This window comes from uncultured Aquimarina sp. (assembly GCF_947492405.1).
GTDB lineage: Bacteria > Bacteroidota > Bacteroidia > Flavobacteriales > Flavobacteriaceae > Aquimarina.
Genome location: NZ_CANLMP010000001.1, coordinates 1,211,100 through 1,326,442, shown reverse-complemented (window position 1 = coordinate 1,326,442; position 115,343 = coordinate 1,211,100). Strand labels below are relative to the sequence as shown.

Here is a 115,343-nt window from a genome sequence, read left to right as displayed (position 1 = left end):
GAGCTTTTAGAGAAACTAGATGAATTCGCAACATATAATGATAGTCTAGAAGAAATCTTTGAAAACAAAGAACAAATCGAAGTTTCTAAGTTCTATGAAAGATTACCAAAACCTCATTCTCTAGCTGCACAAGAGTGGTTAGATGGTAAGATATACTATAGAAATACTAAGACAGATTCGGAATCTCTATAAGTATGTCATCGATATTAGGCGGTAAAAAGATTTTAATAGGTGTTACCGCTGGTATTGCTGCGTATAAAACAGCTGCCTTAGTACGTCTTTTTATTAAAACTGGCGCAGAAGTAAAGGTAGTAATGACTCCTGCAGCAAAAGATTTTGTAACGCCGCTTACACTTTCTACTTTATCTAAGAATCCTGTACATTCTTCATTTTATAATGAAGAAGATGAGAATGCAGAATGGAATAATCATGTAGAACTTGGTCTTTGGGCAGATTTGATGATAGTAGCTCCAGCTACAGCTAATACATTATCTAAAATGTCAACAGGAAATAGTGATAACTTGTTGTTGGCGACGTATTTATCTGCTAAATGCCCAGTTTATTTTGCTCCTGCAATGGATTTAGATATGTATAATCATCCATCTACTCATGAGACCTTTAGTAAACTTCAGGAGTTCGGAAATATAATGATCCCTGCAGAATCTGGTGAATTGGCAAGTGGGTTAGTGGGACAAGGAAGAATGGCTGAACCTTCTACGATTGTTAGTTTTATAGAAGATGATATTTTAGGAAAACTTCCGTTAAAAGGACAAAAGGTATTAATAACTGCAGGTCCGACTTATGAAGCGATTGATCCCGTAAGATTTATTGGAAATCACTCTAGCGGAAGAATGGGAATAGAGCTGGCTAAAGCTGCAGCTAATCTAGGAGCACAAGTAACATTGGTTTTAGGACCATCTTCATTAAAAGTAACGCATGATTTTATTACAGTTGTACCTGTCGTCAGTGCGGCATCTATGTATGAAGCTGTTACAAAAGAATTTGATAATTGCGATATTGCAATAGCGTCAGCTGCAGTTGCTGATTATAGACCTAAAGTTGTATCGAATCAGAAAATAAAAAAATCTGGCACTGATTTTTCTATAGAACTAGAGCGTACTACAGATATTCTTAAATGGATGGGGTCTGTGAAAAAAGATCAGTTTTTAGTTGGATTTGCTTTAGAAACGGAGAATGAAGAAGAAAACGCAAAAAATAAATTAAAAAAGAAGAATTTAGACCTCATTGTTCTTAATTCTCTTAATGATAAGGGAGCAGGTTTTAAAGGACAAACTAATAAAGTAACACTGATTAATCATAAATTAGAAATTAAAGCGTTTGAACTAAAAACCAAGACAGAGGTTGCGCTGGATATTTTTAATGAAATTAATGAACTACGTAATGCATAAACTTATTCTTTTTGTTACAATTTTATGTTGTATTGGACTGAGTGCCCAAGAATTTAATGCTACTGTAGTAGTAAATGCAGAGCAAACAGGAAATCCTAATCTTCAAGTTTTTAAAACTTTAGAAAGATCCGTAACAGAGTTTATTAATAATACTAAGTGGACTGAATTAGAGTACCGTACAGAAGAAAGAATAGACTGTAGTTTTTTTATTAATATTCTTGGTAATACGAATGATAGTTTCTCTGCTACGTTGCAGGTGCAAGCATCAAGACCTGTGTATGGTGCTGGTTATAAAACGACAATTTTAAATATTAACGATAAACAGTTTAATTTTAATTATCTGGAATTTCAACCTTTGAATTTTAATCCTAATAGTTATGAATCTAATCTTATTTCTGTAGTTGCTTTTTACCTGTATACTATTTTAGGAGTAGATGCAGATACTTTTGAATTGAATTCAGGAACTAATTATTATCAAGAAGCTAAAGGTATAGTAAATAATGCCCAAGGAAGTAATACATTAGGGTGGAACGGACAAGATGGAGCACAATCAAGATTCAGACTTAATGACGATTTATTATCAGGTACTTTTGATGGATATAGATCAGCATTGTATACGTATCATAGAGAAGGTCTTGATATTATGAATAACGATTTAAAGAAAGGAAAAGAAGTTATTCTAGAATCGATGAAAACATTAGAAAGTATGCATAGGACCAGACCTAATTCCTATATAATGAGAGTGTTTTTTGATGCTAAAGCAGATGAAGTATCTGGAATTCTTTCAGGAGGACCTTCGCTTAATATTGCCGAAACAATGGCAATACTCGGAAGGATAGCTCCAACTTATACAAGTAACTGGTCTGAGATAAAGTTTTAAGATTTTCTTTTTCGTAATCTTTTTAAAAACTATAGTATATTTACTTCCTTTAATAACAACAAAATATTAGTATCTTTTGCTTAGAAGTCTTTCGATAAAAAACTTCGCCTTAATTGAACAACTACAAGTTTCTTTTGATACTGGTTTGATCACAATTACTGGAGAAACAGGAGCAGGTAAGTCTCTGCTATTAGGTGCTTTGGGTCTTTTGCTAGGTAAAAGAGCCGACCTCAGTAGTGTAAAAGATAACTCCGTAAAATGTAGTATCGAGGGGGTTTTTGATATAGAAAAGTATGACCTGGAACCACTTTTCGAAGAAGAGGATTTAGATTATGAGATAGAAACGATCATTAGAAGAGAAATCTTACCTTCCGGAAAATCTAGAGCATTCATTAATGATACGCCTGTTACACTACATTCCCTTAATAAGTTAGGTCTTCGTTTAATTGATATTCATAGTCAGCATCAAACATTAGAAGTGACTACAAATGATTTTCAATTCGATGTATTAGATGCGTTATCAGAATCTAATAGAGAGCTACAATCTTATAAACGAGGATTGTCTTTGTTGAAGGAAAAGGAAAAAGAAGAAAAAGCCTTATTAGATAGTCAGCAAGAATTGACTAAAGAACATGATTATAATTCTTTTCTACTGAATGAACTGGAAGAAGCAAAGCTTAAACCAGGAGAATTATCTGAGCTAGAAGAACGTTACGAAACGCTTATTAATATTGAAGAAATACAGGAACGATTATCAGGTTCTGTTTCTTTAATTTCTTCTGAAGAAGTTGGAGTTTCTGATCTTTTGAATACCATAAAGACTAATATCTCTAAAGTAGCTCCATATTCCGGAACGTTAAAAGAACTGTCTGATAGAATCCAGAGTGTATACATCGAGTTAGAAGATGTAAATGATTCATTACAGAATGAGTTAGAACGATTAGAAGCAGATCCTGAGCAATTAGAAGAAGTTGGTCAAAGATTACAGATGATACATAATCTTCAGACTAAACATACTGTGTCGTCTGTAGAAGAGCTTATAAAAATTAAAGAAGGGCTTCAGGAAAAAGTTTCAAAAACAGAGTCCTTGAATGGAGATATTGAAAGTGTAAGAAAAGAGATAGAGACTACAAAAGTTCAATTAGATCAAGTTGCTATTAAAATTCATAAGAAAAGGACAAAAGCATTGCCTAAATTAGTGTCAGAATTAGAAAATATCCTAAAAGCATTGGGTATGGTTAATGCTAGTTTTAAAAGCTCATTAACCTTACAAGAAAAGTATTTTTCTAATGGAAAAGAGGTGTTAGAATTTTTGTTTTCAGCAAATAAAGGAGGGACTTTTGGAGAATTAAAGAAAGTTGCATCTGGTGGAGAGCTTTCTAGAATTATGATCGGTATAAAGACAATACTCTCCAGGTATACACAATTACCAACTATTATTTTTGACGAAATAGATACCGGAGTTTCTGGTGAGGTAGCACATAAGATGGCAGACTTGATGATGAATATGAGTAAAAACTTACAGGTTTTTAGTATCACTCATTTACCCCAAATTGCAGCTAATGGGCAGAGTCAGTACAAAGTTTTTAAAGAAGATGTAAACGACACTACAGTTACCAGATTGAAGTTGTTAGACGAGGAAGAAAGAATTAAAGAGATTGCAGAAATGATAGGAGGTAAGAATATTTCTGATTCTGCCTTAACTCATGCAAAATCACTATTGCATTATCAAAGCTAAAGTTCTTAGTGTGGATTTAGGTCGTTTTAGTATCTTTACCAATCATAAAATCATTTATAATTTACGATTAAATGTCATATAATTTATTAAAAGGTAAAAGAGGTATAATTTTCGGTGCATTGGATGAAAGTTCAATAGCCTGGAAAACGGCAGAGCGTGTTTTTGAGGAAGGCGGTACTTTTGTCCTTACGAATGCTCCTGTTGCAATGCGTATGGGAACTATTAAGGAACTGGCAGAAAAAACAAATTCTCAAATAATACCAGCAGATGCGACTTCTTTAGAAGATCTTGAAAATCTTGTTGAAAAATCAGTTGAGATATTGGGCGGAAAGCTTGATTTTGTTCTCCATTCTATTGGAATGTCTGTAAATGTAAGAAAAGGTCGTCATTACACGGACTTAAATTATGATTGGAGTGAAAAAGGATGGGATGTTTCTGCACTTTCTTTTCATAAAACAATGCAGACCTTGTTTAAAAAAGAAGCAATGAATGAGTGGGGGAGTATAGTTGCTCTTACCTATATGGCCGCTCAGCGAGTATTTCCTGATTATAATGATATGGCAGATAATAAAGCATATCTCGAATCTATAGCTCGTAGTTTTGGTTACTTCTTCGGTCGTGATAAAAAAGTAAGAGTTAATACCATTTCTCAATCTCCAACTGCCACAACAGCAGGAAAAGGAGTAAAAGGATTTGATGGATTTATCGAATATGCTGATAAAATGTCTCCATTAGGTAATGCTTCGGCGGATGATTGTGCGGATTATACAATCACATTGTTTTCGGATCTAACGAAAAAAGTAACACTACAAAATCTATATCATGACGGAGGATTCTCTAATATGGGAGTTAGTCAGATGGTTATGGAAAAGTTTGTAGACGAAGAATAATAGTGTACAGAAAATATATCTTATAAAAAGCTCAATTCGATCAGGGTTGAGCTTTTTAATTTTATAAACGATTCTTTATAACTTACTAAAACCATAGTATCATACTATGTTAAGATTCTTTCGATTATTTACCTTTGTCTTATGAATGTTTCTTTTTCTTTTGTCATTCCTGTGTTTAACAGACCTAACGAAATAGAGGAGCTGTTAAATAGCATGATCTTGCTGGATTATGAAAAATCATATGAGATAGTAATTATAGAGGATGGTTCATCCGAAACGGCAGAAGATGTTATTAAGAAATATGATGATAAGCTACATATCAGTTATTATAAAAAACCAAATACAGGTCCTGGAGATTCTCGTAATTATGGAATGGACAAGGCAAAAGGGAATTACTTTTTGATTCTGGATAGTGATGTGTTATTACCTTCTGATTATCTAAATAAAGTAGAAGATTTTTTGTCAATAAATTTTGTTCATTGTTTTGGAGGCCCAGATGATGCACACAAGGATTTTTCTGATTTGCAAAAGGCTATAAGTTTTAGTATGACCTCATATCTTACCACAGGAGGTATTAGAGGGAGAAAGAATACATTAGGTAAGTTTCAACCTCGAAGTTTTAATATGGGTATATCTAAAGAAGCTTTTGAAGCTTCTGAGGGTTTTGGGAATATTCATCCTGGAGAAGATCCCGATCTTACGATAAGACTTTGGAAACTTGGTTATAAAACCGCGTTGATACCAAATGCTAAAGTTTTTCATAAACGAAGAATTTCTTGGGATAAATTTTATATACAGGTTAATAAATTTGGATTGGTACGACCAATTCTTAATTTATGGCATCCAGAGACATCAAAAATTACATATTGGTTTCCAACGCTGTTTATAGTGTATACACTATTTTCTTTGATTACCTTTTTTATAGGTTATTGGTATTTTATAGCATTATGGATGTTGTATTTTATTGTTGTTTTCATAAGCGCATCAATAAACTATAATAGTTTTAGTATTGGTGTTCAATCTGTTATTGCAGTGTTTGTGCAATTTTATGGATACGGTAAAGGATTCCTAAAATCTTATTATTATATTCATCTATTGAAAAAAGTTCCTGAACAACAATTTAAGAAATTGTTTTTTTCAAAGTAATGCCTATGTCTAAAACTAAATTAAGTAGATTCTCTTTAAAAAGAAATAACGTCAAAACGTTTCTGTTTTTTTTGGCATTTACCTCTATTTTATGGCTTTTTATACAGTTTTCTAAAAATTATACGCAAGAAGTAGCGTTTGATGTTCAATATATCAATTTACCAGAAGATAGAATTTTAGACGAGAATAGTGATCAAGACCTAAAACTAACACTTAATGGTAATGGTTTTAGATTGATAAACTATACTTGGAGTAAACCTTTATTGAAATTTGATATTACAAATGCTATAGAGATTAAAGAAAATGATTATTATTTTTATTTAGGCGAAGCAAACCAATCTCTAAAAAATAAATTAAATTTTAATGGCAGAGTGCTTTCTGTCCAAAAAGATACTTTAAAAGTAATATTAGATATTAATTTAAAGAAGAAAATTCCGATACAATTAACAAAAGAAATTGAATATGCTCCCGGATATGGCAGTGATGAGGGAGTTGTTCTTTCTCCGGATTCAATTACAATTAGTGGTCCTAAGAGAATCATAGACACAATACATCAAGTAACGACCGAAAACCTTAAGCTTGATGCGGTAAATACAGATTATAACAAAATATTGTCAATTAAGATAGATAGTTTACCACCAAGAATTCAAGTAGTTCCAAAAGAAGTAGAAGCAAACATTGTAGTTAGTAAATTTACTGAAGGAAGTCAGGAAATCCCGATAACATTAATAAATGTTCCTGATACTAGGGAGATTAAGATTTTTCCTAAAGAAGTAAAAGTAGTCTATAGAGTAGGACTTGATAAGTATAATGAAATCAATCAAAGGGATTTTAAGGTGATAGCCGACTACAATAAGGTGGCAGAAGATAGTTCTTTCTTAATTTTGGAATTAATAGATATGCCTACGGCAATTCACGATGTGCGCTTACAAGATAAACAAGTACAATTTATAATTCTAAACTAAGCGTGAAGGTAATTGGACTGACAGGAGGAATAGGAAGCGGGAAATCAACTGTTGCAGAGATGTTTGCAAAACTTGGAGTACCTATTTATATCGCAGATGACGAAGCTAAAAAATTGATGAATGAAGATATTAGTGTAAAGAAGCAGATTGTAGCTCTGTTAGGTGTGAATTCGTATACGGAACAAGGATTAAATCGTTCCTTTATTGCAGACAAAGTTTTTAATAATAAAGAACTTCTAGAAAAACTTAATGCTATAGTACATCCAAAAGTGGCTACTCATTTTACTAAATGGAAGAATGAACAAAAGTTTGAGTATGTTATAAAAGAAGCAGCCATATTGTTCGAAAATGGTGGTTACAAAAGGTGTGACCATACAATTCTGGTAACTGCTCCAAAAGAAACCCGAATTAAAAGAGTTTTAAAAAGAGATAATACTACAAGATCGCAGGTTCTTGCTAGATTGAAGAATCAATGGGAAGACTCTGAGAAAATCCCATTAGCAGATTTTGTTATTATTAATACGAATTTAGAAGAAACTTGGCTTCAAATTAAAAAAATCCACAATAAACTCACCCTTTAATTGCGTTATTTTTTCAATCTTTCATTTTGTTAACATTTGGTTAAACCCTAAAGTAGCTAAATGTTAAAGTCTTACTTTTGACCTATGAATAAAAGGTTATTCGCATTGCTGATCCTTCTGATGAGTTTATCATTAATCGGTATTATTTTTGTTCAGGGATATTGGATTCAAAATACAGTAGAGAATAACAGGGAACAGTTTTCTTTTAATGCAAAGCAAATATTGATTTCTGTCTCTAATAAGATCGAGTACAGGGAATTTGAAGAAATGTATTATCCATTACAGGAGATATTAGATAGTATTAAGGAACCTGATAATAAAACAATACAACAGCTCTTAGACATAGGTTTTGATAAAGGATCATTTGCTTTTGGAGATGGCGTTCTAGAAGAAGATTCTAAATTATTTTCTTCTTTTATAGACTTTAATATCGATACTGTAAGATTAAAGGATATATTAAATAGAAATGCAGAATTAGTAGAAGATGAAGAGCAGAGTTATCAAACAAGACAAAGATCTAAATCAAAACTAGACAGATTGAGTGCTCTTACAGATTTGCATAGAAGAGATTATGAAATTGTTATTGATCAACTTGCAAATTTTATTCCTATTCATCGTAGGGTAAAAAAAGAAGAGGTTGAGAAATTATTAAAGAAAGAATTGGCTGAGCGAGATATGAAAGTTGATTTCGAGTATGCTATATACAGTAATGCTTTGGCAACTCGAGTACGTTCTGATGATTTTAGTGCAAATGAAAGTGATGGTAATACTTTTGCCGTACCTCTTTTTGTGAATAATGAAGATGGTTCGAGCATGTATCAGTTATATGTAAACTTTACAGGTAAGAATAGGTATATTTTATCGACTATAAAAGGAATGGCAATTTTGTCAATAATTTTTACGTTGGTTATAGTAGTAGCATATTCAAGTGCTTTATCTCAATTGTTACAGCAAAGACAGATATCGCAAATAAAGACGGATTTCATTAATAATATGACTCATGAGCTTAAGACGCCAATTGCGACAATTAACCTTGCATTAGATGCTGTTAAAAATCCTAAAATAGCTGATGATCAAGAAAAAGTGAATCGTTATATGACCATGATTCGTGAAGAGAATAAAAGAATGCTTACGCAGGTAGAAAATGTATTAAGGATATCTCAACTCGAAAAAAATGAGTTAAATATTAAAAAGGAACGTTTAGAATTGCATGACATAATAGAAGATGCAATGACGCATGTTTCTCTAATTGTAGAAGATAGAAAAGGCTATATAAAGACACATTTAGGAGCACTTAAATCTAGTATATTGGCTAATGATAGTCATATGACTAATGTAATAGTTAATGTATTAGACAATGCAATAAAATATTCGGAAGGTGCACCTAAGATTGATATATATACAGAAAATGTAAAAAATAGTATTGTCTTAAAAATACGTGATCAAGGAGTTGGAATGAGTAAAGTTGCTCAGAAAAAGATTTTCGAGAAGTTCTTTAGAGAACATACCGGAGATTTACATAATGTAAAAGGTCATGGATTAGGATTGACATATGTAAAAAGAATTATAGACGACCATCATGGTCAAATATGGGTGGAGAGTGAACGGGGAAAAGGCTCCACATTTATAACTAAATTACCGTTAATATCTTAAAATATGGAAACAGAGAACAAAAAGATTTTGCTTGTCGAAGATGATCCGAATTTTGGTACAGTACTAAAGGATTATCTTGTTATGAATGATTATGATGTTGTACATGCTAAAAATGGGATGGAAGGCTTCGAAAAATTCAAAAAGGATGATTATGATATGTGTATCTTAGATGTAATGATGCCTTATAAGGATGGATTTACATTAGCAAAAGAAATTAGGGATAAGAATGAAGAAGTTCCTATTATCTTCCTAACGGCAAAAGCTATGAAAGAAGATGTGCTAAAGGGATATAAAGTAGGAGCAGATGATTATCTAAATAAACCATTTGATAGCGAAGTCTTATTGATGAAAATACAAGCAATCATGCAGCGTAAGAGTACAGAGTCTGTTGCAGATAGCAAACAATTTGAATTCAAAATAGGAGGATTCCATCTTAATTCTAAGCTTAGATTTCTAACTTTTAGAGAAGAAGACCCTATTAAACTATCTCCTAAGGAGAATGAATTATTACGTCTATTAGCATTACATCTTAATGATTTGATGCCTAGAGAGCTAGCACTAACTAAAATATGGAGGGATGATAATTATTTTACTTCTCGAAGTATGGATGTTTATATTGCTAAGCTTAGAAAATATTTAAAGAAAGATGAAAATGTGGAAATTCTAAATATCCACGGTGAAGGGTTCAGACTTGTTGTACGTAGTGATGAATCATAGGTAACAAACGGTAACTAATTATATATAAAGTCGCTATAGGTTATTTCCTGTGGCGATTTTTTTGATATACGATAGTACGGATTCGAGATTGTATTGATAATCAAACCATTCTATTTCTAGATCTTTTCTAAACCAGGTAAGTTGTCTCTTGGCAAAACGTCTGGTGTTTTTTTTGATTTCAGAGATTGCAAAATTTAGATCCCAAGTTCCTTCAATAAAATTAAAGATTTCTTTATATCCAACAGTATTTAATGCGTTTAAGGATTTATAGGAGTATAACTCCTTTACTTCATCAAGTAATCCTTCCCTGACCATTATGTCGACCCTTTCATTTATTCTGTCATAAATAATCGATCTTTCTGCAGTAATACCTATTTTAACTACATTAAATGGACGCTTTTTTGGAGTTTTAGTAATAAATGAAGAATATGGCTTCCCACTGCTGATACAAACTTCTAAGGCTCTCATAACCCGATGTGTATTGTGGATGTCTACTTTTTCGAAATATAAAGGATCTAATGTTTTTAATTGTTGTTGTAAACTTTCTATACCTTCAGTGTCATACCGCTCCTTCAAAGCTTTTCTGACATCTTCGGATATTTCTGGAAAGCTATCCAAACCTTTAGTAACTGCATCCACATATAATCCGGAACCGCCTACTAAAATCGCATATTCATTTTTTTTGAAAAGCTTGTCCAGTGTGTCTAAAGCGTCTTTTTCAAAATCGCCTACAGAATAGAGCTCCGTTATACTCTTATGTTGAATAAAATGATGCTTGGCTTGTTGTAATTCATTATCGTCAGGAACCGCTGTACCAATACACATTTCTTTATAAAATTGTCTGCTATCTGCAGAAACAATTTCACATTTCAGATGCTTAGCAAGTTTGATACTTAAGCTTGTTTTTCCTATTGCTGTAGGGCCTACAACTACAATTAATGTATTAGTCATTAAATAAAGTATGTCCACAATTATGGCAGAATTTCGAATCATCTAAATGATTGTCTGCATTACAATTGGCACAATGTTGTGTGTTAAGATTTATCTTAGTTTCTTTAGCTTGTTGCGCATATTCTGCACTAACTATGCCAGTCGGTACAGCAATGATTCCATAACCTAATATCATTACCATTGAGGCAATTAATTGTCCCAAAGGCGTTTCAGGAGAAATATCTCCATATCCTACAGTAGTAAGTGTTACTATACACCAATATACACTTCTAGGAATACTATTAAAACCATGTTCAGGACCTTCAATTAAATACATAACAGTACCTAGTATAATAGCAACTATTAAAACCGCAAACAAAAAAACTGATATTTTAGCTCTACTAGCTTTTAATGCCTTTGCTAGACTATTAGATTCTCCAATAAAACGTGCCAATTTTAAAATTCTAAAAACCCTTAATAAACGTAGTGCCCTTAATGCTACAAGTGCATGAGTACCTACAAATAGAATTGATAAATATTTAGGAATTGTAGATAAGAAATCAATAATGCCATAAAAACTAAAAATATATGTCTTTGGTTTACTAATGGTAATAATTCTTAAAATATATTCAATAGTAAATACGATTGTGATAACCCACTCTAATATATTAAATAAAGAAGCATATTTTTCATTTATATAAGAAACGCTTTCTAACATTACCAGCACGATACTGGCTAGAATCATTGTAAGAATGATTAGGTCAAAAGATTTACCAGCTTTTGTATCAGCTTCATAAATTACTTCGTGTAATTTATGCTTCCAGTTTTTGTTTTTCGAATGAGTATTCAAAATTGATTATTTTAACGAAAATACTAAAAAATTAGCTAGTTTTTTTTATCGTGATTACGGTGTTATTTTCCATATCGACTATTAAATTGAAGAATTCTTTTAAAGAATCATAATATTCTACAGGATAATAAGACGATAAAAATTTAATATTATGATTAATCTGAAGTTTGTCACCTGCCAGTTGAAAGTTTAAACTTAATTTTCCGGTTTTTCCTGGAAGTACATAGTTTTTATTTTCAGGAATATCTAGAAATTGGCAGTTCTCAGGGATTTCAATTAAAACGATATAAGAATAAGAATCATTATATCCGAAGTCCACTGGATAAGTTCTTTCATTTAGTTTAAAAGGATTTTCTTTAAAGAATGATTTGGTAAATGGTTTTAGATAAATAATATCTTCAATCTGTTCTGTCGATTTGGTGAAATTAACTTCTTCTATGAACGGTTTTTCTAAATCATCTTCGTTTTGTAAAGAAGCTTCCGATACTGTAAGATTTTCATCATCGTTTAGAATCTTATTTAAATATTTTTCTTTAAGTACTTTATCAAATGCTTTTCTCCTAAAGTAAGCGTGATATCCATTATAGGTGTATTTTGCTTCTCCTTCGAGGGTTAATTTATTAGTTAGTTTTAACTTTTCTCGATAATAATGTGATGAACGATTTTTAGATGTAATATCTATCCAGGAACTTCCTTTTTTGAAATCTAAAAGTCTAGCATATTGATTTAAACATCTAAAAGGAATTTGACCAAACGCTAGGGTTTTTTCTGTTGCATCTAATAAATGAGTTTCCTGATCGATTGTCAATTGAATAATTAAGTAGTTAAAATCTGTAAGTACTGGATGAACTTTGGTAGCGTACCCATTACTTCTGGTTGATAATAAAACAGGTTTTACCGTAAACCCTTGTTCTTTATATATATTATGTAGCAGGATGTTCATTTCTGCTACATTTCCAACTTTAGATTTCAGTATTTCTTTTATATCTACATCTCTGAAAATACGATATTTTTTATTCCAGGTATAGTTATTAGTAACATGTTTATAAATAGCCTTCGCTTTTTCTAAGCTAATTGGCATCGTCTTTATAGCCTCAGGAAGTACATTTTTAGTGGCATTTGCTTTTTTAAGTTGTATTCCTATTGTTTTTTCGGTTCTAAGCTCTTTGTCTACGTTTTTCCATGTTTCGGTATATTTTTTATTAACCCCGTCAAAACCTTTATATTCTCTGAGTTCATATTCTACCCGAGAAAAATAATTCTTTTTGGCAGTCATATATTTCTCTTCTTTAAAGGCAGGTATATCTTTCATAATGTATTGATTATGTGAACAATCTGCTGTAGCACTATTGCTAAGTTCAATACATTCTCTTTTTATGGAACTTTCTTCTACATCGAGTTTTAGTGGCCCAACTAATCTAATATTATAAAGGTAATTTCCTGGAAGATCATTAATATATTCACTATACATTTTAGGAATATCATCCTGAAAATCCCATCCATTAAAATTGAAAATAAAAGGTGATTCTGTTTGATATGAATAGGTAATAACTGAGCCTGGTTTTACATTAGGGAAGGCGAATTTTACTAACGTATAATGATCGTTATATTTTTCTCTATATATTTTGTCTTCTTCTAGTTTGGTTTTTACGATTTTTCCATTTTCCAGATTATGAGTAAATGCTATAAGATTTCTCAGGATTTCCTTTCTGCTTTTATTTCTGTATAAAAGTACTTCAATTGTACTCTCATCAAATCCTTCTTTATTTAGGATTTTAATTTTTCCGCTATAATCCGTTAATAGATTGTAGTTTCCACCGTTCTCTATTCTACTAAAACCTTTTTCATATATAAAAAACGCATTAGCTGTAGTGTCTTTTTCATAGCGAGTTCCTTTTAGGTCGGCTTCGCTTACCACCAAACTTTTGTAGTTATAGTTTTCTTGAGAGATACTTAAAAATGAAAGAGAAAGAAATAAAACTGATAAAAAAGACTTATGCATTAAATGTATTTTTAGTATATAATATTTAGTAGCTTTTAAGATGGAAATGTTACTCCTTTGACTCTATTTTATTTTTATCCAATGCTACTACCTTTAGTTTTTTATGTTGTCGTACATAACTTTGAATAATGTGCTGAGCATTGGGATTATGTCCCATAGGAGTAATAATAGATCTTAAGATATTAATATTGTTAATCTGATGATTAAGGTTAAAAAATCCGATTCCTTTAAACTCACCATCTTCTATTAGGATTACGCTTTGTTCATCGATATCACGACCACGATCAATTACAATCATGTCTTTGTTCTTAAAAGAATGATCAGAAATAAACTCTTGCACACGTTTATTATAATCTTCAATAGGTTCGTTTTGAATACAAGCACCGCTACATTGTTTGATGGTATGATTGAAACAATTTTCTTTTCCTTTGTCTAATCCCATTAACTTTAAACATAGATTATATTCTTCTGTCCATCTATACATTAAAGATTTTGCCTGTTGTCTATTCGTAAATGTTGTAATGCTGGATTTGTTTCTATCGACTTTATTGACTTTTAGATTTATATAACCATTAGTATCAGTAAATTGATATAATGCCTGATCAAATTTAGTTCGCTTAAGTGATCGGTTATATTTAGGCCTGTTGAGTTTTATCTCTTCATTTTCTTTTAAAAGAGCTAATAATTCACTACCCGTAATCTCATAAGTTACACTTGCCACTTCTTCCTGAATGTTTTTAGACTTTCTGTTATCGTTAGTGAAATGTTGCGTAACTCTTTTTTTAATGTTTTTGCTTTTTCCAATATAAATTATAGTGCCATCTTCACGATGCATATAATAGACTCCCGTAGTCGATGGAACATTCTCGATAAGTTTAAGTAGTTTGTCATCTACTTTTTTCTTAGTATCTAAACGGACAGTTTCTTTAAGAATGTTTTTTTCTGCATCCTTTGATAAGAGTAATTTAAAAAGTTTGACAGTTGCTTGTGCGTCTCCAGTAGCTCTATGTCTATCAGAAATGGCAATTCCTAAACTACGAACTAATTTTCCGAGACTATATGATTTTTGATCAGGAATCAGTTTTTGAGAAAGTTCTACTGTACAGAGTGACTTACGTTCAAAATCAAAACCTAATCTATCAAACTCAGTTCTTAAAATTCTATAGTCAAAAGATGCATTATGTGCTACGATAATACAATCAGTAGTGATTTCGACAATTCTTTTAGCTACTTCGTAAAATTTAGGAGCGTTACGAAGCATTTTATTATTTATTCCTGTTAAGTTAACTACAAACGGTTGTATGGGTTTTTCTGGATTAATCAAACTAATAAATTGATCAACTACTTTATGACCGTCATATTTATAGATCGCTATTTCTGTAATTCCTTCTTCATTATATTTTCCTCCTGTAGTTTCTATATCTAAAATTGCGTACATCATTCTTTTCTGGTGGGGTAGTCTTTGTCTATTAATTTATTTCTCGACCTAAAGTAACATTTTTTAATGACTATAGTTTCTTGCACCAAAAATAGAACTTCCAATACGTACCATAGTGCTACCAGATTCTATAGCAAGTTGGTAGTCTCCACTCATGCCAATTGATAATGTTTTTAATGTAGGATGGTCTGTTTTAAGTGTTTCAAAAAGTAATTGGATGCTATTAAATTCATTTTTGATTTGCTCTATGTCCTCAGTAAAAGTTGCCATCCCCATGAATCCTGTAATTTTGATATTGGTAAATGATTTAACTTCTTGAGAGTTTAATAAACTTTTGGCTTCCGTTGTATCAAGTCCAAATTTACTTTCTTCCTGAGCTATTTTGATTTGTAATAGGCAATTGATGGTTCTATCATTTTTGATAGCTTGTTTATTGATTTCTTTCAAAAGCTTCAAACTATCAACAGCATGAATAGTATCTACATAAGGGGCCATATACTTTACTTTATTAGTCTGTACGTGACCTATCATATGCCAGGAAATATCTTTTGGCATTTTTTCCCATTTTTGGGTCATTTCCTGAATTTTATTTTCTCCAAAGACTCTTTGTCCAGCTTGATAAGCTTCTAGTAAATCCGAAACAGGCTTTGTTTTAGAGACAGCTACAAGAGTTACTTCTTCTGGGATTGTTTTACGTATTTGTTTTAGGTTTTCCTCAATAGAATTCATAAGGTGCAAAGATACCTAAATTTACAAAAACTAAGTTGTAATATTGGTTTAGTAGCAGGAATCAGATTTAAAAGACATCCATCCCCAGGCCTTCCTTCAAAGGAAGGTAGTTAAAAAAGTCTCCCTTTTGAAGGGAAGTTTAGAGGGATGTTATAAACAATAAGAATCAAAAGTTCGTTTTAATAAAATACCGTTTAATTATGCGAAAAATAGATTCCAGCCTGCGCTGGAATGACACGAACCAAATAACAAGAAAAGTTGTCATTCTGACGTAGACCAGAATCCAAAATAACAGCGAAAATTTTTAAAAAAAAGACAGTACTAGAAGATCTTAGCAATTGTTGCAAAGATTTTAATTTCAGAATTCATAAATCGTAATACCACTTCTTAGTTTTGGTTCTATATATGTACTTTTAGGAGGCATTTTTAGACCTTGATCTGCAATTTTTTTCATTTGATCAACAGAAGCAGGAAACAACCCAAAACCAACCTGAAACTCTCCTTGATCGACCTTACTTTTTACATAAACGATATCATTCTTTCCGTGAGAATACTCTATTCGATTGTCAGTTCTGAGATCTTTAATACTCAGAATAGGATCTAATATAGTTTTAAAAAGAATCTGTGCATCTAGTTCATCTAATGCATCTGTAAATTCATAAATTGTTTTCCTAAGGTATAAAGAGTAAAATTCTCCATCCAGATACATACTAAAATGATGCGGTTGAGACGGTTTGTACACTTCAATTCCTCTGTTTTCTATTCTGAACCATTCGTCTAGTCGGATTAAGAATTCTTCTTTTGACAAGCCATTAAGGTCTTTAATTAATCTATTGAACTCATATATTCTAAGATCTGATTCAGGGATAAGGTAACTCATAAAAAAATTGTAGGGTTCTGTTCCTTGATGTTCTAAGTTATTAGATGCAAGATCTTTTGCCAATAAATATGAAGAAGCGGATCTGTGATGTCCATCTGCAATATAGATAGTTTTCATTGCATCAAAAGCTGATTGAATTTTTTCAATACTTTTTTTATCATTCACTCTCCATAGATAGTGTGTGTCGCGATACGTAGTAGTAAATTCATATTCTGCTCTTTCCTGAACAACATTTTTGATTATTTGCGCGATTGTATCATCATCTGGATAGGTGAGAAGTACCGGTTCTGCATTGAATCCTACAGTTTTTAGATATTGTTTGAAAGTTGTTTCTCTATCTGCTAAAGTATCTTCGTGCTTTTTGATGATATCATTTTCATAATCTTCTGCACTTGCAGCAGCAATAATACCAGAGAAGGATTCTTTTTCTCGATTTACAATTTTATATATATAGAAACAAGGAGTTTGATCTTGCATAAAAATCTCATCTTCCTTGAACTCTAAATATCGGTTGCGAACCAGTTTATAACGCTCTTCACCAGAAATCTCTTTGTGATACTTATAACCGGGATTGACAATGTGCAAAAAAGAATAAGGATTATAATCCATTCTGGAATCTCTTTCTACCGGAGTATAACTTTGGTAAGATCGTGAAGCGATCAAACTCACTTTATCTCTTGTAGGACGAACTGCTCTGAATGGATTTATTTTTGCCATTACTGATATCTTTTTACATTTTCGGTTAGTATTTTGAAAAAATCATTTTTACTAACCATTGAATTAATTTCTGTATCTGGTTTTAGTTTTTTAAATTTTACTTTTTCACTGCTTAAGGTGTATATTGGCCCATTATATTCATAAGATTCTAAGAACATTGTTACCGCTTCTTTGAATTCCGGATATTTTTTTGAAGGGAATTGATCAATATAGTTCAGAATGCTATCATTTTCAATAATTAATTCACCATTACTTCCGTGTATAATTTGATAATAACCGTTACCACCTTCTTTTAAAAATAATAACAATTTTTGTCCTTCCGTGACTCTTTTTCTCCTTATGTCGCAAGTCCATTCTTCGAACATTTGAACAGTAATGTTTTTTCTTTGGGTATTGGACTTTAAATAGTCGGTTACAACTAACTGATATCGATTCTTGAGAATGCTTCCTTGCCCCGTTGTAATTCGTTCTATGTTACCTTCGACTATTAGATCAGCACCACCAATGATAAATTGATACGGACGATTTTTCTTTTTTGGATTAAAAGAAGCTAGCATAAAAATACTAATCGTGATTATAAACAATTTTTTCATTAATTCTCATTTATAAATTTAGTTGGATCTAAATATCCTTTTGTGTTTTCAGAATATCCACCTCCTATACCCATAAAGATATCATCTCTTATCTCCAGATGCAAATGCGCTAAATATAAACCATCAGCATTTCCTATGGTTCCGATCAAATCTCCTTTTTTAACAAAGTCTCCAGCTTTGATGGTTATAGTTTTACAATGCGCATACAGGGATTCATAGTACTTGTCTTTGTATTTATGAATGATACGTATTACATTACCCCAACCACCACCAATATCTTCTGCAAAAGACACATAACCATTAGCAATGGAATAGATGGAATCTCCAAGATCAGAATTACCACCACCCACACCATTCCAGTCATCGCCTAGATGATTATTCGATTTAAACTTTTGAGCATTATAATACCCTTTTCCATTAGGTTTGCCTACAGGAAAATCAAAATCTTTGGAGATAAACTCTGGATGTTTACTAAAAAGAGCATCGTATTTGGCATACGCATCCTGTATTCCTATTGATTCCTTCGCATAATTAATTACAAGTTGTTTTTTACTTGAAAAAGAAGTCAAAAGAATAATTATGATACACCAAAGTATTTTCATTTTTAAGAACTCTTGTTTTTATAAAATAGCGTTGATACTAAATATGTGTTAAACATCCCTCTAAATCTCCCTTCTAAAGGGAGACTTTCTAAACCCTTTCTTTAATTTTAAATAACATTGTTATTTAAAAACTAGTGTTTTTTTTACTATTTTTCTAACAACTAACAACTAACAACTAACAACTTTAAGAAAACTGCTTTGCTACTTTTTCAGCTTTTCTACTTTCAGCATAATCATAAAACCCTTCACCATTTTTTACTCCCAGCTTTCCAGCCATGACCATATTTACTAACAATGGGCAAGGTGCATACTTAGGATTTTTGAAACCATCATACATTACATTAAGTATAGAAAGACATACGTCTAATCCAATAAAATCAGCTAGTTGTAATGGTCCCATAGGATGTGCCATCCCTAATTTCATTACGGTATCGATTTCAGCAACTCCTGCAACACCGTTATACAAGGTTTCGATAGATTCATTGATCATTGGCATTAGGATTCTATTTGCTACAAATCCTGGATAATCATTTACTTCAACTGGAACTTTTCCTAAAGTTTTAGACATTTCCATGATCGTATTGGTAACTTCATCAGATGTGTTGTACCCTCTAATGATCTCTACCAATTTCATAATCGGTACAGGATTCATAAAATGCATACCAATCACCATATCTGGTCTTTTGGTAACCGCAGCAATCTGTGTAATAGAGATAGAAGAAGTGTTTGTAGCCAGAATTGTATCTTCTGGACAAGCTTCGCTTAAATCTTTAAATATTTTTAGCTTTAGATCAATATTTTCGGTAGCCGCTTCTACAATAAGTCCAGCATATTCTACGCCTTCTTTAATACTGGTATACGTAGAAATGTTTCCAAGAGTAGCTTCTTTATCAGCTTCAGAAATCTTCTCCTTGGAGATCATTCTATCAAGATTCTTAGTGATGGTTGCTAATCCTTTGTCCAGAGATTGCTGAGAAATATCTATTAATTGAACTTTAAAACCTTTTTGTGCAAAAGTATGAGCAATACCATTTCCCATGGTTCCAGCTCCAATTACTGCTATGTTTTTCATTAGTAAATTTATAATTTATGTCATTTCCGCGTAGGCGGAAATCTATTGTTTGTTTATTGTTTAAAAATAAATTCTCCTTCGTCATTTATTTTTGGAAATTCAAAATCCTTTTCTACGTCAAAAGCACTGTAAATTGCTCTACAAGATGTATAACAAACAGTCATCAAATTCGTATCTATATCCATCCATTTAAACTCTTTTACGGATATAGAGTAGTTAGAATATGTTTTTCCAGATATATGTTGTTCAAAAGCCAGTCGAACTCCTAACTCAATAGCAACATTCCAATAAGTTGCTTCATTTTTTTCATAAAAGAACTCTAATCCTTTATTTGAAGGAACGATTTCTAATGTAATCATACAAAAATGACCTCTTCCGTTAATTTGCTTTTTGATTGTATGACTTCCCTGCTTTCTAATATCTTTATTTTTGCCTAAAACATTCAATAATCTTTAACGCTACTTCTAATGCTTTTTTACCTTGAGTTAAGGATACGATTGGAGTAGTGTTATTATTAATAGCTTCGGCAAAGGTGTTTAATTCATCTAATATTGCGTTGTTAGATGGAACTTCAGGGTTATCAAAATAAATCTGTTTTTTTACACCTTCTGCATTTTGTAAAATCATATCAAAATCACCTGGCTGTTCTGGAGCGTCTTTCATTTTTACTACTTCACATTTCTTTTCGAAAAAATCTACAGAGATATAGGCGTCTTTTTGAAAAAATCTTGCTTTTCGCATATTTTTTAATGAAATACGACTAGCAGTAAGGTTTGCGACACATCCATTTTCGAATTCAATTCTAGCATTTGCAATATCAGGCGTTTCGCTAATTACCGAAACTCCACTAGCACTAATATGTTTTACATCAGAATGTACAACACTAAGAATCGCATCGATATCGTGAATCATTAGATCTAGCACTACAGGAACATCCGTTCCACGAGGATTAAATTCTGCCAGTCTATGCGCTTCAATAAACATTGGGTTGTCGATTTTATTAGCAACGGCTGTGTATGCAGGATTAAAACGTTCTACATGACCTACCTGACCTTTTACGTTGTTAGCATTAGCTAATTCTATAAGCTTTTCTGCTTCTTCAACGGTATTGGTAATTGGTTTTTCTATAAAAACGTGTTTTCCAGCTTGTATGGCTTGTTTTGCAACTTCAAAATGTGCAAAAGTTGGTGTTACAATATCCACAACATCTACCGCATTAATTAATTCTTCTATAGAATTAAATAATTGATAACCAAACTCTTCCGCAATGGCTTTTGCTTGTTTGTCACTGGCGTCATAGAAACCAACGAGTTTATATTTTTCGGATTGTTCCAGGAGACGTAGGTGAATTTTTCCAAGGTGTCCTGCGCCAAGTACTCCGGCTTTGAGCATAATTCAAGATTTTACACAAAAATAGTATTATTTATAAATTCTAAATCTTAATTCTATCTAAAATGTAAAATAATCAGTTTAATGCTAAAATTGTTCTTTATTCTTTAAAATCTTTATGTAATTTTAGCCTGTTAATCTACCCTAATGAAATCTAAAGATACACTAAAACACGCTGGTAAAAGAAAACAGCTGGTCGATGTATTGATCGACAAAGGAATAAAAGACCCATCGGTTCTTGCTGCTATTAGTAAGATTCCTAGACATTTATTTATGGATTCTGGTTTTGATGACCATGCATATCAGGATAAAGCATTTCCTATTGGGGCTGATCAAACCATTTCGCAACCTTATACTGTTGCTTTTCAGTCAGAATTATTAGAAGTAGAACGCGGTGATAAAGTCTTAGAAATAGGAACAGGTTCTGGGTATCAAACGGCTGTTTTATGTGAGTTAGGCTGTAAGGTATATAGTATAGAAAGACAGCAAGAACTTTTTAAAAAGACAAAGTTGTTTTTACCTAAATTAGGATATCGCCCTAAGCATTTGTCTTTTGGAGATGGCTATAAAGGTTTACCAGAGTATGCTCCTTATAAGGGTATTATTGTTACTGCAGGTGCACCATATGTTCCAAAGCCATTACTTGCTCAATTAGAATTAGGAGGTAGGTTGGTAATTCCGGTTGGTAATGACCCGCAAGTTATGACGTTATTTATTCGTAAAAGTGAAACTAAATTCGAGAAACATGAGTTTGGAGAGTTTCGTTTTGTGCCTTTATTAGAAGATAAGAACTAGATAAGGTTATGATGAAAAAATTAGAATTTTATGTCTTTCCTGTTACCTTTATTATTGGGTTTTTAATTTATTTATTAGAATATCCTTTTGGGGCTATAATTACGATATTTTCTTTATTAGGACTTTCCTGTTTATATTTTTACTTTGGTTTCGCGCTGTTCAATAAAATACCTTTCCGAAGAATTTTTAAAAAAGAATCCTATCAAAGTATTTCCATTTGGCGTATTATTGGTGCTATAGTTACAGGTTTTTCTATATCCATTGTTATAGTAGGAGTATTATTTAAGATATTCAGATGGCCATTTGCTAATCAGTTATTAATAATAGGTTCTTTTTTTCTGATTATCACTTTTATAGTTAGTCTCATTAAGCATATCAAACATAAAAATGCATCAGCTTTTTATAAAAGTGTGGTGTTAAGGGTTGTGTTTTTTGGTGTCGGTGGAATACTATTTTTATGTCTACCAGATTATACTTTTTTAGCATTGAAATATAAAAATCATCCAGATTATATTGAAGCAGTTAAACAACTAGATAAAGATCCGGAGAATATTGAATTGATTAAAGAAGAGCAGAGGGCGTATGAGAAAATGATAAGAGAATAATCTTTTTAAAATATTTTATTTATAATCCTTCTTAATTCGATCCAAAGCACGTTTATTATCTCGATCTTTAATAGTTTCACGTTTGTCGTACAATTTCTTTCCTCTAGCCAGCGCAATATCTAGTTTAGCTAAACCACGATCATTTACAAATAACCGAGTAGGTATAATTGTGAGTCCTGAATTTTTAACTTCTTTTTCGAGTTTCTTTAATTCTTGTCTATTCAGTAATAGTTTTCGCTCACTTTTAGGATTGTGATTAAAATAAGTAGCGTGAGAATATTCTTCAATATTCATGTTAATCACAAAAAGTTCCCCATTATTATGAAACTCACAGAAACTTTCTGCTATACCTGCCTTTCCTTCTCTAATTGCTTTGATTTCTGTACCTACAAGTTTAATACCGGCAGTATATTTATCCAAAAATTCGTATTCGAATTTGGCTTTTCTATTAAGTATGTTAATCCTATTCTGACTCATAATTTGTGTACGCAAAAGGTTCGCGAAGAATACAAAAATACAAAAAGCTTTCCCTAAAGAAAGCTTTGTTATTTATATTGTGATAAAAACTTCACTAAGGTTCCTGAAATTGTATGGTAGCGATTTTACCATCTGCATTTAGTTTTAGTTCCATTACCAAACTAATATTATCAAAAGCAGCAGTATAGCTATTAATTCCTTCTGCCGATTCTATAAAAGTTAATGTTTTTAAGTTTCCGAATTGTGAGTGGCATCCTTTGATAAAACGAGAAACTCCTTCTTTTGTCATTTCTTCCTGCATTTCAGTAGCATATAAATCAAAAACGGCATCAATGTTCTGAGCATTAAAATTTTCCTGAAAAGCTTTTGTAGTTTTTTCGTAAGCAGCAGCATCTTGCGCTAAGAATGGTTGCGTAGCCATGCAGATCAAAAGTAGTAATATGTTTTTCATAATATTCATAAGATTTAGGGCTTGCAAAATAATTATCTTTTTCAAATTTCAAAAAAAAATAAACTTAAAATTAATGAATCCGAAGAAAGTTTTTCCCTTAAGAACCGTCTGTAATATTTAGATAACCGCGAAAAAAAATATAGGATTGTGAGTATGATATTTTAGTTTAACAAAACTATTACAATTATTTATAGTGTAACAATTATTTTAGTTCCTGTGTTAACAAACAATTTATGAGGAAGTTTTCATTTTTAGTAGTAGTATTATTTTTAGCATCTTTTACAACAGTTACATTACAGTTTTCTGCGGAACAGATTATTAACAAGGCGATAGAAAATGCTGGAGGATCAAAATTTGATAAAGCGAATATTCGTTTTACTTTTAGAGGAAAAGAATATAGAAGCGTACGCAGTAATGGGAATTATCAATTAGAAAGGTTCATATCAGGTGCGGAAGGTATGGTCCATGATGTCTTAAATAATAATGGTTTATCTAGATCGATTGAAAGCTGTAATGAAAAAGTTGTAGATTCTATGGTAACCAAAATCAGTGATGGTGTAAATTCGGTCCATTATTTTGCAAACTTGCCTTATGGATTAAATGCTCCCGCTGTAAACAAAGAATTAGTGGGTGAATCGAAAATTAAAAATATATCGTATTATAAAATTAAAATAACGTTCGATCAAGAAGGAGGTGGAACTGATTTTGAAGATGAATTTATGTATTGGATTCATAAAGAGGAATTTACTATCGATTATCTAGCGTATAAATATGCTGTAGATGGAGGCGGTATTCGTTTTAGAGAAGCGTATAATCCAAGAGTAGTAAATGGGATTAGATTTGTAGACTATAAGAATTATAAAACGGATAATCTTTCAACATCATTATCTAAATTGGATATTATGTTTGAAAAAGAACAATTAAAACTACTATCCAAAATTGAACTAGAAGATATCTATGTATATCTTGAAAACGATTGTTGTTAATTAATATTAAGAACAGTATCTGTTATTGTATCTCCTGTAACTTTGACTATAAAAAGTTTAGTATAGTCTTTTTCATCAATATCATTATATTTTTTTTGACCGATTATTTTATTTACAAATGCAGGTGTGGTATTGCTATGTCCAACAATTATTGAAGTTTTTCCTTTTGTCTGAGCTTGAAATGCTGAATTATATAAATCTCTTGGATCATATAGTGTAATCTCAATATTTCTATTTTTAGAAATAGGTTCTCCCGTTTGAAGGGTTCTTGCATAATTCGTACTATACACTTTGTCTATTTTTATATCTGCCAGTATTTTTACTAAATTCTCAGAACGTTTTTTCCCTTCTTCAGTTAGATTAGGGTTTCTGTTAGTCGTATCGCTAAGATCTTTCTCTGCATGTCTAACTAAAATATAGGTAGTAGTTGTGTTTTTATTCTCTACAGCTTTCTGAGCGCAGCTTGAAAATGAAACTAGAAGTAACAGCAAAAAAGTAGTTAGAATATATTTAATTTTCATGACTATAGAGTTTTAATGAGTTCAAGTAATATCAATTGATTGATTTGTTCTGAAATAGGATTAAAATTGTTATCAGAAATCAAAAGTAATGATTGATTTCCATTAGCTAATATAGGACCAAAGGTGATTCCTTCTATATTATCAACAATTTGATCAGTCAGTTGATTTCTAATAGATTCAAAATCAAAAAGTAATTGCTTGGTAGCTGATTGATACTTTTTGTCTTTTAGAGATTCAAAATCTAATGTATTTGTTGCGTCTTGTATATTAGTTAAATAAATTCTTACAGTATTTCCTTGTGTTCCATAGCCGGCTGCATATCCGCGTTCTACAATTAAGAATTGATTTTTAGTAAGCTGCAGTAGTGCCGTTACTCCATTTACTCCAAATTTTTCATTCGGATCTTTAGCGAGCTTATCCAGAGGATATGTAAATTGAAAATCTGCTTGATTTGTATCTACATTAAAATGCGTAATTCTTATAGGAGCTCCTGAATTATCAAACGTTGGTTCTTCTCCATCTAGTTTTAAAGGAAGCTCCATAGCCGCCCAATACCCTTTGTTATTTATATCATTTACTAACCCTTCGAATACGCCATTATGCCTTGGTCTGTTCTTAGAAGTACTATCTGTTAAGAAATAGGGGGGAAGCCGAAATTTACTTTGATAATTTCCAGCACCATTTGTAATAAAAATAGCTGGATTGTAGTCGCGTTTTATAGCTCCTTCACTGGTAAATATAAATTTATCCTTCTCGAAAGTTCTTATAGCTTCCAGATCAGCTACATTTTTATGTAGAAATTGATTATTTGGATCCTTCAATTTTATAAGTCTATCCAGCGTTATCTTATTGAATTTATTCTTTTCCAAAGAAATCGAAGCTTTGTAAAATCTTGGATTTTTAGCATCATCACAGACAATATAATATGTATGCTGCTCTTTGTGGTACTCAATACCGGACAGACCTCCTATTTTTGAACCTGCAAAAATAGAATCATTATATATTACATATTCATCTAGGTATCTAATTTTAAAAGAATTTCCAGATTCACTATTAGGTATACTAGCGCATGAAACTAATCCATAGACTATAAATAGTGAGCTAACCCAATGAAAAATGATTTTTTTAATCATATAAAATTATAAAACCCCTAAGATAGTTCTTAGAGGCTTTATAAGTAGAAGTTTTATAAGATTTTTATGAATCTATAACTTTACAAATTTCGTAGTAGTTGATGTGTTATTAGAACTTACTTTTAAAATGTAACTACCTGTTTGTAAATTTCCAATGTTAACCTGTGGATTGTCTTTATTTATATTTTTATAAAAAACAGATCTTCCGTTCATATCAAAAATAGTAAGATCATCAATTACAATAGTAGAATTTACCGAAAGAATTTCTTTTACTGGATTTTGGTCTAATGAAAGTTTTACGTTATCAATAGTAAAATCATCTATACTCAATGTTGCTGCACGGGAAATTAAATGATTTCTAATAAAGATACCTGATGTTGTAAGATTTCCGTTTATAAGTCCCTGTATTCCAACGCCAGGACTCACCACACAAGAATCTTCATTTTTATGAGCTACCGTCCAATTTACATAGCTAATATGATTTTCAATCATAAAATTTAACCAGATTTCTGATTCTTGAGGATTATATCCTCCATTTCCACTGGCATCGGTTGTTCCCCATTCAGTAACAAATAACGCAATACCACTATTCATAGCAGCTAATGCTCGATCTCGTAAAAATTGTTTATGAGTATTAGCATAGAAGTGCAAGGTGTATGCCAGATTGGGGTCACCTATAATAGGATCTGCTGCTGCTTTGTCTACATCCTGTGACCAGGTTGGGCTTCCTACTATAATTAAATTATCTGGATCTTTAGAGCGTATACCAGCAATTACATCAGTAGCATAACTTTTAACATCACTCCAAGATTGGTTTATTGGTTCATTATATATTTCGTAGATAACGTGATCATTATTTCCATATAATTCTGCCATTTCAGTAAAGAATGCTACGGCTTCATCTTTATATACTTCTGCTGCGTGTGTATGCCAATCTATAATAACATAAACACCTTTGGCTATAGCTGCGTCGATAACAGTTCTGATCTTAGCTTTCTGAGCAGCTGTATTATCTATATAACCTGTTCCACCATCCCAGGTCTCTTTAACGCCGAGTGCTGCTCTGATAATAGGGTTTTTCCAATCATCTGCTAAGTGATTTACCGTTTGACTATTGTAAAAGTCACCACCATCACCCGCATTACTCCAGAATAAGCTCATTCCGGCGAGACTTATCTTATCGCCATTTTCTGCAGTTACGTAGCTGCCATTTACTTGTAACCTTCCATATTTTTCTACAACCGTTTGCGAGTGCATAGAAGAACTGAAAGTAAATATTCCGATAAGTAAAAAGGTTAATAATGAAAATTGATTTCTAAATGTAAAGTTGAGTTTCATAATGTGAATTTGAGGAATTTAACTAATTGGGATAACATTGGTTAACCAGATTTTAGGCTAACGAAGGAAATCATTATTTAGTATAGGATATACAAGCTTTTCGATGAAGTTATAATTAATATGGTTAAAAAATTAAAGTAAAGATACAAGAGGAGCGAATTTTCTGGTATTAGGTACTATAAAGTTGGAGTTAATGCATATAGATTAGCCCCAAGACGTAATTTATACGCATTGGGGTTATGTTATTTTATAGAGGTTTTATATCAGTTTAGAACAATGTTACCCTAGAATTCCTAATTGCCAAGCGACAATAGTCATAGAAAGGATAGCGATGATAAAAAATCCAATAAAAAAATATGAGCTTCTCTTCTTTTGAGAGGAGCCAAGGTCTCCAGAAGACTTCATACTGGTTAGGTTTTGTTGATTGATGTATTTATAAGACTCCGTCGAAAAGTAAATGTTACACCTTTTGCGGTTTTAATTGTGAAATTCTTTCATTAAACGTAGTTGCTTCTACAGGGTTTAATACAGAATTAAACAATTCCAGCAGTTCCGGAGTATGATTCCAACGTTTTTGTTTTAGCAAATTAAAATGTACAAAAGAGCTCCACATAACCGCTTTTAACTCTGTTTTATTATGATTCCACATACGTATTTCTACATGTAGTTCGTTCTCGGTGTATGAAAAAAGTTGAGAGTCAATAATAATATCTTCCATTAATAATGCTGGTCGTAAGTAAGCAATTTGATTAGTGCCAACAACCCAACTTATACCTTGGGTTTGTGCCATTTTAAAAAGATCTAGATTATAATGATCAATGATTTGATCTTCTCTAGCATTGATCATATAATTAATATATTCTGCATTATTGAGATGATTAAAAAGATCACAATGCTGGAATCTGATTTTAGTTTTGCTTTCTAGGATTTTTGGTAATGTTGTCATATGTAGTATGTTTTTATACCAATCGGTATATTTTGATTTAAAAAAAATGTTTTAAAGCTTCAATTCATTTATAATAATGGAGTCTATTTGATCCATTGTTTGTAGAAGGTAACTAGTATCTTCCATGGTATGCGTCATAAAAATTGCACCAACAATCATAGTATATAATCTTTTAGCATATAAAATAGAATCAATTTCATATTGTATTTCTCCTGCTTGTTTTCCGCTATCTAATAGTAGTGCCAGATTATTTTGTATTTTATCGATTGTATATTGTACATACTTAAAAAGAGCAGCATTTTGATGCTTAGCATCTACTCCCATATTTAATACAGGACAACCGCCTAGTTCTTGACTATAATCATAATAATTACGATAAAAGTCAGTAACTAGAAATAACTTTTCTATTGAAGAGTCACTAAGAGTTTGATGATCTGTAATACGTCTTAGCATGTTTTTTACAGTCATTGTAAAAGCCGCAATGGCTAATTCTTCTTTGTTTTTAAAATTTCCATAAATAGCACCCTTTGTCAATCCAGTAGCTTTGGTTATATCACTTAAACTAGTAGCAGCATACCCATTTTTATTGAAAATAGGAGCAACCGTAGTGATTATAAATTCTGCAGTTTGTTCGGCTTTGGTATACATTTATTTAAACTTAATGAATCAAATATAATTAAAATATACCGAATGGTATATTTTGTGAGTCAAACTTTAACACTATTGATTGACTATTTGTGATTTTTGCTAGTTTTAATTTTTAATAATAAGATAACTTCATAAACTACATATTATACCTATCTTGTAACGCTAATTTTATTGTTATGAAAAACATCTATCTCTTAGTTTTTACTATATTATTTTCTCAGGTTTCTCTCGGACAGGTTGTAATTAATGAATTAGATTCTGATACGCCAAGTACAGATACGCAGGAATTTATAGAATTAAAATCTGATACTCCTAATTTTTCTTTGGATGGATTGGTTTTAGTATTATTTAACGGCTCTACTAGTGGGGGTGATTCCAGTTACTTTATACTTGATCTTGATGGTTATACTACAGATATTAATGGTATTTTCTTAATTGGTGGTCCTGAAGTTTCGCCAGTACCAGATTTTTTATTGTTCGAAAATACTATACAGAATGGAGCTGATGCAGCGGCAATTTATTTAGGTAATGATGTTGATTTTCCTGAGGGGACAATAGCGACTACTACTAATTTATTAGATGCTTTAATACATGATACTGATGATGCGGATGATACAGGTCTTATGGCTTTGTTAGGATTAATGGAACAAATCAATGAAGATGAAAATAATAACAAAACTACAGAATCTATTCAACGAAAAGATGATGGCACTTATGAAGTAAAAACTCCAACTCCAGGAGCTCTTAATGATGGGAGTGGTGTTCAGTTTAATGGAATTTTGATTACTACGTCATTAGACCAGTTTGATGAAGGGGATAGTATTGATATTATTTTTACAACAGAGATGAACGTTACGAGCGACCTTATCTTTGATATTACGATTACTAATGAAAGTTTTACGACTTCAGATTATTCCGGTAGTACAACTGTAACTATTCCAGCAGGAATGAATACGGTTACTAATACGATTCAGATCATTGATGATTCAGATGATGAAGGAGATGAGGTGATGAAGATCACTTTTGGATCAATTCCTTCAGGATTCAAACGTCTTAATGATAACAAAGAGCTAAGAATTGTAGACAATGATTTTACTGTGGCTCCCTGGGGAACACCTTTAAACCCAACCTTTGGTAATGTTACTAGTACTGCGCCAGTAGATTATTATAGCTCTTTAGAAGGACTAGCTGATGCTGCTTTGGTACAAGCTATTCAGGATATTGTAGCCGATCCAACTACAGTAAGAACTCATTCTTATGCCGATATTGTTGAAATCTTAAGTAATGCCGATCAAAGTCCTGAAAATAGTAATCAGGTTTGGTTGTTGTATACAGAGCAGAATAGGGCTAAATTGGATTTTGCGGGATTTACGAATACAGGAGAAACTTGGAATAGAGAACATACCTATCCCAGGTCTCTAGGAGAATTTGGAGACTGGAGAGAATTTGATGATATCGCAGATGGTATGTCTGGATTTCTTACCACAAATGCAGATTCATTGCGTCATGCTAATTCAGATGCCCATGGATTGAGGGCGACAGATTCTAATGAGAATAGTTCTAGAGGAAATCAACATTATGGAGAGTATACTGGTCCTACAGGAAATCAAAGTAGTTGGAAAGGTGATGTAGCAAGGGGTATTTTTTTTCTTGTAACTAGGTATGAAGATTTACAAGTCGTTAATGGTTTCCCTGATGATACAGATAATACTATATCCGAACTTGGAGATTTGGCAACACTTTTAGATTGGCATAGAAATGATCCACCAGACGATTTTGAAATGAATCGTAATAATATTATTTATAATTGGCAATTTAATCGTAATCCGTTTATCGATCAACCTGATTTAGCTGAATATATTTGGGGTAATAATGTGGGGCAAACTTGGTCTAATACATTATCTATAAATGAGAATGAAAGACTTGATTTTTCTGTCTACCCAAACCCAGCAAGTGATTATATTACTTTATTAGCAAAAGGAAAACGTGGGGATGTAGAAATTTTTGATGCCTTAGGAAATAGGTTAATCAAGCAACCTTTTAATGATACAACGATAATAGATCTGAATCTATCTGCAGGCTTATATTTGATGCGAATATATCACGACGATATGTCAGTGATGAAAAGAATTATTATAAAGTAAAATACTATCTATTAGTTTCTACCAAGGTTACTATATATTACATCATCTGATACGATTTTTGCAATACTTCTGGGAAGTATACAGGAATCATCAATTATCATGTTTTGGTATTCTAAAAGGACATTATATTTTTCAATAATTCTATTGGCTTGATTACAATCCGTAATCTGGTTTCTTACATAATTGGTTTTTGGATTTTTAGCGCGGTTACTTCTAGTTTCAAAATCTTTAAACTGGCATTTTATAGGTTCGAAATCATGGAAATAGAATCGCTCTTCCAGAGTCAATGTTACATCTACTTTTTGAATTCTTTTTTTTCTGTTTTTTTCATAATCTTGGTATTTTACTTTGTGGGTAGAGAATTCAAAGAATAGCTGATCGTCCCAAATGTAATATTCATCTTTGTAAGACACATATCCTTGAGTATATCGATGGATGATGTGTTTTAGTTCACGACTATTATAATAAAATGTTAGAACACCTTTTTCAAGAGATTCTTCACAAGTATAATCCGAATAATGTTGTCGAAGAGTATTGTTATCTACAAGTTCCCTAATAAGTAAATATTTACTTTTAATATCAGCCAAAATTTCCCTCTTTTCCTGCGCAAGAGAAATCACCGAAGTAAGTATACAAAGAGATAATATTAAAGTTGGTTTCATTAAGCAGCAATTTACTTAAAACTTTATCTCTTGTAAGAATTACTTATCAACTATGTAAGAATAAAGCTGTTGATAACTACGGTAAAACCGTAAAAACGTGATTATTTGAAAGATTATTAAATGTTGATTTTTCCCGTATAACAATAAAAAAGGGTCAGTTTTTAACAAAAAACGACCCTTTTTATTTAAGATTTAATTAACATTTTCGTCGCCTAAAGTACTAGATCCGTCTGGTTTCTGAATACCAAAGTACTATCAAACTCATCCAGTAATATGATGCTCTCTGTTGATACTTTGCCTGCTAGAATTTCTTTAGATAAAGAATTTAACACTTCTTTCTGTATGGTACGCTTTACAGGTCTGGCACCAAATTCTGGTTGGAAACCTTTTTCAGCAAGAAAATTAACAGCTTCATCAGTAGCATCCAGTGTTATGTTTTGTTGTGCTAACATATGAGAAACATGCTTTAACTGAAGCTTTACAATTTCTTTAATATTTACTTTAGTGAGCGGAGTAAACATAATAATATCATCTATTCTGTTTAAAAATTCCGGACGAACTGATTGTTTAAGTAACCCAAGAACTTCAATTTTAGCACTTTCCATTGCTGTATCTACATCTTTTACTGCTTCAAATTTTTCCTGGATTATATGACCTCCCATATTGCTGGTCATAATAATAATGGTGTTTCTAAAATCAGCTGTTCTTCCTTTGTTATCCGTTAATCGACCTTCGTCTAACACCTGTAACAAAATATTAAAAGTATCTGGATGCGCTTTTTCGATTTCATCTAATAAGACAACAGAATATGGCTTTCTTCTTACAGCTTCTGTTAATTGACCTCCTTCTTCATATCCAACATATCCTGGAGGAGCACCTACCAATCTACTTACGGCATGTCGTTCCTGATATTCGCTCATATCTATTCTGGTCATTGCACTCTCATCATTAAAGAGATATTCTGCTAACGCTTTGGCCAGTTCTGTTTTACCAACTCCTGTGGTTCCTAGAAATAGAAAAGATCCAATCGGTTTTTTCTGATCTTGTAATCCTGCGCGACTTCTTCTTACAGCATCACTTACTGCTTGAATTGCCTCTGTCTGTCCTACAACTCTTTTTTGTAGTTCTTTTTCCAGAACCAGTAATTTTTCACGATCACTTTGTAGCATTTTGGTTACTGGAATTCCGGTCCACTTAGCAACAACTTCAGCAATATCATCATTGGTAACTTCTTCTTTAATCAATGAAGACTTACTTTGCTGTAGACTAAGTTGTTCTTGTAATACTTCTAGATTTTCCTGTGCATCTTTGATTTTTCCATATCGCAATTCTGCCACTTTTCCATAATCACCGTTACGTTCAGCACGTTCAGCTTCAAGTTTGTACTCTTCTATATTTGTTTTAGTGTTTTGAATAGCATCTACAACTTCTTTTTCGCTTTGCCATTTAGAGAAAATCTCATTTCGTTCTTCTTTAAAATTTGCAAGATCCGCATTCAGTGATTTCAGTTTAGATTCATCATTTTCACGTTTGATGGCTTCAATTTCGATTTCTAGCTGCATGATCTTACGATCTAAGACATCAAGCTCTTCTGGTTTTGAATTGATTTCCATTCTAAGTTTTGAGGCAGCTTCATCCATTAGATCAATAGCTTTATCTGGTAAGAACCTATTTGTGATATATCTTTGAGATAATTCTACAGCAGCAATAATTGCCTCATCTTTGATTCTAACTTTGTGATGTGTTTCGTACTTTTCTTTTATTCCGCGAAGAATTGAGATAGCACTTTCTGTATCTGGTTCATCTACAACTACCTTCTGGAAGCGTCTTTCTAATGCTTTATCTTTTTCAAAATATTTTTGATATTCATCAAGTGTTGTAGCTCCAATAGCACGTAATTCTCCTCTAGCTAATGCCGGTTTTAGAATATTTGCAGCATCCATAGCGCCTTGACCACCGCCAGCTCCAACTAGTGTATGAATTTCGTCTATAAATAAAACAATGTTTCCATCACTGGAGGTTACTTCTTTTACCACAGCTTTTAGACGTTCTTCAAACTCTCCTTTGAATTTTGCTCCTGCAATCAAAGCGCCCATATCCAAAGAGTAGATTTGTTTGTCTTGTAGGTTATCCGGAATATCTCCAGCAATAATTCGGTGTGCTAGCCCTTCGGCTATGGCTGTTTTCCCAGTTCCTGGTTCTCCAACTAGCATTGGATTATTTTTAGTACGACGCGATAGGATTTGTAAAATCCTACGAATTTCCTCATCACGACCAATAACAGGATCTAGTTTACCATTTTCTGCTAACTCATTAAGGTTCCTAGCATATTTACTTAGTGATTGATACGTTTCCTCTGCACTTTGCGATGTTACTCTTTCGCCTTGGCGTATTTCATTAATTACTTCTTTTAAATGCTTTTCTGTAACACCTTGATCTTTTAGTATCTGACCAATTTTACTTTTAGATTTAAAAATTGCAATGATCAAATGTTCAATAGATACATATTCATCCTCCATTTTTTTTGCAATAATACTGGCTTCATTTAATGATTTTCCAGCTTCACGGGATAATTGTATTTCTCCGCCACTCACTTTAGGAAAACTTTCTAATGTACTATCTAGAACCTGCTGTAATATCTTAATATTTACCGTAAGTTTTTTTAAAATAAAGGGAAGCACATTTTCATCGACATTAAAAATACCTTTGAAAATATGCTCGTTTTCTATTTGTTGATGACCAAAGCCTTGAGCCAGCTGTTGTGCTTGCTGGATGGCTTCTTGTGATTTTATAGTGAAATTATTAAAATTCATAATTCAATTCATTTTGTATTTGTACGTTATAGAACAAATAGTATTCCTATGCTAAGTTAGTGTCAAAATGTCTTTCGACGCCTTGTTTTTGCTGACTTTTTGTCTTTTGATCGAAAAACAGGTTGCTAGATAAGGTAGTGTACTATAAAGATATCCAATTTTGCAAAATTCACACCGGAATACGCTCGCATGTTTTTATAACGACTGATATTGGTTGCCCAAAAAATTACACGAATTGTTACTATTTGATTACAAATTCTTGTCCGTAGTTAACGAATTCTATTTTGTGTATAGGTAAAGATCTATATATGATACCTTCATACTCTTAACCAAACTCAAAGTCCTTTATAAATAGACTTAAATACTCAACTTTCACATTAAAGCCGCTTCACATGATTTTTTTTAAACAAGCTTCGAGATTATTGATAGTTATATCGTTTTGTTTAGGAGGAAATACCTTTGCAAAAGATATTTATGTTGCTAAGAATGGAAATGATAACAATTCGGGTACTATCGATCAACCATATTTAACAATAAATAAGGCTGCCTCTGTTGCTGTCGCTGGGGATGTTGTATACATTCGAGAAGGAACCTATGAAGAAACATTACGCCCTGCAAATTCTGGAACAGCAGGAAATCCTATTACCTTCCAGTCTTATATGGGAGAGAAAGTAATTATTACCGCAATGGAAGCTTTAAATGGGTTTACTTCAGATGGTAATGGAATCTACAAAACAACTACAGGATGGGATTTAGGACAGGACAATTTTGTGATGAACAAAACAACCGTACTGGATCTTGCCAGATGGCCAAATAATACTGATGGAGATCGCTTTACATTAAATTCATTAAGAAATGATGGTGGTAGCCAGGACAATGTACAAATGGATGCCTTCCTAACGGATTCTGATATTCCTAATTGGAATTGGTCAAACGGAGGTTCTATCATGTTTTATGGGGACAGACCAGGTTCAGGATGGACAACCTGGAGAGCTTGGATTAAAAGTCAATCTGCTGGAAGGGTTAATTTTGATGCTATAAAAAATCAAAATTGGATCATAAGTGCACATCCTCCTGGAGATCTTGGAGATTATTTTTTGGAAGGGATTAAAGAAGCCTTGGATTACCAAAACGAGTGGTATTTTGATAAAGATACCAAAACACTTTATGTGAAGTTGCCAAATAATGAAGCTCCAGTGGATGGTCAAATCCAAATGGCAAGAAGAACATTAACCGCAGATTTGTCAAATAGAAATCATATAACTCTAAAAAGAATGGCTCTTTTTGGTGGTTCTGTAGCAATTAAGGGCACGGGAAATACATTACATGAAGTATCGCTGTTTTATGGAAGTATGACTAGAGGTATTAATCCTAACTTTAATTCCGGAGCTAACGCAGTCGATATAGATTGGGGCTCAGTTGATACGGTTATTGAAAAATGTGAAATAGGTTATGGAGATGGAACCGGAGTTTGGGATGCAGGAAAAGGTTCTTTGATCAAGAATAATTATATACACAATTTTGATATTTTGGGTTCTTATGATGCTCCTATAATGGCGAGAGGAGGTCCTAATACAAGAATATTAAATAATAAGATAGAAAGAGGTGGAAGAGATGGTATCCAAATAGTAAGTAAAAACTCTGAAATTGCATGGAATGACGTATCCAGAAGTAATCTGATTGCTGATGATTGTGGATTAATTTATATCATTGGTTCAAATCTTAATATAGAAGTACATCATAACTGGTTCCATGATGCTTATGGACGGGGAAATTTAAAAAAAGCAGCGGGGATTTATTTAGATTCTAGTAGTGAAACAGATCCTAATCCAGAAAAAGTTCGTGTGTACAGAAATGTGGTGTGGAATGTGGAATGGACCAATATTCAAATCAATTGGAATGGAACTGATATTGATGTGTTCAATAATACTTTTGTCAAAAATGATGGAGGTACTATGGGAGCTTGGCACAAAGCAGGTACTTCTTTTACGAATGTGAATGTTTGGAACAATATTACAGATGAAGAAGCTACAGACCAACAAGGAAACCAGGAAAGTGAATCCACTTGGGAGCCGCAGTCTGATAAGCAAAATAATCTGGTGGATAAAACTTCTTTTGAAAACTACGCTACTAATAATTTCAGGTTAAAAGCAAATACTCCTGCCATTGACTTTGGTAGAGAGATTAATAAAGACGGTATAAATTATACTGCTGGTTTTGTAGGAGCAAACCCAGATGTTGGCGCTTATGAATTAGGGGATAATTGGGTTCCTGGAGTGGATTGGAATACCGATGAAGGACCTGCTGGAATATGCTATGAATTACCAGGAGAAACTTGCGAATCCTGTACTACTCCAGGCGTATGGTATGCAGATACTGATAACGATGGGTTAGGAGATCCGTCGAGTACTCAGTCTAGTTGTTCTCAACCTTCAGGATTTGTCGGTAATGCAGATGATTCTTGCCCTACAGACAACCTTAATACATGTACAATTGTACATACAATTCCTGGGATTATCCAAGCAGAAGAATATACAATTCAACAAGGAATTGAACGTGAAACTACAACAGATACAGGAGGTGGACTAAATATAGGATATATAGAATCTGGAGATTATACAGAATACCAAGCGGAGGTGAATACGGCAGGAACTTATGATGTGTCTTTTAGAGTTGCTTCTGGTACTCCTGGAGGTTCAATAACCGTTACTAGTAATGGTAGTACTTTGGGTTCTGCTACTATAGGCAATACAGGTGGTTGGCAAACTTGGGAAACGGTAGCGATAACTGTTGAACTTTTAGAAGGTGCACAGAACATAAGATTCACCTATAATGGAGGAACAGGCTTTTTATATAATATTAATAATTTTGAGTTTTCTAACTCAACTTTATCCATTGGCGATTTTGATATAAATACATTAAAAATACATCCTAATCCGGTAAAGAGTTCCTTTTTTATACAAGGGCTTAAAGAGAATCGTGAGTTTAGTATCATGGATATTACCGGAAGAGTCATAAAACGATTTAATACTTCTGGAAGTCAAAATGAAATACATATTTCTGAACTAACCAATGGACTATATGTATTGATGGATAAAACCACTAACTTTTCTTATAAGTTTGTGAAAAAACTATAATATTTAACGGGAGTTCAATGATAAGAAAGTGAGTAAAAAGTCGTTTTTGTATATTAATATCAAAAACTCGAATAGCTATCTTTGCTATGGTTTGTTAAAAATGAACTATATAAAAATGTAATTATTCTTGTTTTTATCCGACCTTTACGGTTAGAAAATAGATTTATGGGATTATTTGGAAAGATATTTGGATCAGAAAATAAAGAGCCAAAAGAAGAAAAACAAGCCTTGCCTTGGCAGGAACTAAAGTCTTTGGAACAATTAGATACTATTGCTAATGCTTCCAGTACGAAAACACAAGCAATTTTTAAGCATTCTACAAGATGTGGTATTAGTAGCATGGTGATCAGAAATTTTGAAAGCAGTTTTGACCTTTCTGAAGACCAGGTAGATTTATACTATTTAGATTTATTAAATCATCGAGATGTTTCTTCAGAAATATCTGCAAAGTTTCAGGTATATCATGAATCGCCACAATTTATTGTGATTCGCAATGGAGTGGCGGTACATCACGCTTCTCATAGTGCAATTACACCTCAGGTTTTGCATCAATTTGTTTAAAAAATAGTTTTGTTATTCTCGTTGAGAAAAGGACAAATTGTCTTTTCAGATGTTCTGGACTCATACATTTTTACATGAAGGTGTGTAGACATTTTCCTTGCCCTTCTCTTTGCAGTTTCAGCTTTTTCTCCTGTATATAATCCATCAATAGTGGTAAACCATAATCGTAACCAGATACCAAAATGATGTTCGGTTATGCTTCCTTGAAAAGTGGCATCTACTTGTTCATGCACTTTAATTGGGTTTCCCTTATAGTTAGCAACAAATAAGAGATTTGTCTCCCAGAAATCGGTTAATCTATTGAGGTGTTCATCCCAATCTTGGATGATATGATTAAAAATAGGACCAAGTATTTCTTCTTTTCTTATTTTAGCATAAAACTGAGTAACTACATTATAAACGTCTTCTCTGGTTTCAATATCTCTTTGTATACTATGTTTCATCGAAATATTGAATTATGAATAATATCCAAAATTGAGAATAACCAATATCGTATTAATTGTTAGGCTTACAATGAGTAGATTAAATACAAACTTCGGCTTCATTTGAGCAAGTATAGAAGCGTTAAAAGCCATGCAAACGATAACACAAATTGTTAATTCTATAACTTGAGAGGTAGATCTGTCTTGCATTAAAATATACATTGCAGCTACAGATCCTAAACAGCTAGAAAGAATAATCATTAGTGGGATATAAGCCATATACATTTCTCTGAAATCGTTTAATAATTTTGAATACATAACATATTATTTAAAGTTATGTTCAAAGGTATTTCAGAAAGAGGTGTACAGTTTATGATCTGAATCATAAAGACAAGGAAAAGAAAAATTTACCGATAAATTTTTCTGTCTTTGATCAATAATTCTTCTTTTTGTTCTAGTTTTTTAACAGCTCTAATTACAGTTTCTACTCGCAGACCTGTCAAATCTGCCAGCTGTTGTCGAGTTAGTTCTATTTTATAAAGAGTAGTTTCCTTAAGATTGGTATCACTATTTTTTTTGAAATAATCTAAAATTCTAAGAATACGATGTTCTGGTTCTTGGGTAGATATTTCAGAAACCATCATTGCTTTATAGTATAAACGAGAGGCAAGTGTGCTTGTAAACTTATGGTGAATCGAAGGGTTTTCTTCTAATATTTTTAAAAATCTATTCTTAGGTAATTGCCATACTTTTGCATCGGTAATGGCTTCTGCATTGGCTGGGTACTTAAAATCTGCAAAAAGCGGTGGTTCTCCAAAACTTTTTCCAACACCAAAAATACCTTGTATAAATTCTTTTCCTTCATCATTAAAATTATTCATCTTCACCTCACCAACCTGAACCTGATAGTAATAGCGAGCACTATCTCCTTCCTCAAAAAGCAATTCATTACGCTGATACCTTTTTAGAACAGCTCCGGCATCTTCTAAGATGTTTTGATCAATCATGAATTGTTATTTTTTACATAAACTAACTCGTTGTGCTTTTCGAAATAACCTCTCGACTACGCTCGAGGTGACAGAGGAAAAATTAGCCCACCCGTCTGAGACGGACACTCGAATTGACGAATATTGAATAAAAAAATCTCCAAGAGATTAACTATGACTATTTAAACTTATATCTGGTAATAATACTCTTTAATTTATTTTTTAGATCCTGTCCGGAATCATACACCATTTGCTCATTAGTAGGAAACTGAACTGCCTGCAATCCCAAATAGCGAATTAAATCATCATCTAGCGCACGTTTATCACCATTATAGTTTGCATAAATATTTTCAAAAACATAAGTGCTTGAAAGAGGAAAAGCATCCAGTAATTGTTTTGTGTTAAGATCTCTGTATTGTACGTTGCCTACTACTTGCGCCTCTTTAAATTGTATAAATTCGTAATATTCACATCGTACCGTAACCATTTTATCAATTTTAATCTTATTTCCTTCTTCATCACGAACAAATTCATCATTTTCATCTAATAGATATTCCCAACCATCTTTAACTAATTTTTCTTTTTCTAATTGTCGTTCTCTAACTTGTTCTGGAGAGATGTTTATTTCTCTAAAAGATACTTCCATGAGGTAATCATATTTTATCGAACGCTGAGGTTCATTATGATATACTGTCCAAAGATCATTTAATCCGTAGGTACTAAAATTCAATAAATCATCTTCTAACCTCCTAGGTATAATTACGTTGGTGTTATTTTTCATAGCAACCTTAACGAAATCCGTTCCCTTAAAATGTGCTTCTTCTATAAGATCGTTTGTATTCTTATAGTTAGGACTGATTTTTTCCAGGTATACCAAATCATTGTATACATTACGGTAGTCTGTTTTTCTTCTTGCATTTGTAAGCAAAGACTTTGCATTATTATATAAATATGTAGATAATTTTTCTTTAGTATCTAGAATTTTTTGGTCATAATTATCAAAAGAAAAATTAACGTTACGTCCTTGCTCCACGTGATACAGTGGTAAAAGCGGACGGATACGTTCTTGTCTCGTTTTTAATTTGTTATAAGAGTTATAGATTCGCTCCAGATTAGCTGGATTTCCTTCTTTTTCGAGAAAAGCAATTGCATTCATATCACGATCTACCGCTTTTACAAATGCTTCTTCCAGGATTAAAATGTAATCTTGTTTCCCTTTCTTGTTTTTATTAGTTCTTAACTTATTAACAGAAGTATTAATCGCTTGATCATAGTTTCCTGTGTTAAGAGCGGTGAATGTCTTCTTTTTTCCTCCACAAGAGATACTAAGGGTAGTAATTAATAATAAAAGTAGAATTCTTTTCATAATGTGATATGTTTGGGGGACATCTATTCAATTTTAGTGCCAAAAGGTAACAAAAAAACCTCAAAGTAATTTTTTGAGGTTTTCCTGTAGATGATAATCTATTTTATTTTTTAAATACTGGAAGCAGTTTAGTGGATACCTCACCAAAACCTATTCTAACACCATCTTTTTTACAATGGCCTCTTATAATAACAGTATCATTATCTTCTATAAATTTACGACTGCCACCTTCTTTAAGTTGTACCGGTTTTTCTCCTCTCCAGCTTAATTCTAGCATAGAACCATAAGAATCAGGAGTTGGTCCGGAGATCGTTCCACTACCCATCATATCTCCAGAATTTACAGGGCATCCATTTACTGTATGATGCGCTAATTGTTGAGACATATTCCAATACATATGTTTAAAATTACTCTTAGAAACTATAGTCTCTTTTGCTTTTTCAGGTTGTATGGCAACCTCTAGATTTATATCAAAACTTTTATCTCCTTTATATTGAAGATAAGGTAATTGTTCTTTTATAGGTTTCGGCCCCGTTACCCGATAAGGTTCTAAGGCATCAAGTGTAACAATCCAGGGTGATATTGATGAAGCAAAGTTTTTAGCAAGGAAAGGGCCTAAAGGGACATATTCCCATTTCTGGATATCTCGTGCGCTCCAATCATTAAATAATACCAATCCAAAAATATAATCCTCAGCTTCTTCTATCGGAATAGGCTCACCAAGATGATTCGCATCTGTAGTGATAAACGCCATCTCCAATTCGAAGTCTACTAATCGTGACGGTCCAAAAATTGGTTTTTCTGTACCATTAATTAATTTCTGACCTTGCGGTCGATGTACTGGAATTCCTGATGGAATTATAGAACTACTACGACCGTGATATCCTACTGGTATATGTAACCAATTAGGAAGTAAAGCATTTTCAGGGTCTCTAAACATAGTACCCACATTAGTTGCATGTTCTATACTACTATAAAAGTCTGTATAATCACCCACAGTAACGGGTAGTTGCATTTCTATTTCATCTAATGTAAAAAGTACTATTTTACAATGTTCCTTATTATTTTTCAAGGCATCATTTTCTGTATCAAAAATATCCGCAATACGATTACGAACCAACCTCCAAGTCTTTTTTCCATCAGAAATAAAGTCATTAAGAGAATCTTGTAGGAATATATCATCGGTTAGCGGAATTCCATCAAAATAACCAAGTTGATGAAGCGCTCCCAGATCAATAGCTGTATCTCCAATTCGAGTTCCTATAGTAATGACATCATCCCTGGTCAAAAAGACCCCAAAAGGAATATTTTGAATTGGGAAATCAGTATTTGTTGGTGTTTTGATCCACGTTTTTCTATTTGGGTTATTTGCAGTTATGGGCATTGTCGTTTTTTTAATAAGTTGTTGGTACTTCTCATCATCAAATATATAATTTTAGAACGTTTTACATATTTTATTTATGTGAAAGTTAATTAAAAAATGTGATATTTCTAATTGTGAAGAAAATGTTCATATTTATTAATATTCCACCAGCTTATTTTAAGGAATGTTCCTATTTTTGGGCATCTATTTTATAAATAAAAAAAAATGCAACGCGACGAACAGATTTTTGATTTAATTCAGGACGAAAAAGAACGTCAGATTAATGGATTAGAATTGATCGCTTCAGAAAATTTTGTAAGTGAACAAGTAATGGAAGCAGCTGGTTCTGTATTAACAAATAAGTATGCGGAAGGGTATCCAGGAAAACGTTATTATGGAGGCTGCTCTGTAGTAGATGTAGTAGAGCAAATTGCTATAGACCGTGCTAAAGAATTGTTCGGAGCAGAATATGCTAATGTACAACCTCATTCTGGATCACAAGCCAATACTGCGGTATATCATGCCTGTCTTAAACCCGGAGATAAAATACTAGGTTTTGACCTTTCTCATGGAGGGCATCTTACTCATGGATCACCAGTTAATTTTTCTGGTAAATTGTATAACCCTGTTTTTTATGGAGTAGAGAAGGAGACAGGTAGATTAAATTACGATAAAATTCAGGAGATTGCTACAGCAGAAAAACCACAGCTAATTATTGCCGGAGCATCTGCATATTCTAGAGAGATAGATTACAAAAGATTTAGAGAGATTGCAGATAGTGTAGGAGCTATTTTATTAGCTGATATTGCACATCCAGCAGGATTAATTGCCAAAGGTGTTATCGCAGACCCTGTTCCTCATTGTCATGTAGTAACTACCACAACACATAAAACATTAAGAGGACCAAGAGGTGGATTAATCTTAATGGGTAAAGATTTCGAAAATCCTTTTGGTATTACCTTAAAGAGTGGAAAGAAACGTATGATGTCTTCTTTAATGGATAGCGCTGTATTTCCTGGAAATCAAGGAGGTCCATTAGAACATATCATTGCAGCAAAAGCAATTGCTTTTGGTGAGGCATTGACCGATGAGTTTTTACATTATATCATCCAGGTAAAGAAAAATGCTGCTACAATGGCTGAAGCTTTTGTACAAAAAGGGTATGAAGTGATTTCTGCGGGTACGGATAATCATATGATGTTGATCGATTTGCGTAACAAAGGAGTGACTGGTAAACAAGCAGAAGAAGCACTTGGTGTTGCAGAGATTACTGTGAACAAGAACATGGTTCCTTTTGATGATAAATCACCATTTGTAACTTCAGGAATTCGTATTGGAGTTGCAGCAGTTACGACTCGTGGGTTGAAAGAGAATGATATGCTGGATATTGTAGAATTGATCGATAGAGTAATCAACAATGTAGAAAATGAAGAAGAGTTGCATAGTATCGCAAATGATGTAAATGCTATGATGGCAGATAAACCATTGTTTGTGGTCTAAACTGTTGCTAAAATATATTTTTGTTTTTAGAAAGCCTCAATGTATATCTTCTTGTTAGATGGGAAATTTTATACTACTTTTAAAAAGAAAAACAAAATGTAACCATCGCATTAAACGTTTATTATATGTTTAAAAACCGTTACCATTGAATATATAAGAGAAATATGTGTAATAGTACATACCACTGTTGTAACCAATTAAAATGAACGCAGAAATAACATCGAATCTTACGAATTTATTCAATGTCAATATAGAAGTTATTAAGAACACTTCGATTGAAAAAATGTTCAATGAATTAATCAACGAAAACCCAAAAGCATTCAATGTAAATCTTGGAGTTATAACAAATTTGTTTGATAACGATGAGATTAAAAGTTTCAAGAAAGCAAAAAAGAATACTGATTTGATTTCAGCATTTGAAAATGCAAAAAAAATGAAATTTGATGAAAAAGAAATCATCGCTGAACTTAAAACTGATATTTTAAATTCTATTCCTGAATTGAAATCTAAAATTGACTCTGAAAATAAAGGATTTAAGAATCAGATAATATTTTTAGAATACGATTATGAGCCTTACTCATATTTTTGCGGTTTTGGAAAAGGTAATTACCCGATATTAAAAAAACCTGAATATTTTGAATTCAACTTTCGAGAAGAATTATATGTTGGAATCGGAAAAGTAGATTATTCTAAAATATGGAAAGAATTGTCTTTATTAAATAAGATTTTAGAAGATTTAGATATTTACGACCAAGTATGCGAAACTAAACTTTATCAAAGTATATTAAATTGTATAAAATTCAAAACTTATTTATTACTTAATATGGCTTTTGACGAAATCGGAATAAATGCATTTGACGGAATAGAAATTGAAAAACCATTAATGATTTACGGAAATGAACACGATTGTGAATCAATTAATATTTATGCTTTCGAATAAAATAACTGGTTACAACAACGTGTATAATTAATTGCTTTGGCCGTTGCTTATTTGGAAAATTCCTTCGGAATTTTCTCGCGTTTGTTTTTGTTTACTGGTCTCAGATTAGGGTGAAACCCCTGCACTTTAAGTGCAGGGTAGTTTAGTAAATTAGTGGATGAAACACGCAACTAACCATACACAAACACGTTAGTATCAATCAAAAATCAATAAACATGATTTCACTTAAGGATAAAAAAGTAGTAATTGTTGGAGCTTCTTCTGGAATTGGTAAAGCTTTGGCTAAATTATTCATAGAAAAAGAATCAATAGTCTATTTAGTGAGTAGGACAGAGTCCAAATTGAAACAGGTTCAAGAAGAAATTGGCGGAATTACTCATGTTATTCCAATGGATATGCTAAATGAACATTCCGTTAACAAAGCTTTTAGCAAAATTGGAAAGTTTGACTTTCTGTCATTCTCTGCAGTAAGTGATGAAACAAAATTGATGTCACAAATAAAGGATATGGACACAGAAATTGCTCAAAGAGGAATGGAAAAATTTTGGGGGACATTTAATTGTTGTCGAGCTGCCGCTAATTACATTAATAAAGGAGGAAGTATTGTTGTAACATCAAGTATGGCAATTTATAGGCCTTCAAAAAATGGAGCTTCAATAATGAATGCGGCAAGTGCTGCAGTAAACGTTTTTGCTAAATCTTTAGCAAGAGAAATTTCCCCAACAAGAGTTAACATCATAGCTCCAGGAGTTGTAAAAACAGGAGTATGGACTGAGAATGAAAAAACAAATTTCTCAGAATGGGCAAAGAACACTTTACCAGTGGAACACTTAGGAACCGCAGACGAACTTGCTTATACTTACTTCAATGCTTTAACCAATCCTTACATGACCGGAACAACAATTACAGTTGATGGAGGACTAACCTTAATCTAATATGGAAAAGAATATTGATACTTGGTGGTTCAAGTAATATGGGTTTAGCTACAGCGAGACTAGCTATCAAAAAAGGTTATGAAGTAATTATTGCAGGAAGAAATATCGAGAAATTAAAAGAAGCCCAGTCCTTCGTTACAGGAAGTGTCAAAACCTATCAAATAGATTTAATGCAGGATAAAGGAGTAATATTAAAAACTGATGCTAACAAGGTATATGACGTTCATATCAAGCAAAAGCTGGTCACGACACATATATTAAATGTATAGTATTGAACTATTTATTATGAATATTAATGAATTCTGGGAAATTTTTGAGAAAACAAATAAACCCCTTTCCGAGATTGGCTTTGTCTTTAAAGGAAAATCTTGGCAATTCGAAAACAATTCATACAAAATTAGTGTTGAAGCTCCAACAGACAGACTGGGAATTTCAATGCAAGTCCGATTGGTAAAAGTTTGTATAATGCATAAAGGTATAATTCCTTACGAAGAAGATCCTTGGAGTTTAAAAGAAATAGCAGGCTCTACAGCTTTTCATATATCTCCGGATTTATTACCTAAATATAAAAATGCTTTATTCAAAAATCGAATCTGGCAATACAAAAATTTTAATGATAAGAACAAATCTGGTATTTCCTTTAAACCCGTCTATTATGGAGGTAATAAAAAATGGATAATGAAGGATAAATCTTTTAGTAAAAAAGAAAATGAAAAACACTTATTATTATCTTTAAAGTCCAGTTATGGTATAAACTATATAACTGAGGAAAAATGTTATCAAGCTTTGGAAATGGCAGCTTTACAAATTAAAGATAATGTCTTTTACTGGGCAGAAAAAATGACATTAAAAGAATCTATTAAACAATTGGAAAAATATGGTGATGATTGGTGGATAACAGAAAACTGGAAAGAAAAATATAAAACACTATACGACACTATGTAAAAATGCATTTTACATTAAACGTTACCACACTTTCTTGAAAGTTCAATGACAAAGAAAAGAATAGATAATTTACTCAAAAAAGAGTCCGGAATAATTCTCTTAAAAAAGGAATCTGAAAACACATTTTGGGAAACTATCCTGGAAAACATTTTTTCAATAGCAACTGTTTTTTACTTTTTGACTAGAAAAAAGTTTGATTATCTAATTTTAACCGAATATAGGGTATCATTAATTATTCGGAATAAGCTTCTTTTGGAAAGAGTCTTTATCAGAATTGAAAATCTAAATTATAACAGAGTAAAATCTACTCTGGAATTAACTGACCAAAATCAACAATTTTCAATTTCTTTAAGTAAATTAAGGATTAGTTATGAAGAATCGCAATTAATTAGACAAAAACTATCTGAATTTCAGGATGCAAAAAAATAAACTGTTTACAATACTATATATTTGATCATAGCAACTAAGTAACGAATCGAAATGTCTTTTCCTTTTTGCAAAGGCGCTAAATTTTTATAAATTAAACAAGAAATAAAAATGCGCAGATAAATCGATTGGTTCAGGCTGGCTTGCTCTGATTCATATATTAAACGTTGTAAGCAATCAAATAACAAAAAATGAGAATTCTTATCATAATTATTTCAATGATTACAATTTTGGGATGTAAACAATCCTCAAAAGAAGAAAGTCAAAACTTCGAAGAAAAAGAACGATGGTTTTTTTGGTCTGCAGATTGGCACCCCGCAAAGAGTAAGATTGTGGTAGGAGGTTCCAACGACACTTTTTTTAAGTTAATTTCTTCTACGGATTATGGAGAACTAAAATCTTACCCCTATAAAGGAACTATAACCAAAACTAAATGGCATCCTACAAAAAACAAGTTGGCAGTATCCGTACAAGATGGAAAATCAAAATCAATAATTATAAATCTTGACAACGACGAAACTATACAACTTGATACCATAACCAATGACGGGGCAAGAGCCATAGGGTGGAATCATTCTGGAGATTTATTAGCTATTGGCGATTATGAAGGATTCCTGACAATATTTGATGAACAAGGAAATGTGCTGCAAAGAAAGAATACGAATCAGAAAGGAATTATTGGACTGGACTGGCATCCTGATGAAAATTTAATTGTTGCTGTTGGCGAAAAAATCACCTTGTATAATTATAAATTAGATAGTTTAAGGAATATAGATGATGTAGACGATAGAAGTAAAGAAATAGATGTCTTAATGCTTTGTGTTGATTGGCATCCAAATGGAGAGTTCTTTGTTACAGGAGACTATGGAGACTTTCAAAAAAATTATCGACCCTTATTACAATACTGGACATATGATGGAAAAAGAATTAAATCCATTGATAAAAGTGAAGCTGAAATTAGAAATATGAAGTGGTCAAATGATGGAGATTTATTAGCAACTGCCAGTGAGAAGATTAGGCTTTGGAACAAAAATGGTGATTTGGTAGCTGAAAAAACTACTAAAAACCTTCTTCAGGGAATAGATTGGAACGCAGACGCCACAAAATTAATCACTACAGATGATAAGAGAAAAGTCATATTCTGGGACAGAAACCTCAATAGATTGAAAGAATTACAATATTGAGAAGACTGCCTACAACAACGTATATGACGGTCATGCCCAGCAAAATCTGGTCACGCCCCATATACAAGACCGTTGTAATTTACCAAACCATCAAAAATTAATGTTTAACAATAAACATTTTAACTTTTTAGCAATCGGAATTTTAATGATTCTGATTTCTTCTTGTGACAATGTGAATAGAACGAGTTTTAGAATTTATTCAGCTGACAAAAAGCAGTGCGTGACAATAGTTACGAATGGAAGTACGAGATATATTATAAACGGAAAATCTAGTTCAATCCCGAAAACGGGTTTTGTCAAACTTGATGTAAGTGGAATTGATAAACTTGGAGATGGAATTGGTGTTTGTTGGAAAAATGAAAAATACGAATGGCAAATTTCTAATGACAAATCAGTTATTCTTGAAAATAAATTAGATACTACAAAATATAAATTCAAAACAAGTTGGGAAAAAGATAAATGTGGAATTCCGAATACGGAAAAATATCTTAAACTGAATTGCGGAACATTAGATTTGTTAAGAATGGTGTCTTTTCCTGAAAATGAATATTTGATTTTAGAGAACTGAACTGAATAAAAAATGTGTTACAACACCATAAATGTGATCATAGCAGTTTGGTGATAAATAGAATGGTTCTTGTGTATTTAGTAAGGAACAATGCTTGCAGAAAATAAAAGTTAGCAACCAAGTGCGCAAGAAAAGTCAAAAAGTAGGGTAATATTTTGCCCTGCTATGACACATATATTAAACGTTGTAATCAATTATGAAAAATCTGTTTAAAATTTCACTTCTAATACTTCTCTTTACTTCTTGTTCTAAGAAATCACGGACGATAATTGTGAATACACAAAAAGCAGATGGATTTACAACGGAATCTAAACTTGATATAAATGGACTAGAAATAGGACGAGTTATTGAAATGAACTTAACTCCAGATGGAACTGTAAATTTAATTTGTGAAATCGTAAATAGTGAAGTTCAAATCCCTATTGACTCAAAATTCTACCCAAAAGAATTGGGCCTTCTAGGTGGGAAAGCGATTGGAATCGAAATTGGTTCTGAAAATGAATTTATCGACACTGGTATGATAATAAAAATGGTAGCACAGGATTCAGCTAATATTGAGGACATATTTAGTAAAGCAATTAATGAAGTTATGTCTGTATTTAGTGGACAACATAAAACGGAGTCGTTACTCTATGAATTACGGAGATTGAATAAAAATATTGAGGAGTTAAAACTAAAAAGCAAAAATAACTGATTGCTACAAAACTATATATGCGATCATAATAGCAAAGTGATCAAGCTAAAGGTTGTCGTATTTTTGGTAAGACTCAATGTTAGCAGAAAGTAAAAGTTAGCAACCAATGCATAAGAAAAATTGAAAAATACGGTAACGTTTTCCCCCGCTACTACACATATATTAAACTTTGTAGATAAGCTATATGCTTTTTAGGTAATATCTAATAATATATTTGGTACATAAAATTAAACTAAATGAATAAATTAAATTATAGAAAAAGCTTACTTCTATTAAAGCTAATAATTGCATTATTTTTTGTCTCTTGTTCAGTTAACCAAAGTCCCAGAATTTCTTTAGAATTCAATGGGAATATAAAATCATATTTTGAACGTATTTATAAAACAAAAAAAGAATCAGGAAATTGGCAAAAAGGAGAGATTGAAGATTATGGGCATTTTTTCAAAAAATTTGATAAAAATGGAAACTTTACAACTATCCATCAATTAGATAAAGAAAACAAATTATTAAGAAAAATTCTATCAGTACAAGAGAATGGAAAGATCGTAGAAGAAATCACTTATGATAAAGAAGGAAAAAGAGAAGGAGTAATAAAAATTAATCATATTAATAGAAATCAGACCAACTCGGAATCCTTTGATGTAAACGGTAATAAAGTAAATGGAACGATGTTCAGGAAAAATGGAAAAAGAACAAAGTATATTCATATGAGAAATGATGAATTAGAACATGTATCATTATGGAAATATGATAAAAAAGGAAAATTGACTTCTCAAAAAGTGACAAATAAAAAAGGCGAAATTATTCTTAATAATAAATTTGAATACTTAGAATTTGATTTACAAAACAATTGGACAAGAAAATTAATTTACAAAGATGGTGATGATTATCCGCAAAACATTGTGATAAGGGAAATTCAATACTATCAATAAAGATAACAGTTTAAAGGATGAAAGAAACCAATTGGCCTTATTAGTTATGGTAAAAATGATCTGGTATATGTTAGATCCATTTTCAAAAACCCGATTAAATAATCGAGTGAAATTACTAAGAAAGCCTGTCTACAACATTATAAATGAAAACAGAGCAATTTAGTGCTAGATTGAAAGGTTGTTTGTTTTTTGCAGTAGCGCTAAATTTTTATAAATTGAATAAGAAATAAAAATGCGCAGATAAATCGATTGGTTCAGGCTGGCTTGCTCTGATTCATATATTTGGCGTTGTAAGCAAACATAAAAAATCACTCGAATTTGACAAAAAAGATAATATTTGGAATTTTAGCATTTGTAATAGGAATTGTAATTACATTCTATTCCGAATCTTTTTTTCGTGAAATAATCCAAGATATTTTTAAATGGTCAACGTCTGACAAAATTAGATTTGTTGGAAAAAATATGTACATCTTCTCTGACAAGACATATTATGTCACCTTGGGAATGATCCCCTTGATCTTGACACTTGAAAATCTGAATAAAAAACCTGCTGAATTTCTAAAAAACGGAATTATATGCTTATTGATTTTTGGAATTTCTTTAATCGGAATTTCCGCTATCGACGCGAATATAAAAGTTATGGAATGCACAGCTTGTGATGATGGAATTAGAAAAATACATTGGAACGGAATAAATTACGGACTGATTATAGGTACAAGTGCTATTATTTCTATTATTCCAAGCCTGATTAGAATAATAAAACGAATAAAAAAAACCAGCGTACAACACGATATATGATGTCATAGCAGCTTAGTGATCAATCGAGTGGCTATTATTTTTGGTAAGGCGCGATACTTGCAAAAAATAAAAGTTAGCAACCAGTGCGCAAGAAAAGTCAAAAAGTGAGGTAATATTTTGCCCTGCTATGACACATATATTAAACGTTGTAATCAATTATGAAAAATCTGTTTAAAATTTCACTTCTAATACTTCTCTTTACTTCTTGTTCTAAGAAAGCACGGACGATAATTGTGAATACACAAAATGCAGATGGACTTACAACGGAATCTAAACTTGATATAAATGGACTAGAAATCGGACGAGTTATTGAAATGAACTTAACTCTAGATGGAACTGTAAATTTAATTTGTGAAATCGCAAATAGTGAAGTTCAAATCCCTATTGACTCAAAATTCTACCCAAAAGAATTAGGCCTTCTAGATGGGAAAGCGATTGGAATCGAAATTGGTTCTGAAAATGAATTTATCGACACTGGTATGATAATAAAAATAACAGCACAGGATTCAGCTAATATTGAGGACATATTTAGTAAAGCAATTAATGAAGTTATGTCTGTATTTAGTGGACAACATAAAACGGATTCGTTACTCTATGAATTACGGAGATTGAATAAAAATATTGAGGAATTAAAACTAAAAAGCAAAAATAACTGATTGCTACAAAACTATATACCTTACTATACATTTGATTAAATATGAGAGTAACAATTTATATTCTGACTTCTATACTTATTGTGAGTTGTAAAACCACTCAAACTAAATCTGAACTTTCGATAAAAAATACTATAACCGATTACTATGAAAGCGGAGAAATTAAAAGTGTTGGAACAATAGATGACTTTCACAAAGAATTTAATAACTATCGAATTGGATTTTGGAAAGAATTTTACCGAAACGGTAATTTAAAGGCTTCTGGAAATTATAAATTGGACACTTACACTCAATGCTGTACAGGTGGAATTTGTGACGGATTTTATAGTTATAAATATGGAGAGTGGAATTACTATTACCACAACGGAAACTTAAAAGCCAAAGGCAAATACAGAATCGAAAAAAAACATAAAGAAACAAGTTGCGAAGGTGGAGACGAAATAAATTTTGGATTTGTAACGGAGAGTTGGAATTTTTATGACAACAATGGAAAGGAAATCCAACCAACCGAAAAAGATATTACTGAAATTGAAAAAAGTAGTTTTATTGATGAATGGGATATGATAAAAAAATAAAAAACTACCTACAACACTATGCGTTCATAGCAGCTAAGTTATCAATCGATAGGTTATTGTATTTTTGGTAAGGTGCAATACTTGCAAAAAATAAAAGTAAGCAACCAGCGCGCAAGAAAAGTCAAAAAGTGGGGTAATATTTTGCCCTGTTATGACACATATATTAAACGTTAACATCAATTGGTGAAAATGAGTGTTTTTAATAAAATTAAAGATATAATAAATAAACGTAAAGCCTTATACAACTTGTATAGTGATATCCGAAATTTGGATGAAGTAAAATTAGAAAAAAGAATTGAAATTTTTGAAGAAATAGTTACTCCTAGATTTGCTCAAATTGGGCTTAATAATTGGAATGGAAAATATTTATGGTATAGCGACTTTAATGATCAAGGAATTAAACATGTTATTCAGTTTCATAAATTTAAAGGCTTCTCGGGTAAATTTTCCTTTGGGAATTGTTTTGATTTTGTTCCAACAATATCCGGAAAAAAACTTATCAACCATCGAACTGACAAGTCAACCAAGGTCATTTATTTAAAAACACTTGAAAAATCTGTAGGTGATAATAGTAATTTAATAAGCACGTTAAACGAACAAAAATTCAGAGGTAGTTTAGATAAGGTTTTATCTAAGAACATTAACAACTTCGAAAGTTGGTTTTTGAGTAATAGTACAATCCAAGAGAATATTTCTGGCTTAAAGGTTGATATTCAAAATCATCCGGCAATAATAGGAGAAATGATAATCTCATATGAATACATTATAAGTTTTTTATACAGACAGGAAAAAGATTTTGATTCTTGTAATTATTGGATTAACAAACATTTTGAAAAGAACCTGAATAGTGAAATAGAAAAAGAATTAATTTTAAAAAAAATAAAAAACTAATGCTAACAAAGATTTGTATAGTGCATTTGCTCTCTTTAGGAAGCTAACACACCATACAAGGAACGTTGTAGCCAATTAAAAAAATGAAGCCAATAAGAATAAATCAACCATCTAGTTTCTTAAAAGACAATGAATGATAGATTAAAAATTTTATTTTCTGAACTTCTAGAAAAATGTAATAATGCTAATTATTTTGAATTTGAGTATTATTGGGAAATATGGGGAGTAATGTGGTATCCTTGGACTCTTGAAATCAAGGGGAAATCTGAATCGTTTTCATTATACGATATATCATATAAAGATTTGGAGAATCTATGTAATAATGGGCAGATAGAATTGATAAAAGAATACTCAATAGAAGAAATGGAAGATGAATTTGATAGGAAAAGATACCGGATACTAAATAGAAAGGACGGCATATAAAATATATCTAATACATAAAAACCGAAAGCTTATAACTCATTTACAAAGACTCTCCTTTATTAAAAAAAGCTGTATTGTTTTATAGTGTAGAAAAATTTATTAAATAAATTAAATAAATTAAATAAGATAAGAATTAAAAAAAATGGTTCCAAAACTGAACACATCAATTTACACATTACATATACTCCCTTAATAAATAAATATAAAAAACATTGCTAGTTAAGAAAGAATGAAGAAAACACTAAAAATAATGGGTGGAATAATTTTAATAATAGTTTTCATTTTGGGCGGAACTTATCTCTATCTATCCAATTTTGGAAGAAAAGGAGTATTATCAAATAAGCCTGATAAACCAAAAACTGAAATACCTATAACTTATAATATTTCTTGGTGGTCTCATCAAGAAGGTTTGGTTATTGATAATTTTAATGTAAATATCGTTGAAAGTAATTTAGATCTATTCAATAGTAAATCGCTGGTTGCCTATAAAATAAAGGGGAGAATCAAATATGACGGACATTGGAAACCAAATATAAAAGAAGTGCACATATCTGAACGCATTAATGAAGACAGTACGCAAAATATTAGTAGAATAATTCAATTGACACCAATAGTGGAAGTTAAGAATGACAAAAAAGCCAATGGAGGAATTGAGTATTTTGAATTTACAAATGAACATATGGTTACCTCTGGAAATTGGGGTTTAAATAGAATAAAAGTTATTTGTGGAAATAAAAAGGAAATTATTGAATTACAACAAAGGAAGTAAAGTATTACTGGGAACAAAGTATGTAACTTATCCCATTTGTTGATATTAATTAATATGAAACTTAAAACAAAACATATCATATTAGGAATTATGGGGCTATTTTTATTAATTGGTTTCTCAACACAATTGTTTTCAAATTCTTGGGGGCTTCTAATCGGAAATAGCTATGTTATTCCAAATCAAAGTTCAATTTTCACCTTTAAAGCCGTTAAAATGAATAAAGGCAGTGGAAATTATTGGCTATATGGTGAAGACCAAAAATATTATTATACAACATTAGAAAAAGTCCATATTGGATCTTATGCTTTATTAGCAAAAGAAAAAGCAAAGTCAATATCTAACTTTGATAAAACTAATTATAAAACTTGGTTCAATTTGCAAGTTTCGTGTAATGATATTTTAAGTACTTATGCTATAAAACCAAATGGCCTAGAGTTTATAAAATGTGTAAGGCCGAAAAATAGTCAAATTAAAATAAAAGCAACTTATCGAGTAAATAGCAAACAATCAAAGGAAATTGAAAATTTCTTGGTTGAAAATTACGGAATGGGGGAATTAAAATGGGCTTGTTGTGGATGGGATAACGCTGGAAAGTATGGCGGATTTGAACATCCCGAATTTAAAAAAATAGACCCTTATTGTACAGCAATAATAAGTATGTATGCTTCGGGAGGAATAAAAGATAAAAATGAATGGAATGGGATAAAATTAGAGACTGATAGAAATAAAATAGATTATTTCATTGTAATTGTAGAATTAGTGATTGTTTAAAAAATAACTACCACCAACAATGTATAAGAAAACGTATATCCGTAAGATAAAAGGCATCCTGCCTTATACTGCATTTAAAGCAAGACATCGAGACGATATATGTAATCTGGTAGCCAATTAAAAAAAAATGAAGTCAATAAAAGTAAATCTACTGGAAGATAATTTTACAATTAATAACGTTTCTATTGTACTTCCTATCCATATCAAAAGACTTGAAGAAATTTTAAATTCATCTCTGAGGAGTGTAACAAAAAAGTACAACACAATTTACACTTGGGATAATTTAGGAATCTTGGCTTATTCCAAAAATGGAGAAATTGTTGAAAGTTTGCTTTTAAGTTTAAAAGCGGAAGATTTTGATTTTAGTACGAAACAATCTTTTAAAGGCCAGTTTAATATAAATTCAGAAGATTCTGTATCTTATTATGTGAACAATAAGGATATGAGAGTCAAAATGTATGATGAAGATAAAAGTGGCTCAATAATTTTAAATAACATTAGTGTAAAAGTTCACTTTGACGATAATAAAAATACCGAATCCATTGAAATCTCTCATTTTACAGGTTCGAGCATAAAAGTAATACCTGCTGAAAAATATGAAATCAAGAGATTAGATGATGAAATCGTTAAATTTTCTGACTTTGGTTTCAAAATATGTATTATAGAAGAACTTATGTATAAAAAGGAGTTATTAAAACCCAAGTTTGATTTATATGAGTTTATTAGATGGTACAAAAAAAGAAGTATTAATCTAGAAAAAGAAGGTTATGAACCCATACCAGAGGTAACTCAATATTTCAAAGATTTACCTATTCCAAAGAAATATGCATCTGAAATAACCGAGATTTATCAAGATGGAGGAAATGACATTTACATGCAACTTTTAAGGTTTGGAGAAGGCTGGGAAGACTATTGGGATATTAATACTATTGAAGATGTAAAACAATTTCCAAACTTAAAAAAAGTAATATTATGTTACGCAAAAGATAATATTGTTGACGAAATGAATAATTTTGGAATTAAAGCAGAATGGATATAAAAAAACTGGCTACAACAAGGTTTATAAATAATAGCGGTTTAAGCGATAAAACAAAAATATAAACGAAAACCAAAAGGCAGTGCTAAACTGAAAAGTTAGTTAGTAGAAATCCGCTACTATTCATACACAAACACGTTATGAGCGATAAATGAGTACTCTAAATCGAACATTAATTAAAAATGTAAATATATCTGACCTTATCAGTTTGATTAAAAATTATTATTCGATAGGTAGAGTTCAACTATTGAATTATGAGAATCAAGCATTGTTTTTAGATAGAAAAAACTACTCCATTATTTTATCGGACTCTTATATCGCAAATTGGATTGAAATAACATTTGATTTTTGTGATGGTCCAGAAAAACACGATTTTTTGTTAAAAAAAATATCAACAGAACTTCTAACGGAAGTAATCTACGGATACGAACAAACAACGACTGGTGATGCAAGGTTTTTGAAAATAACAAATGGAAAAATAGAAAGAGACTTGTATCAAAAATCCTATTATAAACCACACAGAATTATAATGGAAAGGAATTTAGGAGATAAATATTTAATTGAAAAGGAATTTAAATACCCAGAAATAGGTAGAGATTTGACGGGTTTTAAAGTTCTTGATTTCGACGAAATTCAAGATATGTTTGTTAATGCTGGGTATGAGGGGAATAAAAATCAATCTCCAAAAGAAGAATACACGCACCTTGAATGGTTAAAAAAATAACGAAAGCCCAACAATGTATAAGAAAACATAGGGCTTTCTGACTTAATTAAAAGGTCTAGGTATGTTTTCAAAGTCGCCAACTATAAAATTTGGCGTTTATGAGAAAAAAGATAAAAGCAAAATATTTATATTTGGCATAGTACCAATCCAAAACGTATCGCTTTTCTGCTCTCTAAGTTTCTTATAGGAGACATTAGCCATAAGTAAAATGAAACATCCTCTAAGGAAACATATTGAAGAAATAATAGAATTAACTGATGAAGAGTTTGATTATGTTTTGGGTCATTTTGAAACCATTAAAAAGCGAAAACACCAATACCTTGTTCAAGAAGGAGAGATCGTAAAAAAAGAATATTGGATTACTGAAGGCTGTGTGAAAAGTTATTTTCTGGATGAGAATGGAAAAGAACATATTCTTCGTTTTGCAATGGAACACTGGTGGATTACAGATTATGAATCATTTGTAAAACAAATTCCTTCGAAAATATATATAGATTGTTTAGAGGATTGTGAATTTCTATACATTTCTTTTGAAAATAGAGATAAGCTTACAGCCCAAATGCATAAAATGGAACGGTTTTGGGCTAAAAAGAGTAAGCTAGGCCGTATTGCTTTGCAGAAAAGAATCCTTTCACTTTTAAAAAATTCTGCTAAGGAAAGATATGAGTTATTGCTAGAACAATATCCTCAACTATTTCAAAGAGTTCCTAAAAAACTAATAGCTTCTTACTTAGGTGTTTCTAGAGAGACATTAAGTAGACTTAACTCTTAATTTTAATTCTAAAAATCAGAATTCATTAAACTAATAACGTGATATATATCACTTTAAAGTAGTGATTTAAGTCCTTCTTATCTCGTTTGATTCATTTCAACTTTGTAGTATAAATTTTAAAACTATAAAAAGATGAAAACAATCGAAAAAAACACAGACTTCGGAATTTTAATTCTAAGAGTACTAGTAGCTGGACTTTTATTATTTCATGGAGTAGGTAATTTTTTAAATGGATACGAATTTATTAAAGGAATGATAGGACGATCTGGCTTGCCAGAGTTTATAAGTTATGGAGCATTTATAGGTGAAATTATTGCTCCATTATTAATCGTTATTGGATATAAAGAGCGTTTGGCAAGTCTATTTGTAGCCCTAACAATGTTAGCAGCTATTTTAACAACTCATGCTAATGAAATTTTTGCACTCAATCAGTTTGGAGGTTGGGCAATTGAATTACAAGCTTTTTATTTATTTGGTGCTATAGTCATTTTCTTTACTGGTGGAGGTAAATATGTTTTAGGTAACAAATAGATCGTATTCAATGGGCAAATGTTACATATTAAAAACATACCACACTTTCAAAATTTGATTTTTCTGATTCTGATAATATTGCCTATTACTTCAGATATTCAGGCTCAAATAGAAAATATACCAATCAGTAAGGAGGTCAAAATTGAGAGATTTTATGCAGGCTTCCTTACTTATTGGGGTTCTCCAAAAAATACTAGCGATAAAAACTTATCTTCAATACAATTGGGGACTAGAGTCAACTTTTTGCTAATACCAAAAACATTTCAAGTGAGAGCATTTGGTGTTTTTAAACAAACTCAAAGAAGTGACTTACAATTCTTGAGAAGCTACGAAGCTATTTTTACTCCTGATCGTGCCATTGCAATTCATCTGGGTGTAATGGCAACTCCAACAACCGAACTTCGCCCTAATCCTACTACTTGGCAAAGTCAAATAGAAACAAATGCTGAAAAGAGCATAATTGGCGGAAGAATTGGGCTGAAAATAAATTACGATCTTAACCAAAACCTTAAATTGTCTTATGGACTGCATAAGCATGATAATACCATTGTTCATCATTTAAAAGTTGTTTATAAGCGACTTACAGTTTCTTCTTACTTAGATGATGGAAATTTATTTTCTGCTGCAAAATGGCAATATTCAAACGGTAATGTTCTAATCACAAGATTTAAAAATATAACCTCAATATCATCTATTATATCAATTTCAAAATATTATAAGATATATGCTGATGTTGCGTATAATGATTCAACCCAGAACACAACTTATTTAGAATTGGGTATACGAAGAGGATTCTCTAATAATTACTTCATAAAAGGCTTTTTATCTCTTAATTATAACCACATTTTTAAAAGATTTCAAGGAGGGTTTTTCATTCATATTTAACAAAACATCCATCCGAACTATTATTATAGATGTGACATACATCACATCAAAGTAGTGATATACATCCTTAAAATTCCTTCTCGTTCATCAGAACTTTGTAGTATCATTTTAAACTTTTAAAAATGCCTTATATAAACATTAAAGTTACCGATGAACAGGTAACAAAACAGCAAAAACGTCAGCTAATTATGGGAGTTACTCAATTAATTGTAGACGTATTAAACAAGAGCCCAAAAACCACTCATGTGGTGATAGAAGAAATTCCTATTGATAATTGGGGTGTAGATGCAAAACAATATTCAAATTCAAACAAATTTAAATCATGAAAAACAAAACGGTAATTATTACAGGAGCCTCTACAGGTATAGGTAAAGCTATTGCAGCTTATTTTATAGAAAGAGGAAGTAATGTAGTTATGAATTCTTCTAATGAAGAAAACCTAAAAAGTACGTATCTCGAACTTGGTTCACCAAGTAATGCTTTTTATATAGCTGGAGATATTAGTAAACAAGACACAGGACAACAATTAATACAATTGGCTATAGAAAAATTCAATTCAGTCGATGTATTGATAAATAATGCTGGTGTATTTGCTCCCAAACCGTTTTTAGATGTTCAAGAAGAAGATTTAGAACTGTATTGGAATGTTAATCTCAAAGGGACGTATTTTACAACGCAAGCAGCAATTTCTGAAATGATAAAACAACAAAATGGTTCCGTAATAAATATTGGAACTGTATTAGTAGATCATGCTATCGATGGTTTTCCTGCAACAGCTCCATTAACTAGTAAGGGAGCTATCCATTCGCTAACAAGACAACTAGCAGCAGAGTTCGGAAAAAATAATATTAAAGTAAATACCATTGCTCCTGGAATTATTAGAAGCCCGTTACAAGAGAAAATGGGTATTAAAAAGGCTGATGACTTGGCTGGATTACATTTATTAAACCGTATTGGAGAAGTTAATGAAATTGCTGAAGCTGCTTACTATTTAGCATCTTCAGGTTTTATAACTGGTGAAACTATTAATGTGGCTGGAGGTCATACCGTAGGCCATGCAATTTAAAATATAGAATTATGTATAAAAAGAATAATAACGAAATAGAAAAAGTAATTACGAATTACTTTGAAGGTCTCTTTCAGGGAGATGTAAATAAACTAGAGTCTTGCTTTACGGATAATGCATTTATTTATGGTGATATTAATGGAAGTCCGTACAAGAAAAGTATTATGGAGTATTTAGATGGTGTTAAAAATAGACAAAGTCCAAATGATTTAAAGGAAACGTTTAAAATGGAAATTATAGGGATTGATATTATAGAAAATATCGCAATGGTAAAACTACACGTACCAATGCTAAGCTATAATTACTACGACTATTTATCATTAACTAAAATAGATGATAACTGGAAAATAGTCAACAAAATTTTTACGCATGTTGCCTAAAGATTTTGTTACATTTTCTAACGTATGATGTCTAGATAATTATTAATTGATGGTACATACAAATTTTTAATTCCAGATTTATCGGATATGCATACACATTCAATTCAGCATTCTTCGTGGCTACATCATTCTCTGGATATTACCAATGGTGTTATCGGTAATAGAGATATGTCAGGACAATTAGATCGTAAAGATGGTTATTGATTTGGTAGTAAAGAAAAACTACAATAGAATGCTGAATTGAAAAATTATAGCATAGAAGAAAATTTTGGGAAGGTATTTTTTTTAACAATAAAATTATAATTAAGATATTTGATATAACAAACTTCAATAAATGCCTACTTTTTTATTCAATCATATAGCACTTTCCGTAAACGATGTCGACAAGACAACTGAATTTTATCAAAAGGTTCTTAAACTTAAAGAAATTAAAAATACAGCTTCCAACTCTAAAACTAGGTGGTTATCTTTTGAAGATGGTAAACAGTTACACCTAATTCCTCGCCCTAATTTTGAGATAAGAATCAATAAAGCCGTTCATTTTGCTTTGGCTACACCTGACTTTAATTCATTTGTAGAGTATCTAGAAGAACTAAAAATTGATTACTCTGATTGGCTTGGTACACCAAACAAAGATTACATACGAAAAGATGGAATTAAACAGGTATACTTTCAAGATCCAAATGGATATTGGATTGAAATAAACAATGATGTTTAAAGAAATTACGAATAAAGCAAACAGACTCTTCAAATACTATCCTGAGTTGAATACAGGAAAGCGAGCTTCTATGTCAGAATATAAAAACCTGAAATGGAATACGCGTAGGAAAATTCCAAAATGGTTTAGACAGCTGATGATTGATTTTCCGCTAACGGATCTAAATATTGGAATTCCTTTTAATTATGGATGGGAATCTTTAAAAAATAAAAAGATAAATGAATTACCGCTTTTAAACACTAAATTTAATAGCTTCGATGATATGGCGTTTGAAGCTACAGAGACTTTTCCTGGGTTTGAATTAATAAAAAAAGGATTTATCTGTATTGCACCAGACGAGAACTCAAGCGGAGATGGTTTCTATATAAAAGTGAAAGAAAAGAATCCTAAAGTTGTTTATGTTTATCACGATTGTGGTTCGAATTCTAAAGAATTGATAAGCAATTCTCAGCTAATTGCTGCTAGTTTTACCGAGTTTCTTGATATCATAAAACCACCTGAAATAATAGATGATTGGATAGCTAGAAATAGTTTAAAAGATGCTGATTTATAAAAAATAGAAACATAAAGTATGTATATTGTGTATGCACGATTTTGAAGATAAAAATACGATGCAAGAGATATTGTAACATACTTATTAGAAACATTGAAAGATTACATAAACATACTAAACAATATTAAACGTTACGTCTCATTAGATGAAGATGACGAACAACAATTTATTTCAATAGTAAGAACCACAAAAATAAAAAGAAGGCAATTTATTGTGCAACCTAATTTTATTTGTTCGCATCAAACTTACGTGCTGAAGGGAGCTTTTAGAAGTTATTTTGTAAACGATGAGGGAATAGAACATACGATTCAGTTTGCAATAGAAGATTGGTTTATTAGTGATTTTAATAGTTATGTAAACCAAAGTCCCGCATCTTTATTTGTTGAAGCTTTGGAAGATTCAACTGTTCAACAAATTGCGTATGAAGATGTAGAGAATCTTTGTGATAAAAATCCAAAATTCGAACGTTTTTTTAGATTAGTTGCACAAAAATCATTCGCCTTTTCTCAACGAAGAGTTTTATCCAATCTTGGTAAATCTGCTGAGGAAAGATATTTAGAATTTTTTAATCTATATCCATCAATTGTACAAAGAGTCCCTCAATATACTTTAGCTTCATATCTTGGGATGTCACCAGAGTTTTTAAGCAAAATACGTAAACGTCTCGCCACAAAATCTTGAACTAGTTCAAGATAATTTCCTAATCCAGTTCATTTTTTAAGGTAGCACATTGCCACAACTTTGTAAAGTCAATATTGACTTCATCCAAAAACAAAGTAAAATGAATACTGAAACAAATTCTTATCAAGAAAACCTAAAAGATCTACGTACAAATTTAGGAACGATGCTTCCTAAAGAAGCACTTAATATTTTTGATAATGACGCAGAAAATCTACAATTAACTCATAAATCAATTCTAAAACTTAAAGTTGGTGAAAAAGCACCAGATTTTTCTCTTTCGAATGCAGCAAACAAAACTATCAAACTTTCTGATTTACTGAGAAAAAGAAAAGTAGTTCTTACTTTTTATAGAGGATCTTGGTGTCCATATTGCAATCTTCAACTGGCGCACTATCAAAATTCATTATCAGAAATCCAGGCTTTAGGAGCAGAATTAGTGGCTATCTCACCGCAGACACCTGACGAAACATTGAATGTAAAAGAAAAAAATGAATTGAATTTTGAGGTTTTGAGTGATAATGGAAATATTGTTGCCAGAAAATACACAACTGTTTTTACAAATGCTGATGCTCCTGTAGATACAATGACAGCACTTGGATTCGATTTTGATGCACATTACTCAGATGATTCTAGAGAATTGCCAATTCCTGCTGTTTTTATTATCGAAAAAGATACTACTATTTCTTTTGCAAAATCTTTAGGTGGTGACTACAGAAACCGTGTAGAAGTTTCTGAAATTATTAATGCTTTAAAAAAATAATACAATGAAAAATAAAATTCAAAATATCACTAATGGGATATTAGCAGTCTTAATGGTCATTTTTGGTCTTAACAAGTTTTTTGGCTTTATTCCTGTGGAACCACCTGCCGATCCAATTGCTCAAAGTTTTATGGGTGCAATGTTCACTTCTTATTTATTTATAGTAGTTGCAATTGCCGAAATTCTTGGAGGAATTTTATTGATCATACCAAAAACTAGATTTTTAGGTTGGCTTTTGCTTCTTCCTGTACTATTTAATATAGTTGCTTTCCACGTAGCCCACGATTTCATAGGTAATGGAATATGGTTGTTACCAACACTATTATTTGCAATCGATACATATTTTCAATTTAAAACACTCAAAAAAGTTATGGAATATGAACAAATATAAAATCATCGTTTCGATCTTGTTTTTTGTTTTGGTAAATAGTATTAAAGCACAAAACTTAAACAAAGTTGTAGTTTCGAATAGTATAGAAATGAATACTAAAATGGATGAGGTTTGGACGGCAATATCCAATCTTGGAAATTTGGATGTATTGGTTCCCGATATAATCGGTAAAACCGAAATGATTGGTAATGGGAAAGGTTCTGTAGTTACTTTAACCTTAAAATCCAACGGATTACAAGTAGTAGAAAAAATAATCAAATTAGATAATGAAAAGCATGTCATCGTTTATAAAATGTTAGAAACACCAATGCCTATAGAGGATTATAAGGCGAAAATCAAAATAGATCCAATAAATTCGGTTAAATATAAAGTTAATTTCACTGCTATTTTTAGAGTCAATCCTAGCGATAAAGAAACGATGGAAACTACTATTGACAATTTTCAAAAAACACTCTTATCTAATATTAAGAAAACATACAATAATGAAAAATAAAATTTGGTTAATCACAGGAATATCGAGCGGATTAGGTAAGGCACTTGCTGAATCTGTTATTAAAAAAGGAGATTTTGTAATTGGTACATTTCGACAGAAATCACAAGTTGAAGAATTCAATAAAAAATACATTGACAAAGCAAAAGCAATAGTATTGGACATTACCAATGAAAAGGATATAAAAAATTGTGTGGATAAAGTTATCTCTGATTATGGCAAAATAGACGTATTGGTAAACAATGCAGGAATAGGATTTGTAGGAGCTATAGAAGAAACATCTTTAGAAGAAGTGAGGAAAGTGTTTGAGCCAAATTTTTTTGGATCTTTAAAAATGACACAGACTGTTTTATCCCATATGCGTAAAGAAAAGAAAGGACATATTATTCAAATTTCATCTCACGGAGGGATCAAAGCTTTTGCTGGTTTTGGAATTTACAATGCAAGTAAATTTGCTTTAGAAGGTTTTAGCGAAGCATTGGCACAGGAGGTGGAACCTTTAGGAATAAAGGTTTCAATAGTCGAACCAGGTCCATTCCGAACGAATTTTGCAGGTAAAGGGCTAGGAGAAGCAGAAAACATAATTGATGATTATTTAGAAACAGCAGGAACGTTTAGAAATAAATTAAAAGGAGTTAACGGAAAACAAGAAGGAGATCCTATAAAAGCATCTAAAGCGATTATCAACTTGGTTGATTCAAAAAAACCAACACTTCGTTTACCTCTTGGAAAAGTTGCACTAATGACAATAGGAATGAAGCTAGAGAATGTGAAATCTGATTTGGAAAAGAATAGAGAAATTGCAGAAAGTGCTGTTTATGATTAAAAATAACTTGCTACAGCAATGCATAAAAAATAACAGTATTAGCGCTAGCCGATTGGTTAGCGCTTTTTTATAATCATTCGTATTACCCATGAAAATTATCGTGTATTTTTCATTCTTTTTATAATCATTAAATTAGTTACTTAAACACAACTAATCTTATTCATAACAGATAATAAGCAGAAATGACTGATATATTAAAATTAGCACGAATTCAGTTTTTACTTATAATTTTGTTTGTAATTTTTAAATTTATCCGCCCTGCAGTTTTGAATAGTGATTCTCCTGAATGGATAAAAATCACATTACTATCCCTACCAAACTTCTTTGAAGCTGTTATTGGAACACTAATTTTAACAGGAATTGGTCTTTACTTAAATTTCAGAATACTAAGTGAAAAAAGACAAATAAAAAGAAATCTTATATATGCTGTAGCTTCAATATTAGCTGGGATTTATGTGATAACTCAGGAATTAAAACTCCACAATTTGGGAGGTAATAATATATATGATAGTAATGATCTAATATTTTCGGTTATTGGTCTTATAATCGGATACCTGATTATTATCGCTATTAAACCAAAGATTTATCACGTAGCAGAATAATAATCAGCATAAATAAGTTAATTACCAATAAAATAACTAAGGATGTTTCAAGTATATTTTAAGAATGTCCCCAATTATCGGGATCGTTGCTATCGTTAGGAGATAACCCAATAATATCACCATCAGTATTTACACCAAGACCAACCACTGTGCGGTTTACATAATTAAAATAACTTACTACCTGGTTAATTTCTAGTATTTCACCGTCAGTCAAATCGTATTTTCTGAGATTTTCGATATCTAATTGAGTAATAGTGCTATGGGATAACGTCAATTTTTTTGCATACTGTAATCCAGCCAGATATTGATTACCAAAAAAAACATCTACTTGATCATTTTGTACAGATACTATAATTTGTTTGAATTTAATATCATCCACCAATAAGCGCTTTAAACCAGCAGCGTGATGATCCACACAATAGCTACATTTATTCAAATGACTTACATATACACCCAGTGTTTCCAGGTACCATTTTGGTAATGTATTATTCGAATTGTGTAAAACATTTTTATACAACCCCATATGACCAACTAAGGTATGAGGACGAAGACTATGAATAGATAACACGTTATCAATATTGTTGTCAGGTCCTTTTACTCGGTCATATATTCTTTTTAGTTGACCAGTTGCATTTTCGAATGATATTTCTTTAATCCAACTCATAGTTATTCATTTACTTCTTTAAAGAAAGATCCTTTTTTATTAAATGCCGTTGTAATTATTATAATAAAAGATCCAATCATAATAGACACATCTGCCATATTAAATATTTCGGTTTTTATAATCCCCAAATCCATAATCATAAAATCAGTAACAGATCCATAAACAATACGATCAAAAAGATTACCGATTCCGCCGCCAATAATAAAAGTTAAACCAAGTATAGTTTCTTTAGAGTAATTTGTTCTAATAAGAATAAGCCTTAATAAGAATAATAAAACAATGATTGGTAAAACTTGCAATAGAACTACTTTAAGTATCGGTGCAAGATCCGATCCTAAACTATAGGCAGCTCCTCTGTTTTCTACTTTGGTAAGTATAAAGTTATTTTCAAATACTTCTATTTTTTCGTTCGGTTCGATGGTTTGTCTCACTACTGTTTTTGATATCTGATCACATCCTATATTGAGTAGGACTAAAGACAGTATAAACAGTATTCTTATTTTTCCTGTTATTTTCTTCATACAATGTAATTAACGATAGAATTTTTCAAATGTAGCAGGAAATGGCTGTTAATCTCTATGCTTCCAATATTTTTTATAGTCTGAAAGGGGAAAAGCAGTATCGTAGGATTGTTTGTTTATCGTATTCTGCTCATTAGAATCATAGTCTGTAAGTATTTTCCAGGAGCCATTTTCCATTCTAAGCAGTACATGAAATTGTCCATAAGAAAACTTTGTTTCGCCTTTATCATTTTTATAAGTAACCCTATAAATGCCTCGATCGGATACCAGTGAATCCGAAGTTACTCTTTCGAATAATCTAAAATCTATGGGTGATGCTTTGCGATTAGGGTCACTCCATCGTTTCTGATAACCTTCCAGATATTTTTTTACACTTTTGATTTCTCCTCCATTGCCGCCTGATATTCTAATCATTTCGTCACTATGAATAGATGCAAATAAAGAGTAATCTAATTTCTCAAAAGCTTCAGAGAAATTACCATACATATCTTGATTGATCTTTTTATGTAGTGATTCTTTTTGAGCAAAAGTGTAAAAACTAAAGAATAATAAGAGTAAAGTGGGATAAATGTATTTGATTTTTGACATGATTTTCAATTTTTTATTCGATTAAACCATATTTATGAAATATTATAAAACTCTCTTTTATAAGTTCCCCAAAATTTTGAACCGGTCGATTAGCTAACATAACATATGTAATTTCTTTTTCTGGAAATGAAATAAAAAATGCTCTAAAGCCTCCTTGAGAACCTGTATGAGAAACTATAGGTGTAGTGATTTTCTTATCGATATCTGATCGCAAAATTCCTTCAGCACCCATAAACCAACTATATCCAACATTGGGTGAAACGGTATCTTTCCAGTTTTTCGGATGATAGATTGTTCTGGATTGTTTTACTGTTTTTTCGGATAAAAAAGTATTTTCTCTTAAGGCTACTTCATATTTAGCTAATTCCCTTACAGAACTCCATATGCCACCATTTCCTGATGCGGCAAAGGTGGGTACCTCACCATAATCATATTCTTGAAAAACTCCGGAATCATCTTTATAATAGGCGTGTGCTACCCCTTTTTTTGGATGGTCTCCATCTGTAATTTTACTGGTACTCATTCCGGAAGGAACAAAAATATTATCAATAATGAATTGTTGCCATTTTTGTTTAGCTACTTGCTCAATAATTAATGCCAATCCGTTATAAGAAGGATTAGAATACATAAACTTTTCTCCAGGTTCAAATACTAAAGAATCTGCACGTTTTATAGGTTCAAAGTTGGCAGTATCTTTTGCTGTGATAAAAAATTCAATGTTTTCACGAACATTTCTTAAATCTGGCAATCCTGATGTATGAGAAAGCAAATGCTTTATTTTTACTTTTTTCGCGATCTCCGGATTATCAAAACCCGGAAAGTATTTATAGATGCTATCCTCAACCGATAGGAGTCCCTTTTCCTGAAGGATTAGGATACCGTTTGCTACAAAAGTTTTAGAAATAGATCCAGTATTAAAAACCGTAGTTGGAGTTATCTTTTCTTTAGTTTCAATATCGGCAATACCATAAGCTTTTTCGAATAAGGTAGTATCTCTTTTTACAACTAACACTGCAGCTCCTGGTTGATCTACTGGAAATTCTTTAGAAAAAATGGAATCCAATGCTGTTCCTATAGTTGCTTTAGGTTTCGTTTTTTGTTGTCCACAAGATTGAAACATAAAAGACAAGCAAGCAATGATAAGGAGTGATGATCTGTTTTTGAGGTACATTATTGTTGAATTTACTATGTTTTAAGAGAATATAGTACCAAGATACTAAATTAGCGGTATTGATTAATTTGGGGAGACTTAAAATCTTGATAATTATTGAGATTGATATCATTTGACCTTATTCAGGTGATTAGTTTTAAAGAAATATTAGTATTTAAAGATTACTTGTTTCCAAAGCATTTCTGTAAATTAGTTACTATTCTTAAAAAAATATTGTTACGGCTTACAGAAAATAAGCGTATTCATGGTAGAAGAATTTGCATTTAGAATTATAGAACCTCATTGGCAACTCAAGAATTTTGTTCAATACTATTGGATATTAAAGGATAATGGTATGGGAGAATCAGTCCCAGAGCTGTTGCTTCCGGATGGATATGCTGAAATAATTTTTAACAGAATCAATGAATCCTATAAGCGTATTGAATCAAATTCTCCGAAAAATTCGAGTTTGTTAAATAAAAGTTACACAGTTTCGAGTAATGGGAAATCGGTATTTGCTCAAAGAGTTAATAAAATTGATATGATAGGAGTGAAGCTAATGCCAAACTTTTTACATAAAATATTAGGAATTCCCTTAACCGAAATCTCAAAAGAACCTGTATATATCGAAAATTTAAACAACTGCGATATTTCATTGCTGGAGATTATGTTGTTAGACAATGATACTATTCAGGAGGTGAAGAGGATATTGGATCGATTTTTTTTAGGAAAATTAGATGAATTTGTGCCTACTCATTTCTCAAATGCATTAAGTATTATTCATACTAGTAATGGTAAGTTTGATATAAAATCAGTTTTAAATACTTTGAACATTCATTACAGTACGTTGGAAAGAAGTTTTAAAAAGTATTCTGGAATGTCTCCTAAGTCTTTTCAGAGAATGATACGATTTAGAAACTGCTATAGTGCATTACAAAAAGAGACTACTAATTTTATGAATGAAAGACAGTACCTGGATTATGGTTACTATGATCAGAATCATTTTATAAAAGATTTCAAGTTCTTTTTAAGCACCACTCCTTCACAATTGATTAAATCCAAGGTAGATTTCTCTACAGATGTCACCCACGAACAGCTTCATTACAATTTTTAGTTTTTGACTTTCTTAAATTTTAACCACCTGCTGCTTAATTTTTACTATTAAAGAAAATTTGAGGGTTTTACATTTGAGAAAAATCAAATAATGGCAAAAATTCAACTATTTGTAAACAATAAAACTAGGGTAATCGATGTAGAACCTACGATGCCACTTCTATGGGTTCTGCGAGATGTAATTGGTTTAACGGCCACAAAATACGGTTGTGGAATTGGTCAATGTGGTGCTTGTACAGTTATGATCGATGGTCAAACAATTAGATCCTGTAGCTACTTGGCAATAGATGCTTACCAAAAAAACATAATAACCTTAGAAGGGATATCAGATGATGATTTTCATCCTGTACAACAAGCATGGATAGATGAACAGGTTCCGCAATGTGGTTATTGTCAAAATGGTCAAATAATGAATGCGATAGCATTATTAGAAGACAATTCAAATCCGACGGATCAAGAAATTAAAGAGCATATGGCTGGAGTTATATGCAGATGTGGTACATATCCAAGAATATTAAAAGCGATTAAAAGAGCTGCTAACCAGTAAATATATCCGTAATATGATAACAAGGAGAAGTTTTATAAAATCCAGTAGTATTGTAGGTGGCGGTTTGATCGTAGGGTTAGGAGTATTTAATGCTTGTAAAGATAAAGACAGACTTACTGGAGGAATTTTAAACAGTTTAAATTCGAAAAAAGGAATTTCTATAGGAGATTTTGTATGTCTTCAAAAAGATGGAACTGTATTTATTAATTTGTGTAAACATGAAATGGGGCAAGGTGTTAGCTCTGGTCTTACTGCCATTTTAGCTGAAGAATTGGATGCCAATTGGAAAAAAGTAAGGATAGTTTATGCAGATCCTATCGCCGGAATTTCCAACAGTACAGGAGGCAGCACAAGTACATTAGATCAATGGGATGAACTTAGAAAAGCTGGAGCTTTCATAAGAAACTTATTGTTGGCAGCAGCAGCTCAACATTGGGGAGTTGATAAAATGGATTGCCAGGCAGAAAATAGTTTTATTTACCTTAAAAATAGTCGGAAGAAAATAGAATATGGAGAACTAGTTGATAAAATTACGCTTTCAGAAACATTAGAAGAGCCCCAATTTAAAAAGAAGGACGCATACAAACTTATAGGAAAATCATTCCCTAATAAGATTATTCCTGATATCATTACCGGACGTCATCCATATGGAATAGATGTTCGACTTCCTGATATGAAATATGCAGCTATAGAACGATGTCCGGTTTTTAAAGGAACATTAGTACGTTACGATGCTACCGAAGCATTAGCTATTTCTGGAGTAGAAAAAGTAGTTGAGATTAAAGGAAAAGTGCTCGATGGTAATACGCATATCCGATCCGGTTTGGCTGTGATCGCTAATTCTACCTGGGCAGCATTTCAAGGGAAAAGAGCACTGATTATTGAATGGAATTATGGTGAGAAAGAAAAAATTAAACATGAAGACTTTGTTGCTAGTGCATTTCATAAGTTAGCGCATGAAGATGGACGAGAAGCTCTGAATGTAGGCGAAACCCCCAAGATGCAAAAGACAGATTCTACTTTTTCACAAACGTATGAGTTCCCGTATCAACATCATGCTTGCATGGAACCTTTAAACGCCACAGCAATATATACAAACAATAGTTGCGAAATATGGACTGGAACACAATCTGCTACCTATGTGATGGCTAAGATTGAGGAACATATGGGAATTCCTAAAGAAAATATAAAAATAAATTGTTATCCATCTGGTGGTGGATTTGGACTTCGGTATTGGGCCTCCTATGCACTAGAAGCTGTATTAGTTTCAAAAGCTTCTGGTGGCGATCTTATTAAAATGTGCTATACCAGAGAAGATGATATTAAATGTGACTATCTTAACTCGTATGAATTTAATAAACATACGGTTCTGATAAGAAATGACAAACCAATTAGCTGGTCCCTAAAAGCAGCTATTGATAATTGGGGAGCTGTTTTAGGATGGTTATATTATGATATTTCCCATAAATATGTAGAAGAAGTAAGAATCAATGGTTTTACTCAAGCAAGTGCCTGGCGCTCTGTAATGGCTAATGCAGAAGGGTTCTCTACCGAATGTTTTATAGATGAACTGGCAGAAAAATTGAACCAAGACCCTTTAGACTTTAGACTAAAACTTCTAGAAAAGGATATAATGGTAGATTTTAATCATACCTATACCTGTAATATTAAACGTTTACGGAATGTACTAAAACTAGTGTCAGAGAAGGGAAATTGGGGGAAAAAGATGAAAGAGAATTCTGGACAAGGTATTGCAGTGTATCCGTATATGCATGGTAATGGTTATGGAGCTTGTATTGCCGAAGTATCGGTTTCGGATAAGAAGATTGTTATAGATAAAATAACCATTGCCATTGAGTGTGGTTTGATTATCAATCCGGATTTTGTCAAAAAACAAATGGAAGGAGGAGTCATATGGGCATTATCCGCTATGTTCTATGGAGGTACGGAATATAAAAATGGAGAAGTATTACGGAGTAATTTTCATGATAATAAAGTGCTTAGAATTCATGAGATTCCGGAAATAGAGGTGCATTTGTGTGAAAGTGATGAGAATCGACCTTGGGGAGTAGGTGAAATAGCACCTCCTGTAACATACCCCGCTGTTTGCAACGCTATTTACGCCGCTACTAAAAAAAGAATACGAAAATTACCACTGGAAAAAAGCATGCTGCAATAATTATATAGAAGGAGTTTTTAGGATGTTTTTTAATCTAAAGTATTTCAGGTTGTTGTCTGCTTTCGGTTATTTGAAATATGATAAAACACACAATTTACTAATCTTTTGTCCTCCAATAGTTTTGGGTGCTTAAAAGTTTTGATTCTTTGCATCCCGATCTTTTTCATGATTGCTTCGGATTTGATATTGATTTCCGAAGCAACGGAATAAATGTCGGTTAAACCAATTTGATGAAACCCAAAATCTAAACAGGCTTTTGCACCTTCAGTGGCATACCCTTTGTTCCAGACGCTTTTTTTTAAACGCCAACCAATATCCACAAATGTAGGTTTGTTTTCTATATAACTTTGTTCAGAGAGCCCAATGAATCCTATAAATTCTTTGTTTGCTGCAATATCTACAGCAAAGTAACAGAAACCAGTTTTCTCGTACATTTTTTGCATACGATGAATAAAGTCTTTGGTTTGCTCTTTAGAAGGTTTAAATGGAAAGAACTCCATAACATCATCATCATTATTCATTTCAGCTAAAGCATCTAAATCATCAAGTGTCCAGTTACGGAAACCTAGTCTCTCGGATTGAAAAAGGTATTGATTCATATTAACTGAAAATTAAAGTAATTTCAAGATAAATATAAATTGATCAATTAGAAAGAAAAGGAATGTACAATCTGAAAAAAATAATGATACTACCCGTTTCGGGTGGGATATATGTAAAATGGATAAAGTATCTTCATATAAGATAACTATTACTTAAATAAAAAAGCTGTTCAATGAAGATTAAGATTTTTGCGTTATTGCTCATAATCATTTCAATTGGTTGTAATCAAAATAAAGAGTTTACTTTAATAGATAAGAATCCAGAATCTGCAAAAATAGCTTTTGCATATCCTATAACTGATATTCAAATTGATGGCAATATAAATGATTGGCCAAAAAAAACTCCTCGATATCCAATTTCAAGTATATTAGAAAATAATAGTGAAGATACTCAGGATTTACATGCGGAATTTCAAGTTGGATACGAGAAAGAGAAAAAATCCATATATCTGATGGTAATCGTCACAGATGATGTACATATAATCGATAAAAACAAAGGTAGTCTATCCGATGATCAAGATCAGTGTTTACTTTATTTGGATAAACAACATCACCCAAAAGGTTCCGGCGTTAACGTTTTTAGTTTTAATGAATTATATAAAGAAATAGATGATGCGAGTACAAGCTGGGATTCAATAATAAAAAATACAAGTTGGGAAAACCTTAATATAGCTATCGAGAGGAAAGGAAATCAGACTTTTTATGAAATACAGTTGATTTTTGATGATCCTATTTCGGCAGGCAAGATGATAGGCTTGGATTTTATGATTTATGATAATGATACTTTAGAGAAAAGTGAGGAATTGACCAGAGTTTCTTGGCGAAATACAGATGGTAAAACAAATGTTCCTTTTAAGTTAGGACATGTGCTTTTAATAAATAAAAACAGCGAAACGGGAATAATCAATGGACGTCTTACCTGGAAAAAGGATTCTTTGGGATATCCTATCAATAAAATCAGAATTGTTTCTAAGATTGATCCGTTTTTATGGATAAGGGAATCTGTAGATACTATGGGGCAATACACTGCTAAACTGCCAGAAGGGGAATATGAAATTCTTCCTGAATGGGGTATTTATAATGGAGGAAGTTTACAGTATAAAATCAATAAAAAAGGTATTAAAGTCGAAGTAGTTCCTAATGAAATTGTTTCAGCTCCCGATTTGGAAATAGAGGTAATAGATCCCTTGGAACTTTTGCCAGAAAAAGGAATTCTAAAAGAAAATCCATTAAATAAATATGATAGGATTGATCAATTTATCAAAAAATATATGGATTTCTTTGAAATACCAGGAGTTTCATTGGCCATCATAGAAAATGGAAAAATTAGTTACCATAATAGTTATGGTGTTGAAAACACCTATTCTGGTAAAAAAGTAAGTTCAGAAACAATCTTTGAAGCAGCCTCAATTACTAAACCTGTTTTTGCTTTTGCCGTTTGTAAACTTGCGGAAAAGGGAGTTATAGATCTTGATAAACCACTGCATCAATATTTACCATTTGAAGAAATCGCTTATGATGAACGTTATAAAATGATAACTGCTCGACATGTTCTAAGTCATAAAACAGGTTTTCCTAATTGGCGTTCTGAGAGGATGACTATTGATTTTAAACCGGGAACTCAATTTGGATATTCTGGAGAAGGTTTTGAATACCTAAAGAGAGTTATCGTCCATATAACGAAAAAAGATATTTTAGAAGTGTTAGACGAAGAGGTTTTAAAACCATTAGAGTTAGAAAATTTTTATTTCGAAAAAGAGGATGATTTATTTGAACTAGTTGCTCATGGGCATGATGATAATTATCCTCATAAGATTTCATTACCAAATGAAGCCGGTATGGCTTGGAGCATGCATACGGAAGCAAAGTCTTTTGCGAAATTTGTAATAGCCTTACTCGAAAGAAGAGGATTAAACACTAAAACCTATAATGACCTGTTTTATAAACATACTGTTACTAATAAATATGAAGACATAAACTTTGATGGTTGGGAAAGTTATTTTGGTTTAGGTATACAATTAGAATATACGCCAGATGGATTTGCTTTTGGGCACGGAGGGAATAATGGTGATTTTAAATGTGAGTTTAAACTCTATGACGATTTGAAAATGGGATTTGTGATTTTTACAAATGGAAATACAGGAGATCAACTTGCATATAAGGCATTAGAGCAATTTTTAATAACAGGTAAGATGAAATAATATCTATTTATTAATTATAACCTATATAATCTAGTAGAAAAATAAAATATGGCATTATATTTTAGCCTGTTGTAATCAAAATAAAGAATTTTTAATAAATAAGAATCCAGAATATCTATTAATATCCAAAAAACATAAAATAAACAGTATTGTTCGTGTCAATAATGATTCATAAATGGACAAAAGATGAGAAGAATTTTACCAATTGTTTTGTTTTCAATGCTTCAACTTTTAGGGTATACCCAAAATGAAAGATATTCTTCTCTTTCAGAAGCAATGAAGCTTCCTGATAAAGTAACATGGTTTGACCTTCATTGCGAAGAATTTGAAAGTTTTCTTCTTGCAATAGAAAAACTACCGAATATAGCTTCACTTTACTTAACAGATTGTAACTTAAAAAATATCCCTGATGAAACTACTAAGTTATCAAAGCTTACACTACTTAATTTAGCAGGAAATGATCTTATTTCTTTGCCAAAAGAATTTGATCAATTAGATAAACTATCAGTTCTTAACCTCAGAGGAAATAAATTTAAAGCTTTACCAGAGGTATTAATGGAGTTGCTAAATTTAAGAGAACTAGATTTGGCAGAGAATCCAGAACTCAATTTTTTTCAGGCTAGTAGTGTTTTGTCAGAAATTAGAAATTTAGATTTTTTATATCTAAGCGGTAATAATTTGAAAGAAATCCCAGATTCATTATCTAAATTAAAAAAGCTTCAGGAGTTACATCTTAAAAATAACCCTAAGCTGAACTTAGAACAGGCATTTAATGTTTTAGCTAAAATTAAATCACTTAAGATTTTGGCATTATCTGATAACGATTTTAGGATAATTCCGAAAAACCTAAAATCATTAGAAAATCTAGAAGGTCTTATGTTAGATAATACCCCAAATCTTTTAATTACTGAATTAATTTTAGAATTACAGTCTTCGTCAAACATAAAGGTGTTATTACTAAGAGATAATGATTTACAAAAACTACCCAAAAATCTAAAAGGTTTTACATCTCTTAAGATATTAGAATTAAGCAAGAATAATTTCTCTGAACAGGAAAAAAAGCGAATTAAGTCACAATTACCAAATACAAAAGTGATATTCTAATAGCGTTTATATTATTTCTAAAAACTACATAACAAAACAGGATACTAGAAGAAAATTATAAATAAAGATTAAAGATTAATTTTTAATAAAAAATGAAGAGTAGCTTTCTTATCATAGATCATTTTTTGTGAAGCTTACATTAAATAATTTTGTGATTAAATAATAAGATTATTAATAATAAGTACTAATGAAACAAAAAATAGCAAGTATTGTATTTGTGCTTTCCTTTGGGATTAATACAGCACAACAAATTGAAAAATTATGGGAAGTTACTGGTTTAGAATCCCCAGAATCCATAGTGTATGATAAGCAACAAAATGTTTATTATGTATCTAACGTAGCAGGACAACCTACTGAAAAAAATGAATTGGGATATATTACTATTATAGATACGAAAGGAAATATTAAAACCAAAAAATGGGTCACTGGATTAAATGCCCCAAAAGGATTAGGTTTATATAAGGGAATCCTTTATGTAGCCGATATCGATAAGGTAGTATCAATTGATACCAAGACAGGTAAAATAATAAAGCTATATAAAGCTAATGGAGCTACGTTCTTAAATGATATTGAAATTGATAAAGATGGAACGGTATATATCACAGATACATTTGGTGGTAATGCCATTTTTAGAATTAAAAATGATAAGATTGAAACTTGGCTAAAAGACGAACTTCTTGATTATCCTAACGGGTTAAAGTTAAATAATGGACTATTATACGTTGCTAGTTGGGGAGTTGTTACGAATCCACAAACTTTTGAAACCGAAGTTCCGGGTAAATTACTTTCTGTAAATCTTGAAACCAAAAAAATTATTGCAATAACCAAACCTCAAGGAAACTATGATGGACTAGAAGTATTTGATGATACCTTTTTAGTTTCTGATTGGATTGCAGGTAGTTTAGTTTCTGTTAATAAAAAAGGAGAAACTAAAGAGCTTTTGGATCTAAAACCAGGATCCGCTGATATGGGATATGGGGAAGAAAAAAATGTACTATTAATTCCTCAGATGTTGGACGGTATATTAGTGGCGTATAAATTATCGAAGTAAAGAATAGAATTGACGAGTCTTATAAAACCGCAAACTCTTTTTAAGTGTTTTGCGGTTTTTTTATTTATGTTTCATAGAATTATTTAAGAAGTAAAGTGTTTTTCTTAATAATATTTTTTCATTTAACGGACTTTCTAATTTTAGAAGATCACATCTTTAAATGAAATCAGGTTTTCTTATTGGTGACTCTATAAATAATCTCAAAGATTGAGAGTTTTATGTTCACAAAACAAGAAGTAATGTTAAGCATTATTTATACTTTTTAATTTCCATCCATCTCTAAAGTAACACTTTCATACGCTCCAATATCTGGTGCGGTAGTATTACGAGGAGTCCCTAAAATATCATTTCCAGAAGTTGGAGTAGAAGCTTGCCCGTTTGCTGCAGAATCTTCTCCAATATTTAGCATATTTTCAAAAGGAGCTTTAAAATCAGGATTTTCATTAAAAATCACGTTTTCATATAAACTAGAATTTGTAAAATCATATAATTCATTATCCAAAAACTGTCCATTAAAATCATTAAAACGAATCAAACTATTCTGGAAGTTATAATTAAAAACAGTTCCTTCAGCTCTATTAATTCCTAGTTCTAAGTTTTCGTTACCATAAATAATACAGTTGGTGAAATTAGCTTCTAATAGGTCAGTAGCAAGAATATCTGTAATATTTCCACCTTCGTCTCTAACAACAAAAATATTATCGATAGCAAGAGAAGGAGTCTCTCTAAAACTAGAGTTCCAGTAATTAGCAAACGTGCAATGATTAAAATTGTAGGTTCCCCCAAAAGAAGCATACAAAGATGATATTCCAGCGTTGTTTATCACTACGTTTTCTCCTAAAATATTAGCAGTTCTCGCTAAGATACCGTAAGCAGAAGTATTATAAATTTGTGAATTGGTAATGGTAAGTGTAGGATCTATTCCGCCATCATTAGAGTCCATTAATATACCTACCGTAGCATTTTTTATAGTAGCATTATTGATCACGTGACCCGTACTACCAGCGGTAAGCCAAATCAATCCCCATTGACCAGGAATATCACTAAATCCAGGTTCTAATCGATCACTTTCGAAAATCACCTCATTTTCCATTGCCTCAGGATCAGTACTTACTTCTCCATTAACTAATAACGTAGCATTATTAGCTGCAATAATTCCTGAACCATCATGAAAATGTATCCTTGCTCCGGCATCAATTGTTAATGTTCTATCAGATGGTATAGCAGCGAAACCATAAATAACATAGGGCTTCTCATTTGTGAAATTAAGTTCATCGTCTTCCAAAAAGAATCCTTCAACTCGAATTTCTTCCATGTTGTCATCCACTCCAAGAAGAAGTGTTTCTACCATTCCTTCGTCATCTCTAGATGGAAATAAAAACACAGCATCCTTAACTAAGGTAACTAAATCCACGTCTTGCTGACTTCCACTAGGGTCAAAAAGAACCCGGTCTGTATATAAAAATTCTAAATCACCCGTTTGTTGGGTAATATCAGTAGTTGTCTCTACAAAAACAAAAATACTGTCTTTAGCAAGTACCTGAATGTTTTCGAACGATTTACCAGGAATACCATCAACATTAAGTCTATAATTAGAACTTTCTCCTCTTTCTAAAGCTATTGAAGGAATGTTAAGATCATTGTTTGTTCGGTTATAAACTTTAAAACTATAAGTGCTAGAACCAATATTAGTAAAAATGGTATCTAGAAATAAAGTATCCGAAGAGAATTGTAAGTTACCGGTGCTAGGATCGGCTTCAAAATCTTTACGACAAGAACTCCATACAATGATAATGGCAAGTAAAAGAAGAGTAGATAAATAACGCATTATTTAGTTTCTATATTTATTAAAACATGATTAATAACTTCATCAAAATAAGGGTATACTTTTTAAAAGTATATTAACGGACTAAATGTATAACTTTTTAATCAGTACTAATATTGCTTTTTTAATAAAAATTTGACAAGATCATCCCTTCTGTAAGAAGTAAAACATTTGTACATTTGTTAATCTTATTTCAGAATAAGAACTATTTAAACGTTTATATTTTAATACGCCAACATAATAATCTCTTATGAGTACATATGATGTAGCCGTAATTGGCTCAGGACCTGGTGGATATGTTGCAGCTATTCGTTGCGCACAACTAGGTATGAAAACTGCAATAATCGAAAAATATTCTACACTCGGAGGAACCTGTCTTAATGTAGGATGTATTCCTAGTAAAGCATTATTAGATTCTTCACACCATTATGAGCATGCTGTAAAGCATTTCGCTGATCACGGAATTGAGATTCCTGGAGATGTGAAGATCAATTTAGAAAAAATGATCGCTCGTAAACAGACAGTGGTGGATCAGACTTGTGATGGGGTTGCTTTTTTAATGAAAAAAAATAAAATAGATGTTTTTGAAGGTGTTGGTTCTTTTAAAGATGCAACACACATCAATATAACAAAAGCAGATAACACTTTAGAAACAATAGAGGCAAAGCATACTATCATTGCTACAGGATCTAAACCGTCTACACTACCTTTTATTAAGCTTGATAAGAAAAGAGTCATTACTTCTACAGAAGCATTAAAGCTAAAAGAAATACCGAAGCATATGGTTATTATTGGCGGAGGTGTTATCGGATTAGAATTAGGACAAGTATATCGTCGCTTAGGAGCTGAGGTTTCTGTAGTAGAGTATATGGATAGAATTATTCCAGGAATGGATAAGGCTCTATCCAGAGAGCTACAAAAGGTGATGAAAAAACAAGGTGTTAAGTTTTATACTTCTCATAAAGTAACCGGAGTAAAAACTACTACTAAAGAAGTAACCGTTACAGCTGATGATAAAAAAGGAAATCCTGTAGAGTTTAAAGGAGATTACTGCCTGGTTTCTGTTGGGCGTCGTCCATATACTGATGGTTTAAATGCTGAAGCAGCAGGAGTGAAGCTTACTGATAGAGGACAGATAGAAGTAAATGATCATTTACAAACTTCTGTATCTAATATTTATGCAATTGGCGATGTGGTAAAAGGAGCAATGTTAGCGCATAAAGCTGAAGAAGAAGGAACATTTGTTGCAGAAATTTTAGCTGGTCAGAAACCGCATATTGATTATAATTTAATTCCTGGGGTAGTATATACCTGGCCAGAGGTTGCAGCTGTTGGTAAAACCGAAGAAGAATTAAAAGAAGCTGGTGTTAAATATAAATCAGGTCAGTTTCCGTTTAGAGCATTGGGTAGATCCAGAGCAAGCGCAGACTTAGATGGTTTTGTGAAAATTCTAGCGGATGAAACAACAGATGAGGTTTTAGGAGTACATATGATTGGTGCTCGTTGCGCCGATTTAATTGCCGAAGCAGTTACAGCGATGGAGTTTAGGGCTTCTGCCGAAGATATTAGTAGAATGTCCCATGCACACCCTACGTTTACCGAGGCTATTAAAGAAGCGGCATTAGCTGCAACTGATAATAGAGCATTACATGTTTAATGATACAGTATTATTCATAAAAAAAGCGAGCATAAAGCTCGCTTTTTTTATGATCTTCTTTATTTTACGTTACTTCCAATATTTCCTTCAACGACTACTATAGATGGATCTTCATTATTAAAAATTTTAATATGACCATCGAAATCAATTAATTGCTGATAATTTAAAATATCATCTTCAATAATTAATTGATTTAATGAGTGGTAAAAAGTTGAACTTACTATTAAATTAGAGTTTTCTAATTCATAAAAATTGTCAAGTGGGAATGCGATATCACCACCATTTGATAGTGAATTATTATAAATATTAGCTGTATAAGATGTTTCTGTCTCATTACCAGTAAGATGCACTTTAATTGAGAATATATCATCTGGAAATGAAGACGAAGATTTTACAAAAAAAACAGAACCACTAATTCCAGAATCATTTGTCTCCAGCAAGGTATACTCTTTAATTATAGCTTCATCATCATCATTATTACAAGAAGAACAAAAGACAACCGCAGTTAATAAAAGTAAAATTATTTTTTTCATGTATTTAAGTTTCCCTAAAGACTAGGGTCTTAATGCTATGTTACAGGAAAATAATTAACCCTTATAAACTTATTATTGTTTTTGATTAGGATAAAAATGTAAAAAACGTTTCATTAATTGAAGTGTTTTTGGGAATTACATGTTTTCCAATCTATTTAAAACCTCGGTCTTGTAATTTCTGCTTATAGGAATTGATTTATTATTAAGTACCAATTCCTCATTAGAAAAAGAATCTATTTTTTTAATAGAAATTATAAAAGAACGATGCGTTCTCATAAATTGCTGTACAGGCAATTTAGCTTCGATATTACTAATGGTTTCTCTGGTTACAATAGTTTCGTTATTACAATGAATTTTGAGATAATCATTATAACTTTCTACATAAATTATTTCAGAAAAATCTACCTTTTTCATTCTTCGATCTGATCTGACGAATATAAAATCGCTTGGTTTTATTTCTTCAGCTTTTACAGGTAAGACTTTATGATGTATTTCGAAGTAATTGTTTACTGCATTCAGAAGGCGTTCAAAAGAAATAGGTTTTAATAAATAATCTACCGCATGCAGGTCGAACCCATCAATAGCATATTCTCTGTATGCTGTCGTAAATATAATTTTGATCTCCTTATTAATAGATTTAGCAAAAGAAATTCCAGATATTTCGGGCATGTTAATATCCAGAAAAATTAGGTCTACTTTTTGCGAGTTTATTTGATTAAAAGCTTCTAAGGCGTTATTACAGATAGCAATAATTTCGATACGATCTATTTTTGCTAAGTGGTCTGAAATAATATCTCTTGCTGTAGGTTCATCATCTACAATAATACATGATATCTTAGAACTCATTAGTAGGTGTTTTTAGATTTTTTAAGATTAATTTCACCGTATACCAATTCTGATCTTTTGAAATTTTAAGTTCGTAGTTATCTCTGTATACTAGTGATAATCGTTTTTTGATATTGCTTAAACCAATTCCGTTTTTATCTTTTTTAGAAAAGGTGTGAACAGAATTTTTTATAAAAAAATGAATTTCATTATCAATACATTTTAAAGACATGTGTATCGATAATTTTTGATTGATAATTTGTCCATGTTTGAAACTATTTTCTACAAAAGGAATCAATAACATTGGCGCTACTTCAGTCGTATTTTTTATATTTTCAAAATCTAAGGAAATATCAAGAACATCACTGAATCGCATTTTTTCTAATGCCACGTAATCTTCAATATGATTTATTTCTTCTTTTAGTGATACTAATGGCTTATCTGATTGATATAAAAGGTAATCTAATAGATTAGATAGTTTTAAAATCATTTCTGGAGTATCTTCAGATTTCTTTATTGCAAAACCATATAAAGTGTTTAAGGTATTAAATAAGAAATGAGGATGAATCTGCATTTTTAGATAATTCAGTTCCTGTTCTTTGAGTTTTAATTGAGCTTCAAGAATTCTGTTTTTAAGTTCTTGGTTATCAGAAGTAGATTTGTAATTATGTTGTGCTAAACTCAAAGCACAAGCAATAAAAACAACAAAATAAACGGCTATGAATAGAAAAAAGGGGCTTCTAGTCATTGGTGCCATTCCTTCATACTTAAGAGATGATAAAAAAATCAATCCATAAAAAAATGAAATCACAATAAAGAATGCCGAGACAATAATGGTATAAACACAATAGAGTGAAAATAGCAGGTATTTTTCTTTAATTAAATATTTTGGGATCAAAATATCCGTAACCGTATAGGTAGTACCGATGGTTACAGGCATTAAAAAGAGTGAAAAAGAAAAAACGTAATCGATGTTCTCAGTATTGTAACCAAAAAAATAAGTGTAACCGAATAACACCGCTATCCAAAAGATAGTATGCAGTAATAAGGTTGCGATTTTTTTAAGTATAAAATCTCTTGAAATCATATTGAGGCACAATATCAGCAATTTTTGTTTTTCAAACCTTATTTTTGGATGAATAACGGAATTAGGATTCTTTTTAGCAATATTGTTTGATTATTTCCATAAAAGGTATGGATTTGGTTAAAAAATCCTTCAATTCAGTCGATGGTCGAAAAATAAATATTCAGAGAACTTTAGATACTAGTTTTGAGTATGTTTAATTCAAAAAAATATACACTATGATGTCACTAACTATTATTCAATCACAAAATCCTTTTCTATTTATACAGTTTTTCCAAAGATTAGAAGAAGGGGGAATGTTTTTTATGTTTCCAATTTTAATGATGCTTTTATTGGTCTTGTTTTTAATCGTACGAAGTATACTAGTCCTAAAAAAAGATGCTTCTTTATTAGGGAAGAATATACAATTATTGAATTCCATAGGCCTGTTAACCTTGGTGTGGGGAATGTTGGGGCAGCTTATTGGTATTGTGGGTATGTTTGATCAGGTTGAGGCAGTAGGGGATATCTCTACAGGCATGTTTGCTGGAGGTCTAAAAGTTTCTGCATTACCACCAATTTTTGGTTTTTGTGTATTCATTCTTGCCAGAATAGCATCGATTATCTTTACTTGGATAAGTAAAGAAGCTGAATAATTTATAGTTAACAGATACCAGTTATATATCTATACAAACATATCTCTAAACCGAATAAATCATTTAATATAGTTCCTTCACTGCTAAAGGATCATAAAAAAGTAAGGTCATTCATTAATTAGTACTGAACAACTATTTAACGGCGGTTATCTGTAAGGTTTATAAATTTAAACGACTACTAAAGGTGATGAAGAAAATCCTTTCCGTATTTATTTTTTTAGTATTAGTAAGTTGTTCTACTGATGAGCAAAGTTTATTTGATCCTAATGCAGAAAGGAACCCACCTATATTGACGAATACAGGTGTTTTTGCGGATGCTAATTTGTGTCAGGAAGCCAAGGATTTATATTCTAGATTACTTACAATAACACAAGACGGAATAGCTTTTGGTCAACAAGAACCCTTTGGTACTGGTAATAATTTTCCTATGCCAGATAAACTTGATCAAGATTTTATAGAAGTAGCTAATGATTATCCCGCAATTGCCGGTTTTGATCTGGAGTTGATAAGTTTACAAAACTCTTTAGTTATCAATGAATTTATAGAAAAATTTACAAGAGCAGTTGTCAATGCACATGAAAACGGTAGTATCATTACCATGAGTTGGCATATGGTAAACCCAAATAATTCATCGGGGATATTAACAACGGTAGTACCTGATATGTTAGAAGGTGGGATGTATAGGGACAAATTTGTAGATAACTTAACAAAAGCCTCAAGACTGTTTAAAAACTTAAAAGATTCTGAAGGAAATCCAATCCCAGTATTATTTAGACCTTGGCATGAAATGAATGGTGATTTTTTCTATTGGGGAGAAGGTTTTAGAACTACAGAAGAATATAAACAGTTATATAAAGATACCGTAAAGATTTTAGCAGAAGATTTGGATGTTCATAACTTGATTTACATTTATGCTCCAAATTGGGTTACTAATTCAGAAGAATATATGCGCAATTATCCTGGAGATGATTATGTAGATATGTTAGGTGTTGATGTGTATGATTTCAAAAATGGAAACTTTTTACAAAGTGCCTTAAGAAATTTGCAAATTGTAGAAGATATAGCAACTAGTAAGAATATGCTTTTTGCACTTACAGAAACTGGATTAGAAAATGTAGATCAAAATGATTGGTGGACAGAAAGTCTTTACAAGGCTATTAGAAGTAGCAGTATCACATATGCTATGGTATGGAGAAATGATACTCCTTCTTTCTTTCACGTACCTTTTTTAGGACATCCTTCTGTTGACAATTTTAAAGAATTTTTAGATAAAGATCTTATGCTGTTAAGCCAAGATATTCAATAGCCTCCTACTGCTAAATTATAATATAAAAAGAGATCGATTAATTCTTATGAGAACCATCACAATATGGAGGATTGCTTGTCAGTTTACATGTACATAAATAGGCCTCTTTAGATTCTTCTGTACTAAAAATTAAAGGGTTTGTTCCTCCTTCTTTTTTGTGAGTACCATTACAGAAAGGTTGATCAATGCTATGACCACAAGTACACCAGGCATAGTTTTTATCAGCTTCTAATTCGCAAGCTATTGGAGCTTCACCACCTCTTATATTATTTTCTTTCATAGATTTAATTTTTTACACTCTTAAAAGTATTAAATCTTGTGTTAAGAATTAATCTAAATTCTAGCCTGATAGGTATATAAATCAAAGTATCTGCCTTCTGCAGCGATCAATTCCTCATGAGTTCCTCTTTCGGCTATATTTCCGGATTCAATAACTAAGATCTGATCTGCTTTTTTGATTGTACTTAATCTATGGGCTATAACAAAAGTTGTGCGACCTTTCATCAATTCTCCCAAACTTTTCTGAATTAATGCTTCACTCTCTGTATCTAGGTTAGAGGTTGCTTCATCCAGAATAATAATTTTAGGATCTGCAAGGATGGCACGGGCAATCGCAATACGCTGTCGTTGTCCACCTGATAATTTCACACCACGTTCTCCTATCAAAGTATCTAGTCCATCATCAAAACGATCCGTAAACTCATTTACGTATGCCGCTTTTACAGCTTGTTGTAATTGTTCTTCTGAGGCATCGGGTCTAGGAAATAAGATATTTGCTCGAATAGTGCCTTCAAACAAAAATTCATCTTGTAATACAACTCCGAGATTACGTCGGTAACTGCCAAGATTTACTTTAGAAATGTCGTGACTATCAATAGTGATAAGCCCTGATTTAGGATTTAAGAATGTAGCGGATAAACCGGCAATCGTGGATTTACCAGAACCAGAACTTCCTACCAAAGCGGTTACTGTTCCAGAAGGTGCTCTAAAACTAATATTATGTAATACTTCTTTTCCTTCTTCATAAGAGAATGAAACATTATCAAAAATGATATCCCCAGTAATATTTTCTAATTGTACAGTACGATTCTCAGGATCTTCTTCAGGGTCCATATTCATTAATTCTTCTGTACGATCCAGACCTGCTAATGCTTCTGTTAATTGACTACCGATATTGCTCATTTGTACAATTGGTGCAATCATAAAAGCTAAATACATGGTAAAGGATAAAAATTGACCAGCCGTCATAGTTCCTTCCATCATATAATATCCGCCAATTCCCATAATTCCGGTAGAAGCTATACCAGCTAATAAAAATGTGGAAGAACTGGTCATTAAAGCAGTAGCTGTTAAACTCTTTTTTACGTTTTGAAATAAACGATCTACACCTTCCTCAAAAACTTTACTTTCTTGTTCCTCTGCTCCAAAACCTTTTATGACTCTAACTCCCGCGAGTGTTTCGGTTAATCTTCCTTTAACTTCAGCATTAATAACACCTCTTTTTCTAAAAATAGGTCTGATATATTTAAATGCTTTTAAAGCTACTATACCAAATAGGGTAATAGGGATTAATACAAATAAGGTCATCCATCCATTAATTTCGATAAGTAAAAATACAGATACAATCGCGGTAAATATGCCACCCACTAATTGTACTAATCCGGTTCCTATTAAGTTACGTACCCCTTCTACATCACTCATAATCCTAGAAACTAGTGCACCTGATTTAGTGTTATCAAAAAAACTGATAGGTAAGGAAAGTACTTTTTTCTGTACTTGCGCACGTAATTCTGAAATCAAAAATTGTGCCTGTACACTTAAAACTCGGGTTAATAAAAATGAGGTTGTAGCCTGAATAAGTATAGCGACACCAACAACAATCAACAGTTCATATAATTCTGCCATATTCTTACTTGGCACTACATCATCTAATAAAGTTTTACTTTTCCATGGCAGAACTAGACCAGCAACTCTGTTAAAAAAAATTAAAACAAGTCCTATGAAAACCAAGCCACGCCTTGGCCAGATTATCGTTTTAAAAGCCTGTAAAATGGTAACTTTTGATTTCTTATTATCTTTTGTTGTATCGGTATTTTGAAATTCTCGCATAGTTTAATTTTCAGTATTGAAAAGAGAAATAGTATAGTCTAAAAGACTTTGATCGCCATAAGTTCCATGTCCTGGAATTACAACTTCGAGATCTGGATATGCTTTTTTTATCTTCCGCACAGTATTCGACCATTCTAATACATTAGCATCATCTAGATTTCCTTTTGCAGCATTCATACTCTTAATCATGCATCCCCCAAAAAGAATTTGATCTTCAGGAAAATAAGACACAATATTATCTTTACTGTGTGCTTCACCAAAAAATGTATTTATTATCTTTTTGTTTCCAACCTTAATTATCAATTGGTTTTCGAAAATTTCATCTGGTTGTTCAAAGTCTTTTTCTTGCATCAAAAGAGCGGTTGTCTTTGCAGCGATAGAAGGAATATCATATTTCTTAAAAATATCCATCCCCTCATTACAATCTCTATGAAAATGATTAAAGACAACTCCTTTTACGGTTATTCTTTTTTCTTTTTGTAGCCAGTTGATCAATTGTTCAGAAGCAACATCATTAGCCGGAGTATCAAAAACAAAAGCTTCATCCTCATTCATATATATAAGGCCATTACAAGCATATTGTTTCCCATTATCTAAAAATACTTTAGAAATATGAACATAACTATGGTCGTTTATTTTGGTAAGTTTTAAGTTATCCGAAATAATAATCAGGTTACTTTCTTCTTTTGGCTTGCAGGAAATAAAAAATACAAGCAATACATATGTAATTGATTTTAGATACTGTTTAATCATGTATTTAAGATGACTTTTTTCTTTTTAAAAAATACATAGCTAATATATAAATACCAGTTGGAAATCCGATCCAGATTAATTCACTTAACAATACTTTAATGCCCCAAATGCTAAAGAATTTACTAGCTCCAATTGGAGATACCTGAATAGGTCTCAAAGGAAAGAAATATCTAGTGTCGTCAAAAGGGGAGAAGAAAGCAATCCCTAATCCTCCAGAGGTCATAGCGTCTAATATTCCATGTGATGCAGTACATATTGTAAAATATGTGATTAGCGCAAGACCAGTTCTGCTTATAATTTTTTTATTATAAAATAGGAATGTAACTAAAATACCTAGTAATAAGGCAAAGACTAATGAATGCGAAAACCCACGATGTCCCCAAAAATCTTCATAAGCTATTCCAAATTTAAAACTAATCACATCTGCATCTGGTAGTACAGAACAGATAATACCTAATATCCAGAATTTCCAGTTGGTCATTTCCTTTGCAAAACCTTTTCCTAAGGCATAAGCGGTTAATGCGTGTCCGAATATTGAAGCCATGAATTAATTGGATTGCTCTATACTATGGATCGTTTTAATGTTTCCTGAAATGGGGGAAATAGATATTTTTCTTTCATTTTCTAGTACATAAAAAGCATATTGACTATTTAATTCAAGTAACTTTACTTTTTGCATATTTCCATCCGTAAATTCGATTAACTTATTGACTTTAAAATCACCATTTTGAATATTATTATTTGTTTTGTAGCCTCCTCCCAAAGCATATCCTATATAAAAACCTAATGTTCCCATAATTGGTATTAAAAATTTAATGTACTGAAGAGATGCATGTTGTTTCTTTAATTTACTCTCTTTTTCTTCGGTGATTTCTTTTTTAAGTTTCTTTTTTATTCGTTTTTGTAACCACCATATCAATAGGATTACAAGCAATAAATAACCACCCATGAATAATGGAATTTTTATGTTTTCTGTCAAGATGACTATAGGACTTAATAAAATATCTAATACTGTTGAGTATTTAATAATATTTATCCCTAAAAAAGAATAGTAGATGGAATAACTTAATGTACCTACTATTAATAGGTATAGATAAGACAAGTATATATATTCCTGGATACTTCCCTTAAGAAAAGCTGGTTTTTTTGTGTTCTCCATGATTAGCAGTATACATTTTTCTTATCAAATCAATTATTTTTTCTTTTTCTTATGCTTAAGGTTAAAGGTTTTATCGCCTTTGGTCTTTGGCTTTTTATACTTCTTTTTTATCTCACGTTTATATTTTCCTCCTAAATTAACTTTGCTGTTTTTTACAGATTTTTCATGAAACGCAGCACCGGCCTCATCATCATTAGGACGTTTATGAGGGTTGTATATTTCTTTAACTTTTGGTTGTTCTTCTGGAGTGAGTTGTTCAGATATTTCTATGTTTTCTGGTAATGGTAGTTTTTCTATTTCCATTTCCATTAAACTTTCTATAGCATCCAGATATTCTTGTTCCTGTTCTGTAGTTAGAACAAAAGAAACTCCTTCTTTTTCTGCTCTTCCGGTTCTACCGATTCGATGCATATAATTCTCAGGATATTCAGGAGTGTCTAGGTTAATTACCTGGCTCACATTTTCTATATCTAAGCCTCTGGCCATTACATCTGTAGCTATTAAGATTCTATTTTCTCCTTTTCTAAACTGTTCAATGCTTCTTAATCTGTAATTCTGTGTTTTATTAGAATGTATGATGCAGATTTCTTCTTTGTACTTGTTTTCTAATGCTTCGAATAGGCGATCCGCGATTTTTTTATAGCCAACAAATATGAGTGTTTTGTTATAGGTTTCTTTATCAGAAAGTAAATCCTCTAATAGATTTACTTTTGTATAGAAATTGGGTACTTTATAACCAAACTGTTTTATATTTTCTAAGGGTGTACCGCTTTTTGCTACCGATATCCTTTTAGGATTTCTAAAAATTTCCGTAATCATTTGATCCACTTCGTCGGTCATAGTAGCAGAGAACATAATATTCTGCCGTTGTTGCGGAAGTATATCAAAAATATTCATTAACTGATGTCTAAATCCAAGATCTAACATTACATCTACTTCATCAATCACTATTTTTTGAATTGATTTTAGTTGTAATGCTCTGCTTACAGCCAGATCATAGAGACGACCAGGTGTAGCAACCACGATATCCAGACCCTCAGAAACTGCTTGTTTTTGGGTGTTGATATTAGTTCCTCCGTATACACCGGTAACGCGTACATTGATATAGGTAGATAGTTTTTCAATTTCATCTACTACCTGAACTACTAATTCTCTGGTGGGAACTAATACCAAAACTCTTGGGTTTTGTTGTACGGAATATTTCAGCATTCTCAGTATCGGCAACATATATGCATATGTTTTACCAGTTCCAGTCTGTGCAATTCCTACAACATCTTTCCCGGACATTACAGTGGAGAAGGCTTGTTCCTGGATTGGAGTTGGTACTTCGAACCCCAAATCATCAAGGGCATTTAGAAGTTGTGTACTTAAGTTTAGATCTTTAAAAGTCACTTTTGAAAGTATTTTATATGCGAAAGTAATTTATTTGATTACAAAAAATACGAAAACACAGATAATATAGTATTTATATCTATGAAATAAACCAAATGGTTTGTTATTAATATACATTAAAGCTTTTTTACTAAATAGTAAATACAAGTATTTTAAGACAAAAATTTAGTTTAAAACCGTATCTTTATACTACTTAAATCTAATATGGCAGAGCTTATAAAATTATATAATGAAAACCCAAATCCAAGAGAAATACAAAAGGTAGTTGATTGCCTGCGTAATGGTGGATTGGTAATTTATCCTACGGATACCGTATATGGTTTGGGATGTGATATTACTAATAATCGAGCTTTGGAACGTGTTGCTCATATTAAAGGAGTGAAACTTGCAAAAGCGAATTTCTCTTTTATTTGTAGCGATTTAAGTAATTTATCTGATTACGTAAAGCAAATAGATAATAGTACTTTCAAATTATTAAAAAGGACACTTCCTGGTCCGTATACATTTATACTTCCGGGTAGTAATAATTTACCTACGGTTTTTAAGAAGAAAAAAACGGTGGGAATTCGTGTTCCAGATAATAATATTTGTAAGACTATTGTAGAAAATTTAGGAAACCCTATAGTATCTACTTCGATTTATGACGAAGATGAGGTTATAGAGTATACCACAGATCCAGAATTAATATTGGAAAAATGGGATAACCTTGTAGATATTGTTATCGATGGAGGTTATGGAGATAATATGGCTTCTACTGTAATTGATCTTACTAGCGGTGAACCGGTTCTTGTACGAGAAGGAAAAGGAGCAATCGATATTATCTAAGAAACTACATATTTTAATTCATTTCTGTAAGTACTTGGTGTTTTTCCTGAGAATTGCTTGAAAAGTTTATTAAAATGCGAAAAATTACTAAAACCACTTTCATAACAAATATCCGTAATACTAGTTTGTTTTTCATGTAATAGTTTAGCAGCGTGTACCAGTCTATATTCATTTACAAATTGGATAAAAGTTTTTCCAGTATTTTTTTTGAAGTATCTACAAAACCCTGGCACACTCATACTTACTTTATCAGCAATTTCATCTAAAGGGATTTGGCGGGTAAATTCTTCCTGAACAAAATTGAAGATAAGATTAATACGATTATTGTCCTGTAATGATGTCTCAATAACAAAACCCTCTGCATTCAGAATCGAATAATCTTTAGTTTGCTGCATTTCTTTAAAAACTTTAAGAATACCAAGTAATCTGTCAAAAGGATCTAACATGGCTAACGCTTCAATTCTTGCTCCAATCCTACGTTTGGTATCGCCATGAAATACAATACCTTTTTTAGCTTGTTCCAATAATCGGTTAACTCCACTCATTTCGGGAACGTTAAAAAAGGAATTGCCCAGAAAATCTGGTAACATTTGTATAATGGTTTCACTCTTATTTTGCGTTAAGCTATCAGTAAAACCACAATGCGGTAGATTAGAGCCGATAAGTATGAGTGCTCCATTTCTATAATATGACATGTGGCTACCTATTTGTCGTTTTCCTGTTCCTCCATTAACGTATACAATTTCAATTTCTGGATGGTAATGCCAAACAGGGGCTTTATTCATTTTCTCTTTAGAAAAATTTTCATAATAAAAAGAGCTTCCAAATTCAGGAACTATTTTTTCTAGAGATGGTTTAATACTTTTTTTCATACCGGGGAATTTTCTCCTTAATACTATTTTGTAAATATAACGTATTTATCACGTTAATAAAATGTGAAATTTTTTAAATCATATGTTAAATTAACTTGAATAGGGTTTTAAAGTAATTTCACATGTTAAAATAGAACATATATATGCAAATATAGTTGTATTTCTGTATTTAATCACTGCACTATATTTGCATCGTAAAATATTAACAACAACAAAAACCTAAGTTATGAAAAGAGTAATTAACCTTTGTTTGCTAGCATTAGTTATCACCACAAGCAATATTGCTAATGCAGCCGGAAGAGTATCAGTAGAGATAAACAATTCGTCCATGGTTACTGTATCATTGACAGAAGTTGTAAAAGGAGAAAAATTATTCCTTAAAGATTATTACGGTGAAATTTTATTCAACGTTACTTTAGAAGCTACGCCAAACTATCAGAAATATTTTAATTTAAATAATGTACCTGATGGTGTGTATTTTGTAGAAACCGAATCTTTGTATGAAGTAAAGGTTACACCTTTATTGAAAAATAAAAAAGGAGTTTCTTTAATCAATACTTCTGCTGTAACTGTATTTAAACCACTTGTAAGTGTAGAAAACGATCTTATGAAAGTAATGTTTAATAATACAGAAAAAGCGCCAGTTGACCTTATCATTTACGATAGTGAATGGAGAGTGTTAGAAGAGATTATCGGTTATGAAAAAGCGCTTCTAAAGAAGACATATGATTTTTCAAAAATGCCAAAAGGAGAATACCAATTACATTTCTCCTTAAAGGATAGAACGTTTATAAAGAAAGTTAGTATTTAATTGTTTCATTATTAACTCAACCACTCGAAAAGCAGCACTAACCATGCTGCTTTTTGCTTATAAAATAATTATAGTATTTAGCAGAGTTAATATCGAATAGATATCCGCTAATATTGTTGTGTTTATACAGAAGTTTTTGATGTAACTTTATTACAATAAATTAAAAGTTTAATTATGAATAGAGTAGCAGAAATATACCTGATGATTGTGGCAATTTTTATAATTTCTTTTTCTAATACAACAGAAAAATTTTCTTTAGAAATAGAAGAATTTTCTTTAGAAACTGATGAGTTTCTAAATGGATGAATTTAATATGTCAAGACCTTAAAAATAACCAAGTTTTTCTTTAACAGAAGTTTTATAGTTTCTGCCCACTGGTATTTTGATTCCTTTCAATTCAATTTCTGTAGTAGAAAAAGAATCAATATGATCAATACCAATAATAAAAGAACGATGTACTCTTAGAAATCGCGCACTAGGCAAGACATTCTCTATACTACTGATACTTTTATAAGCGATTATTTCTCTATCAGAAGTTTTTATTTTTATATAGTTTTTTAAACTTTCTATGAAAAGAATATTTTTTAAGAATATTTTTTGCATTTTTTTCTCAACTTTGAGATAAATAAAAATATCTTGATAGTTAGCTTCTTCCTCGGTGTTACTTGATGATTCGAGTAGAGTAGAAGTAGCTTTTGAAAGCTTAAGTACTTTATTAACAGATTTTAAAAACCTTGAAAATTCGATAGGTTTTAATAGATAATCAATGGCTTCGAGATTAAATGCATCCACAGCATAATCACTGTAAGCTGTTGTAAAAATAACTTTTGGAGAAGGGCTTAGATCTTTTAAAAAATCAATTCCGGTTAAATCAGGCATTTGAATATCCAGAAAAATTAAATCTATTTTTTTATCAGCAATAATATTAAACGCTTCTAACGCATTTGCACAGGATGCTATTAACTCTAAATGATCAATTCTCGAAATATAAGTTTCGATAATTTCCCTAGCCAATGGTTCATCATCTACAATCAGACATTTGATTTTAGTATTCATTTAGAACAATTTTAGTAAGATTTACTTTCAAAATAATTTCATATGATAATTCATTATCTTCAATGCTTAATGAATATTTATCGGGGTATAAAAGATCTAATCTTTTTTTTACATTTTTAAACCCAATACCACCAACTAGTTCTTGCTGCTTATTGTTATTAATTAATTTAGCGTTTTCTACTAACATTACTAACTCTTCTTGCTTAGCAAATAAATTAATAACGATCCAAGATTTTTTTGAAGATGAAGCTCCATGTTTAAACGCATTTTCTACAAATGGAATTAGTAAAAAAGGAGATATTTCGTACTCTTTATCTATTTCAGAATTGAAACTAACATCAATTGTAGTATCAAATCGTAATTTTTCGAGGTCTACATAGTTTTTTAAGTATTCAATTTCTTTAGTTAATGAAACTTTAGGAACATTAGCTTCATATAACATATATCGCATTAACCTGGAAAGTTTTAATACTGCGGTTTCGGCAGCATCAGACTTTCTAATAATAAGTGCATATAAACTATTAAGTGTGTTAAATAAAAAGTGTGGATGTACTTGATTTCGTAGTTGAATAAGTTCGGCTTCTATTTTTTCTTTTTCAAGTGTTAATGCTTTTTGTTGTGAATTATAGTAAAATTTAAAAAAACTCATTCCCAATGGAATGATTGCGGCTATATTAACATCCAAAATAGTATTGACTAATTCTGTAATGATAAAATATCCTTCACTATGCCATCCTGGAAGGTAGTTAGGTTGCACATAAAAGAAAATAATTGATCTTTGAATACAAATACTTATGATTATGAGTACTATAATATATGAAATGATAAAAGTGATGAATTTTCTTTTGATAAAAATCTTTGGTAATAATATATATAGTGATATATATACGAGTATCATTCTTGCCGGTAAACTAAATGTTTGAATTGTAAACGAACGTACATAATCATTATCATAAGTTCCCCAGGTGATACCAAAAAAAACAATTAATCCTATCCAATATAATACATGGATGACAATTCGATTGGAAAATAGATTCTTTATAGGAGAATACATCATTAGGTGTAGTTAAACTAAAGTGTCTAAAATCTGAAAAAATTGAATAAAAAAACAAAATTCAGGATAAACAACCAGCAATATAATACATACTACAGAAAATACATTTCCTATTTCGGATCATTATGAGTTTATAGGATTATTGCCATTCTCAGTTGTTTATCCTGAAATACAGTTATCGGTATAATCAAGTTGTTGTTTATCTGCAGTATGTAGTAATTAGCGACTGAAACAATTAAAATTATATCAATGAAATCGTATTCAAAAAAAGTATTATTGCTCTTTATTATTGGCTTATCAACTTCTTTTTTGAGCCAAGGGCAACAATCGGAAATATTAACTCATGTAGAACCTCCATTTTGGTGGACAGGAATGCATAACCCGGATCTACAGTTATTGTTACATGGAGAAAATATCAGCTCTTTTGATGTTTCATTTCAATATCAAGGAGTGAAATTAAAAAGTGTAAGCAAAGTAGAAAACAAGAATTATCTTTTTCTAAACCTTAGTATTGCGAAAAAAGCAAAGCCAGGAATTTTGTCTATTACGTTTACTAATAAAAAGAAAGAGTTTATTTACAAATACCAATTAAAACAAAAGGAAAATAGATCTCATGCTGGTCAAGGAGTTACACCGGCTGATGTAATTTATCTGATTACACCAGATCGTTTTGCTAATGGAGATATCACGAATGATACTACAGAAGACACACTGGAAAAGTTAAATAGAAAAAATCATGATGGTAGACATGGTGGTGATATAAAAGGAGTACTTGATAATTTTGCTTATTTAGAAGAATTAGGAGTTACTACTTTGTGGTTAAATCCATTTTTAGAAAATGATCAACCTACATACTCATATCATGGATATGCCATTTCGGATTTTTATAAAACCGATACTCGTTTAGGTACTAATGAAGATTATAAGAAACTCGTGGATCAATCACATAAAAAAGGAATGAAAGTGATTATGGATCAAGTTTTTAATCATTGTGGTTCAGGGCATTGGTGGATGAATGATTTGCCATCAAAAGATTGGTTAAATCAATGGGACACATTTACAAGAAGTAATTTTACCAACATAGCAACTTCAGACCCATATGTATCGTCTAGTGATTTTGATTTATTGACTAAAGGGTGGTTTGATATCAATATGCCTGATTTAAATCTGGAAAATGATTTTTTGGCAACTTATATGATCCAGAACTCTATTTGGTGGGTTGCATATTCTGGGATTGATGGTATTCGCCTTGATACATATCCTTATCCAAATAAGGATGCAATGTCTCGATGGATGAAAGCGCTCACGGACGAATATCCTGATTTTTATATGGTAGCAGAAACCTGGGCAGAAAGAGCATCATATTTATCCTATTGGAATAATAATGGAGCCAATACTGATGGATATACTTCTAATGTTAACAGTATTAGTGATTATGCACTTTATTATTCTATGATAAAAGCTTTTGGAAAAGATGGTGATGTTACTGAGCTTTATAAAACATTAGCAGAAGATTTTGTGTATGGAAACCCAGGAAATAATAAGGTTTTTAATGGTAATCATGATGTAGATCGTTTATTGGCTTTGTTAAATGAGGATGTAGAGAAATTAAAATTAAGTATGGTTTTTACATTAACTACCAGAGGAATTCCTCAAATATATTATGGTGATGAGATTTTAATGAAAAACAAAAGACCAGATGGTAAGGTACGACAGGATTTTCCAGGTGGATGGAAAGGAGATAGCAGAAATGCATTTACTAAACAAGGCAGAACAAAAGAAGAAAATGATGTGTTCAATTATGTGAAAACTATTCTAAACTGGAGAAAAAATGCAACATCTATTCATCAAGGAAAACTTACGCATTATCAACCTTTAGATAATGTCTATGTATATTTTAGGTATACAGATACAGAAAGCAGTATGATAATCATTAACAATAGTGATAAAGATTATCCTAGTTTTAATTTGGAACGTTTTAAAAAGTCATTAGACGGGTTTACCAAGGGAAAAGAAATATTAACAGGAAAAGAACTGAATAATCTTCAAAATGTAAATTTATCTAAGAATACAGCTTTAATTATAGATTTAGTTAAGTAAAACTAGAAATAGGTTATAGAAGAGTTTGGTTATTGATTATTCGGATTCAATTTCTTCGAGATCGCCTTCGATTTCTTCAAGCTCACTTTCAATTTCTTTAAGCTCTTCTATAGCTTCTTCTTTGCTTTGCTCTTCTTTTTGTTCAAATTCTTCGTCTACAGCAACTTCATCTTTTACCCATAATGATTTGGACCCACTGGCAACTATTACTAAAACTCCAATAGTTAAAAATAAAAGAGATAATTTTTGTGGTTTTAATTGTTTTTTAGACATGAAATAAGCTCCAAAACCAGATAATAGAGCAATAATACCAGGTAAAACACCAATAGTACCAAACGGAAGTATTGCCATAATAATTCCTAAGAAAGCTGATATGGCTGCAATAGATATTAATACAATTCTCATAGAATTTAATTTTTTAGTCCCGAAGCTTGAGTTAATGTAAGTTGTCCTGTACCTGCAGGAATACTAAACTTAATCAATACAGGAACCTTATTAGCATCTGCCGTAAGATATACAATATTTTTATTTGTTCCTTTTAGAGCATCGTTGTTAACAGCAATTTTATAACATTCCTTATTACCCATTGTCTTGGTGCTAATTGTTTCTTTACCCAATAATTTTAGATATGCAGTTTGTGGTTTTCTATCAAACAATATGGTCATCTTTTGATTAGTTCCCACGGGTGCTTTTGCTATATCCATATTACGAATATGATATAACGTAGAAACTACATCGAATGTATTGTTTCCCATTTTCAGTTTCTTTGTATTGGGTTCTTTTTTCTTTTGCATAGTAGCTTTTATGGTTTTACTCTTATAGCTATATACATATTTCTCTTTTTTGATATATCCTCCTTCGTTGATGTCCCTTTTATATAAATATGGCTTTAGATTAGAAGGGTTTACATATGCTTCATATACATCCCTGATTTTAAAAAAAGAATCCCATTTAGAATACGTGGCAGCATTACATTTAAGCCTTAGATAATTACTTTTTCCAGTATTTACTCTGGTCGTTTGCATAGTAACTTGCGCCAGATTAGTTAATAATCCAGACATATTGTAAGAAGCAGTATATACTAATTTTTCATTTTCTCCAATAGAAGTGTTTGCTGTGGTTTGTGCTTCTATAGTTCCTAAGGAAACGAATAATGCAAGGATAAATAGTTTTCTCATTGTTCTTAAAATAGTTAATCTTTTCGTTTTAATCGACTTAAGTCAATTTCCATACCATTGTTTAATACTATGGATTAAAAAAAAGGGTTAATTTAACAATTAACCCTTTTCAAAAATACTTTATTCTTTTTTAATTACCTCCTTCAGAAGCTTTTTTCATTCCGTCTTCGATCATGTTGTAGAACTGATCTAATTTAGGAAGTACTACAATTCTTGTACGTCTGTTTTTAGCTTTGTTAGCAGCACTACTGTTATCTGCGATTGGCACATAATAACTTCTTCCTGCAGCAGTCATACGTTTAGGATCTACTTTAAAATCATTTTGTAAAATTCTTACTACCGCAGTAGCACGTTTTACACTAAGATCCCAGTTATCAACTAACACTTTATTACCTTTTATTGGGTCGTCATCGGTATGTCCTTCAACCAAAAACTCGATATCGGGTTTGTCATTTACTACCTTAGCAACTTTACTTAATACTTCTTTAGCTCTCGTAGAAACGTTATAACTTCCACTCTTAAATAATAACTTGTCAGAAATAGATACATATACTACACCTTTTTCTACATTTACTTCAATATCCTCATCAGCAAGGTTTCCTAAAGCTCCTTTTAAACTTGTTACTAAAGCTAGTGTTACAGAATCTTTTTTATTCAATGCGTCATTCATTGTTTTGATCTGAAGATCTTTTTCTTTAATACTTTCTAGAGATCTTTCTAAGTTTTCCGCTTCTTTAGTCGATAATGTAGCCAAGTTACCCACATTGTTTAATAACGCAGAATTCTGGTTCTTAAGGTTACTTACTTGATCTCTAAGAACTTTTAATTCAGAACTTTCACTTGCTTTTTCTTCAAGGCAGCTATTTAATTTTACAGTTGCTGTATTTAACAAATCCTGGGTTTCTTTCTGTTTTGCTTCTAGGTCTGTAAATTTCTTCTGTGATACACAAGAAGATAATAAAACAGCCATTGAAGCTCCGATAATCATTACTTTTTTCATTAGAAAATGTGTTTTTAGTCTTATTCTGGTTATATAACTCAAAATTATCAAAATTGTGACGTAATGTCGTCCTGTTAACAATATTTTAATGAATATAACCCTACAAATGGTTAAATAGTTTTTTGTTCAAAATATAATACTGCCATACAACGGAAGAAATGGAATAATATTTCCTTCTATCCTTTGATTTTTTTCGTTTTTTAACAAAAGTTAGCAAATTTTTATAAAAGCTGAAATGTGCTTTAAGAATTGCTAAAAAATGCGATGGTCTTCCCTCAAATAAAAATTTAAAAGCCGCAACTCCATCCAATATCATTCTGACAAAAATAATGAACCAAATGAACACTCCAGAATTATTTTTTACCATCATCAATAAATTATTTCTGAAGTTAAGGAAAGTTTTTCTGGGATTCATTACATCTAATGTTGCTCCACCAAGATGATACACTTCCGAAGCTCCTATATATTGAATATCATACCCTTGATTTCGGATACGCCAGCAGAGATCGATTTCTTCCTGATGAGCAAAAAAATCTTCATCTAATTTTCCAACTTCTTCAAAAACTGATTTACGAATAAACAAACAAGCACCACTTGCCCAGAAAATATCTAAAGTATCATTATACTGTCCGTTATCTTCTTCTAATGTGTCAAAAATTCTTCCACGACAATATGGATACCCTAATTTGTCTATAAAGCCTCCTGCTGCACCGGCATATTCGAAGTAACTCTTCTTTTTATAATCCAGTATTTTTGGTTGTACAGCCGCTGTGTTTTCTGAACTTGTAAAGGTATCTATAATTGGAGAAAGCCAATTTTTAGTTACTTCTACATCACTATTCAGCAAACAATATATATCAGAATTAATTTTTGATAAAGCATCATTATAGCCTTTAGCATATCCGCCATTTATTTCATTTTGAATAATTTTTATTTCAGGGAATGATGTTTTGATATAGTCAACAGAATCATCAGAAGAAGCATTATCAGCTACATAAATTGTTGCTTCTTCAGAATATTTTATAACAGAAGGAAGGAATTGCTCTAGTAATGAGCGACCATTCCAATTTAATATGACAACAGCTATATTCACAAGTGCAAATAAATGAGTTTAATTTAGAGTTTCAAAGTTTGAAAGATTTAAAAAGCACACTTTTAATTTAATAACTATATAAAGAGTGCATCCTATTCCAATCTACATATACGACAATACATAAAACTGAGTGAACAAAACTAATTCCAAAGTTATAATGTTTTTGGGATAAGTGTATTTGATGGTGTAATTTTTCATCAACCATCAACCATTTCATTTATAATTAGGAATGTCTTTAAGAAAGGTATATTGTTTTTCATCATAGTCCATCTGACAATAATAATGATTCATTCCATTGGTAATCATTAGATATTCAGCATTTAGAGAAAGGTTATAACGGGCAATCTGATCAAAAACCTCTTGAGTAATCTTTACAGAATGTGATTTGCATTCGATAATAAGATAAATACTGCCATTAGGATTAAATATAATGATATCATACCTTTTATTCATATCATTAACTTTTACTAGTTTTTCTACATTAATAAGACTTTCTGGATATTTTTTTTCTTCTATTAGGTAGTGTATGGTATGTTGTCTTACCCATTCTTCTGGAGTTAGAATGATGAATTTTTTGCGGATTCTGTCAAAAATAGAAACTTTATTTTCGCTACTTTTGAACCTGAACCGATATGCTGGAAAATTAAGGTTTTGCATAACACAAATTTGATGATTTTTTCTGAATGGATGAAGTAAAACAGATTGTAAGCGATATAAAGAATGGAAATATCAAGCCTATTTATTTTTTGATGGGCGAAGAATCATATTATATCGATAAGATTTCAGAATATATTGATAAGAATGTACTTGCAGAAGAAGAGAAAGGATTTAACCAAATGGTATTGTATGGGCGTGATGTAAGCATAGACGATATTGTATCAAATGCTAAGCGTTATCCTATGATGGCTGAGCGACAGGTAGTAATTGTAAAAGAAGCACAAGATTTATCTAGAACCATAGAAAAGTTATCAGATTATGCAGAAAATCCACAACCTACTACCGTTTTAGTCATTTGTTATAAGTACAAGAAAATAGATAAGCGTAAAAAACTCTATAAAATAGTTGCTAAAAATGGTGTAATTTTTGAAAGTAAAAAACTTTATGAAAACCAGGTCTCGGACTGGATCAGAAGAGTTTTAGCTGGAGCAAAATACAGTATAGAACCAAAAGCTTCGCAAATGTTAGTCGAATTTTTAGGTACAGATTTAAGTAAGATTAATAACGAATTAGAAAAACTGAAGTTGATCATACCTAAAGGAGAACAGATTACTGCTGATAAGATTGAAGAGAATATTGGAATCAGTAAAGAGTTTAATAATTTCGAATTGCGCAAGGCAATTGGGATGCGTGATGTATTGAAAGCCCATCGCATCATAAATTATTTTGCTCAGAATCCAAAAGACAATCCGTTGGTAGTCACTATATCCTTATTATATGGTTTCTTTTCTCAGGTATTACAGTATCACGGATTATCTGATAAATCTAAGGGTAATGTAGCTAGCGCACTACGGATCAATCCATATTTCGTGAGCGATTACTCTGATGCTGCACGTAATTATCCAATGAAAAAAGTAAGTCAGATTATAGCCCTGTTAAGAGAAGCTGATGTTAGGAGTAAAGGAGTAGGAGCCACAAATCTTCCTCCAGGTGATATTCTTAAAGAGCTTTTAGTAAAAATAATGGGGTAACGTTGATTATTAATATTTGTTTAACAAGCATTTAGTAATAACAATGTTAATTTTAGAAAATGCGAATCTTTAGTTTCTTTTCTAAAAGCATTTTTCCAATACTCTTGGTGAATTTTATTGGAATTTTAGGATACTCCATTGTTATTCCGATTCTTATATTCATAGTTACTGATTTAGGAGGAAATGGTTTTATTTATGGAATTCTAGGTGCTATGTATCCATTTTTTCAATTTATAGGAGCTCCAATTTTGGGAAGACTTTCTGATCGGATAGGAAGAAAGAAAGTATTGGTGATTAGTCAAGCGGGAACTTTTGTCGCTTGGTCTTTATTCTTGATAGCATTAATACTTCCAGAGACTGAATTATGGTCTTCTGATTCTGAATTTACTGGTAATTATATTATGACACTTCCTTTAATTCTACTTTTTCTTGCTAGAATTTTTGATGGTTTTACAGGAGGAAATGTATCTGTAGCGAATGCCTATCTTTCTGATATTTCTACAGATGAAGATCGTGATAAGAATTTTGGTATGATGGGCGCTTCTACGAGTTTGGGGTTTGTTTTAGGACCTGCAGTTGCTGGAATTTTAGCTTCTACTATTCTAGGAGAAATATTACCAATTTTACTTGCAGCGATTATTTCACTGATAGCAATTCTTGTTATTTTTATCAGATTACCAGAAAGTAATCCTTGTATGGTAGATACTGGAGATTTAAATTTTAAATCTTTTAGAAGATTTTTTCAGGTCGAACATAAAAATTGTTTTTCTGAAAATGCAACTGAAAATGATTCCATTAAAAATGACAATAGCTTTAAAGGTGTATTAGGTCAAAAAGGTATTCCATTATTGTTTTCAATTTATTTTTTAACATTTTTGGCTTTTAGTTTATTTTATGCAGGATTACCTATATATGCTTCTACTATGTTGGATTGGACCGCCGTTGATCTTGGTGTTTTTCTGGCGTATTCGAGTTTTATTATGATTTTGGTTCAGGGACCATTATTATCCTTTTTATCAGGAAAAGTACCTAATATTAGATTAATCGCTGTTGGAACGATACTATTGTCACTAAGTTTTTTTCTTCTTTCTAATCCTAGTATTATCATATTGTATATAGCAAATACATTATTATCCTTAGGTAATGGTCTGATGTGGCCTAGTTTCCTTTCTCTTTTATCAAAAACCGGAAACTCACAAATGCAAGGTGCTATTCAAGGATATGGGAATAGTATGGGAAGTTTAGCAAGTATTTTCGGATTAGTTCTCGGAGGAATTATGTTTGAAAGTATCGATATAACAATTTTTATTATCGGATCTGGAATATTTTTATTAATACTCATTCTTCTATTCATAAATTATATTCAGACTAAGAATACTGTGGTGAAAACTGAAGAAAAAGTAGCCACAATTTAAGACTCTTTCATAAAATGAAAATGTAGTTCTCTAAGGAATTGGTAAGAACGAAAAATCCTTTACCTCAGTCATTACGAATGAACTTTGTACTTTAGAAATATTTTCTAGTGAAGCAAGTTTGTTAGAAAGAAAATGCTGGTAACGCTCCATATCTTGAGCATATATTTTAATTAGATAATCAAACATACCAGCCACATGATAACATTCAACTACTTCAGGGAATTGCTGAATATCTTTTTCGAATTTTTTTAGATAATCTGTTTGGTGAAGATTTAAAGTAACGTTACAAAATACCATAAGTTGTAATCCCGCTTTTTTTCTATCTAGAATGGCTTTATAGGATTTTATATACCCTTCTCGTTCCAGTTTTTTAACTCGCTCAAAAATTGGAGTAGTAGTGAGACTTAAACGCTCGGCAATCTCTTTGATCGTTATTTTACCATTTTTTTGTAATAAATTTAGGATAGAGCGATCTATTTTGTCCATAATATTTTTCTCTTTGAATTCCATTAATATTTCAAAAATAGAATAAAATTCTTTTAATTATTGATTATTGTGTTTTTAATTCTAAATTTATACACAACTGTGGTTTTTAATTCTTTTCGATGTAATTTTATATTATACTAAATACTAGTCTTTTCTCAATGGTGAGGAAACAAAACCGGAATTATTTATAACAATACAATATTTAATAGATGAAAGATCACAATTTTAATCCAGAGAGTTTAATGATGACATACGGTTATAAACCTGAGTTATCAGAAGGAGCCATAAAATGTCCAATATTTCAGACTTCGACTTTTGTGTTTAAGACAGCAGAAGAAGGAAAGGTCTTTTTCGAGTTAGCATATGGTCTACGTGAAAAATCAGAAAAAGAAGAATTGGGATTGATTTATAGTAGAATTAATAATCCTAATCTGGAAATATTAGAAAATAGATTATGTCTTTGGGATAGAGCAGACGATTGTGCTGTATTCGAGAGTGGAATGTCTGCAATTAGTACTGTATTATTAGAGTTTTTGAAACCAGGTGATTTATTAGTGTATAGTAACCCTGTATATGGAGGAACGGATCATTTTATACATCATTTTTTGGATAAAATAGGAGTAGATACGATAGGAGTGATGCCTAACCAAAGTATCGAAGAAGTAGAGGGGATGATTGAAGCTTCTGGTAAGGCTGATAAATTGGCAATGATCTATTTAGAAACTCCTGCTAATCCAACAAACGATATTGTAGATATCGAAAAATTTAGTCAGATAGCTGCTAAGTATAGTTCAGAAGATAGAAAAACGTTGGTGGCTGTCGATAATACTTATATGGGGCCACTATGGCAGCATCCATTACAGTGTGGCGCTGATTTAGTGTTATATTCTGCAACAAAATATATTGGCGGCCACAGTGATTTGATTGCTGGAGCAGTATTAGGAAATGCTGAATTAATGGTACGAGTAAAAACTTTACGTACGTTTTTAGGTAATATGGTGAGTCCACATACTGCGTGGCTATTACTAAGAAGTTTAGAAACGCTAAAAGTACGTATGGATCAACAAACAAAGAATGCTCAGATTGTTGCTGATTATCTAAATAAACATCCTAAAGTTGAAAAAGTATATTATTTGGGACTATTGAAAGAAGGAACAGAGGCACATGGAATTTACAGCAAGCAATGCTCTGCACCAGGGGCGATGGTTTCTTTTGATATTGTTGGGGGAGAAAAAGAAGCATTTATGTTTCTTAATAACCTTAAGTTAATGAAATTAGCAGTAAGTTTAGGAGGAACAGAGAGCTTATCAGAACATCCTAAAACGATGACGCATGCTGGTGTAGATGGAACACAACAACTGCAAATGAATATTACAGATCAGTTGGTACGATTATCTATTGGAGTCGAAAGTGCTAAAGATCTGATTTGGGATTTAGAACAGGCTTTAGAAAAAGTAGAAGTTCCAAGCACATTGGAAATGGAAACAGTATAGAATAATTAACAATCTACTGAAGAAAGCACATCTTCAATTTGCTGTGCTTTCTTCGGTTTCTAATAAGTTGATAGACTTGTTTTTTTAGTATAATTTTTTCCAAAATACTATTTTGTCATCATCTTTATCATAAAACTCTGGAATTACTGCCTGTTTTGTGTATTTACATTTATGATAAAATTTTCTGGTTAGTTCGAATTCTGACTTTCCGGATGTTTCCACAATCAATACTCTATGACCATTCTCTCGTAAAAGGTTTTCAATATAATCCATCTTTTTTTTGCCTATACCTTTACCTTGGTAATCTTTATGTACAGCAATTGCATAAAGGTTATAGGTTCCTTCAGTAAGTCTTTCTGGAGCACAATATCCTATTGATATTGGTTTGTCTTTATTAATAGCGGTAAACCAAATATCAGTTGAAGATCCATCATTAAAATAGTTATTGATCATTTCTTCAAGTAAATGTGATGGAAATAATCCACTGGAGTCCAGTACTTCTTTTAGAGATACTACATCTTCTTTTTTGACTTTTCGTATTTCTATACTCATTTTTTACATTTTAAAAGTCAAATATAATCTGGTATAACCTTTTAAAATTGTAAGGTTCTGCTATTATAAGCTTTTGATGGAGCTACTCCTAAAACATTTTTAAAAGAATTACTCAGGTGTGCCTGGTCAAAAAAACCATTTTCAATGGATATCTCTGTTAAATTTTTGTTCTCTTCTAAGTACTGATGAATAGCTTTTCGTAAATTATTCCATACAAGATATTTTTTTAAAGAAACTCCTATTTGTTCTTTAAAGAGATGTGAAATCCTACTTTCGGATAGAAATACTTTTGAGGTTAAAGACTTAACAAGCGTAGCATATTCAATGTCATCATTTTCTATAATAGAAAGACATTGTTTAATTCTTGTATCTATTGGTTCTTTAAGATTATTTTCCCTAGCGAAGTCTGTTATTTCTTTAGTTATAATATGTCTATCACTAAATTCTTTTTTCAAGAAATATCCATTCGTTAGTGTGATGTTTAATTTTTTTAAAAATTCAGTAAGTGTAGGGTTATTACTTTCTATCATTAAAATTTTAGAAACGCAATGTTGAGCAGATATCTTATGTTTAATATTAGAGTCTATAATTGCAAAAACTAAATTTTTCCTGGTTTGTTGGTTGATATTTGTATCAAAAGTTCCTTCTATCGCAGTTATGATCTCTACCACAGAGTGAGAATGCATCTCAGTATTTAAACCTTCGAATTCAAAACAGTAAGTTCCATTTTGTATATCAAAATCATAAACTTTCATATTATAGATGTTTCAGTGTATTATGTTGACTAAAATAGCATGAAATGTGATCTTAACCCCGTATTATTATCATTTCCAGTTTTTATCCAATAACTTAAACGAAAAAAATTATTGGTTTTCAATTTTCACAGAATATTATCTTGTGTTTCAAGGTGCATTTTGTTCTTGTGAAAATTTCTCCGTTAATAGATCCCATAATTCTGGATACCCATCATCATATCCTAAGGCCCAAATTCCAACTCCTCCGATGCGGTTACTTTTTATCCAATTATATTTAATAGATAGTGATTTTACATCTTCAAAAAATAACTGTCTATATACTTTATTACTGTCTTTGATAATTATATAACTAGAAGCACTTTTAGGATCAAACTGTACTGGGATTTTTAATGAATCGATATATAATTCCTTTATTGATTGATATTTTGGGTGAGATTTAAATCTAGTAGCTACTGCACCTATTTCAGGTTTTTTAGTATACCATTCCGCCCCATAATATGGTAATCCAACAATTAGTTTATTGAAATGCACACCTTTGTTTTTATAATAATTAACAGATGTTTCCAGACCATTTCCGAATTTCTTACTTTTTTTTAAGGGTGTTACAGGTCCGGTGGTTTTACTAAAGCTTCCGTAATAATCATAACCCATCAAAGTATAAAAATCTATGTACGGATCAATAACGCCTATATCAAAAATATCATTCCAGTCGATAGCATAAAGACACAGAGAAATCATATAGTTGGGATTATCTTGTTTTAGGTTTTTTGAGATCTCAATTATAAATTTAGTAAAGTGTTCTTTGTCTTTTTTTGAAACTCCTTCAAAATCTATATTAATTCCGTCTGCTGATCGTAGAGCTAATAGACTAGATAGGCTATCTATTAATGTCTGCCGAGCTTTTTGATTTCTAAGAAAAATAGTGTTGTTTTTCTTTCCAAAATTAGAAACAGAAAAAAAAACTTTACAACCTTTTGTTTTAGCGCTATCTATCAAAGAAGTCGTTTTCCATTGATGAATGGTTTTATAACTACCGGTTTCTGGTTGCAAAGCATATGAAAAATAGGAGAGTCCCCATAGCATAGAAAAATTATAATTTTTATAGGTAGAACCATTAGAATAGATATGCCATCCAAACGTACGAATATCGGGATGGACTTTTCCTTTTTTATGCAGTACCTTTTTATGAGAAATAGTACGTAAACTATCCCACTGTTCTTCAGTTTTAAAATTATAGTTTTCGAATCTTTGATTTTGTAAATGACGTTGGCTAATATAATTGACGCTATCCATCGATTTTACATCGTTTACGCTGCTATTACTGGATTTAGGGTCTGTGTTACAGCTAATGAATAGGGTTAACGAAAAAATTGTAAAGAATAGTTTCTTCATATAATTTTATATTACCTACAAGTATAAGTGTTAAAGATAGCTTTATACCTCTCATAATTTACTACAATTCTAATAATTATGATAGAATAATGTTTTACAGTTGTTTTTTAATTAGTTTTAAATAACTGTTTTTCAGTGTTTTATTAAATAAAGGGGGTATCTCACTAGTCATTTCGGGTGTTTTCCCCCATTGTGCGATGTGTATTCCTGAAGTATATTTGTACCAGAGATTATTACTAAAAGATATACTAATCATTTTTACACATACAACATTATGAACTTACTAGGCATTAACTTTCGTTTTATTTTAGATTTTTTACAGGAATTACCTAAAGCTAGCAGCCACGCTATCCATAGGTAATAATGAACAGTACCAATGAAATATAGGGGTTTTTACTTATTTCATTAGATTACAAAAACAACTACTTTTATATTAAATAAAAAATAAGATCTATTCAACAACTTTACACAACGATATTATGAAACCATTTCGAATTAATTTCAAATTTTTGAGAGAATTTTTAAGAGAACTTCCGAAGGCTTGTAGCCATGCGATACACAGATAGGATGTAATTGTCAATTGGAAGAAACAGTATATTAGAATTTTGGGGGAAATTCTAATACTTAGTTATAATAATGGGGACAAAAAACCGGATGTGCAAACATCCGGTTTTTTATTTAAGACTAGTCATAGTCAAAAGTATTTTTATTTAAGAGCACCAACCATATCTTCTGGTTTAACCCATTGATCAAATTCTTCTTCTGTTACATAACCTAATGCCACAGCTTCCTGTCGTAATGTAGTTCCGTTTTTATGTGCTGTATTCGCAATTTCTGCTGCTTTGTAATAACCTATTTTAGTATTAAGAGCAGTAACTAGCATTAATGAATTATTCAATAGCTCAGTAATTCTTGCTCGATTTGGCTCTATTCCTTGCGCACAATGTACATCAAAAGAAACACAGGAATCACCTATTAATTGGGCACTCTGTAATAGGTTTGCAGCCATTACTGGTTTAAAAACATTTAGTTCAAAATGTCCTTGCATTCCACCAACATTGATAGCAACATCATTACCCAAAACTTGTGCACATACCATAGTTAGCGCTTCGCATTGAGTTGGATTTACTTTCCCAGGCATAATAGAACTTCCAGGTTCATTAGCAGGAATAATAAGTTCACCAATTCCACTTCTAGGACCTGAAGCTAACATTCTAATATCATTTCCTATTTTATTCAGAGATACGGCAATTTGCTTTAATGCACCATGTGTTTCCACAAAAGCATCGTGAGCTGCTAATGCTTCAAATTTGTTCTCTGCAGTAATGAATGGTAATCCTGTAAACTGAGCAATAAACTCAGATACTCTCTTAGCATATCCTTTTGGAGTATTTAAACCCGTACCAACTGCAGTTCCACCAAGTGCTATTTCGGCAAGATGAGGCAATGTGTTTTCTAAAGCTTTCAAGCCATGATCTAACTGCGAAACATATCCCGATAACTCTTGCCCTATTGTAAGCGGAGTAGCATCCATAAAATGGGTACGGCCAATTTTTACAACATTTTTGAACGTTTCTGACTTCTTTTTTAATGTGTCTCTTAATTGAGTGATACCAGGTATTGTAACTTCTAGAATTTTTTTATAGGCAGCAATATGCATACCTGTAGGAAATGTATCATTAGAAGACTGAGACTTGTTTACGTCATCATTTGGTTGAATTGTTTTTTCACCTTCTCCTATTGTTTTTCCGGCAATTTGATGCGCACGATTAGCAATAACTTCGTTTACATTCATATTACTCTGTGTACCAGAACCAGTTTGCCATATTACTAATGGAAATTGATCATCGTGTTTTCCTTCCAGAATTTCATCACATACCTGCGCAATAAGATCCCTCTTTTCTATAGGAAGAACCCCTAATTCGCAATTAGTAAAAGCAGCAGCTTTTTTAAGATAAGCAAAACCGTATACTATTTCTAAAGGCATTGAAGATGGTGCGCCAATTTTAAAGTTGTTTCTGGAACGTTCTGTCTGTGCTCCCCAAAGTTTATCAGCAGGCACTTTTACTTCGCCCATTGTATCTTTTTCTATTCTATATTCCATAGCTGTGATGATTTGTTTTTCGAACGGCAAATTTAAGAATTTGTATAGCTATTTCTGAATAAAGAATATACTTTTTAAAAAGGAATTGTATTAAAGTTTTTGTTTTGAAAATAAATCATATTTATACTATGAGATAAAAGGAAGAGTTACTATCTTTGGCAAAAATTGAAATTAGATTACTATTATGTTCGAATTTGATCAATACCTTGGTTTTTTAGCATTCTTAACAATCCTTACAATAGGATTTTGGTTGATGATATTTTTATTAACCTTTGTGGTTCCTTACTGGATTTTTGGAGCTACTATCGAAAACTTTAAATTAAAACAAGAAGCTAAACGAAAGGCTAGAGAAGAAGCTTAAGTTACAGTATTAGTTATATATTTTAAAAAAGGGTGTCAATTGTTGACGCCCTTTTTTATTGTCCTAAAAGGGATTAATTTTCGTTTTAGTTTCTCTTAAGTATTGAGAATTTTAATAACTTTCATTATTAGCTTCTAAGAATAAAAATAGCCAATAGATATACTGTTAACTTTATTCGCTTATTAAAAATCTATTGCTTAAAACTTATAGTTCGGGTTGATCAATGCTATTTTAACAAAAATAAGTTTTCAATCATTATCTCTTTTTGGAACTAAAAATAGTTGGTACTTCTAAAACACCTACCCAATAAATCTTCCCATTTGTCCACAAAATTAAAACGAACATCCCCATTATAAAGTGGAGACGTCATATAATTACTTGATTTGTATAGTGATGTATAAGGGTGTAAAAGATAGATAAATACCTTAAAACTACTACCTGAACTTACTAATAGTGTTTTAGTAATGTTTTTACAGCAGAAATGAAATGACATCTTTTGGGCTTATTTTTAAATTAATACTTAAGTAAATATTATTATGAAAAAATTATCTAAGTACTTTTTGGTTAGTATCATTTTATCGATAGTTATCATGGCTTGTACTAAAGAAATAACAGATGACTTAATAATTTCATTTGAAGCGACATTTAGTGAAACAACTTTAGACTCTTTTCTAAATACTCCTTCAGATATAGAGTTTAGTATTACAGATGGTTTAGAACAGCCAGAAAATTTTAGTATCAAATATAAAGTCAGTGAAGGTTCAGGAATTTATTTATTAAATGATCAGTTAATAGAAGAAGACCAATTCATCGTCTTGTCGAACCTAACAAATACGATATCCTATACTGGTACTACTGTAGGAAGTAATAAGGTTATTGTAGTTATAAAAGATCAATATCAACGAGAAAAGGAATTTGTTTTAACTTATAATGTGAAGGATACAGCTTTTGATATGGAAATCGTGCCCACTCCATCTGCAGCATATATAGGTGGCGTTATAGATCTTGATTTTAACATTATCAATGAAATTAGCCCAGCCGATTATACAATATCTTATAAGTTTGTAAATACCGATGGTGATGGTAGTGGAAATGGTATTATGTATAAAGAAGGAGAAGTTTTAAATCAGAACGAGCCTATTGATATTAATCAGGGAAATACATTTACTTGGCAATTAGAAGGAACAATAGTTGGAGATTTAGCAATAGAATTTATTGTGAAAAGTAGCTTAAATGCTACAGTAGAAAAGAGTATAACAATTCCGGTAACTGAAACTCCTGATTTTACGTTTACCGTAGAAACATTATCTTCTGAATTAGCTACCAATAGCAATGCAACACTAAATTTTAAAATTACTGAAACTATAGGTAACTCTAGTTATAAAATGATGTATGATACATCGAATCAAGGTGTTTTTACATTTAATGAGGTAGTATATCAGCCTGGAGATGAAATACCGGTGGAAGCTGGAGATTTTTCAGGTTTTTATACCGGAACAGAGATGGGAAGTCATGATGTTACATTTAAAGTTATAAATGCAAATACGTTACCATTAGAAAAAACAGGTTCTTTACTAATGAACTATACAGATCCAGATACAGAAGCACCTTTTATTGAGCTTATAGGAGAAGCAGAAATTACAATACGAGTAGGAGAAGAATATAATGATCAAGGGATTATAGTCACGGATAATGTAGATGTAGAGATTGATATTAGAGTAGAAATTATGGGTATGGTTGATATACAAAAACCTGAAACGTATGTTATTACCTATACTGCCACAGATACTTCAGAGAATTCATCATTTATTACTCGAAAAGTAACAGTAATAGATGATGAAGCACCGGTTATTACCTTAATAGGAGATAATCCTATTACGATATTTGTTGGTGCTACCTTTACAGACCCTGGAGTAATGCTTTCTGATAATGTAGATACTATCGAAATGTTACAAGAAAACCTAACTATAACTGGAAATGTAAATACAAATCTAGAAGGTGATTATACGATTATGTATAGCGTAACAGATTCTTCAGATAATATGACAAATTTAAATAGAGTAGTAAAAGTAGTAAATGATGCTCCTCCAGTAATTAGAATTTTAGGACAAAACCCGCTAACCTTTAATGCAACTGCAAGTTACACGGATGCTGGTGTGGAAGTTTCTGATGACATAGATCAGAATCTAACGGTAAACATAGAAAATAACGTTATCAGTAATGATCCGGGTAATTATAAAGTGATATATACTGTAAAAGATTCAGGAGATAATATGGTGAGAGCAGAAAGGGATGTCACGGTTATAGATACAGAAGCTCCAGTAATAACATTAAGCGTTTCAGAATCAGGAATAACCCATAGAGTAAATACCTCGTTTACTAATCCTACTGCAGTAGTGACTGATAATGCCATTGATCCTTTAACCGCAGTGATAAGTGGATCCGTGGATACTACTACTTTAGGAGAAAATACATTAACATACACGGCAACTGATGAGTCTGATAATACAACAATAAAAAATTTAAAAGTTAACGTAATCGATGATGTAGCTCCAACTATAGAACTTATAGGGGAAAGGAATATATTTATTCAGGTAGGAGGAACTTATACCGAACAGGGTGTGACAGTTTCGGATAATTTTAATCAAGAAGGCGAAATTACCGTTGGACTACCTTTGAATTTAAATGTAAATATTGCAGGACTTTATGAGTTAAAGTATACCGCAACTGATAGATCCGGTAATTCAGCAAGTGTTTCTAGGTTTGTTCAGGTTTTTAATAAACCTGTTGCAAGATTTAGTCCTAGAAATGTAACGGGTCAATCCCCGTTAACGATTACTTTTAACGCAGGAGGTTCAGAGAGTGACGGTATTATTATAAACGCCAGATGGAATTTTGGAGATGGATCACCTGAAGTAAATAGTGATTTTAGAGATAATGTAACGCATACATTTACAGGTGCACCAGGAACAGTTTTTAATGTAGGAATATTAATAACAGACGAATTCGGTGGAACCGACATTACTGGAACTACAGTAACTATAACAAATTAGCTGTAGTAACTATAACAATTAATAGAAATCGCCTGATTCGTAATATTTTTATGAGTCAGGTTTTTTGTAAATAATAATCAGATGATGCAGCGCGAAAAACAGAAAAACGATCCTTCTAATTCATCATCTTTAATTTTTAAATATTTGCAAATCAAAGTTTTAATTGTTGTAGTCTTGTCTAATATTGTTGTAAAGAAAATATATTTAACAGAAATATTATAAACATCTTTTGGAATCCCATTCCTTAAATTTCCGTTAAATTCTGTTATTCTACAGGTAACATTTTTCCAGTTTTTTATACTAATAAAAGAAGCAGTAGCATATGCTAAAAGTTCTTTGGTCTCATTATCGATAATTTTTCGGTGATCGTAACTTCATTTTTTGGCACAAAAGATAATGTGCTGATTAATACGGTAAATAGCAATTAGAGAATCTTTTTTATTTTTTTGAAAGTAAGTTTCAAAAAAATATGATTAGAACAGAAGGATCACTGTTAATGAGGGATTAAATAATGTATGTTGTTCATTGTAAGTTTATTGTGTCTGTATAAGTATATGTTAAATTAACAAAAAAACTACAATACTTGTATTTTTTTATGATTTGAAAGAATTTAGTTACAACAAAGACACAATATTTATAGTGGAAAATACGTTTCGGTTTTTTAGTTTTGCAGCTGCTTTTTGTGGGAAAATGCAAAAATTAAATATTATCAAAAATTATAAAATAGAGTTTATGAAAAAACTTCTAAGTACTAACTTATTATTAGTTGTCTTTATTCTTTTTTCTTCCATTACAATGTATGCTCAGAGTCATAAAACTGCATTATCATTAACCGGTGGTTATGTAGATGGAGGTTTTGCGGGATTAGCTGCGTTTGATTATAAGGTAAATGAATTCGATTATTTACAATTCGGTGTCCAAACTAATTTTACAAAATTAAAGTATGAGGATATAAAAATACCTGTCGATTTGTACGCCTTTAATGCCGGTTTCTTTTTTGATGTGTTAAGGAATAATAAGAGGACGTTTGCACTTGCTCTAGGTGCTGGGGCAACAGTGGGTTATGAATCTATTAATAATGGCGATGAGATTTTAGAAAACAATCA

The 115,343-nt window shown here is 31.6% G+C and carries 122 protein-coding genes (2 of these 122 cut by a window edge); 68 read left to right on the top strand and 54 right to left on the bottom strand.

The genetic code is table 11. The annotated features are described in order from the left end of the window. The 10 genes from Q0829_RS05930 to Q0829_RS05885 form a co-directional block, all read left to right on the top strand. Nucleotides 1-192, top strand: the 3' portion of a protein-coding gene (locus tag Q0829_RS05930) for a DNA-directed RNA polymerase subunit omega (protein WP_118456596.1). It extends 141 nt beyond the left edge of the window; 192 of the gene's 333 nt are visible here — the last part of the coding sequence; the start codon falls outside the window, past its left edge; its stop codon occupies nucleotides 190-192. Nucleotides 193-194: 2 nt separating this feature from the next. Beyond that, on the top strand, nucleotides 195-1,409 hold the full coding sequence (gene coaBC, locus Q0829_RS05925) for a bifunctional phosphopantothenoylcysteine decarboxylase/phosphopantothenate--cysteine ligase CoaBC (RefSeq protein ID WP_298541032.1): 1,215 nt from the start codon (nucleotides 195-197) through the stop codon (nucleotides 1,407-1,409). After that, complete coding sequence (locus Q0829_RS05920; protein WP_298541030.1) at nucleotides 1,402-2,289, top strand: DUF4835 family protein; 888 nt, start codon at nucleotides 1,402-1,404, stop codon at nucleotides 2,287-2,289. Before coaBC ends, Q0829_RS05920 begins: the two co-directional genes overlap by 8 nt. Before the next feature lie 76 nt (nucleotides 2,290-2,365). Next, complete coding sequence (gene recN, locus Q0829_RS05915; RefSeq protein WP_298541028.1) at nucleotides 2,366-4,027, top strand: DNA repair protein RecN; 1,662 nt, start codon at nucleotides 2,366-2,368, stop codon at nucleotides 4,025-4,027. Between the two features lie 71 nt (nucleotides 4,028-4,098). Continuing rightward, nucleotides 4,099-4,917, top strand: a complete 819-nt coding sequence (locus tag Q0829_RS05910) for an SDR family oxidoreductase (protein WP_298541026.1) — start codon at nucleotides 4,099-4,101, stop codon at nucleotides 4,915-4,917. Nucleotides 4,918-5,058: 141 nt separating this feature from the next. Beyond that, nucleotides 5,059-6,063, top strand: coding sequence for a glycosyltransferase (locus tag Q0829_RS05905; protein WP_298541024.1), 1,005 nt, complete (start codon nucleotides 5,059-5,061; stop codon nucleotides 6,061-6,063). 5 nt (nucleotides 6,064-6,068) lie between these two features. After that, nucleotides 6,069-7,028 (top strand): YbbR-like domain-containing protein, encoded by a 960-nt coding sequence (locus Q0829_RS05900; protein WP_298541021.1) that lies wholly within the window; start codon nucleotides 6,069-6,071, stop codon nucleotides 7,026-7,028. A 2-nt stretch (nucleotides 7,029-7,030) separates the two neighbouring features. Further along, entirely contained in the window at nucleotides 7,031-7,609 is a 579-nt protein-coding gene (coaE, locus tag Q0829_RS05895) for a dephospho-CoA kinase (RefSeq protein ID WP_298541018.1), read from the top strand. An 84-nt stretch (nucleotides 7,610-7,693) separates the two neighbouring features. Next, nucleotides 7,694-9,262, top strand: coding sequence for a HAMP domain-containing sensor histidine kinase (locus Q0829_RS05890; RefSeq protein WP_298541015.1), 1,569 nt, complete (start codon nucleotides 7,694-7,696; stop codon nucleotides 9,260-9,262). A 3-nt stretch (nucleotides 9,263-9,265) separates the two neighbouring features. After that, entirely contained in the window at nucleotides 9,266-9,979 is a 714-nt protein-coding gene (locus tag Q0829_RS05885; RefSeq protein ID WP_027393600.1) for a response regulator transcription factor, read from the top strand. Nucleotides 9,980-10,012: 33 nt separating this feature from the next. On the opposite strand, the gene miaA is transcribed toward Q0829_RS05885, so the two are convergent. The 11 genes from miaA to Q0829_RS05830 all read right to left on the bottom strand — a co-directional run bounded on the left by miaA (nucleotide 10,013) and on the right by Q0829_RS05830 (nucleotide 21,184). Then, a complete protein-coding gene (gene miaA, locus Q0829_RS05880; RefSeq protein ID WP_298541013.1) occupies nucleotides 10,013-10,930 on the bottom strand; it encodes a tRNA (adenosine(37)-N6)-dimethylallyltransferase MiaA in 918 nt (305 codons plus the stop codon). Then, entirely contained in the window at nucleotides 10,923-11,759 is an 837-nt protein-coding gene (locus tag Q0829_RS05875) for an ion transporter (RefSeq protein ID WP_298541010.1), read from the bottom strand. The genes miaA and Q0829_RS05875 overlap by 8 nt, the downstream gene beginning before the upstream one ends. Before the next feature lie 31 nt (nucleotides 11,760-11,790). Beyond that, nucleotides 11,791-13,761, bottom strand: a complete 1,971-nt coding sequence (locus tag Q0829_RS05870; RefSeq protein WP_298541008.1) for a DUF3857 domain-containing protein — start codon at nucleotides 13,759-13,761, stop codon at nucleotides 11,791-11,793. A gap of 49 nt (nucleotides 13,762-13,810) precedes the next feature. Beyond that, nucleotides 13,811-15,199: an exonuclease domain-containing protein gene (locus Q0829_RS05865; protein ID WP_298541214.1), complete on the bottom strand. Its 1,389-nt coding sequence runs from the start codon at nucleotides 15,197-15,199 to the stop codon at nucleotides 13,811-13,813. Nucleotides 15,200-15,262: 63 nt separating this feature from the next. Then, the gene (locus Q0829_RS05860; protein WP_298541005.1) at nucleotides 15,263-15,928 is read right to left on the bottom strand and encodes a YggS family pyridoxal phosphate-dependent enzyme; all 666 of its coding nucleotides are present in this window, start codon (nucleotides 15,926-15,928) and stop codon (nucleotides 15,263-15,265) included. A 358-nt stretch (nucleotides 15,929-16,286) separates the two neighbouring features. Then, entirely contained in the window at nucleotides 16,287-17,525 is a 1,239-nt protein-coding gene (locus tag Q0829_RS05855) for a DUF1015 domain-containing protein (protein ID WP_298541002.1), read from the bottom strand. After that, on the bottom strand, nucleotides 17,525-18,118 hold the full coding sequence (locus Q0829_RS05850) for a hypothetical protein (RefSeq protein WP_298541001.1): 594 nt from the start codon (nucleotides 18,116-18,118) through the stop codon (nucleotides 17,525-17,527). Before Q0829_RS05850 ends, Q0829_RS05855 begins: the two co-directional genes overlap by 1 nt. Next, on the bottom strand, nucleotides 18,118-18,720 hold the full coding sequence (locus Q0829_RS05845; RefSeq protein WP_298540999.1) for a M23 family metallopeptidase: 603 nt from the start codon (nucleotides 18,718-18,720) through the stop codon (nucleotides 18,118-18,120). Before Q0829_RS05845 ends, Q0829_RS05850 begins: the two co-directional genes overlap by 1 nt. Before the next feature lie 184 nt (nucleotides 18,721-18,904). Beyond that, complete coding sequence (locus Q0829_RS05840) at nucleotides 18,905-19,792, bottom strand: 3-hydroxybutyryl-CoA dehydrogenase (RefSeq protein ID WP_298540997.1); 888 nt, start codon at nucleotides 19,790-19,792, stop codon at nucleotides 18,905-18,907. 53 nt (nucleotides 19,793-19,845) lie between these two features. Continuing rightward, nucleotides 19,846-20,151, bottom strand: coding sequence for a hypothetical protein (locus tag Q0829_RS05835; protein WP_298540995.1), 306 nt, complete (start codon nucleotides 20,149-20,151; stop codon nucleotides 19,846-19,848). Between the two features lie 64 nt (nucleotides 20,152-20,215). Continuing rightward, nucleotides 20,216-21,184, bottom strand: coding sequence for a Gfo/Idh/MocA family oxidoreductase (locus Q0829_RS05830; RefSeq protein WP_298540992.1), 969 nt, complete (start codon nucleotides 21,182-21,184; stop codon nucleotides 20,216-20,218). Nucleotides 21,185-21,328: 144 nt separating this feature from the next. On the opposite strand from Q0829_RS05830, the gene Q0829_RS05825 reads away from it, so the two are divergent. Continuing rightward, nucleotides 21,329-21,976: a protein-L-isoaspartate(D-aspartate) O-methyltransferase gene (locus Q0829_RS05825; RefSeq protein WP_298540989.1), complete on the top strand. Its 648-nt coding sequence runs from the start codon at nucleotides 21,329-21,331 to the stop codon at nucleotides 21,974-21,976. An 11-nt stretch (nucleotides 21,977-21,987) separates the two neighbouring features. Beyond that, nucleotides 21,988-22,581, top strand: a complete 594-nt coding sequence (locus Q0829_RS05820) for a hypothetical protein (RefSeq protein ID WP_298540985.1) — start codon at nucleotides 21,988-21,990, stop codon at nucleotides 22,579-22,581. Between the two features lie 15 nt (nucleotides 22,582-22,596). Here Q0829_RS05820 and smpB read toward each other — a convergent pair whose 3' ends face one another. Both smpB and Q0829_RS05810 read right to left on the bottom strand, forming a co-directional pair. Continuing rightward, on the bottom strand, nucleotides 22,597-23,058 hold the full coding sequence (smpB, locus tag Q0829_RS05815) for an SsrA-binding protein SmpB (protein ID WP_108805353.1): 462 nt from the start codon (nucleotides 23,056-23,058) through the stop codon (nucleotides 22,597-22,599). A 94-nt stretch (nucleotides 23,059-23,152) separates the two neighbouring features. Continuing rightward, a complete protein-coding gene (locus tag Q0829_RS05810) occupies nucleotides 23,153-23,509 on the bottom strand; it encodes a DUF3887 domain-containing protein (RefSeq protein WP_298540980.1) in 357 nt (118 codons plus the stop codon). A gap of 233 nt (nucleotides 23,510-23,742) precedes the next feature. On the opposite strand from Q0829_RS05810, the gene Q0829_RS05805 reads away from it, so the two are divergent. Beyond that, nucleotides 23,743-24,495: a DUF6503 family protein gene (locus Q0829_RS05805; RefSeq protein WP_298540978.1), complete on the top strand. Its 753-nt coding sequence runs from the start codon at nucleotides 23,743-23,745 to the stop codon at nucleotides 24,493-24,495. On the opposite strand, the gene Q0829_RS05800 is transcribed toward Q0829_RS05805, so the two are convergent. From Q0829_RS05800 to Q0829_RS05775, 6 genes are all read right to left on the bottom strand, one after another. Continuing rightward, nucleotides 24,492-25,016 (bottom strand): phosphoglycerate mutase family protein, encoded by a 525-nt coding sequence (locus Q0829_RS05800; RefSeq protein WP_298540975.1) that lies wholly within the window; start codon nucleotides 25,014-25,016, stop codon nucleotides 24,492-24,494. The two genes, Q0829_RS05805 and Q0829_RS05800, sit on opposite strands and share 4 nt — an antisense overlap. A gap of 2 nt (nucleotides 25,017-25,018) precedes the next feature. After that, nucleotides 25,019-26,149 (bottom strand): esterase-like activity of phytase family protein, encoded by a 1,131-nt coding sequence (locus tag Q0829_RS05795; RefSeq protein WP_298540972.1) that lies wholly within the window; start codon nucleotides 26,147-26,149, stop codon nucleotides 25,019-25,021. 72 nt (nucleotides 26,150-26,221) lie between these two features. Beyond that, nucleotides 26,222-27,487, bottom strand: a complete 1,266-nt coding sequence (locus Q0829_RS05790; protein WP_298540970.1) for a cellulase family glycosylhydrolase — start codon at nucleotides 27,485-27,487, stop codon at nucleotides 26,222-26,224. Nucleotides 27,488-27,766: 279 nt separating this feature from the next. Further along, nucleotides 27,767-27,892, bottom strand: a complete 126-nt coding sequence (locus Q0829_RS05785) for a hypothetical protein (RefSeq protein WP_298540968.1) — start codon at nucleotides 27,890-27,892, stop codon at nucleotides 27,767-27,769. A 55-nt stretch (nucleotides 27,893-27,947) separates the two neighbouring features. Next, nucleotides 27,948-28,433 carry an acyl-CoA thioesterase gene (locus tag Q0829_RS05780; protein ID WP_298540966.1) on the bottom strand — a complete coding sequence of 162 codons (486 nt, stop codon included), beginning with the start codon at nucleotides 28,431-28,433 and terminating at the stop codon, nucleotides 27,948-27,950. Nucleotides 28,434-28,484: 51 nt separating this feature from the next. After that, nucleotides 28,485-29,081, bottom strand: coding sequence for a TetR/AcrR family transcriptional regulator (locus Q0829_RS05775; RefSeq protein WP_298540964.1), 597 nt, complete (start codon nucleotides 29,079-29,081; stop codon nucleotides 28,485-28,487). Nucleotides 29,082-29,257: 176 nt separating this feature from the next. On the opposite strand from Q0829_RS05775, the gene Q0829_RS05770 reads away from it, so the two are divergent. Further along, complete coding sequence (locus tag Q0829_RS05770; RefSeq protein WP_298540962.1) at nucleotides 29,258-31,225, top strand: endonuclease; 1,968 nt, start codon at nucleotides 29,258-29,260, stop codon at nucleotides 31,223-31,225. 11 nt (nucleotides 31,226-31,236) lie between these two features. Here Q0829_RS05770 and Q0829_RS05765 read toward each other — a convergent pair whose 3' ends face one another. Both Q0829_RS05765 and clpB read right to left on the bottom strand, forming a co-directional pair. After that, nucleotides 31,237-31,887, bottom strand: coding sequence for a hypothetical protein (locus Q0829_RS05765; RefSeq protein WP_298540959.1), 651 nt, complete (start codon nucleotides 31,885-31,887; stop codon nucleotides 31,237-31,239). A 212-nt stretch (nucleotides 31,888-32,099) separates the two neighbouring features. Next, a complete protein-coding gene (gene clpB, locus Q0829_RS05760) occupies nucleotides 32,100-34,700 on the bottom strand; it encodes an ATP-dependent chaperone ClpB (RefSeq protein ID WP_298540956.1) in 2,601 nt (866 codons plus the stop codon). A gap of 392 nt (nucleotides 34,701-35,092) precedes the next feature. Here clpB and Q0829_RS05755 point away from each other — a divergent pair, with 392 nt between their 5' ends. Then, nucleotides 35,093-37,837, top strand: coding sequence for a carbohydrate-binding protein (locus Q0829_RS05755; protein WP_298540952.1), 2,745 nt, complete (start codon nucleotides 35,093-35,095; stop codon nucleotides 37,835-37,837). Between the two features lie 165 nt (nucleotides 37,838-38,002). Beyond that, nucleotides 38,003-38,398, top strand: a complete 396-nt coding sequence (gene ytxJ, locus Q0829_RS05750) for a bacillithiol system redox-active protein YtxJ (RefSeq protein WP_298540950.1) — start codon at nucleotides 38,003-38,005, stop codon at nucleotides 38,396-38,398. On the opposite strand, the gene Q0829_RS05745 is transcribed toward ytxJ, so the two are convergent. The 5 genes from Q0829_RS05745 to fahA all read right to left on the bottom strand — a co-directional run bounded on the left by Q0829_RS05745 (nucleotide 38,395) and on the right by fahA (nucleotide 42,556). Continuing rightward, nucleotides 38,395-38,841, bottom strand: coding sequence for a group III truncated hemoglobin (locus tag Q0829_RS05745; protein ID WP_298540947.1), 447 nt, complete (start codon nucleotides 38,839-38,841; stop codon nucleotides 38,395-38,397). The two genes, ytxJ and Q0829_RS05745, sit on opposite strands and share 4 nt — an antisense overlap. Before the next feature lie 12 nt (nucleotides 38,842-38,853). Beyond that, nucleotides 38,854-39,138 (bottom strand): hypothetical protein, encoded by a 285-nt coding sequence (locus Q0829_RS05740; protein WP_298540945.1) that lies wholly within the window; start codon nucleotides 39,136-39,138, stop codon nucleotides 38,854-38,856. 89 nt (nucleotides 39,139-39,227) lie between these two features. Then, entirely contained in the window at nucleotides 39,228-39,827 is a 600-nt protein-coding gene (locus Q0829_RS05735; protein WP_298540942.1) for a Crp/Fnr family transcriptional regulator, read from the bottom strand. A gap of 157 nt (nucleotides 39,828-39,984) precedes the next feature. Then, nucleotides 39,985-41,172 (bottom strand): hypothetical protein, encoded by a 1,188-nt coding sequence (locus Q0829_RS05730; RefSeq protein WP_298540939.1) that lies wholly within the window; start codon nucleotides 41,170-41,172, stop codon nucleotides 39,985-39,987. Between the two features lie 103 nt (nucleotides 41,173-41,275). Further along, the gene (gene fahA, locus Q0829_RS05725) at nucleotides 41,276-42,556 is read right to left on the bottom strand and encodes a fumarylacetoacetase (RefSeq protein ID WP_298540937.1); all 1,281 of its coding nucleotides are present in this window, start codon (nucleotides 42,554-42,556) and stop codon (nucleotides 41,276-41,278) included. Between the two features lie 204 nt (nucleotides 42,557-42,760). Here fahA and glyA point away from each other — a divergent pair, with 204 nt between their 5' ends. The 33 genes from glyA (at nucleotide 42,761) to Q0829_RS05560 (ending at nucleotide 65,954) form a co-directional block, all read left to right on the top strand. Continuing rightward, nucleotides 42,761-44,035 carry a serine hydroxymethyltransferase gene (glyA, locus tag Q0829_RS05720; protein ID WP_298540935.1) on the top strand — a complete coding sequence of 425 codons (1,275 nt, stop codon included), beginning with the start codon at nucleotides 42,761-42,763 and terminating at the stop codon, nucleotides 44,033-44,035. A gap of 202 nt (nucleotides 44,036-44,237) precedes the next feature. Next, complete coding sequence (locus tag Q0829_RS05715) at nucleotides 44,238-44,975, top strand: hypothetical protein (RefSeq protein WP_298540932.1); 738 nt, start codon at nucleotides 44,238-44,240, stop codon at nucleotides 44,973-44,975. A gap of 215 nt (nucleotides 44,976-45,190) precedes the next feature. Next, nucleotides 45,191-45,910 carry an SDR family oxidoreductase gene (locus Q0829_RS05710; RefSeq protein WP_298540930.1) on the top strand — a complete coding sequence of 240 codons (720 nt, stop codon included), beginning with the start codon at nucleotides 45,191-45,193 and terminating at the stop codon, nucleotides 45,908-45,910. 14 nt (nucleotides 45,911-45,924) lie between these two features. Continuing rightward, complete coding sequence (locus Q0829_RS05705) at nucleotides 45,925-46,179, top strand: hypothetical protein (protein ID WP_298540928.1); 255 nt, start codon at nucleotides 45,925-45,927, stop codon at nucleotides 46,177-46,179. A 16-nt stretch (nucleotides 46,180-46,195) separates the two neighbouring features. Further along, a complete protein-coding gene (locus Q0829_RS05700; protein ID WP_298540926.1) occupies nucleotides 46,196-46,855 on the top strand; it encodes a hypothetical protein in 660 nt (219 codons plus the stop codon). Nucleotides 46,856-46,900: 45 nt separating this feature from the next. Then, complete coding sequence (locus Q0829_RS05695; protein ID WP_298540924.1) at nucleotides 46,901-47,284, top strand: hypothetical protein; 384 nt, start codon at nucleotides 46,901-46,903, stop codon at nucleotides 47,282-47,284. Nucleotides 47,285-47,472: 188 nt separating this feature from the next. Beyond that, nucleotides 47,473-48,465: a WD40 repeat domain-containing protein gene (locus Q0829_RS05690; protein ID WP_298540921.1), complete on the top strand. Its 993-nt coding sequence runs from the start codon at nucleotides 47,473-47,475 to the stop codon at nucleotides 48,463-48,465. Between the two features lie 100 nt (nucleotides 48,466-48,565). Next, nucleotides 48,566-49,033 carry a hypothetical protein gene (locus tag Q0829_RS05685; RefSeq protein ID WP_298540919.1) on the top strand — a complete coding sequence of 156 codons (468 nt, stop codon included), beginning with the start codon at nucleotides 48,566-48,568 and terminating at the stop codon, nucleotides 49,031-49,033. A 196-nt stretch (nucleotides 49,034-49,229) separates the two neighbouring features. Beyond that, entirely contained in the window at nucleotides 49,230-49,727 is a 498-nt protein-coding gene (locus tag Q0829_RS05680) for an MlaD family protein (RefSeq protein ID WP_366892721.1), read from the top strand. Nucleotides 49,728-49,963: 236 nt separating this feature from the next. Beyond that, the gene (locus Q0829_RS05675; protein ID WP_298540914.1) at nucleotides 49,964-50,659 is read left to right on the top strand and encodes a hypothetical protein; all 696 of its coding nucleotides are present in this window, start codon (nucleotides 49,964-49,966) and stop codon (nucleotides 50,657-50,659) included. 462 nt (nucleotides 50,660-51,121) lie between these two features. Beyond that, nucleotides 51,122-51,457: an L-rhamnose/proton symporter RhaT gene (locus Q0829_RS05670; RefSeq protein ID WP_298540912.1), complete on the top strand. Its 336-nt coding sequence runs from the start codon at nucleotides 51,122-51,124 to the stop codon at nucleotides 51,455-51,457. Nucleotides 51,458-51,615: 158 nt separating this feature from the next. Then, nucleotides 51,616-52,113 (top strand): MlaD family protein, encoded by a 498-nt coding sequence (locus Q0829_RS05665; protein ID WP_298540911.1) that lies wholly within the window; start codon nucleotides 51,616-51,618, stop codon nucleotides 52,111-52,113. Nucleotides 52,114-52,154: 41 nt separating this feature from the next. After that, entirely contained in the window at nucleotides 52,155-52,685 is a 531-nt protein-coding gene (locus tag Q0829_RS05660; RefSeq protein ID WP_298540908.1) for a hypothetical protein, read from the top strand. A gap of 189 nt (nucleotides 52,686-52,874) precedes the next feature. Further along, nucleotides 52,875-53,576, top strand: coding sequence for a hypothetical protein (locus Q0829_RS05655; protein WP_298540905.1), 702 nt, complete (start codon nucleotides 52,875-52,877; stop codon nucleotides 53,574-53,576). Nucleotides 53,577-53,705: 129 nt separating this feature from the next. Then, complete coding sequence (locus Q0829_RS05650) at nucleotides 53,706-53,999, top strand: hypothetical protein (RefSeq protein WP_298540903.1); 294 nt, start codon at nucleotides 53,706-53,708, stop codon at nucleotides 53,997-53,999. 250 nt (nucleotides 54,000-54,249) lie between these two features. Beyond that, a complete protein-coding gene (locus Q0829_RS05645) occupies nucleotides 54,250-54,768 on the top strand; it encodes a hypothetical protein (protein ID WP_298540901.1) in 519 nt (172 codons plus the stop codon). 54 nt (nucleotides 54,769-54,822) lie between these two features. Further along, nucleotides 54,823-55,539: a DUF4952 domain-containing protein gene (locus Q0829_RS05640; protein WP_298540899.1), complete on the top strand. Its 717-nt coding sequence runs from the start codon at nucleotides 54,823-54,825 to the stop codon at nucleotides 55,537-55,539. A gap of 127 nt (nucleotides 55,540-55,666) precedes the next feature. Then, nucleotides 55,667-56,578 (top strand): hypothetical protein, encoded by a 912-nt coding sequence (locus tag Q0829_RS05635; protein WP_298540897.1) that lies wholly within the window; start codon nucleotides 55,667-55,669, stop codon nucleotides 56,576-56,578. A gap of 148 nt (nucleotides 56,579-56,726) precedes the next feature. Then, a complete protein-coding gene (locus Q0829_RS05630) occupies nucleotides 56,727-57,299 on the top strand; it encodes a hypothetical protein (protein WP_298540895.1) in 573 nt (190 codons plus the stop codon). A gap of 208 nt (nucleotides 57,300-57,507) precedes the next feature. Then, a complete protein-coding gene (locus tag Q0829_RS05625; RefSeq protein ID WP_298540892.1) occupies nucleotides 57,508-58,071 on the top strand; it encodes a Crp/Fnr family transcriptional regulator in 564 nt (187 codons plus the stop codon). Between the two features lie 132 nt (nucleotides 58,072-58,203). Beyond that, nucleotides 58,204-58,602, top strand: a complete 399-nt coding sequence (locus Q0829_RS05620) for a DoxX family protein (protein ID WP_298540889.1) — start codon at nucleotides 58,204-58,206, stop codon at nucleotides 58,600-58,602. A 78-nt stretch (nucleotides 58,603-58,680) separates the two neighbouring features. Continuing rightward, a complete protein-coding gene (locus tag Q0829_RS05615; RefSeq protein WP_298540887.1) occupies nucleotides 58,681-59,487 on the top strand; it encodes a hypothetical protein in 807 nt (268 codons plus the stop codon). 122 nt (nucleotides 59,488-59,609) lie between these two features. Then, nucleotides 59,610-59,813, top strand: coding sequence for a 4-oxalocrotonate tautomerase family protein (locus tag Q0829_RS05610; RefSeq protein WP_298540884.1), 204 nt, complete (start codon nucleotides 59,610-59,612; stop codon nucleotides 59,811-59,813). Beyond that, complete coding sequence (locus tag Q0829_RS05605; protein ID WP_298540882.1) at nucleotides 59,810-60,553, top strand: SDR family oxidoreductase; 744 nt, start codon at nucleotides 59,810-59,812, stop codon at nucleotides 60,551-60,553. Before Q0829_RS05610 ends, Q0829_RS05605 begins: the two co-directional genes overlap by 4 nt. A gap of 11 nt (nucleotides 60,554-60,564) precedes the next feature. Further along, the gene (locus tag Q0829_RS05600; protein WP_298540880.1) at nucleotides 60,565-60,933 is read left to right on the top strand and encodes a nuclear transport factor 2 family protein; all 369 of its coding nucleotides are present in this window, start codon (nucleotides 60,565-60,567) and stop codon (nucleotides 60,931-60,933) included. 334 nt (nucleotides 60,934-61,267) lie between these two features. Continuing rightward, nucleotides 61,268-61,651, top strand: coding sequence for a VOC family protein (locus tag Q0829_RS05595; RefSeq protein WP_298540877.1), 384 nt, complete (start codon nucleotides 61,268-61,270; stop codon nucleotides 61,649-61,651). Then, entirely contained in the window at nucleotides 61,641-62,204 is a 564-nt protein-coding gene (locus Q0829_RS05590; RefSeq protein WP_298540874.1) for a hypothetical protein, read from the top strand. The genes Q0829_RS05595 and Q0829_RS05590 overlap by 11 nt, the downstream gene beginning before the upstream one ends. A gap of 93 nt (nucleotides 62,205-62,297) precedes the next feature. Further along, a complete protein-coding gene (locus tag Q0829_RS05585) occupies nucleotides 62,298-62,885 on the top strand; it encodes a Crp/Fnr family transcriptional regulator (RefSeq protein WP_298540871.1) in 588 nt (195 codons plus the stop codon). A gap of 100 nt (nucleotides 62,886-62,985) precedes the next feature. Next, nucleotides 62,986-63,645 (top strand): peroxiredoxin-like family protein, encoded by a 660-nt coding sequence (locus tag Q0829_RS05580; protein ID WP_298540868.1) that lies wholly within the window; start codon nucleotides 62,986-62,988, stop codon nucleotides 63,643-63,645. A 4-nt stretch (nucleotides 63,646-63,649) separates the two neighbouring features. Beyond that, complete coding sequence (locus Q0829_RS05575) at nucleotides 63,650-64,036, top strand: DoxX family membrane protein (protein ID WP_298540866.1); 387 nt, start codon at nucleotides 63,650-63,652, stop codon at nucleotides 64,034-64,036. Then, nucleotides 64,023-64,529, top strand: coding sequence for an SRPBCC family protein (locus Q0829_RS05570; RefSeq protein WP_298540864.1), 507 nt, complete (start codon nucleotides 64,023-64,025; stop codon nucleotides 64,527-64,529). The genes Q0829_RS05575 and Q0829_RS05570 overlap by 14 nt, the downstream gene beginning before the upstream one ends. Beyond that, on the top strand, nucleotides 64,519-65,352 hold the full coding sequence (locus tag Q0829_RS05565; RefSeq protein ID WP_298540862.1) for an oxidoreductase: 834 nt from the start codon (nucleotides 64,519-64,521) through the stop codon (nucleotides 65,350-65,352). Before Q0829_RS05570 ends, Q0829_RS05565 begins: the two co-directional genes overlap by 11 nt. 182 nt (nucleotides 65,353-65,534) lie before the next feature. Beyond that, complete coding sequence (locus tag Q0829_RS05560) at nucleotides 65,535-65,954, top strand: hypothetical protein (protein WP_298540859.1); 420 nt, start codon at nucleotides 65,535-65,537, stop codon at nucleotides 65,952-65,954. A 58-nt stretch (nucleotides 65,955-66,012) separates the two neighbouring features. On the opposite strand, the gene Q0829_RS05555 is transcribed toward Q0829_RS05560, so the two are convergent. From Q0829_RS05555 to Q0829_RS05540, 4 genes are read right to left on the bottom strand one after another with little or no spacing between them, the layout of a single operon-like run. Then, nucleotides 66,013-66,618, bottom strand: a complete 606-nt coding sequence (locus Q0829_RS05555; protein WP_298540856.1) for a peroxidase-related enzyme — start codon at nucleotides 66,616-66,618, stop codon at nucleotides 66,013-66,015. A gap of 2 nt (nucleotides 66,619-66,620) precedes the next feature. Further along, entirely contained in the window at nucleotides 66,621-67,139 is a 519-nt protein-coding gene (gene lspA, locus Q0829_RS05550) for a signal peptidase II (protein WP_298540854.1), read from the bottom strand. 48 nt (nucleotides 67,140-67,187) lie between these two features. Beyond that, nucleotides 67,188-67,727: a nuclear transport factor 2 family protein gene (locus Q0829_RS05545; protein WP_298540852.1), complete on the bottom strand. Its 540-nt coding sequence runs from the start codon at nucleotides 67,725-67,727 to the stop codon at nucleotides 67,188-67,190. Between the two features lie 13 nt (nucleotides 67,728-67,740). Next, the gene (locus Q0829_RS05540) at nucleotides 67,741-68,898 is read right to left on the bottom strand and encodes a serine hydrolase domain-containing protein (RefSeq protein WP_298540850.1); all 1,158 of its coding nucleotides are present in this window, start codon (nucleotides 68,896-68,898) and stop codon (nucleotides 67,741-67,743) included. A gap of 244 nt (nucleotides 68,899-69,142) precedes the next feature. Between Q0829_RS05540 and Q0829_RS05535 the strand changes: the two genes are divergently transcribed. From Q0829_RS05535 to Q0829_RS05525, 3 genes are all read left to right on the top strand, one after another. Further along, the gene (locus tag Q0829_RS05535; protein ID WP_298540847.1) at nucleotides 69,143-69,991 is read left to right on the top strand and encodes a helix-turn-helix domain-containing protein; all 849 of its coding nucleotides are present in this window, start codon (nucleotides 69,143-69,145) and stop codon (nucleotides 69,989-69,991) included. Nucleotides 69,992-70,081: 90 nt separating this feature from the next. Next, complete coding sequence (locus Q0829_RS05530; RefSeq protein ID WP_298540844.1) at nucleotides 70,082-70,537, top strand: (2Fe-2S)-binding protein; 456 nt, start codon at nucleotides 70,082-70,084, stop codon at nucleotides 70,535-70,537. A gap of 13 nt (nucleotides 70,538-70,550) precedes the next feature. After that, entirely contained in the window at nucleotides 70,551-72,716 is a 2,166-nt protein-coding gene (locus Q0829_RS05525; protein WP_298540842.1) for a molybdopterin cofactor-binding domain-containing protein, read from the top strand. 44 nt (nucleotides 72,717-72,760) lie between these two features. On the opposite strand, the gene Q0829_RS05520 is transcribed toward Q0829_RS05525, so the two are convergent. After that, nucleotides 72,761-73,315, bottom strand: a complete 555-nt coding sequence (locus Q0829_RS05520; protein WP_298540840.1) for a GNAT family N-acetyltransferase — start codon at nucleotides 73,313-73,315, stop codon at nucleotides 72,761-72,763. A gap of 173 nt (nucleotides 73,316-73,488) precedes the next feature. Between Q0829_RS05520 and Q0829_RS05515 the strand changes: the two genes are divergently transcribed. The 3 genes from Q0829_RS05515 (at nucleotide 73,489) to Q0829_RS05505 (ending at nucleotide 77,671) form a co-directional block, all read left to right on the top strand. Beyond that, a complete protein-coding gene (locus tag Q0829_RS05515; protein ID WP_298540838.1) occupies nucleotides 73,489-75,516 on the top strand; it encodes a serine hydrolase in 2,028 nt (675 codons plus the stop codon). A 186-nt stretch (nucleotides 75,517-75,702) separates the two neighbouring features. Next, on the top strand, nucleotides 75,703-76,620 hold the full coding sequence (locus Q0829_RS05510; protein WP_298540837.1) for a leucine-rich repeat domain-containing protein: 918 nt from the start codon (nucleotides 75,703-75,705) through the stop codon (nucleotides 76,618-76,620). Between the two features lie 187 nt (nucleotides 76,621-76,807). Then, nucleotides 76,808-77,671 (top strand): hypothetical protein, encoded by an 864-nt coding sequence (locus Q0829_RS05505; RefSeq protein ID WP_298540834.1) that lies wholly within the window; start codon nucleotides 76,808-76,810, stop codon nucleotides 77,669-77,671. Between the two features lie 262 nt (nucleotides 77,672-77,933). Here the strand turns inward: Q0829_RS05505 and Q0829_RS05500 are convergent, their stop codons facing one another. Continuing rightward, entirely contained in the window at nucleotides 77,934-79,499 is a 1,566-nt protein-coding gene (locus Q0829_RS05500) for a hypothetical protein (RefSeq protein WP_298540832.1), read from the bottom strand. A 247-nt stretch (nucleotides 79,500-79,746) separates the two neighbouring features. Here Q0829_RS05500 and lpdA point away from each other — a divergent pair, with 247 nt between their 5' ends. Further along, nucleotides 79,747-81,153 carry a dihydrolipoyl dehydrogenase gene (lpdA, locus tag Q0829_RS05495; protein ID WP_298540830.1) on the top strand — a complete coding sequence of 469 codons (1,407 nt, stop codon included), beginning with the start codon at nucleotides 79,747-79,749 and terminating at the stop codon, nucleotides 81,151-81,153. A gap of 59 nt (nucleotides 81,154-81,212) precedes the next feature. Here the strand turns inward: lpdA and Q0829_RS05490 are convergent, their stop codons facing one another. The 3 genes from Q0829_RS05490 to Q0829_RS05480 form a co-directional block, all read right to left on the bottom strand. Next, the gene (locus tag Q0829_RS05490; RefSeq protein ID WP_298540827.1) at nucleotides 81,213-81,686 is read right to left on the bottom strand and encodes a hypothetical protein; all 474 of its coding nucleotides are present in this window, start codon (nucleotides 81,684-81,686) and stop codon (nucleotides 81,213-81,215) included. A 135-nt stretch (nucleotides 81,687-81,821) separates the two neighbouring features. Beyond that, the gene (locus Q0829_RS05485; RefSeq protein WP_298540824.1) at nucleotides 81,822-82,532 is read right to left on the bottom strand and encodes a LytTR family DNA-binding domain-containing protein; all 711 of its coding nucleotides are present in this window, start codon (nucleotides 82,530-82,532) and stop codon (nucleotides 81,822-81,824) included. Continuing rightward, nucleotides 82,522-83,451 carry a histidine kinase gene (locus tag Q0829_RS05480; protein ID WP_298540822.1) on the bottom strand — a complete coding sequence of 310 codons (930 nt, stop codon included), beginning with the start codon at nucleotides 83,449-83,451 and terminating at the stop codon, nucleotides 82,522-82,524. The genes Q0829_RS05485 and Q0829_RS05480 overlap by 11 nt, the downstream gene beginning before the upstream one ends. Before the next feature lie 362 nt (nucleotides 83,452-83,813). On the opposite strand from Q0829_RS05480, the gene Q0829_RS05475 reads away from it, so the two are divergent. Both Q0829_RS05475 and Q0829_RS05470 read left to right on the top strand, forming a co-directional pair. Further along, nucleotides 83,814-84,230 carry a MotA/TolQ/ExbB proton channel family protein gene (locus Q0829_RS05475; RefSeq protein WP_298540820.1) on the top strand — a complete coding sequence of 139 codons (417 nt, stop codon included), beginning with the start codon at nucleotides 83,814-83,816 and terminating at the stop codon, nucleotides 84,228-84,230. Between the two features lie 187 nt (nucleotides 84,231-84,417). After that, nucleotides 84,418-85,536 (top strand): glycosyl hydrolase, encoded by a 1,119-nt coding sequence (locus tag Q0829_RS05470; RefSeq protein ID WP_298540818.1) that lies wholly within the window; start codon nucleotides 84,418-84,420, stop codon nucleotides 85,534-85,536. Between the two features lie 37 nt (nucleotides 85,537-85,573). On the opposite strand, the gene Q0829_RS05465 is transcribed toward Q0829_RS05470, so the two are convergent. From Q0829_RS05465 to Q0829_RS05440, 6 genes are read right to left on the bottom strand one after another with little or no spacing between them, the layout of a single operon-like run. Further along, nucleotides 85,574-85,816 (bottom strand): CDGSH iron-sulfur domain-containing protein, encoded by a 243-nt coding sequence (locus tag Q0829_RS05465; RefSeq protein WP_298540815.1) that lies wholly within the window; start codon nucleotides 85,814-85,816, stop codon nucleotides 85,574-85,576. A gap of 53 nt (nucleotides 85,817-85,869) precedes the next feature. Then, nucleotides 85,870-87,645: an ABC transporter ATP-binding protein gene (locus Q0829_RS05460; protein ID WP_298540812.1), complete on the bottom strand. Its 1,776-nt coding sequence runs from the start codon at nucleotides 87,643-87,645 to the stop codon at nucleotides 85,870-85,872. A gap of 3 nt (nucleotides 87,646-87,648) precedes the next feature. Beyond that, on the bottom strand, nucleotides 87,649-88,398 hold the full coding sequence (gene bla, locus Q0829_RS05455) for a subclass B1 metallo-beta-lactamase (RefSeq protein WP_298540810.1): 750 nt from the start codon (nucleotides 88,396-88,398) through the stop codon (nucleotides 87,649-87,651). 4 nt (nucleotides 88,399-88,402) lie between these two features. Continuing rightward, nucleotides 88,403-88,942, bottom strand: a complete 540-nt coding sequence (locus Q0829_RS05450) for a metal-dependent hydrolase (RefSeq protein WP_298540808.1) — start codon at nucleotides 88,940-88,942, stop codon at nucleotides 88,403-88,405. Nucleotides 88,943-88,945: 3 nt separating this feature from the next. Then, nucleotides 88,946-89,557: a hypothetical protein gene (locus tag Q0829_RS05445; protein WP_298540806.1), complete on the bottom strand. Its 612-nt coding sequence runs from the start codon at nucleotides 89,555-89,557 to the stop codon at nucleotides 88,946-88,948. A 33-nt stretch (nucleotides 89,558-89,590) separates the two neighbouring features. Then, complete coding sequence (locus Q0829_RS05440; RefSeq protein ID WP_298540803.1) at nucleotides 89,591-90,949, bottom strand: DEAD/DEAH box helicase; 1,359 nt, start codon at nucleotides 90,947-90,949, stop codon at nucleotides 89,591-89,593. A gap of 204 nt (nucleotides 90,950-91,153) precedes the next feature. On the opposite strand from Q0829_RS05440, the gene Q0829_RS05435 reads away from it, so the two are divergent. Further along, nucleotides 91,154-91,774 (top strand): L-threonylcarbamoyladenylate synthase, encoded by a 621-nt coding sequence (locus Q0829_RS05435; RefSeq protein ID WP_298540800.1) that lies wholly within the window; start codon nucleotides 91,154-91,156, stop codon nucleotides 91,772-91,774. On the opposite strand, the gene Q0829_RS05430 is transcribed toward Q0829_RS05435, so the two are convergent. Next, nucleotides 91,771-92,646, bottom strand: a complete 876-nt coding sequence (locus Q0829_RS05430) for an AraC family transcriptional regulator (RefSeq protein ID WP_298540798.1) — start codon at nucleotides 92,644-92,646, stop codon at nucleotides 91,771-91,773. The genes Q0829_RS05435 and Q0829_RS05430 overlap by 4 nt on opposite strands. 226 nt (nucleotides 92,647-92,872) lie before the next feature. Here Q0829_RS05430 and Q0829_RS05425 point away from each other — a divergent pair, with 226 nt between their 5' ends. Both Q0829_RS05425 and Q0829_RS05420 read left to right on the top strand, forming a co-directional pair. Beyond that, nucleotides 92,873-93,457 (top strand): hypothetical protein, encoded by a 585-nt coding sequence (locus tag Q0829_RS05425; RefSeq protein ID WP_298540796.1) that lies wholly within the window; start codon nucleotides 92,873-92,875, stop codon nucleotides 93,455-93,457. Nucleotides 93,458-93,631: 174 nt separating this feature from the next. Then, a complete protein-coding gene (locus tag Q0829_RS05420) occupies nucleotides 93,632-93,763 on the top strand; it encodes a hypothetical protein (protein WP_298540794.1) in 132 nt (43 codons plus the stop codon). Nucleotides 93,764-93,781: 18 nt separating this feature from the next. Here the strand turns inward: Q0829_RS05420 and Q0829_RS05415 are convergent, their stop codons facing one another. Beyond that, complete coding sequence (locus tag Q0829_RS05415; protein WP_298540793.1) at nucleotides 93,782-94,513, bottom strand: LytTR family DNA-binding domain-containing protein; 732 nt, start codon at nucleotides 94,511-94,513, stop codon at nucleotides 93,782-93,784. Further along, nucleotides 94,503-95,570: a histidine kinase gene (locus Q0829_RS05410; protein ID WP_298540791.1), complete on the bottom strand. Its 1,068-nt coding sequence runs from the start codon at nucleotides 95,568-95,570 to the stop codon at nucleotides 94,503-94,505. The genes Q0829_RS05415 and Q0829_RS05410 overlap by 11 nt, the downstream gene beginning before the upstream one ends. A 246-nt stretch (nucleotides 95,571-95,816) precedes the next feature. Here Q0829_RS05410 and Q0829_RS05405 point away from each other — a divergent pair, with 246 nt between their 5' ends. Beyond that, nucleotides 95,817-97,667 carry a glycoside hydrolase family 13 protein gene (locus Q0829_RS05405; protein WP_298540789.1) on the top strand — a complete coding sequence of 617 codons (1,851 nt, stop codon included), beginning with the start codon at nucleotides 95,817-95,819 and terminating at the stop codon, nucleotides 97,665-97,667. Nucleotides 97,668-97,703: 36 nt separating this feature from the next. Here Q0829_RS05405 and Q0829_RS05400 read toward each other — a convergent pair whose 3' ends face one another. The 5 genes from Q0829_RS05400 to Q0829_RS05380 form a co-directional block, all read right to left on the bottom strand. Further along, nucleotides 97,704-98,072, bottom strand: a complete 369-nt coding sequence (locus Q0829_RS05400) for a hypothetical protein (protein WP_298540787.1) — start codon at nucleotides 98,070-98,072, stop codon at nucleotides 97,704-97,706. Nucleotides 98,073-98,077: 5 nt separating this feature from the next. After that, nucleotides 98,078-98,845, bottom strand: coding sequence for a DUF3108 domain-containing protein (locus Q0829_RS05395; RefSeq protein ID WP_298540784.1), 768 nt, complete (start codon nucleotides 98,843-98,845; stop codon nucleotides 98,078-98,080). Between the two features lie 130 nt (nucleotides 98,846-98,975). Continuing rightward, nucleotides 98,976-99,845, bottom strand: a complete 870-nt coding sequence (locus Q0829_RS05390) for an OmpA family protein (RefSeq protein WP_298540780.1) — start codon at nucleotides 99,843-99,845, stop codon at nucleotides 98,976-98,978. Between the two features lie 100 nt (nucleotides 99,846-99,945). Next, complete coding sequence (locus Q0829_RS05385) at nucleotides 99,946-100,938, bottom strand: glycosyltransferase (protein ID WP_298540778.1); 993 nt, start codon at nucleotides 100,936-100,938, stop codon at nucleotides 99,946-99,948. Nucleotides 100,939-101,151: 213 nt separating this feature from the next. Further along, nucleotides 101,152-101,595, bottom strand: a complete 444-nt coding sequence (locus Q0829_RS05380) for a type I restriction enzyme HsdR N-terminal domain-containing protein (RefSeq protein ID WP_298540776.1) — start codon at nucleotides 101,593-101,595, stop codon at nucleotides 101,152-101,154. 26 nt (nucleotides 101,596-101,621) lie between these two features. Here Q0829_RS05380 and holA point away from each other — a divergent pair, with 26 nt between their 5' ends. Then, nucleotides 101,622-102,626 carry a DNA polymerase III subunit delta gene (holA, locus tag Q0829_RS05375; protein ID WP_298540774.1) on the top strand — a complete coding sequence of 335 codons (1,005 nt, stop codon included), beginning with the start codon at nucleotides 101,622-101,624 and terminating at the stop codon, nucleotides 102,624-102,626. Between the two features lie 59 nt (nucleotides 102,627-102,685). Beyond that, nucleotides 102,686-104,041 carry an MFS transporter gene (locus Q0829_RS05370; RefSeq protein ID WP_298540772.1) on the top strand — a complete coding sequence of 452 codons (1,356 nt, stop codon included), beginning with the start codon at nucleotides 102,686-102,688 and terminating at the stop codon, nucleotides 104,039-104,041. Nucleotides 104,042-104,071: 30 nt separating this feature from the next. Here the strand turns inward: Q0829_RS05370 and Q0829_RS05365 are convergent, their stop codons facing one another. Beyond that, nucleotides 104,072-104,527: an Lrp/AsnC family transcriptional regulator gene (locus Q0829_RS05365; protein WP_298540770.1), complete on the bottom strand. Its 456-nt coding sequence runs from the start codon at nucleotides 104,525-104,527 to the stop codon at nucleotides 104,072-104,074. A 209-nt stretch (nucleotides 104,528-104,736) separates the two neighbouring features. On the opposite strand from Q0829_RS05365, the gene Q0829_RS05360 reads away from it, so the two are divergent. Then, nucleotides 104,737-106,020: a cystathionine gamma-synthase family protein gene (locus Q0829_RS05360; protein WP_298540768.1), complete on the top strand. Its 1,284-nt coding sequence runs from the start codon at nucleotides 104,737-104,739 to the stop codon at nucleotides 106,018-106,020. 84 nt (nucleotides 106,021-106,104) lie between these two features. Here the strand turns inward: Q0829_RS05360 and Q0829_RS05355 are convergent, their stop codons facing one another. From Q0829_RS05355 to fumC, 4 genes are all read right to left on the bottom strand, one after another. Beyond that, entirely contained in the window at nucleotides 106,105-106,572 is a 468-nt protein-coding gene (locus Q0829_RS05355) for an N-acetyltransferase (protein WP_298540766.1), read from the bottom strand. A gap of 41 nt (nucleotides 106,573-106,613) precedes the next feature. After that, nucleotides 106,614-107,327 (bottom strand): helix-turn-helix transcriptional regulator, encoded by a 714-nt coding sequence (locus tag Q0829_RS05350; protein WP_298540764.1) that lies wholly within the window; start codon nucleotides 107,325-107,327, stop codon nucleotides 106,614-106,616. Between the two features lie 147 nt (nucleotides 107,328-107,474). Beyond that, the gene (locus Q0829_RS05345) at nucleotides 107,475-108,719 is read right to left on the bottom strand and encodes a glycosyl hydrolase family 18 protein (protein ID WP_298540762.1); all 1,245 of its coding nucleotides are present in this window, start codon (nucleotides 108,717-108,719) and stop codon (nucleotides 107,475-107,477) included. 706 nt (nucleotides 108,720-109,425) lie between these two features. Beyond that, nucleotides 109,426-110,823: a class II fumarate hydratase gene (gene fumC, locus Q0829_RS05340; RefSeq protein ID WP_298540759.1), complete on the bottom strand. Its 1,398-nt coding sequence runs from the start codon at nucleotides 110,821-110,823 to the stop codon at nucleotides 109,426-109,428. Between the two features lie 184 nt (nucleotides 110,824-111,007). Here fumC and Q0829_RS05335 point away from each other — a divergent pair, with 184 nt between their 5' ends. The 3 genes from Q0829_RS05335 to Q0829_RS05325 all read left to right on the top strand — a co-directional run. Continuing rightward, the gene (locus Q0829_RS05335) at nucleotides 111,008-111,184 is read left to right on the top strand and encodes a hypothetical protein (protein ID WP_162897257.1); all 177 of its coding nucleotides are present in this window, start codon (nucleotides 111,008-111,010) and stop codon (nucleotides 111,182-111,184) included. 536 nt (nucleotides 111,185-111,720) lie between these two features. Continuing rightward, a complete protein-coding gene (locus tag Q0829_RS05330) occupies nucleotides 111,721-114,237 on the top strand; it encodes an immunoglobulin-like domain-containing protein (protein ID WP_298540757.1) in 2,517 nt (838 codons plus the stop codon). 732 nt (nucleotides 114,238-114,969) lie between these two features. Then, a protein-coding gene (locus Q0829_RS05325) for a conjugal transfer protein TraO (protein ID WP_298540755.1) crosses the window boundary here: on the top strand, nucleotides 114,970-115,343 show its 5' portion. It continues 181 nt past the right edge of the window; 374 of the gene's 555 nt are visible here — the first part of the coding sequence; the start codon lies at nucleotides 114,970-114,972; its stop codon lies off the right edge, out of view.

Excerpts from the sequence above, each read along its gene's own strand:
- coaBC (WP_298541032.1), top strand. The coding sequence starts at position 195 with ATGTCATCGATATTAGGCGGTAAAAAGATTTTAATAGGTGTTACCGCT.
- Q0829_RS05920 (WP_298541030.1), top strand. The coding sequence starts at position 1,402 with ATGCATAAACTTATTCTTTTTGTTACAATTTTATGTTGTATTGGACTG.
- Q0829_RS05910 (WP_298541026.1), top strand. The coding sequence starts at position 4,099 with ATGTCATATAATTTATTAAAAGGTAAAAGAGGTATAATTTTCGGTGCA.
- Q0829_RS05905 (WP_298541024.1), top strand. The coding sequence starts at position 5,059 with ATGAATGTTTCTTTTTCTTTTGTCATTCCTGTGTTTAACAGACCTAAC.
- Q0829_RS05900 (WP_298541021.1), top strand. The coding sequence starts at position 6,069 with ATGTCTAAAACTAAATTAAGTAGATTCTCTTTAAAAAGAAATAACGTC.
- Q0829_RS05890 (WP_298541015.1), top strand. The coding sequence starts at position 7,694 with ATGAATAAAAGGTTATTCGCATTGCTGATCCTTCTGATGAGTTTATCA.
- Q0829_RS05885 (WP_027393600.1), top strand. The coding sequence starts at position 9,266 with ATGGAAACAGAGAACAAAAAGATTTTGCTTGTCGAAGATGATCCGAAT.
- miaA (WP_298541013.1), bottom strand. The coding sequence starts at position 10,930 with ATGACTAATACATTAATTGTAGTTGTAGGCCCTACAGCAATAGGAAAA.
- Q0829_RS05870 (WP_298541008.1), bottom strand. The coding sequence starts at position 13,761 with ATGCATAAGTCTTTTTTATCAGTTTTATTTCTTTCTCTTTCATTTTTA.
- Q0829_RS05865 (WP_298541214.1), bottom strand. The coding sequence starts at position 15,199 with ATGTACGCAATTTTAGATATAGAAACTACAGGAGGAAAATATAATGAA.
- Q0829_RS05860 (WP_298541005.1), bottom strand. The coding sequence starts at position 15,928 with ATGAATTCTATTGAGGAAAACCTAAAACAAATACGTAAAACAATCCCA.
- Q0829_RS05855 (WP_298541002.1), bottom strand. The coding sequence starts at position 17,525 with ATGGCAAAAATAAATCCATTCAGAGCAGTTCGTCCTACAAGAGATAAA.
- Q0829_RS05850 (WP_298541001.1), bottom strand. The coding sequence starts at position 18,118 with ATGAAAAAATTGTTTATAATCACGATTAGTATTTTTATGCTAGCTTCT.
- Q0829_RS05845 (WP_298540999.1), bottom strand. The coding sequence starts at position 18,720 with ATGAAAATACTTTGGTGTATCATAATTATTCTTTTGACTTCTTTTTCA.
- Q0829_RS05840 (WP_298540997.1), bottom strand. The coding sequence starts at position 19,792 with ATGAAAAACATAGCAGTAATTGGAGCTGGAACCATGGGAAATGGTATT.
- Q0829_RS05835 (WP_298540995.1), bottom strand. The coding sequence starts at position 20,151 with ATGATTACATTAGAAATCGTTCCTTCAAATAAAGGATTAGAGTTCTTT.
- Q0829_RS05830 (WP_298540992.1), bottom strand. The coding sequence starts at position 21,184 with ATGCTCAAAGCCGGAGTACTTGGCGCAGGACACCTTGGAAAAATTCAC.
- Q0829_RS05825 (WP_298540989.1), top strand. The coding sequence starts at position 21,329 with ATGAAATCTAAAGATACACTAAAACACGCTGGTAAAAGAAAACAGCTG.
- Q0829_RS05820 (WP_298540985.1), top strand. The coding sequence starts at position 21,988 with ATGAAAAAATTAGAATTTTATGTCTTTCCTGTTACCTTTATTATTGGG.
- smpB (WP_108805353.1), bottom strand. The coding sequence starts at position 23,058 with ATGAGTCAGAATAGGATTAACATACTTAATAGAAAAGCCAAATTCGAA.
- Q0829_RS05810 (WP_298540980.1), bottom strand. The coding sequence starts at position 23,509 with ATGAAAAACATATTACTACTTTTGATCTGCATGGCTACGCAACCATTC.
- Q0829_RS05805 (WP_298540978.1), top strand. The coding sequence starts at position 23,743 with ATGAGGAAGTTTTCATTTTTAGTAGTAGTATTATTTTTAGCATCTTTT.
- Q0829_RS05800 (WP_298540975.1), bottom strand. The coding sequence starts at position 25,016 with ATGAAAATTAAATATATTCTAACTACTTTTTTGCTGTTACTTCTAGTT.
- Q0829_RS05795 (WP_298540972.1), bottom strand. The coding sequence starts at position 26,149 with ATGATTAAAAAAATCATTTTTCATTGGGTTAGCTCACTATTTATAGTC.
- Q0829_RS05790 (WP_298540970.1), bottom strand. The coding sequence starts at position 27,487 with ATGAAACTCAACTTTACATTTAGAAATCAATTTTCATTATTAACCTTT.
- Q0829_RS05785 (WP_298540968.1), bottom strand. The coding sequence starts at position 27,892 with ATGAAGTCTTCTGGAGACCTTGGCTCCTCTCAAAAGAAGAGAAGCTCA.
- Q0829_RS05780 (WP_298540966.1), bottom strand. The coding sequence starts at position 28,433 with ATGACAACATTACCAAAAATCCTAGAAAGCAAAACTAAAATCAGATTC.
- Q0829_RS05775 (WP_298540964.1), bottom strand. The coding sequence starts at position 29,081 with ATGTATACCAAAGCCGAACAAACTGCAGAATTTATAATCACTACGGTT.
- Q0829_RS05770 (WP_298540962.1), top strand. The coding sequence starts at position 29,258 with ATGAAAAACATCTATCTCTTAGTTTTTACTATATTATTTTCTCAGGTT.
- Q0829_RS05765 (WP_298540959.1), bottom strand. The coding sequence starts at position 31,887 with ATGAAACCAACTTTAATATTATCTCTTTGTATACTTACTTCGGTGATT.
- clpB (WP_298540956.1), bottom strand. The coding sequence starts at position 34,700 with ATGAATTTTAATAATTTCACTATAAAATCACAAGAAGCCATCCAGCAA.
- Q0829_RS05755 (WP_298540952.1), top strand. The coding sequence starts at position 35,093 with ATGATTTTTTTTAAACAAGCTTCGAGATTATTGATAGTTATATCGTTT.
- ytxJ (WP_298540950.1), top strand. The coding sequence starts at position 38,003 with ATGGGATTATTTGGAAAGATATTTGGATCAGAAAATAAAGAGCCAAAA.
- Q0829_RS05745 (WP_298540947.1), bottom strand. The coding sequence starts at position 38,841 with ATGAAACATAGTATACAAAGAGATATTGAAACCAGAGAAGACGTTTAT.
- Q0829_RS05740 (WP_298540945.1), bottom strand. The coding sequence starts at position 39,138 with ATGTATTCAAAATTATTAAACGATTTCAGAGAAATGTATATGGCTTAT.
- Q0829_RS05735 (WP_298540942.1), bottom strand. The coding sequence starts at position 39,827 with ATGATTGATCAAAACATCTTAGAAGATGCCGGAGCTGTTCTAAAAAGG.
- Q0829_RS05730 (WP_298540939.1), bottom strand. The coding sequence starts at position 41,172 with ATGAAAAGAATTCTACTTTTATTATTAATTACTACCCTTAGTATCTCT.
- fahA (WP_298540937.1), bottom strand. The coding sequence starts at position 42,556 with ATGCCCATAACTGCAAATAACCCAAATAGAAAAACGTGGATCAAAACA.
- glyA (WP_298540935.1), top strand. The coding sequence starts at position 42,761 with ATGCAACGCGACGAACAGATTTTTGATTTAATTCAGGACGAAAAAGAA.
- Q0829_RS05715 (WP_298540932.1), top strand. The coding sequence starts at position 44,238 with ATGAACGCAGAAATAACATCGAATCTTACGAATTTATTCAATGTCAAT.
- Q0829_RS05710 (WP_298540930.1), top strand. The coding sequence starts at position 45,191 with ATGATTTCACTTAAGGATAAAAAAGTAGTAATTGTTGGAGCTTCTTCT.
- Q0829_RS05700 (WP_298540926.1), top strand. The coding sequence starts at position 46,196 with ATGAATATTAATGAATTCTGGGAAATTTTTGAGAAAACAAATAAACCC.
- Q0829_RS05695 (WP_298540924.1), top strand. The coding sequence starts at position 46,901 with ATGACAAAGAAAAGAATAGATAATTTACTCAAAAAAGAGTCCGGAATA.
- Q0829_RS05690 (WP_298540921.1), top strand. The coding sequence starts at position 47,473 with ATGAGAATTCTTATCATAATTATTTCAATGATTACAATTTTGGGATGT.
- Q0829_RS05685 (WP_298540919.1), top strand. The coding sequence starts at position 48,566 with ATGTTTAACAATAAACATTTTAACTTTTTAGCAATCGGAATTTTAATG.
- Q0829_RS05680 (WP_366892721.1), top strand. The coding sequence starts at position 49,230 with ATGAAAAATCTGTTTAAAATTTCACTTCTAATACTTCTCTTTACTTCT.
- Q0829_RS05675 (WP_298540914.1), top strand. The coding sequence starts at position 49,964 with ATGAATAAATTAAATTATAGAAAAAGCTTACTTCTATTAAAGCTAATA.
- Q0829_RS05670 (WP_298540912.1), top strand. The coding sequence starts at position 51,122 with ATGTACATCTTCTCTGACAAGACATATTATGTCACCTTGGGAATGATC.
- Q0829_RS05665 (WP_298540911.1), top strand. The coding sequence starts at position 51,616 with ATGAAAAATCTGTTTAAAATTTCACTTCTAATACTTCTCTTTACTTCT.
- Q0829_RS05660 (WP_298540908.1), top strand. The coding sequence starts at position 52,155 with ATGAGAGTAACAATTTATATTCTGACTTCTATACTTATTGTGAGTTGT.
- Q0829_RS05655 (WP_298540905.1), top strand. The coding sequence starts at position 52,875 with ATGAGTGTTTTTAATAAAATTAAAGATATAATAAATAAACGTAAAGCC.
- Q0829_RS05650 (WP_298540903.1), top strand. The coding sequence starts at position 53,706 with ATGAATGATAGATTAAAAATTTTATTTTCTGAACTTCTAGAAAAATGT.
- Q0829_RS05645 (WP_298540901.1), top strand. The coding sequence starts at position 54,250 with ATGGGTGGAATAATTTTAATAATAGTTTTCATTTTGGGCGGAACTTAT.
- Q0829_RS05640 (WP_298540899.1), top strand. The coding sequence starts at position 54,823 with ATGAAACTTAAAACAAAACATATCATATTAGGAATTATGGGGCTATTT.
- Q0829_RS05635 (WP_298540897.1), top strand. The coding sequence starts at position 55,667 with ATGAAGTCAATAAAAGTAAATCTACTGGAAGATAATTTTACAATTAAT.
- Q0829_RS05630 (WP_298540895.1), top strand. The coding sequence starts at position 56,727 with ATGAGTACTCTAAATCGAACATTAATTAAAAATGTAAATATATCTGAC.
- Q0829_RS05625 (WP_298540892.1), top strand. The coding sequence starts at position 57,508 with ATGAAACATCCTCTAAGGAAACATATTGAAGAAATAATAGAATTAACT.
- Q0829_RS05620 (WP_298540889.1), top strand. The coding sequence starts at position 58,204 with ATGAAAACAATCGAAAAAAACACAGACTTCGGAATTTTAATTCTAAGA.
- Q0829_RS05610 (WP_298540884.1), top strand. The coding sequence starts at position 59,610 with ATGCCTTATATAAACATTAAAGTTACCGATGAACAGGTAACAAAACAG.
- Q0829_RS05605 (WP_298540882.1), top strand. The coding sequence starts at position 59,810 with ATGAAAAACAAAACGGTAATTATTACAGGAGCCTCTACAGGTATAGGT.
- Q0829_RS05600 (WP_298540880.1), top strand. The coding sequence starts at position 60,565 with ATGTATAAAAAGAATAATAACGAAATAGAAAAAGTAATTACGAATTAC.
- Q0829_RS05595 (WP_298540877.1), top strand. The coding sequence starts at position 61,268 with ATGCCTACTTTTTTATTCAATCATATAGCACTTTCCGTAAACGATGTC.
- Q0829_RS05590 (WP_298540874.1), top strand. The coding sequence starts at position 61,641 with ATGATGTTTAAAGAAATTACGAATAAAGCAAACAGACTCTTCAAATAC.
- Q0829_RS05580 (WP_298540868.1), top strand. The coding sequence starts at position 62,986 with ATGAATACTGAAACAAATTCTTATCAAGAAAACCTAAAAGATCTACGT.
- Q0829_RS05575 (WP_298540866.1), top strand. The coding sequence starts at position 63,650 with ATGAAAAATAAAATTCAAAATATCACTAATGGGATATTAGCAGTCTTA.
- Q0829_RS05570 (WP_298540864.1), top strand. The coding sequence starts at position 64,023 with ATGAACAAATATAAAATCATCGTTTCGATCTTGTTTTTTGTTTTGGTA.
- Q0829_RS05565 (WP_298540862.1), top strand. The coding sequence starts at position 64,519 with ATGAAAAATAAAATTTGGTTAATCACAGGAATATCGAGCGGATTAGGT.
- Q0829_RS05560 (WP_298540859.1), top strand. The coding sequence starts at position 65,535 with ATGACTGATATATTAAAATTAGCACGAATTCAGTTTTTACTTATAATT.
- Q0829_RS05555 (WP_298540856.1), bottom strand. The coding sequence starts at position 66,618 with ATGAGTTGGATTAAAGAAATATCATTCGAAAATGCAACTGGTCAACTA.
- lspA (WP_298540854.1), bottom strand. The coding sequence starts at position 67,139 with ATGAAGAAAATAACAGGAAAAATAAGAATACTGTTTATACTGTCTTTA.
- Q0829_RS05545 (WP_298540852.1), bottom strand. The coding sequence starts at position 67,727 with ATGTCAAAAATCAAATACATTTATCCCACTTTACTCTTATTATTCTTT.
- Q0829_RS05540 (WP_298540850.1), bottom strand. The coding sequence starts at position 68,898 with ATGTACCTCAAAAACAGATCATCACTCCTTATCATTGCTTGCTTGTCT.
- Q0829_RS05535 (WP_298540847.1), top strand. The coding sequence starts at position 69,143 with ATGGTAGAAGAATTTGCATTTAGAATTATAGAACCTCATTGGCAACTC.
- Q0829_RS05530 (WP_298540844.1), top strand. The coding sequence starts at position 70,082 with ATGGCAAAAATTCAACTATTTGTAAACAATAAAACTAGGGTAATCGAT.
- Q0829_RS05525 (WP_298540842.1), top strand. The coding sequence starts at position 70,551 with ATGATAACAAGGAGAAGTTTTATAAAATCCAGTAGTATTGTAGGTGGC.
- Q0829_RS05520 (WP_298540840.1), bottom strand. The coding sequence starts at position 73,315 with ATGAATCAATACCTTTTTCAATCCGAGAGACTAGGTTTCCGTAACTGG.
- Q0829_RS05515 (WP_298540838.1), top strand. The coding sequence starts at position 73,489 with ATGAAGATTAAGATTTTTGCGTTATTGCTCATAATCATTTCAATTGGT.
- Q0829_RS05510 (WP_298540837.1), top strand. The coding sequence starts at position 75,703 with ATGAGAAGAATTTTACCAATTGTTTTGTTTTCAATGCTTCAACTTTTA.
- Q0829_RS05505 (WP_298540834.1), top strand. The coding sequence starts at position 76,808 with ATGAAACAAAAAATAGCAAGTATTGTATTTGTGCTTTCCTTTGGGATT.
- Q0829_RS05500 (WP_298540832.1), bottom strand. The coding sequence starts at position 79,499 with ATGCGTTATTTATCTACTCTTCTTTTACTTGCCATTATCATTGTATGG.
- lpdA (WP_298540830.1), top strand. The coding sequence starts at position 79,747 with ATGAGTACATATGATGTAGCCGTAATTGGCTCAGGACCTGGTGGATAT.
- Q0829_RS05490 (WP_298540827.1), bottom strand. The coding sequence starts at position 81,686 with ATGAAAAAAATAATTTTACTTTTATTAACTGCGGTTGTCTTTTGTTCT.
- Q0829_RS05485 (WP_298540824.1), bottom strand. The coding sequence starts at position 82,532 with ATGAGTTCTAAGATATCATGTATTATTGTAGATGATGAACCTACAGCA.
- Q0829_RS05480 (WP_298540822.1), bottom strand. The coding sequence starts at position 83,451 with ATGCCTGTAACCATCGGTACTACCTATACGGTTACGGATATTTTGATC.
- Q0829_RS05475 (WP_298540820.1), top strand. The coding sequence starts at position 83,814 with ATGATGTCACTAACTATTATTCAATCACAAAATCCTTTTCTATTTATA.
- Q0829_RS05470 (WP_298540818.1), top strand. The coding sequence starts at position 84,418 with ATGAAGAAAATCCTTTCCGTATTTATTTTTTTAGTATTAGTAAGTTGT.
- Q0829_RS05465 (WP_298540815.1), bottom strand. The coding sequence starts at position 85,816 with ATGAAAGAAAATAATATAAGAGGTGGTGAAGCTCCAATAGCTTGCGAA.
- Q0829_RS05460 (WP_298540812.1), bottom strand. The coding sequence starts at position 87,645 with ATGCGAGAATTTCAAAATACCGATACAACAAAAGATAATAAGAAATCA.
- bla (WP_298540810.1), bottom strand. The coding sequence starts at position 88,398 with ATGATTAAACAGTATCTAAAATCAATTACATATGTATTGCTTGTATTT.
- Q0829_RS05450 (WP_298540808.1), bottom strand. The coding sequence starts at position 88,942 with ATGGCTTCAATATTCGGACACGCATTAACCGCTTATGCCTTAGGAAAA.
- Q0829_RS05445 (WP_298540806.1), bottom strand. The coding sequence starts at position 89,557 with ATGGAGAACACAAAAAAACCAGCTTTTCTTAAGGGAAGTATCCAGGAA.
- Q0829_RS05435 (WP_298540800.1), top strand. The coding sequence starts at position 91,154 with ATGGCAGAGCTTATAAAATTATATAATGAAAACCCAAATCCAAGAGAA.
- Q0829_RS05430 (WP_298540798.1), bottom strand. The coding sequence starts at position 92,646 with ATGAAAAAAAGTATTAAACCATCTCTAGAAAAAATAGTTCCTGAATTT.
- Q0829_RS05425 (WP_298540796.1), top strand. The coding sequence starts at position 92,873 with ATGAAAAGAGTAATTAACCTTTGTTTGCTAGCATTAGTTATCACCACA.
- Q0829_RS05420 (WP_298540794.1), top strand. The coding sequence starts at position 93,632 with ATGAATAGAGTAGCAGAAATATACCTGATGATTGTGGCAATTTTTATA.
- Q0829_RS05415 (WP_298540793.1), bottom strand. The coding sequence starts at position 94,513 with ATGAATACTAAAATCAAATGTCTGATTGTAGATGATGAACCATTGGCT.
- Q0829_RS05410 (WP_298540791.1), bottom strand. The coding sequence starts at position 95,570 with ATGATGTATTCTCCTATAAAGAATCTATTTTCCAATCGAATTGTCATC.
- Q0829_RS05405 (WP_298540789.1), top strand. The coding sequence starts at position 95,817 with ATGAAATCGTATTCAAAAAAAGTATTATTGCTCTTTATTATTGGCTTA.
- Q0829_RS05400 (WP_298540787.1), bottom strand. The coding sequence starts at position 98,072 with ATGAGAATTGTATTAATATCTATTGCAGCCATATCAGCTTTCTTAGGA.
- Q0829_RS05395 (WP_298540784.1), bottom strand. The coding sequence starts at position 98,845 with ATGAGAAAACTATTTATCCTTGCATTATTCGTTTCCTTAGGAACTATA.
- Q0829_RS05390 (WP_298540780.1), bottom strand. The coding sequence starts at position 99,845 with ATGAAAAAAGTAATGATTATCGGAGCTTCAATGGCTGTTTTATTATCT.
- Q0829_RS05380 (WP_298540776.1), bottom strand. The coding sequence starts at position 101,595 with ATGCAAAACCTTAATTTTCCAGCATATCGGTTCAGGTTCAAAAGTAGC.
- holA (WP_298540774.1), top strand. The coding sequence starts at position 101,622 with ATGGATGAAGTAAAACAGATTGTAAGCGATATAAAGAATGGAAATATC.
- Q0829_RS05370 (WP_298540772.1), top strand. The coding sequence starts at position 102,686 with ATGCGAATCTTTAGTTTCTTTTCTAAAAGCATTTTTCCAATACTCTTG.
- Q0829_RS05365 (WP_298540770.1), bottom strand. The coding sequence starts at position 104,527 with ATGGACAAAATAGATCGCTCTATCCTAAATTTATTACAAAAAAATGGT.
- Q0829_RS05360 (WP_298540768.1), top strand. The coding sequence starts at position 104,737 with ATGAAAGATCACAATTTTAATCCAGAGAGTTTAATGATGACATACGGT.
- Q0829_RS05355 (WP_298540766.1), bottom strand. The coding sequence starts at position 106,572 with ATGAGTATAGAAATACGAAAAGTCAAAAAAGAAGATGTAGTATCTCTA.
- Q0829_RS05350 (WP_298540764.1), bottom strand. The coding sequence starts at position 107,327 with ATGAAAGTTTATGATTTTGATATACAAAATGGAACTTACTGTTTTGAA.
- Q0829_RS05345 (WP_298540762.1), bottom strand. The coding sequence starts at position 108,719 with ATGAAGAAACTATTCTTTACAATTTTTTCGTTAACCCTATTCATTAGC.
- fumC (WP_298540759.1), bottom strand. The coding sequence starts at position 110,823 with ATGGAATATAGAATAGAAAAAGATACAATGGGCGAAGTAAAAGTGCCT.
- Q0829_RS05335 (WP_162897257.1), top strand. The coding sequence starts at position 111,008 with ATGTTCGAATTTGATCAATACCTTGGTTTTTTAGCATTCTTAACAATC.
- Q0829_RS05330 (WP_298540757.1), top strand. The coding sequence starts at position 111,721 with ATGAAAAAATTATCTAAGTACTTTTTGGTTAGTATCATTTTATCGATA.